Origin of the sequence: Streptomyces sp. NPDC126497 (assembly GCF_040302425.1) — a bacterium.
Taxonomy (GTDB): Bacteria; Actinomycetota; Actinomycetes; order Streptomycetales; family Streptomycetaceae; genus Streptomyces.
This window is the reverse complement of the sequence record NZ_JBEORT010000003.1, coordinates 109,814-214,855: the sequence shown is the minus strand read 5'-3', so window position 1 is coordinate 214,855 and position 105,042 is coordinate 109,814. Positions and strand designations below refer to the sequence as shown.

Here is a 105,042-nt window from a genome sequence, read left to right as displayed (position 1 = left end):
GCCTCGTGGAGGCGGTCTCCGGCGGCCCGGTACAGGTCACGGGCCCGGTTGTGCGCGCCAATCGCCTCTTCCGCCCGGCCCACATCCCGCAGAGCAAGGCCGAGGTGGTCCCACGCCATGGCCTCGTGGAGGCGGTCTCCGGCGGCCCGGTACAGGTCACGGGCCCGGTTGTGCGCGCCAATCGCCTCTTCCGCCCGGCCCACATCCCGCAGAGCGATGCCGAGGTGGCTCCACGTCATGGCCTCGCCGCGCCGGTCCTCGACAAGCTGCGCGGCCTCCCGCGCCGCCTCCGCGACGGCGATCAAGTCATCGAAGTACCGCCGCCAGTACAGATACTCCCCCAGATACAAGGCCAGCCGCATCGCCGTGCCCGCGAACCGCTCCTCCTGCCCCCACCCCACCGCCGCGACCAGACCGGACCGCTCCGCGTCCAGCCACGCCAACGCCTGCCCCCGGTCCCCGAACCGCTCCGGCTCCGCCCTCCCCGGCAGCCACCGCAACCGGTCATCGGCCGCATACGCCCACTGCACGTAGAACCCCAGCACCCGCTTCCGCGCCGCCTCCCCCTCCTTCCGCAGCCCCGCATCCCCCACCACCGCACCCTCCCCGAACACCCGCACCAAGTCGTGCAACCGCCACCATCCGCGCCCACTCCCCCTCTCCACGAGGTGGGCACGGGACAGCGCCTTCAAAGCCCGCACCGGAGGCTCCTCGGCACCGACCAGCGCGGCGACGACCTCGTCGCTCACCTCGGGCCCCGGCGCGAGGGCGAGCAGGCGCAGCAGCCGAGCCTGCTCGGGCGGCAGTCGGCGGTAGGAGAGCTCGAAGGCGGCGCGGACGCTGCGCTCGCCGTCGTCGAGGTGGTCGAGCCGGTCACGGGACTCGGCCAGTTCCGTCACGAACTCGGTCACCGGCTTGTCCGGGTCCTCCGCCAGCAGGGCGGCCGCGATCTGCAGGGCCAGCGGGAGGTGCCCGCAGAGGCCGGCGAGCCGCTCTGCCGTGTCGGGGTCGTCGGCCACCCGGCTGTCGTCCGGGTCGGCGATACGCAGGGCACGGTCGAGGAGTTCGTACGCCTCCCTCGGGCCGAGCTGGTCCAGGGGAACGAGCCGCGCGCCCAACTGGGGCAGCCGGTCGCGCGACGTGACCAGGACGTGGTGCCGGGAGTCGCCCGGCAAGAGGGGTCGTACCTGGTCCGGCGAGGAGGCGTTGTCGGCCAGGACCAGCACCGCGCCGCGTTCGTCAGCCCGGGTGGCCAGCGTGGAGCGGTAGAGCGCCGTCCGCTCGTCCGTCGTGGTGGGGATGTGTTCCGGCGGGGTGCCGAGGGCGCGCAGCAGGGCTTGGAGGGCGCGGTCGGCGGTGACGGGCTTCCGGTCGTAACCGTGCAGGTCGACGAAGAGGACCCCGCCGGGGAACCAGCCCCGTTCACGGGCCAGGTGCGCGGTCTCGACGGCGAGCGCGGTCTTGCCGATGCCGCCGAGGCCGGACACGGCGGCGACGAGGGTCGCCGCCGCCCCGGCCGGCCGCGCCCCGGCCGGGTCCAGCGCGAGCAGCAGGTCCTCCGTCTCGCGCTCCCGGCCCGTGAACCCGCCGGGCCTCGGCGGCAGGCCGGCCATCGCCTCCGGGACGGCGGCCCCGCCCTGCTGGATCACGACCTGCACGCCGACCACCTCGCGCAGGAAGACCCCGCCGCGGAAGTCGGTGTGGTCGCCGTCGTACCAGGACGTCCCGCTTCCCGGCGCGGACCGCTCCATGGCCCGCGCGACGGCACCGGCGACGCCCCGCGGATCGGCGGCGAGCAGGTCGGCCACCGTCTCGCCCCACTCCCGCACGGCCTCCCGCCGGGCCGGACCCTCCGCCGCCTCGGCGATCTCCCGGGCGGACGCACCGGTGTCGAGCCCCACCGCCCGCGCCAGCCTCTCCACCGCCCGGCGGCCACCGTCCCCTCCCGCGCCCTCGGCCAGGGCCGCCAGCAGTGCCGCTTCCATGCGCCGTACTCGCCCCCGTCAAGAAATTACGACAGAGCGTCAAAGGTAGTACGGGGTATATGTGTTCATGCCGTTTTCGCGTACCGGACGATCTGTGAGCCGAGCCCCGCCACGGCGAGCGCCTCCAGCACCGACAGCGTGACCATCAGCCCGCCGCCGTCGCCGTTCACCCAGAACACGACCAGGGCGGCCAGCGGTACCGCGCAGAACGCCGTCAGGTCGATCACCATCTGAATGGCCTTGCGGGACCGGCGCCGGGTGTCGCTCCGGTGGTACGCCTCCCACCCGAACGTCGTGAAACCACCCCCGTGCGCCGCAAGGGCGGCCAGCCGGGGTCCCAGATCGTCCCGGACGTAGCGGCCGATGGCCGAGATCTTCTCGTCGTTGACGAGGTAGGTCCAGCCGAGGACGACGCACACCGGCGGCAGCGCCAGCAGCATCGAGGGCTGCTTCGCCTGGGCCGCTGCGGCGATGACGGCGGCCACGACGGCCAGCGTCACGTAGAGGAGGTTGTCCCGGAACCCGATCCTCGCCTTCTGCTCGTCCTTCACGGTCTGGTACTCGGCGAGCAGCAACTGCCCGACGGTGAGGTCCTGTTCCGCCACTCGATCCCCTTCCCCCGGTTGTAACTTATGACTATGCAGGAGACCCGGCCCGTTGTTCTGGTCCTGACCGCGCTTCCGCTCGAATACACCGCCGTCCGCGCGCACGTCGAGGAGCGGGAGGAACGGGTGCACCGTGACGGGACCCGGGTCGAGAAGGGCCGGCTCCCCGGCACCTCCTGGCACGTCGCCCTCGCCGAACTGGGCATGGGCACCGAGCGGGCCGCCGCCCTCGCCACCCAGCTCATCACCTGGCTACGTCCCGAGGCCGTGTTCTTCGTCGGTGTCGCCGGCAGCCTGAAGGACGACGTCGGGATCGGCGACGTCGTCGTGGGCACGAAGGTGTACGAGATCCACGGCGGCAAGCGGACGCCGGAGGGCTTCCTGGTCCGACCGAACGCCCTGCCGGGCTCGCACGCCCTCGACCAGGCGGCCCGTTCCGCCGTGCGGGACATGCCCGACGTACGGGCGCACTTCCTGCCGATCGCCACGGGCGACGTGGTCCTGGCGGACGCCGGGTCCGAGATCGCCCGCCACCTCCGCACGAACTACAACGACGCGGGCGCGATCGAGATGGAGGGCTCCGGCGCGCTCCATGCGGCCCACCTGAACGGCCAGGTGAACGCCCTGGTGATCCGGGGCATCAGCGACCGCGCCGACGCGGGGAAGCACAAGGCCGACGCCTCGGGTTCTCAGAAGCACGCCGCCGAGCAGGCCGCTGCGGTGACGGTGGCGGTGCTGCACAAGCACCGGCCCCGCGAGGGTTCCTCCGACTCCAAGGAGAGTCCCCATCGGCACGGAGACGGCGGAGCGACGTACGGCGGAGACCACATCGACTTCCGGGACGGCACCTTCCACGGCCCCGTCACCGGCAAACAGAGCGGAGGGCAGCGCTAAGGGGACCGTCCACGGCCCGGTCCCGCGAGCGACCACCACCCTCCCACCCCGCCCGCTGGGCTTCACCGGCCGATCGAAGGACCTGGACCGCCTGCTCCCGCACCTCTCCCCCGCCGAGGACGACACGGCCGCGCTGCCGCTCCTCATCTTCGCCGTCACGGGCATGGGTGGCGTCGGCAAAACCGCATTGGCTGTGGAGGCGGCGCACCAGGCCCATGCGCAGGGTTGGTTCCCAGGCGGAACGCTTTTCGTGGACCTGCGCGGGTACGACGAGGACCCGGTCACGGCTGATCAGGCGGTTCTGGCACTGCTCGACGCGCTGGGGGCGCGGGACGGAGACCTGCCACCGACAGCGGACCGCCAGTACGACGCATATCGCGCGCTCCTCGCCAATCGACAGGACCGGATGCTGCTGATCCTGGACAACGCCTCGGATCCCGCCCAGTACCTGTCACTTCTACCTGGCACGGACCACCACCGGGTGCTCATCACCTCCCGGGATCGCCCCGACGCCCTCCCGGTACGCCTGATCGACCTGGAAACACTTGCCCCGGACGACTCCGTCGCCCTTCTGACCCGTGCCCTGCACGACACCGACGAACGGGACGACCGCCCGGCGCGTGAGCCCGGGGCCCTGCGCGAGCTGGCCAATCTGTGCGGGCACCTGCCCCTGGCCCTCCAGATCGCAGCGGGCATGCTGCGGCGGCGCCGCCATCGGGACATCACCTCTCTGGTGGCCGAGATCCGGGAGGCCGGGGACGCAACCACCGCCCTCGACCATGGCACTCCGGGAACCGACCTGTACGGACGTTCACTCGTCCTGCGGCCTGTTCTGGAGACCTCCTATCGTCGGCTGCCGCCCGGCCAGGCCCGGCTGCTACGCCTGCTCTGCCTCTCGCCAAGCGCGGAGACCGGCACGGAGGCGATCGCCGCTCTTGCCGACCTCAGCACCGAGTCCGTGCTATCGCTGCTGGAGGACCTGGCCGCCAGATACCTCGTCACACCGGTTCGTGGCGGCAACGGGACGACTTCCGCCTTGCGATGGCGGTTGCATGACTTGGTGCGGGTGTTCGGCTCAGGTGTGGTGGCGGGGGACGCGGGGTTGCGGGAGGAAGGACAAGCGGCGCAGGAGCGGGTGCTGGAGTTCTACTGGCGATGGGCGCATGCGGCTGATGACAGGTTGCAGTGGCTGCCGGGAAAGCCTGTGCCGGAGCGGTTCGAGGAGCGGGGGCAAGCATTGACGTGGCTGGACGGTGAGCGGTCCGGTCTGGTGGCGGCGGTGGGGTGGGGGCGGGAGGAGCGGTTCGCGGGCACGGCGGTGCGGCTGGCCGAGTGTCTGGGGGAGTACCTGGACTGGCGGCGGCATTTCGACGACTGGATCGCCGTCGCGGAGGCTGCGCGAGAGGCCGCGCAGCTTGCCGGGGGGCGGCTGGACGAGGCTATGACATGGGGCGACCTCGGTATTGCTCTGCGGAAGACGGGCCGGGCGAGGGAGGCAATCGACGCCCATACCCGGGCCCGCGACCTGTACCAGGCTGCCGGAGACCGCCACAGCGAGGCCAGTGCGTGGAACAACCTCGGCAGCGCCCTGCGGGAAGTGGGCCGGGCGAGGGAGGCAATCGACGCCCATACCCGGGCCCGCGACCTGCTCCAGGCAGCCGGAGACCGCCACCGCGAGGCCATGGCGTGGAACAACCTCGGCATCGCCCTTGAGGAGGCAGGCCGGACGGAGGAGGCGATCGACGCCCACATCCGAGCCCGCGACCTGTACCAGGCTGCCGGAGACCGCCACCGCGAGGGTACGGCGTGGAACAACCTTGGCAGCGCCCTTGAGGAGGCAGGCCGGACAGAGGAGGCGATCGAGGCGTACGGCAAGGATCTGGAGATCTGCCGGGAGTTCGAGGACTGGTACGGCGAAGGGCAGACACTCAACAACTTGGCCCTCGCCTATGAGGCCGCCGATCGCCCCGCCGAGGCCCGCACCGCCTACCACCAGGCCGCCGACGCCTACACCCGGGCCAACGCTCCTACTGAGGCCGCGCAATCCCGTACCTGGGCCGCCGAACTACCGGAATGACTTCCCCCTCACCCCCGCATACCCCCGAGCCCCCCGCCAAGGCACCACCGCCCACATCCGCGTCCCACCCCCGGGCTCCCGCGCCTCCCCGAACCCCCACTCACCGTCGCACTCCCGCACCACGCACCCCAGCACCCGCAACGCCGCCCGCCGCCGCGCATCGCAGGCCGCGGCCAGCCGGGGGTGCTCGTGCCGCCGGTGCCCGTCGTAGAGCACCACCCGCAGCGCTCCCTCCCGGTACCGCAGCGACACGTACACCTCGCTCCCGGGTGTGAACCGGCAGGCGCAAGCGATGAGTTCCCCCACCACCTGTACCGCCGCGTCCGCCATGTCCTCCAGCCCGTGCCCTTGCAGCGCGGCCCGTGTCGCGACCCGCGCGATCCGCGAGCCGGCCGGCTCGGCGGGCAGCGTGAGGCTGTACGAGAGCGTGTCGGGTGAGGGCGGCGCGAAGTCCGCCCTTTCGGCGAACACAGGGCAGGCGAGGACGGCCCCAGTTGCGGACGCGGGCATGAGCAACTCCCTTGTTGACTGCGAATATGTGAAGACCGCCGAGACCCCGGCCAGTGGGGGCCTGTCTCCCTGACGCGGGCCCGTCCCTCCCAGGGAAGGAGGACGCGGGCAGGCTCGCGCGATGCACTTCCAACGGCGTCGGACCGTAAGCGGCTCATCACTGAATGTACGCCCCAATGTGACACACGTGCCACCAACTCATCCACATTGCCCACTTTGTATTGGACTCGTGCGACGCGCGCGGTGCAGACTGGCCCCACCAGTCATGGAGAAAGGGCACTGATGCCGACACGGCCCGCGCCGACGGAACGTCAGAGGCGGCTGGGCGCCGAGCTGCGCAGGATGCGCCTCGCTGCCGGGCGAACCACGGAGTACGCCGCCGGACTGCTGGGGTTGGACCGTACGAAGGTGTCCAACATGGAGTCGGGCGTCCGGGCCGTCTCACCGGAGCGGATCCGCCTGCTCGCCAGCAACTACGAGTGCGCGGACGAGCAATACGTCGAAGCTCTGGTCGCCATGGCCGACATGGGCAAGCGGGGCTGGTGGCAGCAGTACCGGGGAAGCCTCCCCCAAGGGCTACTGGACGTCGCCGAATTGGAGTGGTTCGCCACCCGGCTGCGGAGCTACCAGACCGTACATGTGCCGGGACTGCTGCAACTCGGCGAATACGCCCGTGCCGTCTTCGCCGCGGCGCTTCCGCCCCTGCCCGACTCCGAAGTCGAGCTCCGCGTCGTACAACGCCTGCGGCGTCAGCAGGTTCTGGATCGTGAGGGCCCGGTCGAGTACGTGGCGTACGTGCACGAGTGGGCCTTGCGGATGCAGTTCGGCGGGCGTCGCATCATGCGCGAGCAGCTGCACCACCTCTGTCAGGTCTCCGAGCGCGACAACGTCGAACTGCGCGTGCTCCCCGTCGAAGCCGGCGCCTTCCCCGGCGCCGGGCACGCCGTGCTCTACGCCTACGGCCCGGTTCCCCGGCTCGACACCGTCCAGCTGGATTCCGCCCACGGCGGCGAGTTCACTCACTCCGAGGCCCAACTCGCCAAATACCAGGCCCACATGGATTGGTGGCAGGGTCACACACTCACCCCCGAGGACTCGCGCGACCTCATCCACTCCATCGCCCGACAGCTCTGACCTCCGAGAGGACCCCATGCCCGACATCACCTGGGAAGACCCCTTCTGCGCCGAGGGCAACAACTGCTTCCGCATAGGCACCGACTTCCAGGGCAACGCCTACATCGCCGTCGCCGGCCAGGAGGACCACTACCTCACCGACACCCGCGAAGCCCTCCGCACCCTCATTCGCGACATCAAGTCCGGCAAGGCCGACCACCTCCTCTAGATGATCAGTTCCAAGGGTGTGACTGAGCGCTGCATCCGGCTGGCCGGGGGCTTGAATCGGCGGCTCGTCGTGCCCCAGCGGTTTTGTGTGCCCCCGTCGGCTGATTCTCACTCCTCCTGAGTGATGACATGGATGCGCCCGGTGGTTGACGCCCGTGGGGGCAGTGGTGAATAAGACTTGAACTCCGTCGCTTGAATGGGGAGTTCAAGTGGATCGATGGGATCGGGCTGGGCGGGTCGCGGCGTACGGGGCAGCACTGGCGCTGACGCCCTACCTGCTGATCAAGGTGTCGTGGGTGGTCGGTTCGCTCTTGGGGCTGCTGCCGGTCGGGACCGGATTCGGCAAGGCGGAGTGGGTGGTGCTCAACAGCGCCACGATCGGTATGGCAGGGATCGGGATCGCGGTGGCGCTCGCGCTGGTGCGGCCGTGGGGGATGCGCATACCGGCGGCGCCCCTGGCCTTCTGCGCTTGGGTGGGGACGGGGTTCCTCGTCCCGGTGCTGCCGTACGTCGTTCTCAGTTCGCTGCTGGGCTCGGAGGACGGCAATCCGAAGAGCGGGGGCGACGCCGGCCCGTCGATGCCGGTCTGGGAGGCCGCGCTGGTTCAGATCGGGTTCGTAGGTATGGGGCTGGGTCTGGCCATCGCGCTGCCCACGTACTTGCGGCGGCGCCGGCCGGACGCGTTCGCGGGTCGGCTCGGCGACCGTGGGGAAGGCTCGCCCAGGGCGCTGCCGTGGATGACGGTGGTCGGCGCCGCAGTCGGCCTCATCTGGCTGTACTGGGCGGTGGGCGGCACCGCAGGGGTCGCCCACCGCGGCGAGCGGGACCTCGCTTGGCATGTTTTGTCCGGCGTCTTCGGGCTCTGGGCGTTCGTGGCGTCCGCCGCCACCTGGGCTGCCGTCCGAGGCCGGCCCGCACGAGTCCCCCGATGGGGCCCGATGGTGTTCGGCTGGCTCGGCTCGGGCTCATTGTTCGCCTGGAGCGGCTGGAAGCTTCCGTTCACCCTGTACCTGGCAGTCGCGCAACCGGCCGATGCGGCCCTGCCGGAAAACCTCGCGCTCGCGGCGGTCCTGCACCTTGCAGCGGTGGGGGCGGGCGCCGCGATGCTGCGAGCGCTTCTTCATACGCGGCTGGTGCCAGCGAACTCGTAGCCGACCCGCCCAAGGCCTTTATGGGACGAACAACCTGGACACCCTCGCGACGGCACTGTATGCCCACCAGGACCTGGAACACGACGGGCACGTCGTGGCGAACCGTGACCGGACACCGCCGGCAGGCGGGGGTCAGTTGCCGAGCGGTACGACTTCGCCGTCGGTCACGAGGTGAGGTGTGATGCCCCGCTCATGGGCGGCACGGCCGAACCGTTCGGCTATGTCGGGCTGTTCGACGTACGCGGGAGGGTTGTCGAACAGTTCGTAGTGGATCGCGCAGGCCGCTGTGGCGCCGAGAGCCGCCGCGGCCTCCACCGCCTGTTCGGGCGTCAGGGTGACGGGTACGTTGGCCTCGTAGCCCTCGAACCTGGCGATCACGCCGTTGACGGGCAGGAACGCCACGTCGAACGGGCCGTGGTCACGGGCGATCTGCCACCAGTTGCCGTGCCACATGGTGTCCCCGCAGTGGATGATCCGGACCCCGGCCCCCTCCACGATCCACGCGACCTGATCGCAGTCGCTGCCGCGCCAGTCCAGCGACGCGACGGGGGTGACGGTCAGCCCGCCGATACGACGCGGTTCCCCCAGTTCCTGCGCCACGGCCGTGATGCCGTCCTCGGCCAGCGCCGCGGCGGTGGGAGAGTGGCAGCCGATGGTCCCCGAGACGGCCAGGCGCGCGATCAGCTCGCGGTCGTAGTGGTCGGGGTGCGCATGTGTGATGAGGGCGTGCGTTCCCGCCGGGACGTCGACGGGAGGCAGCGGGCGCCGGGGCTGACCCATGACGGGTGCGAGCGGAGCGGTGTTCTCGAGCGGGTCGATCAGCAGGACTGTGTCGCCCAGTCCGATCTCGACGCCCGCCCACCCGAGGCGGCGCAGGCGCAGGGTGTCAGTGACGGTGTCCGTGGTCATGGTGGACCTCCTCGTGCGGCCGGTCGCCGCTCGTGCGGATGGGGGATCCTGCCGTGCCGGCAGGAGTCACGGTGATGAGTACGGTCGAGGCCGCGAGCCCGAGGACGGCCATGACCGTGGCCATGGGTACGGCGCTGTGCGCGGTGGTGAGCCCTACGAGGGGCGCGGCGAGTCCGCCGAACAGGAACTGGCCGCAGCCGAGCAGTGCCGCCGCGGCGCCGGCGTTCGCTCCCCGGTGGCGCAGGGCCAGCGCGGGCGCGTTCGGCAGTACCAGTCCCACATGGGCGATCGCGACGAAGAGGGCCGCCAGGATCGGCCACAGTCCCAGGCCCGCGACCGCGAAGACCAGCAGGACGACACTCGCGACCGCCGTGCCGGTCACGCCGGCACGCAACAGCAGCCCCGCGCCGAGGCGCCCGACGAGCGATCCGCCGGCCGCCGCCGCGGCGACGAGCCCGAACGCGTTCACCGCGAACACCAGGCTGTACTGCTGGGGGCTGAGTCCGTACAGGTTCTGCAGGATGAACGGGGAGCCCGAGATGTAGGCGAACATCACGGCGAACGTCAGGGCGTTGGCGAGGACGGGGCCGGTCAGGGTACGGTCCCGCAACAGGCTGCCGTACACCGAGCCCGTCCCGCGCCACTCCCACCGCGGGCGCAGGCGCGGCGGACGGCTCTCCGGCAGCGCTCCCGCACAGGCGACGAGGACCAGGGCGCTGAACGCCGCGACGGTCACGAAGACCGCCCGCCAGCTCCACGCGTCGAGGATCCGCGCTCCCATCAGCGGAGCGAGCACCGGTGCCAGGCCGGTGACGAGGGTCAGCAGGGAGAAGTAGCGTGCCGCCGCCTTCCCCTCGTGCAGGTCGCTGACGTACGCGTAGGCGATCACCAGGGCGAAGGCGCCGCCGAGTCCCTGCACCCCGCGCAGCACGATGAGGAGCCAGACGTTCGGAGCGAGCGCGCACAGCCCTCCCGCCGCGGTGCAGAGGGTGAGCCCGAGCAGCAGCGGCCCACGCCGGCCCAGCGCGTCGCTGAGCGGACCGGCCAGGAGCTGCCCGGTCGCCAGACCCGCCAGACATGCCGTGACGGTGAGCTGGACCGCCCACGCCGGGCTGTGCAGGCTGTCGGCGAGCCGGGGCAGACCGGGTATGTAGGCGTCGACGGACAACGGCCCGAGAGCGGTGAGGGCCGCCAGGAGCACCAGCACGCAGATCCTGCGGACGGCCCTTCCTGCGCTGCCGGCCCGGGTGGCCACCGCGTTCTCCACGGTCATCGGGTCAGGGCTTCCGGGCCGCGCGCACCACGTCGGCGAAGGACCTCGGCTCGCGACCGGTCAGGTCGGCCACCGCGCTGCTGACGTGGGCGAGGAACCCGCCGCGCGTCGACGCGCCGAACGAGGTGAACAGTTCCGACACCGGGCCCGGCAGGCCGGCTTCCTCGAGTCCGATGGCGAACGCGTGGTCGTCGACGCCGACGAGTTCGACCTCGCGTCCGCCGAGCTCGCGCGCGAGGTCCGCCAGATCGCGGGCGGTGACCGCCGCCGGACCGGTGATGTCCAGGGCCCGGTTCTCGTACCCGCCCTGGGTGAGGACCGCCGCGGCCGCCGCCGCGCAGTCCTCCCGCGCGACGTACGCCGCCGCGCCGTCACCGCTGTTGGTCACCAGCCGGCCCGTGGCGATGGCCTGTTCGATGACGGGGATCTGCAGGTGCGCGTACAGGTTGTTGCGCAGCGCGGTCCATCGCAGCCCGCTCTCCCGCAGCGCCCGTTCCGTGCCGGCGTGGTCGGCGACCACCACGGCGGGATTGGCGGGCACCGGCTCGGGAACGGAGGTGTACACGATGTGCGCGACCCCCGCTTCGGCCGCCGCCGCGACGGCCGCCCGCTGCTGGTCGAGCCGGGAACCCACCGCGTCCGTGGAGATGATCAGGAGCCGTTCGACACCGGCGAACGCGGCCGCCGCGGTGCGCGGGTCGTCGAAATCGGCCTGCCGCACCCGCGCACCGCGGGTGGCGAGGTCGGCGAGGGCCTCCGGCGTACGCGTGGTCAGGACGACCTCACGCGGATCGACGGCCCGCAGCACCAGTTCGGCGGTGGCACGTCCGAGAGGGCCGGAAGCACCGGTGATGCCGATCATTGTTCCGCACCAATCTGTAGTCATCACAGTTACGATTAGAACTGTAGTCATGACGACTACGGAATGGCAAGATGGCCGTATGGCCCGCTCCACCAACACCCAGTTCGCCGTCGCCGTCCATGTGCTGACCTATCTGGCCGGCGTCACAGAGGGCCGCACCGTGAGCTCGGAGGAGCTCTCCGAGAGCACCAACGTCAACGCCGTCTACGTGCGCCGCGTGCTCGGCCCGCTGCGGGACGCGGGGCTGGTACGGTCACGGCCCGGCGTCCACGGGGGCTGGCAGCTCGCCGCGGACGCCGCGGAGATCCGGCTCGACCGCGTCTGGTCGTTGCTCCAGGGAACCGACCAGGTACTCGGCCGGCACGAGCCCGCCCCGACCTGTGCGGTGGGCCGCACCGTGCAGAAGAGTCTGGACACGCTCGACCGCACGGTCGCCGACGCGATGGCGGCCGAACTCGGGCACTTCACCGTCCGCGACATACTGAGAGGGCTGCCCGCTCCGACGCCTTCGCCGCAGGGCGAGTAGCCGCCTCCGCTCCGGGCGTCGGACGGCAGGACCCCTCGCCCCGCACGGCCGGGATCCTCCCGATCCCGTGCAGGACCGGGGCCGGCCGTTGACCGGTGTGCCGGACGAGCCGCCTTCGGCGCCGATGAGCGTCAGGTCCGACCGGCACCGCGCCGGGAGCCGTCCGGGGGTTCGCGCGGACGCGGCGGGCGGCTACCGCACTCGTATGTCGGTGCGCCACCGTCCCACTCGATCCGGTGTCGGATGCCCCTGCGCCTGATGACCTGTGAGAGCGTCTCGCCCCGCCGCCCCAGCTCACCCGGAGGCCCCGGGGCCCCTCGCGCACGGATCAGCCGACTCCGCTCACAGACGGCTGGAGGGCGGCGGGGACGAAGCACCCGCCGCCCTCCAGCACCCTTCCTAGAAGACCGACTCCGCCTCGTCCATCCGGCTCGTCGGGACCGTCTTCAGCTCGGTCACCGCCTCCGCCAGCGGCACCATCACGATGTCGGTGCCGCGCAGCGAGGTCATCTTGCCGAACTCGCCCCGGTGCGCCGCCTCCACCGCGTGCCAGCCGAAGCGGGTGGCGAGGACGCGGTCGTACGCCGTGGGCACACCGCCGCGCTGGACGTGGCCGAGGATGACCGGCTTGGACTCCTTGCCGAGCCGCCGCTCCAGCTCGTACGCCAGGGCCGTGCCGATGCCCTGGAAGCGCTCGTGGCCGAACTTGTCGATCTCGCCCTTGCCGTAGTCCATGGTGCCGTCGACCGGGTGCGCGCCCTCGGCGACGCAGATCACCGCGAACTTCTTGCCGCGGGAGAAGCGCTCCTCGACCATCTTGACCAGCTGGGCCGGGTCGAAGGGGCGCTCGGGCAGGCAGATGCCGTGGGCGCCGGCGGCCATGCCGGACTCCAGGGCGATCCAGCCCGCGTGCCGGCCCATGACCTCGACGACCATCACGCGCTGGTGGGACTCGGCGGTGGTCTTGAGGCGGTCCATCGCCTCCGTGGCGACGCCGACCGCCGTGTCGAAGCCGAAGGTGCGGTCGGTGGAGGAGATGTCGTTGTCGATGGTCTTCGGGACACCGACCACCGGCAGGCCCGCGTCGGAGAGCATGCGGGCCGCCGTGAGCGTGCCCTCGCCGCCGATCGGGATCAGCGCGTCGATGCCGAAGTCGCGGATCATGTCGGAGGCGTTCTCACAGGCCTCGCGGAGCCGGTCGCGCTCCAGCCGGGAGGAGCCCAGTATGGTGCCGCCGCGGGCCAGGATGCCGCTGACCGCGTTGAGGTCGAGCGGGCGGTAGCGGCCGTCCAGCAGACCCGAGTAGCCGTCCTCGAAGCCGATGACCTCGTCGCCGTAGTTGTCGACCGCCCGGTGCACGACCGACCGGATCACGGCGTTCAATCCAGGGCAGTCGCCGCCTGCGGTGAGCACTCCTATGCGCATCGTGCTGTGTCTCCTGGTCGCTGTCGATACCGGTGAGCCAGTCCCGATTGTTTCACGTCCCCCCGGGCTCCGCCGACGCGCTGCGGGCGGGCGTCCCAGTCGGCACCGGAGGTAGTGTCAAGAGTGATCCGTTCACCCCGGTGGACGGTTTCGTGGCCCGCCGATGCCTCTTGCGGCCCCGACGAAACGGAGAGCGCGCGTGACCCGCAGCGTGTACGTGACCGGTATCGACCGCGGCGACGGCCGTCAGGTCGTCGAGCTCGGGGTCATGGAGCTCCTGACCCGGCAGGTCGACCGGGTGGGCGTCTTCCGTCCCCTGGTGCACGACGGGCCCGACCGGCTCTTCGAACTGCTGCGGGCCCGCTACCGGCTCACCCAGGACCCGTCGACCGTCTACGGCCTGGACTACCACGAGGCGTCCGCCCTCCAGGCCGAGCAGGGCACCGACGAGCTGGTGTCCACCCTCGTCGACCGGTTCCACCGGGTCACCCGCGACTACGACGTGGTCCTGGTCCTGGGCACCGACTACGCCGACACCCAGTTCCCGGACGAACTGTCGCTGAACGCCCGCCTCGCCAACGAGTTCGGCGCCTCGGTGATCCCGGTGGTCGGCGGCCGCAGGCAGACCGCCGAGTCGGTGCGCGCCGAGACCCGCAACGCCTACCGCGCCTACGACACCCTGGGCTGCGACGTGCTCGCCGTGGTGGTCAACCGGGTCGCGGGCGAGGAGCGGGACGAGATCGCCGAGCGGCTCGCCACCCGGCTCCCGGTGCCCTGCTACGTGCTGCCGGACGAGCCGGCGCTGTCCGCCCCGACCGTCTCCCAGATCGTCCACGCCCTCGGCGCGAAGGTGGTGCTCGGCGACGACTCGGGGCTCGCCCGTGACGCCCTGGACTTCGTCTTCGGCGGCGCCATGCTGCCGAACCTCCTCGCCGCCCTGACCCCGGGCTGTCTGGTGGTCACCCCGGGCGACCGGGCCGACCTGGTGGTGGGCTCGCTGGCCGCGCACAGCGCCGGCACCCCGCCGATAGCCGGCGTGCTGCTGACCCTGGACGAGGTGCCCGGCGAGCGCATCCTCACCCTCGCCGACCGTCTCGCGCCCGGCACGCCGGTGCTCTCGGTGCCGAGCAACAGCTTCCCCACCGCCGAGCAGCTGTTCTCCCTGGAGGGGAAGCTGAACGCGGCCACCCCGCGCAAGGCGGAGCGGGCGCTCGGCCTGTTCGAGCGGTACACCGACACGGCCGAGCTCACCCGGCGGGTCTCCGCGCCCCGCAGCGACCGCGTCACCCCGATGATGTTCGAGCACAAGCTGCTGGAGCAGGCCCGCTCGGACCTGCGCCGGGTCGTCCTCCCCGAGGGCACCGAGGAGCGGGTGCTGCACGCGGCCGAGGTGCTGCTGCGCCGGGGCGTGTGCGAGCTGACCCTGCTCGGTGACGTCGAGCAGATCCGCAAGAAGGCCGCCGACCTGGGCATCGACCTCGGCGACACCCGGTTGATCGACCCGGCCACCTCCGAGCTGCGGGACTCCTTCGCCGAGAAGTACGCGGCCCTGCGCGCCCACCGGGGCGTCACCGTGGAGCTGGCCTACGACGTCGTCTCGGACGTCAACTACTTCGGCACGCTGATGGTGGAGGAGGGGCTCGCCGACGGCATGGTGTCCGGCTCGGTGCACTCCACGGCCGCGACCATCCGGCCGGCCTTCGAGATCATCAAGACCAAGCCGGACGCGGACATCGTCTCCTCGGTCTTCTTCATGTGCCTGGCCGACCGGGTGCTGGTCTACGGCGACTGCGCGGTCAACCCCGACCCGGACGCCGAGCAGCTCGCCGACATCGCCGTGCAGTCGGCGGTCACGGCCGCCCGGTTCGGGGTGGAGCCGCGGATCGCGATGCTGTCGTACTCGACCGGCACGTCCGGCTCCGGCGCCGACGTCGACAAGGTGCGCACCGCCACCGAGCTGGTGCGCTCGCGCCGGCCCGAGCTGCGGGTCGAGGGGCCGATCCAGTACGACGCGGCCGTGGAACCGTCGGTCGCGGCGACCAAGCTGCCGGGCTCGGAGGTGGCCGGTCAGGCGACCGTGCTGATCTTCCCCGACCTGAACACGGGCAACAACACCTACAAGGCCGTGCAGCGCTCGGCCGGCGCCATCGCCGTCGGGCCGGTGCTCCAGGGTCTGCGCAAGCCGGTCAACGACCTCTCCCGGGGCGCCCTGGTCCAGGACATCGTCAACACCGTCGCCATCACGGCGATCCAGGCCCAGTCCCCGGCCCCGAGCGAGAAGGCAGCCGCCCAGTGAGTCCGTCCCGTGTCCTCGTCCTCAACTCCGGCTCCTCGTCGGTGAAGTACCAGCTGCTGGACATGCGCGACGGCAGTCGGCTGGCCTCCGGTCTGGTCGAGCGGATCGGCGAGCGGACCTCCCTGGTGCGGCACGTCCCGCTCGCGGCGGGCGGGGAGGCCCGGGAGCGCACCGGGCAGGTCGCCGACCACGCCGCCGCACTGAAGGCGATGGCCGAGGAGCTGACGGCCGACGGTCTCGGCCTGGACTCCCCCGAGCTGGCCGCGATCGGCCACCGGGTGGTGCACGGCGGCAAGCACTTCACCGAGCCGACGGTGATCGACGAGCGGGTGCTGGCCGAGATCGAGCGGCTGATCCCGGTGGCGCCGCTGCACAACCCGGCCAACCTCACCGGCATCCGCACCGCCATGGCGCTGCGCCCCGACCTGCCGCAGGTCGCCGTCTTCGACACCGCCTTCCACACCACGATGCCGGAGTCCGCGGCCCGCTACGCGATCGACGTCGAGACCGCCGACGCGCACCGCATCCGCCGCTACGGCTTCCACGGCACCTCGCACGCGTACGTGTCGCGGGAGACCGCGAGGCTGCTGGGGAAGGCGCCCGAGGAGGTGAACGTCATCGTGCTGCACCTGGGCAACGGGGCGTCCGCCTCGGCCGTGCGGGGCGGACGCTGCGTGGACACCTCGATGGGGCTGACGCCCTTGGAGGGGCTGGTGATGGGTACGCGGTCGGGAGACATGGACCCGGCCGTCATCTTCCATTTGATGCGCGTCGGCGGAATGTCCGCCGACGAGATCGACGCTCTGCTGAACAAGAGGAGCGGTCTGGTCGGGCTGTGCGGTGACAACGACATGAGGGAGATCCGGCGCCGGATCGACGCGGGCGACGAACGGGCGAAGCTCGCGTTCGACCTCTACATTCACCGTCTGAAGAAGTACATCGGCGCCTATTACGCCGTTCTCGGACGGGTGGACGCGGTGGTCTTCACCGCCGGGGTCGGGGAGAACGCCGCTCCGGTGCGGGAGGCGGCCGTGGCGGGCCTGGAGGGGATGGGCCTGGCGGTCGACGCCGGGCGCAACGCCGGGCGCGGCGGCGGACCGCGGCTGATCTCGCCCGAGGGCGCGCGGGTCGCGGTCGCGGTGGTGCCGACGGACGAGGAAAGGGAGATCGCCCAGCAGACATACGCACTGGTCGGAAAGCACAACTGAGCAGGTACTTCCTCATGTGTATTTCCCGCCGGACGGAATATTCCGCTGCGAAACAAACCGATAGGATCGCCCCATGCGCCGTTCGAAAATCGTCTGTACTCTCGGCCCCGCGGTCGACTCCCACGAGCAGCTTGTCGCCCTGATCGAAGCCGGCATGAACGTGGCCCGCTTCAACTTCAGCCACGGCTCGCACGCCGAGCACCAGGGCCGGTACGACCGGGTCCGTGCCGCCGCCAAGGAGACGGGCAGGGCCATCGGCGTCCTCGCCGACCTCCAGGGCCCGAAGATCCGCCTGGAGACCTTCGCCGAGGGTCCCGTCGAGCTGGTGCGCGGTGACGAGTTCACCATCACCACCGAGGACGTCCCGGGCGACAAGACGATCTGCGGAACGACCTACAAGGGCCTGCCGGGCGACGTCTCCCGCGGCGACCAGATCCTGATCAACGACGGCAACGTCGAGCTGAAGGTGCTGGACGTCGAGGGCCCCCGGGTGAAGTCGATCGTCATCGAGGGCGGCGTCATCTCCGACCACAAGGGCATCAACCTGCCCGGCGCGGCGGTGAACGTGCCCGCGCTGTCCGAGAAGGACATCGAGGACCTGCGCTTCGCCCTGCGGATGGGCTGCGACCTGGTCGCGCTCTCCTTCGTCCGGGACGCCAAGGACGTCGCCGACGTCCACCGCGTGATGGACGAGGAGGGGCGCCGCGTCCCGGTCATCGCCAAGGTGGAGAAGCCGCAGGCGGTGGAGAACATGGAGGGCGTCGTGGCGGCCTTCGACGCCGTCATGGTCGCCCGCGGCGACCTGGCCGTCGAGTACCCGCTCGAGAAGGTCCCCATGGTGCAGAAGCGCCTGATCGAGCTGTGCCGGCGCAACGCCAAGCCGGTGATCGTGGCGACCCAGATGATGGAGTCGATGATCACCAACTCGCGTCCGACCCGCGCCGAGGCCTCCGACGTGGCCAACGCGATCCTGGACGGCGCCGACGCGGTCATGCTGTCGGCCGAGTCGAGCGTGGGCGCGTACCCGATCGAGACCGTGCGGACGATGTCGAAGATCGTCCAGGCGGCCGAGCAGGAGCTGCTCTCCAAGGGCCTGCAGCCGCTGGTGCCCGGCAAGAAGCCGCGCACCCAGGGCGGTTCGGTGGCCCGTGCCGCCTGCGAGATCGCCGACTTCCTCGGCGGCAAGGGCCTGGTGGCCTTCACCCAGTCCGGCGACACCGCCCGGCGGCTGAGCCGCTACCGCGCCGTGCAGCCGATCCTGGCGTTCACCACCGACGAGTCGACCCGCAACCAGCTGGCGCTCAGCTGGGGCGTGGAGCCGTACGTCGCGCCGTTCGTGAACAGCACCGACGAGATGGTCGAGCTGGTGGAGCAGGAGCTGCTCAAGCTGCACCGCTTCAGCGAGGGCGACACCGTGATCATCACGGCCGGCTCGCCCCCCGGGGTCCCCGGCACCACCAACATGGTCCGCGTCCACCACCTGGGCGGCGCGGCCGGCTGACCCGCACGGGACCGTACGGCGCCGGGGGCGCCCCCTGTGACGAAGGGGGGCGCCCCCGGCGCGTCGTGCGGCTCCCGGAAGGGTCCTGACGGGTGTTCAGTCCGTGATGTACTGCTTCAGTCCCGGCACGTGCAGGGTGCCGCCGAACTGGCCGGCCTGCTTCACCGTCACCTTGGTGAAGTAGATCAGCGGGATGTCCAGCGGGGGCGGGTTCTCCGGGTCGAACGTGATGGGTATCAGTCCGAGCAGGTTGCCGGAGATGCTCTCGGTGTACATCACGGTGTCGCCGTCGCGGATGGTCGACATCGACCCCTTGGCCGCCTGCACGTGGTGGGTCGCGCCGGTCCGCTTGTCCGTGACCGTCTGGTGCAGGTCGCCGATGTCGGTGCCGTGGGAGATGACGTACTTCAGCACCCTCTTGGTGGTGCCGCCGGCGGTCCGCACCTCGACGATGCCCTTGTACGAGGCGCCCTTCAGCGTCAGCGAGCTGGCGTTGAGGGTCCAGGGGTCGTCGGGGAGCAGGATCTCGTTGTCGACGCCGCCCTCGGCGTCGGTGGCGACCGGGCAGTCCTCGGGGTCGACCGTGGCCGACGCGGAGGGGCTGGGAGAGGCGGTGGCCTCGGGGGGCGCCGCTTCCTCGGTGGCCTCCCCGGCGGTTTCCCCGACCGTCCCCTTGGCGTCCTCGGTGGTCTCCGAGGCCTTGTCGCCGACGTCCTCGGCGGTGTCCTCGGCCGCTTCGGTGACCTTCTCGGTGGTCTCCCCGGCGGTGCCGGCCGTCTCCTCGGCCTTCTCCTGCGTCTCCTCCTCGGTGGCGGAGGCGGACGGGGCGGGGCTCGCCCCGGCCTCCTTCTCCTTCGGGGCGAAGACGTCCTTGAGGGCGTCCCCGAGGCCCTCAAGGAGGTTGCGGTCGGTCTTCGAGGGGGTGGGCTCGGGCTCGGCCGTGTCCTCGGCGGCGGAGGGGGCGGATGCCGGCTCGTCCTTGTCGTCGGAACCTGAATCCGGCGAAGAGGAGGTGCCCTTGCCCGCGTCCGTGGCCTTGCCCGCGTCCGTGTCCTGGTCCGTCTCCGGGACCTGCTGCCCGGGGGTCTCCGCCGAGGGCTCCGCCTCCGGGGAGGCGCTCGCGCTCGCCGACGCGGACGGCGTGGGCGACGCGGAGGCGTCGTCCTTCTCCGCGCCCTCGATGACCTCCAGGCAGGCCTGGTACTCCTCGAGGGTCAGGCTGTTCGCCGGCAGCTTCCCGTCGTTGCCGTCGGCGAGGGCCAGCGTCGGCGTGAACCCCATCCCCATGAGGACCGCCGTGGGCATCGCCGCCAGGGCGATCGCTTTGCCGCCCGGCACGTGGAATCTGGTCAACAGCGGCTTCCTCGGGGCCGCGTGACGCGGCCCGCGCACCTCGTCAGCCGACACGGTGCCCCCCTGCGGCCCGGACGCCGTCCGCCTCTCCGTCCTCCCCCTTCTCCAGGGGAACGGCCGGGAACCGCGGCGCCACGGCGGGGTCGTGGAGCGTGTCGTCCGGCGCCGCCTCCCCCGTGGGCGCGTCGGCGCCGTCGTGCTCGCCCGCCGCCTCGACCGGCGGCTCACCCGGCGCCCAGGAGAGGGCGAGGGCGCCGCCGACCAACGCGAGCAGGAAGCCGATCAGGAAGCCGCCTATGTTGGAGATCACCAGCGACACCAGGGCCAGCAGGATCGTCGCGACACCGGCGAAGACCCGGGTGGCGGACTGGAACCACATGGTCAGGCCCAGCGTGACCAGCAGCACGCCGATGATCAGCGATCCCGCGCCGGCCGTCGTCGCCATGGCGAGCGACATGTGGCCCAGCTTGAGCGTGGCGTAGGGGAAGTAGGCGATGGGGATTCCACCCAGCAGCGTGAACAGACCGGCCCAGAACGGCCGGGTGCCCCGCCAGTCGCGGAATCGCAGACGCAGCCGGGTGAAGGTACCGGCGCTCTGGACCGGAGTCTCGGCACTCATGGAAAAAGCTCCCTGGGTCCGGTGGAAGTACGTACCGGCTCGGCCGTAGGCGTGGAGAAGCCGGAAGTATGGATCTGTGAGGGTGGCCCGGTACGCGGACCGGCGCCGGGCGGCGGGGCGGAGAAGCGATCGCTTCTCCGCCCCCGGGGACAGCTCAGCTACCCCGGAACACCCCGGTGACGGAAGCCGTTTAGTAGCACTCCATCTTGGCGTCCGTGCCGAGACGCATCGACAGGCCGTTCAGCGTGAACGTGCCGGCCGTGGTCGCCCACGCCGTCTGCTCGACGTTGTAGAGGTCGGCCTTCCTCGCCTGCTGGGCGAAGCCGCCCGGCAGCACGCTCTCGCCCTCCTTGACGTCGGGACCGCGGCTCTTGTTCCGGACCGCAACACCGATGTCGATGTCCTCGAACCTCGCGTCGGCGTCGAGCTGGGCGACGTCGATGTAGAGGTTCTCGGCCTTGACCGGCTTCTTCGGGTTGGTGCCCGCGTCGAGACGGAGGTAGAACGTCCCCACGAGAGGGATCTCCGTCTTGACCGACTGACACATCTTGGTGATCGTCGCGGTGTCGAAAGACGAGATCGCGACCGGGACCTTCGTCTTCTTGTCACCCTTGACCGAGGTGTAGACCTCGTCGATACCGCCGTACTGGGCGAACCCCTCACCTTCCAGGTGAGCGGCCTTCACCTTGAACTGCTGGCCGGAGACGCTGAACGAGGCCGCGAGCGCGCCCTGCGCCAGACCGACACCCACCGCCGCCGTCGCGATCACGCTGGGCACCATGACCACAGCGAACCGCTTCCATCTGGTCCCGCCACGCACTTGGGACTCCATGTTTCCTCCTTCTCGGACGTACATCTCCTGTCCTGACTCGCCGCCGTGAGCGGCGGCCCAGCCGGGCAGGGATGGGAGAAGTGCTACGTCCTCGGGAAGGAGAGCGCCCGAGCTCGACGGCGCGTACCACGCGCCCGATCACCGGCGATCACCCCCGAGCGACAACCACTGGTCGCGCCTGACACGCATCACGCACAACCCTGCTGGACAGGCTTCGCCGGGTGGGCGAAGACCCCCCTGTCCAAGACCCGGCGTCACTGCCGCCGGGCCTGCTCGGTGGGGACCCAGGAGTTCCCGCGGCCCGACCGGCTGTCGGGGTACGGGCAAGGGACCGAGCGTCGCCGATCGTGGTGCATTCTCGCCGTCGGCACAAGGGGGTTCGTTACTCGCTAGTAACGACCGGATAACCCTACGGCGACCCGCCGGTCCCGCCCGGCGACGCTGGGTGCACCGCGAGTGCCGTACAAAACCGTTGATCCCCGGGCAGAAGCCGACAGACCGCCGCCTGCGCCTTACTGGCAGTAACAGCGGCCGCGATGACCAAGATTTGGCAAAGCGCGGCCGCATCGGCACCGGTGAACCGAACGACAACTCGGGCCCCACACACCCGAAGCCCCGGCAAACCGACCGGAATCGGTCACCGGGGCCGGGGCTCAGAACAGGGCCCGCGCCAGCGCCCGGCGCGCGGCGACCACGCGCGGATCGTCGGCGCCGACCACCTCGAACAGCTCCAGCAGCCGCACCCGTACGGCGTCGCGGTCGTCGCCCGCGGTACGGCCCACCGTCTCGATGAGCCGGCCGAAGGCGTCCTCGACGTGACCGCCCACCAGGTCCAGGTCGGCGGCGGCGATCTGCGCGGCCGCGTCCCCCGGCTTCTCCGCGGCGTCCTTGCGCACCTGCTGCGGGTCCAGGCCCTGCACCCGCTGGAGCAGTTCGGCCTGGGCGAGGCCCAGCGTGGCCTCGGGGTTGGTCGGGTCGTCGGCGAGCACGTTCTTGTACGCCTGGACGGCGCCGGCGAGGTCACCGCCGTCCAGCGCCCGCACGGCGGCCTCCAGCAGGGCGTCGTACGGCCCGGCGGCCTCGGCCTGGGCGGCGGGGGCGCCCCCGCCCGGCTCGGCGTCGGGGTCGACGGCGAGGCCGGTCAGGCCGAAGCGCTGCTCGCCGACCTGCACCAGCTGGTCCAGGGTCTGGCGGATCTGCGCCTCGCCCGCGGCCCCCTGGAAGAGCGGCAGCGCCTGTCCGGCCACCACCGCGAAGACCGCCGGGATCCCCTGGATCCCGAACTGCTGCATGAGCATCTGGTTGGCGTCGACGTCGATCTTGGCGAGCAGGACGCGCCCGTTGTACTCGACGGTGAGCCGCTCCAGCAGGGGGCTCAACTGCTTGCAGGGCTCGCACCACTCGGCCCAGAAGTCGATGACGACCGGGACCTCGGTGGACCGCTGCAGGACGTCGCGCTCGAAGCCGGCCTCGTCGACGTCGATGACGAGATCGGCCGGGGAGATCGCGCCCCCGCCGCCCTGCCGGGCCGCTTCCGCGCGCGCCTGCTCCGCCTTCGCCTTGGCCTCCTGGGCCGCCTTCACCGCGGCGAGGTCGACGACTCCGCTCATGGACATGTTCCGTGGCTGCATGCGCCTATCCTCCCCCGTACTGCGCGCGTGTGTGAAAACGCCCGGGAAAGCCGGGCGTACGTGTGCTGTTGGCGCCGGGTCCCCACCCGGCGCCGGTGGTCGTCGCTCGGGCGCGCCGGTCGTGCGCGCTTTCGCTACGCCCCGTAGCGTAATGCCGGACGGGGCTCCCCGGACACCGTGTCCCGGTGATCTCCGCCACGACCGCGCGGAACCCGCCCGTTATGGTCGGACCATGCAGAGCCGCACCCCAGCCGGGCGCACCGGGCGCCCGCGCAGCGCCGCCGCGGACGCGGCGATCCTGGCCGCGACCCGTGCGGCCCTGGTCGAACTGGGGTGGTCCAAGCTCACGCTGGGGGACGTGGCGCTGCGCGCCGGGGTCGCGAAGACCACCCTCTACCGGCGCTGGGCGGGCAAGAACGAGCTGGTCGTGGACGCGGTCGCGGAACTCTTCGACGAGCTGAGCCTGCCCGACCGCGGCTCCCTGGCCGCCGACATCGAGGGCGTGGTGCTCCAGTTCGCCGCGATCCTGGCCCGCCCGGAGGCGCGCAGCGGGTTGATGGCGGTCGTCGCCGAGGCGACGAGGGACGACCTGCTCCGCGAACGCATCCGCACCTCCATCGTCGACCGGCAGAAACGTCTCGTTCTCGCCGGTCGGGCGCGGGCGCAGGCGCGGGGCGAGCTGCCGCCGGAGCCCGACGCCGGCGAGGCGGCCCGCACGGTCGACCTGATCTTCGACATGGTGGCCGGCGCGGTGGTGCACCGCACCCTGGTGAGCGCGCAGCCGGCCGACGAGAAGTGGGTGCACGGCTTCACCCGGGTCCTGCTGTCCGGCCTCGCCGCCGCCCCCGGCTGACCGGGAGGGGCCGCACCGAACCGGCCACGGTCGGCCGGTAGTCGTCTGTCACCGCCCCGGGCGCGCTGCGAGGATCGCGATCGTCCCGCACCGGTACGCACGGGACGTCGAGCAGCCGGGGAGGCACGCATGACCGGGACCGGACCGGCCACCGCACGGATCGACACCTCCAGGCCGCACCCGGCCCGGGTCTACGACTGGTTCCTCGGCGGCAAGGACAACTACCCGGTCGACGAGGAACTGGGCCGGCGGATCATGAGCCTCGACGGCACGGCCCGGCACGTCGCCCGCACCAACCGCTGGTTCATGCAGCGGGTCACCCGCTGGCTGGCCGGCCAGGCGGGGGTGCGCCAGTACCTGGACATCGGCACCGGCATCCCCACCGAGCCCAATCTGCACCAGGTGGCCCAGGGCATCGCGCCCGAGTGCCGCGTCGTCTACACCGACAACGACCCCATCGTGCTGAAGCACGCCGAGGCGCTGCTGCGCAGCACCCCCGAGGGCGTCACCGACTACGTGCAGGCCGATGTGCGCGAGCCCGGCCGCATCCTGGAACAGGCGCGCGAGAAGCTGGACTTCGACCGGCCGGTGGCGCTGTCCCTGGTGGCGCTGACGCACTTCCTCGGCGACGAGGACGACCCGTACGGGCTGGTGGCGCGGCTCGTGGAGGCGCTGCCCTCCGGCAGCCACCTGGTCCTGTCGCAGCTCACGGCGGACTTCGACCCCGAGGCGGTCGGCCGCGGCGTCGAGATGTACAAGGCGGGCGGCGTCACCCTCGCGCCGCGCAGCCGTGCGGAGATCGCCCGCTTCTTCGAGGGGCTGGAACCGGTGGAGCCGGGCCTGGTCCGGCTGACCGACTGGCATCCCGAACTCGCGGTCGGGGAGACGGTCGACGAGCACGCGGTGATCTCGCTGTACGGCGCGGTGGCCCGCAAGCCGTGACGTCGTCCGACCGGTGTGCCGCCGTGATTCAGGGGGCGCCGCGCCGCAGAATCCCGGCGGACGGCGCCGTGTGCCGTCCCCTCCGGTCGTCCGGCCGGTGTGCCGCCGTGATGCACGGGACACAGAAGGGCACTACCTTGCGCATACTCGGACGGGCGCTGGGCACCACGCTCACCGCCGCCCTCGGCTCGCTGCTGCTGACCGTTCCGGGAGCCGCCCCGGCGTTCGCGGCGGGCGGCGTGCCGCTGCCGTTGTACTCCCTCGCCGACATGGAGGTCGACGGGAGCAACCGGCAGGTCTTCCTCAGTTCGCCCGCGGGAGTGGACGGCCGGGTCGTGGTGACGGACTACGACGGCGGGAACAGCACCTGGCTGAGCGGCCTGCCGGGCGCCGGCGGGCTGGCCCTCTCGCCCGACTCCCGGACCCTCTACGTGGCGGCGCGGGACATCGACACCATCGTCGCGTACGACACCGCGACGCTGACGGAGACCGCACGGTACTTCGTGGGTGAGGACACCGCTCCGTGGAGCCTGGCTTTCGCGGGCGGGAAGCTGTGGTTCGGATACGGCATCACCGGGGACCTCGGGTCGGTCGACGTGTCCGGTGCCGAGCCGGTGATCGAGTTCGGTCTGGACGCTTCGCTGGACTGGGCGGCGGAACTCGTCGCCTCCCCCGCCGACCCCGATGTGCTGGTGGCCGGCACGGGCAACCCCAACGTCAACACCCTCACGGTGTACGACGTGGGCAGCGGATCACCCGAGGTGACCGCCCGACGGGTCTTCTCCGGGACCGAGATGAACGGTCTGCGCGACCTGGACGTGACACCCGACGGCCGGAGCGTCGTCGTGGCCGCCCTCATGGCGCCCGGCTACCGGGCCTTCCGTCTCGACGACCTCTCGGACCGGGGAACCCCCGCGGCCTCGCCCTCCCCCCTGGCCGTCGCCGTCGCACCCGACGGCACGGTGGCCGGAGGAACCTCCAACAGCAGCGTCGACGTGCCGGACCTGTCCTTCTACGCGCCGGGCGCTCCCGCTCCGCTGACCACGGTCGAGCTGGGCGGTGGCACCGAGAGGCTGGTGGACGACGGGCTGGCCTGGGCGCCGGACGGGAGCCGGGTCTTCGCCGTGACACAGCAGACCGGCGTCATGGGACTCCGGTTCCATGCGCGGCAGGTCGCCACCACCGTGCAGACCACCCTTGCCCTCGATGCGCCCCCGACCAGCAGGAGGTACCGGGAACTGACCGTCACCGGCACCCTGGCTCCGGCGGCCGGCTTCGCGCCCGGCACCACCCTCGCGGTGAAGCGCTACGACGCCGCCGCTCCGGAAGGCACCTCGCTGGGCACCGTCGCGGTCTCGGCCGACGGCACCTTCGCCGTGACCGACACGCCGAGGAGGACCGGTCAGGTGAGGTACGGCGTGACGTACGCCGGTGACCCCTGGCACACCGCGGCCTCCGCCGAGGTGACCGTGGAGATCACCCGCCGCTGACCCGGCCCCCGGCGCGGACGTCACCGTGGCCCGGATCAGGACCGCGGACCACGGCGATCCTCCTTCCGCGCGGTCTCGGGGCGGGCCACCGGTTCCACACCCGGAACACCTCCGGGCGGCGGCGCGACGGCGGGGGCGGACGCCCCCGCCGCCCCGGCCGAGCGGCGTCGGGTCTAGAACCCGGCGGGCTCGGTGTAGACGCCCCACTCGTCGCGCAGGACGCCGCAGATCTCGCCGAGGGTCGCCTCCGCGCGCACGGCGTCGAGCATCGGCCCGATCATGTTGGCGCCGGACCCGGCGGCCTCGACCATGGCGTCGAGCGCGCCGCGCACCTTCGCGTCGTCGCGGGCGGCCCTGCGCTCGCCGAGCAGCCGCACCTGCTCGCGCTCCACCTCGTGGCTGACCCGCAGGATCTCCAGGTCGCCGGTGACCGACCCGGTGTGGACGTTGACGCCGACGACCCGCTTGTCGCCCTTCTCCAGAGCCTGCTGGTAGCGGAACGCCGACTCGGCGATCTCGCCGGTGAACCAGCCGTCCTCGATGCCGCGCAGGATGCCGGAGGTGATCGGCCCGATCGGGTGCCGTCCGTCCGGGTGGGCGCGCAGGCCCCGCTCCTTGATCTGCTCGAAGATCTTCTCCGCGTCCGCCTCGATGCGGTCGGTGAGCTGCTCGACGTACCAGGAACCGCCCAGCGGGTCCGCGACGTTGCCGACGCCGGTCTCCTCCATCAGCACCTGCTGGGTGCGCAGGGCGATCTCGGCGGCCTGCTCGCTGGGCAGCGCGAGGGTCTCGTCGAGGGCGTTGGTGTGCAGCGAGTTGGTCCCGCCGAGCACGGCGGCCAGCGCCTCCACGGCGGTCCGTACGACGTTGTTGTACGGCTGCTGCGCGGTCAGCGAGACGCCTGCGGTCTGGGTGTGGAAGCGCAGCCACTGCGCCTTCTCGCTCCTCGCGCCGTAGACGTCCCGCATCCAGCGGGCCCAGATCCGGCGGGCCGCGCGGAACTTGGCGATCTCCTCGAAGAAGTCGACGTGCGCGTCGAAGAAGAAGGAGAGACCGGGGGCGAAGACGTCGACGTCCAGGCCGCGGCTGAGCCCCAGCTCCACGTACCCGAAGCCGTCCGCGAGCGTGTACGCCAGCTCCTGCGCGGCCGTCGCCCCGGCCTCGCGGATGTGGTAGCCGGAGACGGAGAGCGGCTTGTAGGCGGGGATGCCGGCCGCGCAGTGCTCCATCAGGTCGCCGATCAGGCGCAGATGGGGCTCGGGCTGGAAGAGCCACTCCTTCTGCGCGATGTACTCCTTGAAGATGTCCGTCTGCAGCGTGCCGTTGAGCACGGCGGGGTCGACGCCCTGGCGCTCGGCGGCGACCAGGTACATGCAGAAGACGGGCACGGCGGGCCCGCTGATCGTCATGGAGGTCGTCACCTCCCCGAGCGGGATGTCCCGGAACAGCACCTCCATGTCGGCGGCCGAGTCGATCGCCACCCCGCAGTGGCCGACCTCGCCCAGGGAGCGCGGGTCGTCGGAGTCGCGGCCCATGAGCGTCGGCATGTCGAAGGCGACGGAGAGGCCGCCCCCGCCGTTGCCGAGGATCATCTTGTAGCGCTCGTTGGTCTGCTCGGCGTTCCCGAACCCGGCGAACTGCCGGATGGTCCACGTCCGCCCCCGGTAGCCGGTCGGGTACAGCCCGCGGGTGAAGGGGTACTCCCCCGGCCAGCCGATCCGCTCGAACCCGTCGTAGGTGTCCCCGGGCCGGGGCCCGTACACCGGCTCCACGGGATCGCCGGAGAGCGTGGTGAAATCCGCGTCGCGCTTGCGCGCGGCGTCGTACCGGGCCTGCCAGCGACGGCGGCCCTCCTCGATGGCGTCAGCGTCCATACCCTCGAATTTACTAGGACGTCCTAGTACATGTCGATGGGAGGCCGCCGCACGCTGCTCCGTACGGCGGCGGGACGCGGAACGCTACGCCTTGACGGCCTCGGGGGCTCCCCCGGCGACTCCGGCCTCCAGCTCACGGCTGATCCTGCGCTCCACGAAGAACGCGGCGGTGGGGACGGTCCCGGCGAGCAGCACCCACAGCTGCTTCTTGACCGGCCACTTCGCCTTGGAACCGAGGTCGAAGGCGAAGATCAGGTAGACGACGTACAGCCAGCCGTGGGCGATGCTGACCACCTGGGTGAAGTCGGTCGCGCCGTCCATCTTGAGCGCGTACTTGCCGATCATGCCGATGGTCAGCGCGACGAGGAGGACACCGGTGACGTAGGCCATGATCCGGTAGCGGGTCAGCACGCTCTTCTTCATGGAGTCGAGCGTAACGGGCCGTTCCGGGAGATCTTGCCCGGGGTCACTCGCCCTCGAAGTCCCCCGCCGCCAGGCGCAGGGGGCGGAGCATCGCGAAGAGTTCGCCGCACTCCTCGGCGTCGTAGGCGCCCAGGCCGAAGTCCATGGCCATCAGGTCGCGGGTGGCGGACTCGACCACCTCGCGGCCCCTGTCGGTGATGGTCGCGAGGGTGCCGCGGCCGTCGTTGGGGTTGGGACGCTTGGAGACCAGCCCCGACCGCACCAGGCGGTCCACGGTGTTCGTCACCGACGTGGGGTGCACCATGAGCCGCTCGCCGATCTTGGACATCGGCAGCTCACCGGACTTGGAGAAGGTCAGCAGCACCAGGGCCTCGTACCGCGCGAACGTGAGCCCGTAGGGCTTGACCACCGCGTCCACCTCGGCCAGCAGGATCTGCTGCGCCCGCATGATCGAGGTGATCGCGGCCATCGACGGCACGTTTCCCCAGCGCTGCTTCCAGAGCTCGTCGGCACGGGCGATGGGATCGAACGAGAGACTGAGCGGCTTCGGCACGGACCAGACCCTATCGGCCGGTCATATGCCGGTCAGCCCCGTCTCACGCATCGGTCCCCGCCGGCCGGCCGTCACCCCGCGCCAGGTGCCGCTCCACCGTCTCCACCTTGGAGGTGAGGCCGTCCTCCACGCCCGGGCGGATGTCCGCCTTGAGGACGAGGGAGACGCGCGGCGCGCGCGCCTCCACCGCGGCCACGGCGCGCTTGACCACGTCCATGACCTCGTCCCACTCCCCCTCGACGGAGGTGAACATGGCGTCGGTGCGGTTCGGCAGGCCGGACTCGCGGACCACGCGCACGGCGTCGGCGACGTACTCCCCCACGTCCTCGCCGACGCCCAGCGGTGTCACCGAGAAGGCGACGATCATGCCCCCACCACTCCCTCGCTGCGGGCGCGGGAGGCGATCACCGCGTCCTCGGCCTCGCGCTTGAGCCGGCGGTCGGCGAAGAAGCCGCCGGTGGGCAGGACCGACATCAGGAAGTAGAAGGCGGCGGTCCCCAGCGACCACTTGGCGCGGTTCCAGGCGTCGGCCCAGAAGAGCACGTAGAGGACGAAGAGGAAACCGTGGACCGCGCCCATCACCGGGACGGCGTTGAAGTCCGTGGTCCGCTTCAGGACCGAGCAGACGAGCAGCAGGAGGAACGAGATCGCTTCGGGGGCCGAGACCAGGCGGAGACGGCGGAGGGCGGAGGCGGTCTTGATGTCCACGGGTCACCTTCGGTGGGAGAGACGTCGGCGTCGACGGGTCGGACGGCTTGTGAACACACGCACAAGCGCCACGCCATTGTGGCAAACGCCGCCCGCGATCAGCCGGAGGGGGTCCCGTAGGGGTCCGATCGGGGTCGACTCGGTGCTTCGGGATCTGTCGGCGGGGGCGAAGGTGCCGCTACCGTCACAACTGTGGCGATGTTCCGACTTCAGAGCAGCAAGGTGCTCGCCGTCGACATGACCGGGGATGCCGTGAAGGCGAAGAACGGCTCCATGGTCGCGTACGACGGCGAGATGGCCTTCAAGAAGCTCAGCGGCGGCGGTGAGGGTCTGCGGGGGATGGTGACCCGCAGACTCACGGGCGAGCAGATGACGCTGATGGAGGTGAAAGGGCACGGGACCTGCTTCTTCGCGGACCGTGCCTCCGAGATCAATCTGGTGGGTCTGCAGGGCGACAAGCTGTACGTGGAGTCCAGCAACCTGCTGGCGACCGACGGCGGCCTGCGCACGGGGACGAGTTTCACGGGCCTGCGCGGCGCCTCGCAGGGCAACGGGCTGTTCACGACCACGGTCGAGGGACACGGCCAGGCGGCGCTCCTGTCGGACGGGCCGGCCGTGCTGCTCCGGGTCAGCCCGCAGTACCCGCTGACGGTCGACCCGGGCGCCTACGTGGCCCACCAGGGGAATCTGCGGCAGTCCTTCCAGTCGGGCGTGACCTTCCGCACCCTCATGGGAGAGGGCGGCGGCGAGGCCTTCCAGATCCGGTTCGAGGGCGACGGGCTGGTCTACGTCCAGCCCAGCGAGCGGAACACGATCGCGGGGGACGTCTGACATGGGCTTCCGGGAGATCAACGCGAAGATGATCGAGGCGACCGTGTCGCCCGGCCAGCGGCTGTTCAGCCAGCGCGGCGCGATGCTCGCGTACAAGGGGGAGGTCAGCTTCACCCCCAACCTGCGCGGCGGCCAGGGCGGGGTGATGTCGATGATCGGCCGGCGGGTGGCCGACGAGGACACGCCCCTGATGACCGTCGAGGGCAGCGGCACCGTCCTGTTCGGGCACGGCGGCCACCACATCCAGGTGATCGACCTCGCCGGCGACACGCTGTACGTCGAGGCCGACCGGCTGCTCGCCTTCGAGGGCACGCTGGAGCAGGGCACGGTGTTCCTCGGCTCGCAGGGCGGGGTGATGGGCATGGTCCGGGGCCAGGTCTCCGGACAGGGACTGTTCACCACCTCGCTGAAGGGGCACGGCTCCGTCGCCGTGATGGCCCACGGAGGGGTGATCGAGGTCCCGATCACCCCGCAGCGGCCGGTCCACGTCGACCCGCAGGCCTACGTCGCCCACCACGGCGACGTCCGCAACAAGCTGTCCACGGCCCTCGGCTGGCGGGACATGGTGGGCCGGGGCTCCGGCGAGGCCTTCCAGTTGGAGCTGAGCGGCAGCGGTGCCGTCTACGTCCAGGCGTCGGAGGAGAAGCTGTGAGCACCACCGTGCACGACCCGATGACGCTGCCGTCCGACGACAACGTCGATCCCTACACCTTCTGCGTGGAGCTCAAGGGCACCCAGTGGTTCATGCAGAAGGGGAAGATGATCGCCTACTACGGTTCGATCGAGTTCAACGGCGTCGGGCACGGGCGACTCGACCGACTTGTCCGCACGTCGTTCCATTCGCCTCTGCACGCGAGCGACTGGGTCGTGGCGGAGGGCTCGGGCAAGATGCTCCTCGCCGACCGGGCCTTCGACGTCAATTCGTACGACCTCGAGAACGGCAACCTGACCATTCGCTCAGGCAACCTGCTGGCTTTTCAGCCAAGTCTGTCGCTGAAGCAGTCGATCGTGCCGGGTTTCCTGACACTGATCGGAACCGGAAGGTTCGTGGCCGCATCCAACGGTCCGGTGGTGTTCATGGAACCCCCCATCCGGGTGGACCCGCAGGCACTGGTCGGATGGGCGGACTGCCCCTCCCCCTGCCACCACTACGACCACGGTTACATGACCGGCGTGATGGGCGGTCTACGTGCGATGACGGGCCTCGGCGGGGTCTCCGGCGAGGAGCACCAGTTCGAGTTCGTGGGGGCGGGCACGGTGCTGCTCCAGTCCTCAGAGGCGTTGATGGCGGAGCAGGCCACGGGGGCCGTTCCGCACGAGCCCGGGGTGCCCGGCGGCGGGGTTCCGGGTGGCCACGGACAGGGGGCGGGCGCACCGCGCCTTCCCGGACAGCTGGGAGACCTCCAGCGTCGCTTCGGGCTGTGAACGGTAGTGTGCGGGGTGTGACGTCGAACGCCTGAGCACGGTGTCACACGGAAGCCTCATTAGTTCGTATTTCAACTTACTTAGGTAGACTTCATTCATGGAGACCGAGACGGCCACCCGCTGGCTGACCAATGCGGAGCAGTGCGCCTGGCGCACCCACCTGGAGGTCAACAGGCTGTTGACGTACCAGCTCGAGAAGGATCTGCAGCCGTTCGGCCTGACGATGAACGACTACGAGATCCTGGTGAACCTGTCCGAGTCGGAGGACCGGCGGATGCGGATGAGCGACCTCGCCTCCGCGACCATGCAGTCCAAGAGCCGCCTCTCCCACCAGATCACCCGCATGGAGAACGCGAACCTGGTCCGGCGGGAGAACTGCGAGTCCGACCGCCGCGGGCTCTACGCGGTCCTCACCGACCACGGCCTGGAGACCATGCAGAAGGTCGCGCCCCACCACGTGGCGTCCGTGCGCCGGCACTTCATCGACCTGCTCTCCCCCGAGGCGCTCACCGAGCTCGACAAGGCCCTCAAGCCCATCGCGGAGCACCTGCGGGGGCAGCGGGGACGTCACTGACGGCTTTCAGCGGGCGAGCGGCAGGCGGAGTTCGAACAGGGCTCCGCCGGCCGGCGCCGCACCCGCCGTGAGCGTCCCGCCGTGCCGTACGGCGACGTCCCGCGCGATCGCCAGGCCCAGTCCCGCGCCGCCGTCGTCGCGGCTGCGGGCGGCGTCCAGCCGCACGAACCGCTCGAAGATCCGCTCCCGGTCCGCCTCGGCCACCCCGTCGCCGTCGTCGGCCACGGCGAGCACCGCCCGGCCGCCCTGCCGCCGCACGGTCACGGTGACCCGCTCGCGGGCGTGCCGCCCGGCGTTGTCCAGCAGGTTGGCGAGCACACGGCCGAGCTGCCCCCGCGATCCGGTCACCTCCGCCGGCTCCGCGTCCACCGTCACACCCGTACGTCCCGCTGCCTCCTCGCGGGCCAGTGCGGCCAGGTCGACCCGCGCGTCGGCGGGCCGCTCCCCCGCGTCCAGCCGGGCGAGCAGCAGCAGGTCGGCGGCGAGGCGCTGGAGCCGCACGGTGTCCTCGACGGCGCCCTCCAGGTCCAGCAGCTCGGGGTGGGCGGCGGCCACCTCCAGCTGGGTGCGCAGGGAGGCGATCGGGCTGCGCAGTTCGTGCGAGGCGTCGGCGACGAACCTCCGCTGCCGCTCCACGGACGCCTCCAGGGCGGCGAGCGTGGCGTTGGTGGTGCGGGCGAGGCGGGCGATCTCGTCGTGGGTCGCCGGTTCGGGGACGCGGCGGGCCAGGTCCTCGGAGGCGGTGATCGCGGCCATCTCGCTCCGGATGCCCTCCACCGGGCGCAGGGCCCGGCCGGTGACCAGCCAGGTCACACCGGCGACCACGCCGAGCAGGACGGGGAGGCCGATGAGCATCCCGGTCAGCGTGGTGCTCACGGCGCTGTGCTCGGCGGCGAGCGGAGCGCCCGCGTGGACGGTGAGGCGGCCCCGGTCGGAGGTCTCCACCTCCAGGGCGGCGAAACGGTAGTCCTCGGTGTCGCCGTCGACGGTGGCGGAACCGTTGGTGAAGGTGACCTCGTCGGCGATCTCACCGGGGGCGAGGGACTCGCCGGAGCCGTCGGAGTCGTCCGGGTCGTCGCCGGAGTCGTCGTCCCCGCCCGGCCCCGGCGGCTGCGGCGTCACGTCGGCCGTCGCGGTGCCGGTGATCCGCTCCAGGTCCTCGCTCGCCGCGACCAGCCGTCCGTCCTCGTCGAGGATCTGCACCGGGCGGTCCTCGCCGTCCAGCCCCGACAGTCCGTCGTACGGCGTCCGGGCGGCGAGTTCGGAGGCGACCGCCCGCGCGGACTGCTCCGCCTGGGTGCCGGCCTCGCCGAGCAGGTTGGAGCGCAGGGACAGCAGGACGGCGGTGCCGGCCGCGACGAGGGCGACCGCGACCACGAGGGTGGCGCCGAGCGTCGCCCGCGCGCGGACCGAGCCGAACAGGCGGCTCACGGCGCCGTCTCCAGGCGGTAGCCGGCGCCGCGCACCGTGCGGATGAGACCGGCGCGCAGTTTGCGGCGCAGGGCGCTGATGTAGACCTCGACGATGTTGGGGTCCCCGTCGTAGGCGAAGTCCCAGACGTGTTCGAGGATGTCGGCCTTGGACACCACCTCGCCGGCCCGCAGCACCAGGTGCTCGAGCACCGAGAACTCCTTGGCGGTCAGGGTCACTTCGTCCTCGCCCAGGAAGACCCGGCGGGCGGCGGTGTCCACCTTGAGGTCGCCGTGCACATGGACCGGGGAGCCCCCGGTGGCCGGCCGGCGGCGCAGCAGCGCCTTGATCCTGGCGACGAGGACGACGTACGAGAAGGGCTTGGTGAGGTAGTCGTCGGCGCCGGTGTCCAGGCCCTCGGCCTCGTCGTACTCGCCGTCCTTCGCGGTGAGCATCAGGATCGGCACGTCGTGCCCGGCGGCGCGCAGGGCGGCGCAGACCCGGTAGCCGTTCAGGCCGGGCAGCATGATGTCGAGGATCAGGAGGTCGTACGTCCCCTCCGTGGCCCGCTGCAGCCCCTCCCGGCCGTCGTGGACGACGTCCACGGCGTAGCCCTCGGCGGTGAGGCCCTTGGCGAGGGAGAGAGCGAGGCGTTTTTCGTCCTCCACGATCAGGAGTCGAAAGGGGCGGCGCGAAGCGCCTCCGGCAGGGTGGTGGTGGGAGACGGGCGGGCGCATGTCACAAGGGTCGCAAAGGGAACCTGAAGATCCCTTCAGGCGGTTTCAGGTTCCCCTCAGCGTCGGTCGGCGAGATTGGTGCCGTACAGAGCGAAACACAGCGACTCGGGAGGAAACCTCATGAAGCGCAACATCGTGATCGCCGTCGTCACGGCCGCGGCCCTGGTCGGGGGCGGTACGGCGACGGCCCTCGCGGTCGCGGGGGACGACGACGGGGCGGCGTCGGTGACGCAGACGGAGACCCGGGCCGGGGACGACGAGCGGGACGACGAGCGGGGTGACGGCCGCGACGAGCGTGCCGTCTCCGGTGACGTGACCGCCGCCGACGCCATCGCCGCCGCCCTGGAGCACACGCCGGGCACGGCCGTCTCCGCCGGACTGGACGACGACGATGACGGTGACGGGGCCGGGGCCGACGGCAAGGCGGTCTGGGAGGTCGACGTCCTCGGCCGGGGGGACACCTGGCACAGCGTGCGCGTGGACCCCGGCAGCGGCAAGGTCCTGGGCGCCCAGAAGGACGACGAGGACGACACCGCCGAGGTACGGGCCGCGCTGAAGGGCACGTCGGTGACGGCCGAGGAGGCCGCGAAGGCGGCTGCCGCCGAGGGGACGGTGACGTCGGTGGAGCTGGACGACGACGGTGACAAGGGGTGGGAGGCCGAGACCCGCGCCTCCGGTGGGGACGAGCGGGACTGGCGGGTCGCCCCGGGCAGCGGCAAGGTCACCGCCGACCGGGACGACGACTCCGACGACGACTGAGGGTGAGGACGGGCGCAGCGGGTTCCCGCCCCCGCCCTCACCTCCCTCCCCCTCCCCCGGGGGCTGCGCCCCAGGCCCCCGCTGCGGCCCTGGACGGGCCTCGTCCTCAAGCGCCGGACGGACCGGTCGCCGCCGGACGGGCTGGGAGGTCAGCCCCGTGTCAGGCCCTCCACCAGTTCGTCCGCCGCCCGGTACGGGTCCAGTTCGCCCGCGATGATGCGTTCCGCGAGCGCGTCCAGGCGGCGGTCGCCGTGGAGGTCGCCGATGCGTTCGCGGAGGGCCGTGACCGCGATCGTCTCGACCTCGCGGGAGGCCCGGGCCAGGCGGCGGGTGGTCAGGACGCCGTGCTCCTCCATCCAGGCGCGGTGCTTCTCCAGGGCCTCGACGACCTCGTCGACGCCCTCCTGGCGGGCGGCGACCGTCTTGACGATCGGGGGGCGCCAGTCGCCGGGGGCGCGGGACTCGCCGAGGCCGAGCATGTGGTTCAGCTCGCGGGCGGTGGCGTCGGCGCCGTCGCGGTCGGCCTTGTTGACGACGTAGACGTCGCCGATCTCCAGGATTCCGGCCTTCGCCGCCTGGATGCCGTCGCCCATGCCGGGGGCCAGCAGGACCACGGAGGTGTCGGCCTGGGAGGCGATCTCGACCTCCGACTGGCCGACGCCGACCGTCTCGACCAGGATCACGTCGCAGCCCGCCGCGTCCAGGACCCGGATGGCCTGCGGCGCGGCCCAGGCGAGGCCGCCCAGGTGGCCGCGCGTCGCCATGGAGCGGATGTAGACGCCCGGGTCGGAGGCGTGCTCCGACATGCGGACGCGGTCGCCGAGCAGGGCGCCCCCGGAGAAGGGGGAGGACGGGTCGACGGCCAGGACACCGACCCGCTTGCCCTGTTTGCGGTAGGCGGTCACCAACGCCGAGGTGGACGTCGACTTGCCCACGCCCGGGGAGCCGGTCAGGCCGACCACGTACGCGTTCCCGGTGAGCGGCGCCAGGGCCGCCATGACCTCCCTGAGCTGCGGGGACGCCCCCTCCACCAGGGAGATCAGCCGGGCCACGGCCCGTGGCCGGCCTTCCCTGGCCCGGGCGACCAGCGAGGAGACGTCCTGCATCACAGCTCCGTTCACGAGAGGGAAATCAGCAAACCTGCGCGGAGAACCCGGCTCAGGCCTTGGGCACCCGCACGATCAGCGCGTCGCCCTGGCCGCCGCCGCCGCACAGCGCCGCCGCGCCGACACCGCCGCCGCGCCGCTTCAGCTCCAGCGCCAGGTGCAGCACGAGCCGGGCGCCGGACATCCCGATCGGGTGACCCAGCGCGATGGCGCCGCCGTTGACGTTCACCTTTTCGGTGGAAACGCCCAGGTCCTTCATTGACTGCACGGCGACCGCCGCGAAGGCCTCGTTGATCTCGATGAGGTCGAGGTCGGAGACCTCCAGGCCCTCCTTCTTCAGGGCGTGCCGGATCGCGTTGGACGGCTGCGACTGGAGGGAGTTGTCGGGTCCGGCCACGTTGCCGTGGGCGCCGATCTCGGCGATCCAGTCCAGTCCCAGCTCCTGCGCCTTGGCCTTGCTCATCACGACCACGGCCGCCGCCCCGTCCGAGATCTGCGAGGAGGAGCCGGCGGTGATGGTGCCGTCCTTGGCGAAGGCGGGACGCAGCGCGCCGAGGGACTCTGCGGTGGTGTCGCCGCGGATGCCCTCGTCCTTGCTGAACAGCACCGGGTCGCCCTTGCGCTGCGGGATCTCGACCGGGGTGATCTCGGCGTCGAAGACGCCGTTCTTCTGCGCCGCGGCGGCCCGCTGGTGGGAGAGGGCGGCGATCTCGTCCTGCTCGGGACGGGCGATGCCGAGGCGGGTGTTGTGCTTCTCGGTGGACTCGCCCATGGCGATGTTCTCGAAGGAGTCGGTCAGACCGTCGTGCGCCATGGCGTCGAGCATCTGCACCGCGCCGTACTTGAAGCCCTCGCGGGACTTCGGCAGCAGGTGCGGGGCGTTGGTCATGGACTCCTGGCCGCCGGCGACGATCACGTCGAACTCGCCGGCGCGGATCAGCTGGTCCGCGAGCGCGATGGCGTCGAGGCCGGAGAGGCACACCTTGTTGACGGTCAGCGCCGGGACGTTCATCGGGATGCCGGCCTTGACGGCGGCCTGGCGGGCCGGGATCTGCCCCGCCCCGGCCTGGAGCACCTGTCCCATGATCACGTACTGGACCTGGTCGCCGCCGATCCCCGCGCGGTCGAGGGCGGCCTTGATCGCGAAGCCGCCGAGATCGGCTCCGGAGAAGGACTTCAGCGAGCCGAGCAGCCGCCCCATGGGGGTGCGGGCGCCCGCGACGATGACGGAGGTCGTGCCGTTCGTTGCGGAAGATGCGGATGATGCAGAGGTCATGAGCTGCGGTCCCCTTCCGGCTGCACAGCCGAGGAGTGAACGAGGGTTTACTTCGAATGTACTGACGTGCGGCGGACCCCGTCATCGGCCTTTCGGTGTGATCGCGCGCACGTTGCGTAACCACCGCGGGAGCGCTGCACTGAATCCATGCTGACGCGAATCGACCACATCGGGATCGCCTGTTTCGACCTCGACGAAACCGTCGAGTTCTACCGGGCCACCTACGGCTTCGAGGTGTTCCACTCCGAGGTCAACGAGGAGCAGGGCGTGCGCGAGGCCATGCTCAAGATCAACGACACCTCCGACGGCGGGGCCTCCTACCTGCAGCTCCTCGAGCCGACCCGGGAGGACTCCACCGTCGCCAAGTGGCTGGCGAAGAACGGCGAGGGCGTCCACCACATCGCCTTCGGCACGGCGGACGTGGACGCGGAGGCCGCCGGCATCAAGGACAAGGGCGTACGCGTTCTGTACGAAGAGCCCCGGCGCGGCTCCATGGGGTCACGAATCACCTTCCTGCACCCCAAGGACTGCCACGGAGTACTGACCGAACTGGTCACTTCGGCCCCGGTTGAGTCGTCCGAGCACTGACCCACGTACATAAGGGCCGGTAGGGTTGGGTCCGGTCCGGTCGCCGCTCGATCCGTGGTGACCGAGTCCCGTCGTCTTTGGCGACGGGATCGCCGGGGTCCGGGTTTCGGGGGGCGAGCGCGGGGCAGCAGCCCATGCTCCGCCGTTGATCTGACACCATTCCCCGGGGGCTCCGTCCGGCGGATGGACGGGACCCGGCCAGACTAGCGACCAGGGGACGGATGGGACCGCGCAGTGCGGGGCTACGAGAGCCAGGAGCGAGAGCCGGCGGCTGACGTCGACCACCTCTCTCGGTTCGAAGCCGAGATGAAGCGGCTGAAGACCGAGCGGGAAAAGGCGATCCAGCACGCCGAGGACCTCGGCTACCAGGTCGAGGTGCTGCGCGCCAAGCTGCACGAGGCGCGGCGCACCATCATGTCCCGGCCCGCGTACGACGGCGGCGACATCGGCTACCAGGCCGAGCAGTTGCTGCGCAACGCGCAGCTGCAGGCCGACCAGCTCCGCGCGGACGCCGAGCGGGAGCTGAGCCAGGCGCGGGCGCAGACCCAGCGGATCCTCCAGGAGCACGCGGAGCAGGCCGCCCGGCTCCAGGCGGAGCTGCACCAGGAGGCGGTGACCCGGCGCCAGCAGCTCGACCAGGAGCTGGCGGAGCGCCGGCAGACCGTCGAGTCGCACGTCAACGAGAACGTGGCCTGGGCGGAGCAACTGCGCGCCCGCACCGAGCAGCAGGCCCGCCGGCTGCTCGACGAGTCCCGGGCGGAGGCCGAACAGGCCCTGGCGGCCGCCCGCGCGGAGGCGGAGCGGCTGACCGCCGAGGCCCGCCAGCGGCTGCAGAACGACGCCGAGGCGGCCCGCGCGGAGGCCGAACAGCTGCTGCGCCGGGCCCGCGCGGACGCCGAGCGACTGCTGAACGCCGCCTCCATGCAGGCCCAGGAGGCCACCGACCACGCCGAGCAGCTGCGCACGTCCACGGCGACCGAGTCGGAGGCCGCGCGCCGTCAGGCGCAGGAGCTCGGCAGGGCCGCCGAGGAGCGGATGTCCGAGGCGGAGACCGCGCTGCGCGAGGCCCGTGCCGAGGCGGAGAAGGTGCTCGCCGAGGCGAAGGAGGCCGCCTCGAAGGCGCTCGCCTCCGCCGAGTCCGCCAACGAGACCCGGACGCGGACCGCCAAGGAGCAGGTGGCGCGGCTGGTCAGCGAGGCCACCAAGGAGGCGGAGGCCACCAAGGCGGACGCCGAGCAGCTGGTCGCCGAGGCCCGCGCGGAGGCCGAGAAGATCGTCGCCGAGGCCGCCGAGAAGGCCCGCGCGCTCACCGCGGAGGAGTCCGCCACCCAGCTGTCCAAGGCCGCCAAGACCGCCGAGGACGTCCTCAACAAGGCGTCGGAGGAGGCCAAGCGGACCACCCGCGCGGCGGCCGAGGAGGCCGAGCGGATCCGCCGGGAGGCCGAGGCCGAGGCCGACCGGCTGCGCTCCGAGGCGCACGACATCGCCGAGCAGCTCAAGGGCGCGGCGAAGGACGACACCAAGGAGTACCGCGCCAAGACGGTCGAGCTGCAGGAGGAGGCGCGCCGGCTGCGCGGCGAGGCCGAGCAGCTGCGCGCCGACGCGGTCGCCGAGGGCGAGAAGATCCGCGCGGAGGCCCGCAAGGAGGCCGTGGCGCAGATCGAGGAGGCGGCGAAGTCCGCCGAGGAGCTGCTCGCCAAGGCGAAGGCGGACGCCGACGAGCTGCGCTCCACCGCGCAGACGGACAGCGAGAAGGTCCGCACCGAGGCCATCGAGCGGGCCACCACGCTGCGCCGGCAGGCCGAGGAGACGCTGGAGCGCACCCGCGAGGAGGCCGAACGGCACCGTGCGGAGGTCGTCGAGCAGGCCGACGCGCTCAAGGAGGACGCCGAGCGGGCCGCGCGCGAGCTGCGCGAGGAGACCGAGCGGGCCGTCGAGGCCCGCCGCGCGGAGGCCGCCGAGGAGCTGACCCGGCTGCACGCGGAGGCCGAGGAGCGGCTCGCCGCCGCCGAGCAGGCGCTGGGCGACGCGCGCGAGGAGGCCGAACGGATCCGCCGGGAGGCGTCCGAGGAGAGCGAACGGCTGCGGTCGGAGGCCGCCGAGCGGATCCGCACGCTGCGGCAGCAGGCGGAGACGGAGGCCGAGCGGCTGCGGGACGAGGCCGCCGCGGACGCGTCGGCGTCCCGCGCGGAGGGCGAGGCCGTCGCCGTACGGCTGCGGTCGGAGGCCGCCGCCGAGGCGGAGCGGCTGAAGACGGAGGCGCAGGACAGCGCCGACCGGATGCGCGCGGAGGCACAGGCCGCCGCCGAGCGGATCTCCACGGAGGCCTCGGAGACGCTGGCCGCCGCGCAGGAGGAGGCCGCCCGGCGCCGCCGCGAGGCCGAGGAACTCCTCGGCGCGGCCCGGCAGGAGGCCGACCAGGAGCGTGAGCGGGCCCGCGAGCAGAGCGAGGAGCTGCTGGCGTCGGCGCGCACCCGTGTGGAGGAGGCGCAGGCCGAGGCCGTACGGCTGGTCGAGGAGGCCGACCGGCGCGCCACCGAGATGGTGTCGGCGGCCGAGCAGCACGCGCAGCAGGTGCGGGACTCCGTGGCGGGGCTGCACGAGCAGGCGCAGGAGGAGATCGCCGGGCTGCGCAGCGCCGCCGACCACGCGGCGGAGCGCACCCGCCGCGAGGCCGAGGAGGAGGCGGACCGGGTCCGCGCCGACGCCTACGCGGAGCGGGAGCGGGCGAGCGAGGACGCGGGCCGGCTGCGGCGCGAGGTCCAGGAGGAGACGGAGGCCGCCAAGGCGCTGGCCGAGCGGACGGTGTCCGAGGCCATCACGGAGGCCGAACGGATCCGTGCGGACGTGTCCGAGCACGCCCAGCGGGTGCGCACGGAGGCGTCGGACGCGATCGCCGAGGCGGAGCAGGCCGCGGCGCGCACCCGGGCGGACGCCCGGGAGGACGCCAACCGGATCCGTTCGGACGCGGCGGCCCAGGTGGACACCCTCATCACCGAGGCCCGCGGTGAGGCCGAGCGGCTCACCGAGGAGACGGTCGCGGAGACCGACCGGCTGCGCATGGAGACGGTCGCCGAGGCCGAGCGGGTGCGGTCGGAGTCGGTCGCCAAGGCGGAGAAGCTGATCGCGGACGCCACCGGGGACGCGGAGCGGCTGCGGGCCGAGGCCGCGGAGGCGGTCGGGTCGGCGCAGGCGCACGCGGAGCGGATCCGTCAGGAGGCCGAGCGGGTCAAGTCCGGCGCGGAGTCGGAGGCCGAGCGTGTGGTGTCCGCCGCGCGCGAGGAGGCGGAGCGGACGCTGGACGAGGCCCGCAAGGAGGCCAACAAGCGGCGCTCCGAGGCGGCCGAGCAGGTGGACACGCTCATCACGGAGACCACCGCCGAGGCGGACAAGCTGCTCACCGAGGCGCAGCAGCAGGCGCTGAAGACGACGGCGGAGGCCGAGTCGCAGGCGGACACGATGGTCGGCGCGGCCCGGCAGGAGGCCGAGCGGATCGTCTCCGAGGCGACCGTCGAGGGCAACACGCGGGTGGAGAAGGCCCGTACGGACGCGGACGAGCTGCTGGTCGGCGCGCGCCGGGACGCGACGCAGATCAGGGAGCGCGCCGAGGAGCTGCACGCCCGGATCACCCGTGAGATCGAGGAGCTGCACGAGCGGGCCCGCCGGGAGGCGGCCGAGACGATGAAGTCGACGGGCGACCGCTGCGACGCGCTCATCAAGGCCGCCGAGGAGCAGCTCGCCAAGGCGGAGGCGAAGGCCAAGGAGATCGTCTCCGAGGCCAACTCCGAGGCCGGCAAGGTGCGCATCGCCGCCGTGAAGAAGGCCGAGGGTCTGCTGAAGGAGGCGGAGCAGAAGAAGGCCACGCTGGTGAAGGAGGCCGAGGAGCTGAAGGCCGAGGCGGTCCGGGAGGCGCGGCGCACGGTCGAGGAGGGCAAGCGCGAGCTGGAGGTGCTGGTGCGGCGCCGGGAGGACATCAACGCCGAGATCTCCCGCGTGCAGGACGTGCTGGAGGCGCTGGAGTCCTTCGAGGCCCCCTCGGGCGGCAAGGACGGCGGGGTCAAGGCGGGGGCCTCGGCGGGTGGTACCCGTACGGGTGGCAAATCATCCGATAGCTAGCAAGGCGGGCGAAATCCCTTGTACGGTGAGGGCTTTGAGCACGGTTTTGGCAAGCCTTCCCCCGGCGCGCCACCCAAAAGGGGTGTCATTCTGCATATCAAACGTGCATCCGCTCGATGACACGCCGCATGGACGCCTAGGATTCCCTCTATCACCTCACCCGGTCTCTTCTCGACAGGAACCCCATGAGCGACACTTCCCCCTACGGCTTCGAGCACGTGCGGCGTGGGTACGACCGCGCTCAGGTGGACGAGTACATCTCCAAGGTCCTCTCCGACCGTGACAGCGCGCTCGCCCGCATCACCGCTCTGGAAAAGCGCATCGAAGAGCTCCACCTCGAGACCCAGAACGCCCAGGCCCAGGTCAACGACGCCGAGCCGTCGTACGCGGGTCTCGGCGCGCGCGTGGAGAAGATCCTCCGCCTCGCCGAGGAGGAGGCGAAGGACCTGCGCGAGGAGGCCCGGCGCGCCGCGGAGCAGCACCGCGAGCTCGCCGAGTCGGCCGCCCAGCAGGTGCGCAACGACGCCGAGTCGTACGCCGCCGAGCGCAAGGCGAAGGCGGAGGACGAGGGCGCGCGGATCGTCGAGAAGGCCCAGGGCGAGGCCGCCCAGCTGCGTTCCGAGGCGCAGAAGGACGCGCAGTCCAAGCGGGAGGAGGCGGACGCCCTCTTCGAGGAGACCCGTGCCAAGGCCGCGCAGGCCGCCGCCGACTTCGAGACGAACCTCGCCAAGCGCCGCGAGCAGTCCGAGCGCGACCTGGCCTCGCGCCAGCAGAAGGCCGAGAAGCGTCTCGCGGAGATCGAGCACCGCGCGGAGCAGCTGCGACTGGAGGCCGAGAAGCTGCGCACCGACGCCGAGCGCCGGGCCCGTCAGACGGTGGAGACGGCCCAGCGTCAGGCCGAGGACATCGTGGCCGACGCCAACGCCAAGGCCGACCGGATCCGTTCGGAATCCGAGCGCGAGCTGGCGGCGCTGACCAACCGCCGCGACTCGATCAACGCCCAGCTGACGAACGTCCGCGAGATGCTCGCCACGCTCACCGGCGCCGCGGTGGCCGCGACCGGCACCCCGGCCACCGAGGACGAGCCGATCTCCCGCGGGGTCCCGGCCCAGCAGTCCCGGTAACGACGACCGGCGCATCGGCGCAGCCCCCTGCCACTGCGGTGGCAGGGGGCTTTGTCCCGTTCTAGCGTGGCCGCATGATCGAGCTCGAGGGGCTGACCAAGCGGTACGGCGAGAAGGTGGCCGTCGACGGCCTGACCTTCACCGTCCGGCCGGGCATCGTCACGGGCTTCCTCGGCCCGAACGGCGCCGGCAAGTCGACCACCATGCGGATGATCCTGGGCCTGGACCACCCGACCGCCGGGGACGTGCGGATCGACGGCACGCACTACGAGCGGCTGCGGGATCCGCTGACCCGCATCGGCGCCCTGCTGGAGGCCAAGGGCGCGCACCCGGGCCGCAGCGCCTACCACCACCTGCTGTGCCTCGCGCAGAGCAACGGCATCCCGCGGCGGCGGGTGCACGAGGTGCTGGACGCGGTCGGCCTGACGGCGGTGGCGCGGAAGAAGGCCAAGGGGTTCTCGCTCGGCATGGGCCAGCGGCTCGGCATCGCCGCCGCGCTGCTCGGCGACCCGCGGATCCTGATGTTCGACGAGCCGGTCAACGGCCTCGACCCCGAGGGCATCCACTGGATCCGCACGCTGATGAAATCGCTCGCCGCCCAGGGCCGTACGGTCTTCGTCTCCTCCCACCTGATGAGCGAGATGGCGCTGACCGCCGACCACCTCGTCGTCATCGGCCAGGGCCGGCTGCTCGCCGACACCTCCATGGCCGAGTTCATCGAGCGCAACTCCCGCTCGTACGTCCGTGTCCGCGGCCCGCAGCGCGAGCGGCTGCTCGACGTGCTGCACCGGGCCGGGATCACCGCCGTGGAGAGCGGCGACGGGGCACTGGAGGTGGACGGCTCCAAGGCCGAGCACATCGGGGAGCTGGCGGCCCGGCACCAGCTGGTGCTGCACGAACTGAGCCCGCGGCAGGCCTCCCTGGAGGAGGCGTTCATGCGGCTGACCGCCCAGTCGGTGGAGTACCACGCGCACACCGGCGCCCCCGGTCCCCCGCGGCAGTGGGGCGCCGACTGGAAGAGGGGATGAGCATGGCGGTGACGCAGGTCGTCCGGTCGGAGTGGACCAAGATCCGGTCGGTGGCGTCCACCGTGTGGACGCTGTCCCTGGCGGTGGTCGTCACCATCGCGCTCGGCATGCTGATCTCGGCGCTGGCGAAGAACGAGTTCGCGACCATGGACGCGCGGGAGCGGCTCTCCTTCGACCCGACGTTCATCAGCTTCGCCGGGATGAGCCTCGGTCAGCTGGCGATGATCGTGTTCGGGGTGCTGGTGGTGTCGAACGAGTACAGCACCGGCATGATCCGCGTCTCGCTGGCGGCCGTCCCCCGGCGCGGCACCTTCCTGCTGAGCAAGCTGGTGGTCGCCACCGCGCTCGCCCTCGTCGTCTCCATGGCCACCGGCTTCGCCGCGTTCTTCCTCGGCCAGGCGATGCTCGGCGAGCACCGGGCGTCGATCGGCGACGACGGGGTGTTGCGGGCGGTCATCGGCGGTGGGCTCTACATGACGCTGATCGCGCTGTTCTCCATGGGCGTCGCCGCGATGCTGCGCTCCCCCATGCTGTCGCTGGGCATCCTGATGCCGTTCTTCTTCCTGATCTCCAACGTCCTCGGCAACGTCGACGCCACCAAGAAGGTCGGCCGGTTCCTGCCCGACCAGGCGGGCAGCAAGATCATGGAGGTGGTGCCGCCCCTCGACGACGACACCCCGTACGGGCCCTGGGGCGGCCTGGCGATCATGGCGCTCTGGGTGCTCGCGGCGGTCGCCGGCGGCTACGCCCTGCTGAAGAGGCGGGACGCCCAGTGAGTGACCGCGCGGGACCGGTTTTTACCTCGGCTTGAGCGGAACCGTCAGCGCCTCGATAAGCTCCTAACCCTTACGGGGGCGTGTGCCCCGCTGTCCTGAACCTTTCGATGGGTGCGGAGCATGATCGAGGCAGTCGGCCTGACCAAGCGGTACGGCGACAAGACCGCTGTGTACAACCTTTCCTTCCAGGTGCGTCCCGGCGCCGTCACCGGGTTCCTGGGCCCGAACGGTTCGGGCAAGTCGACGACGATGCGGATGATCCTCGGCCTGGACAACCCCACCGCCGGACAGGTCACGATCGGCGGCTACCCGTACCGCAGGCTGCCCAACGCCCCCCGTCAGGTCGGCGCGCTGCTGGACGCCAAGGCGGTGCACGGCGGCCGGTCCGCCCGCAACCACCTGCTGAGCCTGGCCCAGCTGTCGGGCATCCCGGCCCGGCGGGTGGACGAGGTGCTGGGTGTGGTGGGCCTGCACGACGTGGCGCGCAGGCGGTCCAAGGGCTTCTCGCTGGGCATGGGCCAGCGGCTCGGCATCGCCGCCGCGCTGCTCGGCGACCCCCAGGTGCTGCTGTTCGACGAACCGGTCAACGGCCTCGACCCCGAGGGCATCCTCTGGGTGCGCAACCTGATGAAGGCGCTGGCCGCCGAGGGCCGTACGGTCTTCGTCTCCTCCCACCTGATGAGCGAGATGGCGCTGACCGCCGACCACCTCATCGTCATCGGACGCGGACAGCTGCTCGCCGACATGAGCGTGACGGACTTCATCTCCGCCAACTCCGCCGACTTCGCGCGCGTGCGCACCCCCGACACCGAGCCGCAGCAGCGCGAGAAGCTGTCCGCCGCGATCACCGAGGCCGGCGGCCACGTGCTGCCCGAGCAGGACGGCGCGCTGCGGGTGACGGGACTGCCGCTGCCGCGCATCAGCGACATCGCCCACGACTCCGGCGTACGGCTGTGGGAGCTGTCGCCGCACCAGGCGTCGCTGGAGGAGGCGTACATGCGGATGACGCAGGGCGTCGTCGACTACCGCTCGACCGCCGACCAGAAGGCCGGGCTCCAGCAGCCGCTGCCGCCCGGCGCGCAGCCGCCGGTGCCGGTTCCGGGCCAGGGCCAGCCCGGCTGGTACGCCCCGCCGCCGCCCCAGCAGGGCGGGCAGCCCTTCACCGCGCCGCAGGGCGTGCCCGCGCAGGCCCCCGCCGGCCCGTACGGCGCACCGGGCGCCCCCGCGGCGGCCCCGGGGGCCTCCGCCCCCAACCCGTACGCGCAGCCCGCGCCCCAGGCGCAGCCCGCCCAGGCTCCGGCGGAGCCGCCCGCCGCCCCCGCCGTGCCCCCCACCGCTCCCGCCGCCGACCTGACCAAGCCCGAGGACGCCCGATGAGCACGCCCCCGCCCCCGATGCCGCAGACCGCCGCACCCGACTGGCAGGCGGCGCCCGGCTCCCCGTACCCCCAGTACACCTCGCCGATCCCCGTGGTCCGTACGCACCTCGGGCACGCGCTCGCCTCCGAGTGGACGAAGATCAAGTCCGTGCGCTCGACCATGTGGACGCTGGGCGTGTTCGTGCTGCTGGTGGTCGGCATCGGCCTGCTGACCGGCCTGGTGGTGTCGAACGCCGAGGCCGACATGGGCGGCGAGAGCCCGCTGTCCCTCGGCTTCTTCGGACTGCTCCTCGGCAGCATGTGCGTCATCACGCTGGGCGTGCTGACCACGGCGTCGGAGTACGGCACCGGCATGATCCGCACCACGATGGTCGCCTGCCCCTCGCGCGGACGGGTGCTCGCGGCGAAGGCCCTGGTCTTCTTCCTGCTCGCCTTCGTGGTGACCCTGGTGTGCGCCACGCTGACCGGCTTCCTGCACGTCGCGCTGCTGGAGGGCCACAACGCCAAGGAGCCCACCGGCGAGGAGTGGCTGAAGGGCACCGTCGGCGTCTCGCTCTACCTGGCGCTGCTCGGCACCCTGTCGCTGGCGATCGGGTCGATCATCCGGCACTCGGCGGGCGCCATCACCATCATGATCGGCGCCGTGCTCGCCCCGCTGGTGATCGCGCTGTTCATGTTCTCGTCCTCGCTGGCGGACGTGCAGCAGGCGCTGTTCGAGTACTCCATCCCGAACCAGATGAGCATCTTCTACGCCAACTCGCTGAGCGACTCCGGCCCGTCGGGCTGGGACCCGCTGTGGATCGTGCTGGTCGCCACGGCCGCCGCACTCGGCGGCGCCTTCGCCCTGCTGCAGAAGCGGGACGTGTAACGGCGTTCAGAACCTCGGCGCGTTACGGGACCGCTGCACCCGCGTGGTGCGGCGGTCCTTGGCGTTCCAGCACGCCTTGTGCCAGTGGCGGCGGTCGTCGACGCCGGAGTGCCCGGGCCAGGCCACCACGTGCGGCGTCCCGTCCGGGATCAACTGGTCGCAGCCGGGGCACCGGTAGGCCTTGCCCTGGGCGCTGGCGCCCGCCACGTGCCGCACGCTCCACTCCTCGCCCTGCCAGCTCTCCGTCGACTGCCAGCCGCCGTAACGACCGGAACGGTCGTCCTCGGCGCTCCGGCCGGACGAACCGGCTCCCTTGGGTCGGTTGCGACGCGGGGACACAGGACACCTCACGGGGCTATACAGGATGCTGGGGGCGCGTCCAGCCTACGCGGAGCGCGCAGGGGTACACGTACGGCACCAATGCTCACAAGTCCCCTCCATGGTGGTGCGACGTCCCTCCTGAGCGGCCGATTCTGCAGACAATCCGCAAAATCCCTCGCCCGACCGTGTCCTCGGCACGTGTCGGGCGGTTATGCCCTGCGGGGGAGCTCCGCGTCGGAGCCAAGGAAGCAGGAAAGCGATGCGCGTTGGAAGTTTCGTGTTGGCCGCCCAGTTCCCCGGGCAGGGCGAGGGAGAGGCGCTGCACCGCGCGGTCCGCTCGGCCGAGGTCGCCGAGGAGGCCGGACTCGACACGGCCTGGCTGGCCGAGCACCACTTCGTGCCCTACGGCACCTGCCCGTCGGCCGTCACCCTGGCCGCGTTGCTGCTCGGCCGCACCCGCCGGCTGCGGGTCGGCACGGCGGTCAGCGTGCTGCCCACCACCCACCCCGTCGCCCTCGGCGAGCAGGCCGCGCTGCTGCACCTCACGAGCGGCGGCAGATTCTCGCTGGGCGTGGGGCGCGGCGGGCCGTGGGTCGACCTGGAGGTGTTCGGGGCCGGCCTGGAGGCGTACGAGAAGGGGTTCCCCGAGTCGCTCGATCTGCTGGTGCGCTGGCTGCGCGAGCCGTCCGTCGGGGCCGACGGCGAGCGGTTCCGGTTCCGCGAGGTGCCCGTCGTGCCCCGTCCGTCGGAGGCCCTGACCGAGACCGAGGGCCCCGAGGTCGTGGTCGCCTGCACCTCTCCGGCGAGCGTGCGGCTGGCCGCCGAGCGCGGGCTGCCGATGCTGCTCGGCATGCACATCGGGGACGAGGAGAAGGCCGAGATGGTCGCCCTGTGGCGGCGGCACGCCCGCGCGTGCGGGCGGCCGGCCCGGGAGGTCCACCGCGCGGCCCATGTCTCGGCCGGTGTCTGCCAGATCGCGGACCGGCGCGCGGACGCGGCGGAGACCTTGCTGAAGGCGATGCCCGGCTGGCTGAAGCAGGGGCTCGAGGCCCACGTCACGGTGGACGGACGGCAGCGGCGGATGCGCGACCCGCTGGCGTACACCGAACTGCTCTGCGGACTGCACCCGGTGGGTCCGCCGCGGCTGTGCGCCGACCGGCTCGCCGCGACCAGCGAGCGGACCGGCATCTCCCGCTTCGCCCTGCTCGTCGAGGGGTCCGGCGACCTGGCGGCGACCGAGGAGAACGTACGGCGGCTCGGAGCCGAGGTACTGCCCCGACTCGTCTGAGCGAGCGGGGTCCACACAGGCTTGCCGCCCCGGTACGACTACACCTCCCGCGTACGGAGCGGCAAGCGAACGGTGGGGTGCCTCAGCAGTCGCGCAGTTCCGGGGACTGGTTCAGTATCTGACCGCGCATCGAGGTGAAGCGGGCCAGCTTCTCGTCGACCGAGGAGTCAAGCGGGAACACGGCCACCCGGTGGCAGTTCTGGAAGGCCAGCCGTACACCGAAGTGCCGTTGCAGCGCGCCGCGTATCGCGTCACTCGCGAGTGCACGCAGCAGCTGACCGCGTGCCTGCTCGTCCGGCGGGGGCGTCTGGTTGTCGGCGAAGGCTCCGCCGTCCACCTTCAGCTGGGCCACCAGGGAGCTGATCATCTCCCATGCGAAGGGCAGGGAGGTCCGGACGCAGTCGACGAATTCCGCTTCGTCGACCTCGCCTCGCTCGGCCTGTTCGAGTAGGGCCGGTGAGACGTCGAGCGACATGGGTTCTCCTCTCGCACCCCCGACGAACAGGGGTTGCCTGACAGATAGGGGAGCGCGCGACATCGGGCACGCTGCGTACACAGTTCGCGACCTCCCGTTCAATACCGTAAGCAACGGACGGTGACGGCACCAGGAGAATGCCCGGATGCGGGACTTCCTGTGGGCCGGTAATCGGCCACCGCCGAAACGCGTGTTTTCCCGGAGATTCAGGACGCGTCCCGGGGCTCCCGGGACTCCTGTGCGACGACGAATCGCGTCGGGGCGGGCCGGTCGAGTAGCGTTGCCGACCATGCGTCTCGTCATTGCCCGCTGCTCCGTGGACTACGCCGGGCGGCTCACCGCGCACCTGCCGTCGGCACCCCGTCTCATCCTGGTCAAGGCGGACGGCAGCGTCTCGATCCACGCCGACGACCGGGCCTACAAACCCCTGAACTGGATGTCGCCGCCCTGCACGCTGAAGGAGGGCAGCGGCGACGAGGAAGGCGTCTGGACCGTCGTCAACAAGGCGGGCGAGAAGCTCATCATCACGATGGAGGAGATCCTCCACGACTCCTCGCACGAACTGGGCGTCGATCCCGGCCTGATCAAGGACGGCGTGGAAGCGCACCTCCAGGAACTGCTCGCCGACCGCATCGAGACCCTCGGCGAGGGCTACACCCTCATCCGCCGCGAGTACATGACGGCGATCGGCCCCGTCGACATCCTGTGCCGGGACGCCGAGGGGCGGACCGTCGCGGTGGAGATCAAGCGGCGCGGCGAGATCGACGGCGTGGAGCAGCTCACGCGCTATCTGGAGCTGCTGAACCGCGATCCCCATCTCGCCCCGGTGCGGGGCGTCTTCGCCGCGCAGGAGATCAAGCCGCAGGCCCGGGTCCTCGCGACCGACCGGGGCATCGGCTGCCAGGTCCTCGACTACGACGCGCTGCGGGGCATCGAGGACGACAAGCTGCGGCTGTTCTGAGCGGTACGCCGCGACAGGACGGAGGGCCGGGTTCCGTGGGGAACCCGGCCCTCCGTCGTGCGCGGCCGGTCAGATCACCGTCTCGGGGCCGCCGGGCGTGCCGGCGGTGGCGCTCCGGGAGGCGGTCGCGGAGGTCTCCAGGGGGGCGGAGGAGACGGGTCCGTCGGCGGAGTTGCTGGTGGACGGCTCTCCCGGCGTGGTCCCGGGGTCCGTCGGCTCCTCGGTACCGGGGTCCGTCGGCTCCTCGGTGGGTTCCTCGGTCCCCGGATCGGACGGTCCCGGCGACGTGCTGCCGGACGGCTTGGGCGGCTGTGTCTTCGACGGCGTCCCGGACGGCGACGTCGACGGCTCCTCCGGCTCCTTCGTGGTGCCGCTCGGCTCCTCCGAGGGCTCCTCGGACGCGTCGGCCGAGGGCGTCGGGTCGTCGGAGGTGCCCGGGGTGCCGTCCGGGCCCGGGTCGGCCGGCCGGCCGGTGGCCTCGCCGGTGTCGCCGCCGCCCTCCTCGGCCGCCGGGTCCGCGTCGAGGCCGCCGTCGTCGACGCCCCGGCTGGCGGACGGGTTGACGCCGACGTTCTCCGACGGGGTGCCGGCGTCGTTCTCCGACGTGGCGCCCAGGGTGACCACCGTGCCCAGCACGGCGACGAGCAGCGCGCCCGCGCCGGCCGCCACCAGGTTGCGTCTGGCCAGCCCCTTGAGACCGCCGCCCGGCTTGGCCGGTGGCATGGACGGCGACGGCGAGGGCACCGTGCGGTGGACGACCGGGGCGATGTCGGTGGGCGGCTGGAGGTCGGGGAAGGCCGTCGGCGCCCCGCGCGGCGGTGCGGCCGGCTCCTCGTAGGGGGCCTCGGGCACCTCCTCCCCCGCGGCCGGCGCGATCGCCAGCGGGGTCCCGGAGCGGTCCGCGACCAGCGCCAGCGCCCTGCGCCCCGCGACGGTGCCGCGCTTGTCGGCGAGGGCACCGCGCAGCCCGATGGACGCCTCCAGTTCGGCGCGCGCCCGGTCGAGCTGTCCGGCGCACAGCGCGTGGACGCCGAGCTCGTGGTGGAAGTAGGCCTGTTCCGCCACGTCCCCCGCGAGCCGGGCGGCCTCCGCGCCGGCCCGCAGCGCCTTCTCCCAGGCGCTCCAGTGCAGACCCGCGGCGAACGCGGGCGCGGCGGTGCGGGCCAGCCGCACGGCCGTGCCCTGCTCGCCCTCGGCGGCGGCCGCGGTGAGCGGCGACAGCAGGGTGAGCGCGACGAGCACCGCGTCGGCCTCGGCGCAGACCCGTTCCGGGGTGACCGAGGGGTGCCCGGTCCACCAGGCGTAGTGCTGGGCGGCGGCGCGGGCCCGGTCCTCGGCCTCGTCGGCGTATCCGGCGGCCTCCAGCTGGGCCGGCACCCCGGCGGCGAGCCGGTAGCGGGAGCCGACCGGGGAGACCAGCCCGCAGGCGACCAGCTCGCCGAGCGCGGCGTCGGCGTGGGTGTCGCCCACCAGGGCGGGCAGGTGCGCCTGGTGGGGCACCTCGCCGTCGAGCGCGACGGCGAACCGCAGGGTGGCGCGGGCGGAGGCACTGAGCCGTGAGGCGAGCAGCGGGGCGGGGGCGGCGGCCTCGCCGAGCGAGGGCAGCGGCACCTCGTCGCCGTCGGCGGGCTCGCAGGACGCCTCCTCGGGCCGTACGTCCTCGAAGACGCCGAACTCGTCGACGGCCCCGGCGCCGGCCCGCAGCCGGTCGCGCTGCCGCAGCAGGGCGCCGGCCTGGACGAAGCGCAGCGGCAGTCCCTCGGACTCGAACCAGAGGTCGCCGGCCCAGTTCGACTCCTCCTCGGTGAGGCTCCGGCCGACGGCGTGCTCGAGCAGTTCGAGGCCGGCCGCGCGGTCGAGACCGGGCAGGGCGACCTCCTCGACGCCGGCGGCGGCGGACGGCTCGGGCACGTCCGGGGTGGCGCCGAACAGGAAGGCGCACTCGGGGGTGGCGTCCAGCAGCTCGTCGAGGGCGGCGCCGCCGAACTCCAGGTCGTCGAGGACCACGACGGCGCCGATCTCGCGGACGCGGTCCGCGACCTCGTCCCGGTCCGGGCGGTGCAGCGGGGCGTCGTGGACGGCGTGGAAGAGGTCGTGCAGCAGGTCGTCGGCGGAACGGCGGTGGCCGTTCAGGCGGACGACCCCGTCGGGGGCGAGGTCCGCGCAGTCCTCGGCGACGACGTCGAGGAGCCGGGTGCGGCCTGAGCCCGCGGGGCCGGTGAGCCGTACGGAGCGGCCGCGGGCCAGCAGCCGGACCAGCCTCTCGCGCTCGTCCTGACGGGCCAGCAGCGGCAGCGGGAGCTGCGCGGGTCCCGGCGGGACGGGCGGCCTGGCGGCCCGCTCGACCTCGGCGCGCCCGTCCTCGGTGCGCTTCGCGGGGCGGGCCGGCCGTTCGGCGGGCGGGCAGGGTTCGATCTCGCTGCCGTCGACGGGGTTGACGGTCAGCAGGAAGTCGCCGGAGACGAGCCGCACCGTGCGGACGAGCGCGGGCTGCCCGAAGTCGGCGGTGAGGGATTCCCGGGGCGTGCGCTGGCGCGGCGCGGGGCCCGCCCCGCCTTCCCGGCCGTAGTCCTCGGGTTCCGGGTTGTTCGGGTCCATAGGTCCTAGCCCCCCAAAAGCGTCGTGGCTGAAGCCCTCCCCGGCCTCGCTGCACACCGCGCTGTCGCTTCTGGTCCGGGCCCGCTCGAGGGTTGCAAGGCAGCGGGCAGCCGAACCCTAAACCTTCGCTCAGTATCTACGACAGTCCGGGGTACCGCGCGGTCCGAGACATCACGGTCTCGTGAGGATTGTGCGCGTCGCACGGTTCGACGAGGTCGGTCCGGGTCCTCGAGGGTCGTCCGTCCCGCCCCCTACGGCCTCATACGCGGGGCAGTGTGTCCACCCCGATGCCCCCCTCGATCGCCAGGATGCGGTGCAGCCGGGTGGCCACCAACAGGCGCTGCATCTGCGGCGGTACGTCCCGCAGCACCAGGCGCCGGCCGCAGCGGCCGGCCCGTCGGTGGGCTCCCATGATCACGCCGAGTCCGGTGGCGTCCCAGGAGTCCAGGTCGGACAGGTCCAGCACCAGGTCGCCGACTCCGTCGTCGACGGCCGAGTGCAGGACCGTACGGGCGTCCGCCGCGCTGCGGACGTCGAGGCGGCCCCCGACGACCAGCTCGGCGTGGTCGCCCCTGATGTACATATGCGCTCCCCGTGGTGCGTCTCGTGCTCCGCGTTTCCTGATGGCCGACGGCGCAACCTCTGACTGCGCGGCGGCGGCCGAGGTTGCTGCCTGTGAGCGAACCGATACCGAATTCACCCCGGCGTGTGATGCGCGCCGGGGCGGGTGCACGGCGTCAGTGCTCGTAGAAGCCCTGCCCGCTCTTGCGGCCGATGTCACCGGCGTCAACCATCCGGCGCATCAGCTCGGGAGCGGCGAACTTCTCGTCCTGGGACTCGGTGTAGATGTTGCTCGTGGCGTGCAGCAGGATGTCCACACCGGTGAGGTCGGCGGTGGCCAGCGGTCCCATGGCGTGGCCGAATCCCAGCTTGCAGGCCAGGTCGATGTCCTCGGCGCTCGCCACGCCCGACTCGTACAGCTTGGCGGCCTCGACGACCAGGGCGCAGATGAGGCGGGTGGTGACGAAGCCGGCGACGTCGCGGTTGACGACGACGCAGGTCTTGCCGACCGACTCGGCGAACTCCCGCGCCCTGGCGAGGGTTTCGTCGCTCGTCTTGTAGCCGCGGACCAGTTCGCACAGCTGCATCATCGGCACCGGCGAGAAGAAGTGGGTGCCGACGACCCGCTCCGGGCGCTCCGTCACGGCCGCGATCTTGGTGATCGGGATGGCGGAGGTGTTGGAGGCGAGCACGGCGTCCTCGCGCACGATCTTGTCGAGGGCGCGGAAGATCTCGTGCTTGACCTCGAGCTTCTCGAACACGGCCTCGACCACGAGGTCCGCGTCCGCACAGGCGTCCAGATCGGTGGTCGCGGTGATCCGGGCGAGGGCGGCGTCGGCGTCGTGCGCCTCCATCCTGCCCTTGCCCACGAACTTGTCGTACGACGCCTTGATCCCGTCGGTGCCGCGGGTGAGCGCCTCGTCGGTGACGTCCCGCAGGACGACGTCCCAGCCCGCCTGGGCGGAGACCTGGGCGATGCCCGATCCCATGAGGCCGGCTCCGATGACGGCGAGCTTGCGTGCCACTGTGCGACTCCCCTGATACGCGCTGTCGTTGTTCTCTCCGGGCGGACACTAGCGGGCGTCAGGGTCCCTGTGACTGACTTAGTAACGCGTTTCACGTCTCACGGAGTGAGACTCCCGTCACGTCCCCCGTGGCGGGCCCGGCCGCCCTCCCCGCGGTGCGGCGCCGGGCGCCCCGCACCCTCCACCCGCCCTGCGCGACCCCCGGGTTGCGGACCGCGGCGGACACCGGGGTAGGAGTGCCGGTGACCGTTCGACCGGAGGAGAACCCCCGCATGGCCGTGATCCACCGCACCACCCTCAAGCCGACGAAGCTGGAACTGCTGACCTCCTGGCTGCCTTCGCGCCCCTGGTACCACTCGGGCGGGCAGGAACCGCGGTTGACCCGGGCCGGCGGTTTCCGGCTCGACGACCCGGAGGGGGAGGTGGGCATCGAATTCATGATCGTCACCGACGCCTCCGGCCCCGCCCCCACCACCTACCTGGTGCCGCTCACCTACCGGGGCGCCCCGCTCGACGGGGCGGAGCACGCCCTGGTCGGCACCACCGAGCACGGCGTCCTCGGGAAGCGCTGGGTCTACGACGGCTGCCACGACCCGGTGGCCGTCGCCGAGTTGGCGGCGCTGGTCGAGGGCCGCGTGCGGGCCCAGGCCCAGAGCGTCAGCGACACCCCGGACGAGGAGGTCACCCGCGCCTGCGCGGGCGAGACCCCGGTGCCGGCGGAGTTCACCTCCGTCGAGGACACCCCGGAGCACACCGAGCTGTCCGCGCCGGACGGCACCACCCTGCGGGTCCTGCGCACCCTGCGGCCCGCTCCGGACGACTCACCGCTTCCCGGTCCGGGAGCGGCGGGTCATGTCGCGGGCGCGTGGGAGGCGCCCGACGGCACCCGCGTGCGGGGCCTCCTGTGCGTCCTGCACGCGACCCCTCCGGCGTAGCCCGGCTCAGCCGCGCACCGCGTAACCGAGCACCTTGTCGCTCAGCAGCTCCTCGACGTCGTCGACGAGTCCGAGCACCTCGCGCGACACCTCGGCCGGTGCGCGGCCCTTCATCATCTCCCGGCCGATCGTGACGAACACGGTGCTGTGGATCCAGCAGATCTGACCGGCCACCAGGCCCGGCAGCGGGTCGTCGGGGGCGGCGCCCGTCTCCTCGCGGAGCGCCGCCTCGAGGTTGTCCTGGATCTCCTGCTGCAGGCTCCACAGCCGGGAGCGCAGCGGCGGGGAGTCGTGGATGACGCGCATGAAGCGGTCGTAGCCCTCCATCAGGCCCATCCGGGGTGACACCGCCTCGATGTCGGCGCGCAGTTCGCGCAGTACGGCGTGGGCGGCCGACTCCCCGGCGTCCCGGCCCCGGACCCAGCGGGCGAGCTGGTCGACGACGCCCTCGGAGCGGTCGAAGAAGAGGTCCTCCTTGGCGGGGAAGTAGTTGTAGACCGTGTTCACGGAGACGTCGGCGGCCTCCGCCACCTCCGCCATCGTCACGGTCACGAAGCCGTGCTCCAGGAACAGTCCGGTGGCGATGTCCGAGATCCGCTGCCTGGTCTCGCGCTTCTTCCGCTCCCTGAGCCCCTCTGCCATGCCCCTCATCGTAGGTCGGCCCGATGATCATTGGGCTTCCTGAAATTTTGGAGTCGTTGCAAAATTTGAGTCACTCTGTTTTTCTGGGGTCATGGCAATCATCCGTACGGCCGGACTGGCCCGTACCTTCCAGACCAAGCGCGGCCCGGTGGAGGCCGTGCGCGGTGTCGACCTCACCGTCCGCGAGGGGGAGATCCTCGGTTTCCTGGGTCCCAACGGGGCCGGGAAGACCACCACCCTGCGGATGCTCACGACCCTGCTCGCCCCCACCGGCGGCGCGGCCACCGTGGCCGGCCACGACCTGGCGACCGACCCCGCCGGGGTCCGGCGGGCCTGCGGCTACGTGGCGCAGTCCGGCGGGGTCGATCCGCAGATCACGGTGCGGGAGGAGCTGGTCACCCAGGGCCGTCTGTACCGGCTCGGCACGGCGCGGGCCACCGAGCGCGCCGAGGAGCTGGCCCGCGACCTGGACCTCACCGGGCTGCTGGACCGCAAGTGCGCCGCGCTCTCCGGCGGCCAGCGGCGCCGCCTGGACATCGCGATGGCGCTCACCCACCGCCCCGCGGTGCTGTTCCTGGACGAGCCGACGACCGGTCTCGACCCCGGCAGTCGCGCCGGCCTGTGGGACCTGGTGCGGCGGCTGCGCGACGAACACGGCACCACCGTGTTCCTGACCACCCACTACCTCGACGAGGCGGACGCGCTCGCGGACCGGCTGGTGGTCGTCGACCGGGGCGCGGTCGTCGCCGAGGGCACGCCGGGCGCCCTGAAGCTGGAGTACGGCGGCTCGATCGACGCCTCGCTCCAGGACACCTTCCTCGCCATCACCGGCCGCGGCGCCGCCCCGGCCGACGCCGCCCCCGTAGCCGTATAGGACACCGACACCCGTGCTGCTCCACGACACCGCGCTCATCTACGGGCGCTATCTGCGCCAGTCCCTGCGCTCCCGCTTCGCGCTGCTCTTCGGCGTGCTGATGCCGCTGCTGTACCTGCTGTTCTTCGGCCCGCTGCTGACCGGTCTGCCGCTCGGCGGGCAGGGCAGCTCCTGGCAACTGCTGGTGCCGGGCCTGCTGTTGCAACTCGGCCTGTTCGGCGCCTCGTTCGCCGGTTTCACCATCATCATCGAGAAGGGGCAGGGGGTGGTCGAGCGGATGCGGGTCACGCCGGTCAGCCGCCTCGCCCTGCTGCTGGGCCGGGTCCTGCGGGACGCCACGCTGTTCGTCTTCCAGGCGGTGCTGCTGGTGCTGGCGGCGCTGCTGATGGGGCTGCGGGCACCGCTGGCCGGCGTGCTGATCGGCTTCGCCTTCGTCGCCCTGCTGACCGTGTCCCTGGCCGCGCTGTCCTACGCGCTCGCCATGAGGATGGACACCCCGCAGACGTTCGGGCCGACGATCAACGCCCTGACGATGCCGTCGATGCTGCTGTCGGGCCTCATGCTGCCGATGACCCTGGGGCCCGCCTGGCTGGACGTGCTGTCCCACCTGATGCCGTTCCGCTATCTGGTGGACGCGATGCGGGACGCCTACGTCGGCGCCTACGCGACGGCCCACATGCTCTACGGCGCCGTCGTCGCCGTCGGCCTCGCGGTCCTCGCCGTGACGGTGGGCACACGCGTGTTCCGGACGGCCGGAGCGTGACCAGAGGGTGTCGTCCGGATCCTGCCGGGATCGCGGGCCCCGGCACCGCTCACCGGAGCCTGCCTGGTCCGGAACGGCACCCCCTAGGCTGGCCCCATGGTCAACCTGACGCGTATCTACACCCGAACCGGCGACAAGGGCACCACGAACCTCGGTGACATGAGCCGGGTCGCCAAGACCGATCTGCGGATCTCCGCCTACGCCGACAGCAACGAGGCGAACGCGGTGATCGGCACCGCGATCGCGCTGGGCGGTCTGGAGGAGGAGGTCGTCGAGGTCCTCACCCGCGTCCAGAACGACCTGTTCGACGTCGGCGCCGACCTGTCGACGCCGGTGGTGGAGAACCCCGCGTACCCGCCGCTGCGGGTCGAACAGTTCTACGTCGACCGGCTGGAGGCGGACTGCGACCGCTTCAACGGGGAGCTGGAGAAGCTCCGCTCCTTCATCCTGCCCGGCGGCAGCGCGGGGGCGGCCCTGCTCCACCAGGCCTGCACGGTCGTGCGCCGGGCCGAGCGCTCCACCTGGGCGGCGCTGGAGGTCCACGGGGAGACCATGAACCCCCTCACCGCCACCTACCTCAACCGCCTCTCCGACCTGCTGTTCATCCTGGCCCGCATCGCCAACAAGGAGACCGGGGACGTCCTGTGGGTGCCCGGCGGGGAGCGCTGAGCCCTACCGGCGCGCGGCCCGGTACAGGCCCAGCAGGACCTCGGCGCCGCCGACGCACATCAGCACCACGCCGGTCTTGACGGGGTCGACCACCGGCAGGTCCACGCCCCCGGCGAACAGCCACAGCCCCAGGCCCGCCACCAGCGTGGCGGACCCCGCGAGAAGATTCCTGAACGCCCGCGTCATCGGCCGACACGCTCCTTGCTCGGGTCCGGCCCGGCCGGGGACCCGCCCGCCGGGGCCTTCTTCGGCCAGATCCAGTAGGCCAGGGCCACCAGGCCGTGGATGCCGGCCGCCCGCCAGGCCGTGGAGCGCCATGCCTCCAGGGAGGTGGTGCGGCTCGGGTCGTCGACGTACCAGATGGCGAGCTGGAGCAGCACCGTCGCCACGACGGCGGCCGTCAGGGTGCCCAGCCACACCTTGGCCTCGTGCCGGGCGCGGGCCATGCCGTAGCGCGGCGGGCCCGGTGGCCTGGGCGCGCCGCCCAGCCGGTGGGCGGCGTGCCCGTCGAGCCACTTCACGGTGCGGTGGCCGTGGCCCACGGTGTAGCCGATGTAGAGCGCGGCCAGGCCGTGGGTCCAGTTCGGCTCGGCGCCGTTCCTCAGGTCCAGCGCGGTGGCGACCAGCAGGACGACCTCCAGCAGCGGCTCGCACAGCAGCAGCGCGAGGCCGGCCCGGGGCTTCCTCAGCAGATAGCGGCAGGCCAGTCCGGCGGCCAGCAGCACCCAGAAGCCGATCTCACAGGCGGCGATCAAGGCGACGATCACGGTTCGCTCCCTTCGGTCACCCTTTCAGGCTCCCGTGCGGACCGGCCCGTTTCGTCGTCGCCGCCGACGAACCCGGAGTACATCGAAGGATGCAGTCCAGGACCGTCCGCGGGGATCAGGCGCCGGGTGCGCGCACCGTGTTGGATGGTGCCATGGCCGTACGACCGCCCCGCCCCCGCCGCTTCGACGTCCACGTCGCACTGGGCGGTCTGCTCGGCGGGCTGCTCCTGTGGGGCGTCGGCCTGGCCACCCGTCCGCACACGGAGCCGTACGTGCTCCTGCCCGGGCGCTGGCCCCTTCTGCTGCCGCTCGTCGTCATGGCGGCCTGTGAGCTGCTGCGCCGCAGCGCCCCCCGCACCGCCCTGCTGATCGGCACACCCGCGCTCGTGCTGGACCTCGTCACCCAGGGCAACCTGGTCACGATCCTGATGTACACCGACCTGATGTACGCGGCCGTCCTGTACGGGCCGCCCGCCTCGGCCCACCGCATCCCGCGGATCACCGGGCTGCTCTCGGTGGCCGGGACCGTGGTGCCGTTCGCCGTCTGGCGCGAGCCCGAAGCGCTGCTCATCGGCGTGCTCATCGGCTTGGTCGCCTTCGGGCCCGCCGCCACCGGCCTGATCGTGCGCAACCACCGCGACGCCGCCGAGGCCGCCCGGCTGCGCGCCGAACAGACCGCGCTGCTGTCGGAGGTGGACCGCGTCCAGGCGGTGACCGCGGAACGCTCCCGGATGGCACGGGAGCTGCACGACATGGTCGCCAACCACCTCTCCGCCATCGCCATCCACTCCACGGCCGCGCTCTCCCTGGAGGACGAGAGGACCTCCCGCGAGGCGCTCGCCGTGATCCGGGAGAACAGCGTCCAGGGGCTGTCCGAGATGCGACGGCTCATCGGCATCCTGCGCGACGGGGCCGGCGACCGGGAACCCGCCGCGACCCCCACCCTCGACGGCCTCGGCGCACTGGTCGAGGGCGCCCGCGCCAACGGACTGGACGTCGTCCTCGACGCCACCCACGACTCCCTGCCCGCACCGGTCGAGCTCGCCGCCTACAGGATCGTGCAGGAGTCGCTGACGAACGCCCTGAAGCACGCCGCGCCGGGAACGGTGGCCGTGCGGCTGCGCCGCCTCGACGACGGCCTCGACATCCGGGTGACCAGCCCCTACGGCGGCCGGGACACCCCGCGCGCACCGGGGTCCGGGGCCGGGCTGATCGGCATGCGGGAGCGGGCGGCCCTGCTGGACGGCACCTTCGAGGCCGGCCCGGAGAGCGGTCCGGACGGCACGCTGTGGGCCGTACGCGCCTGTCTTCCCGTCACCGACACCACCCGAGGAGAGCTGGAATGATCCGGGTCCTGGTCGCCGAGGACCAGTCCGCCGTCCGCGCCGGACTGGTGCTGATCCTGCGCAGCGCGCCCGACATCGAGGTGGTCGGCGAGGCGGAGGACGGCGAGCGGGCGGTGGCCCTCGCCCGTGAACTCCGCCCCGACCTGGTGCTGATGGACGTGCAGATGCCGCGCCTGGACGGGGTGTCGGCGACCCGGCGGGTGGTCGCGGAGGGGCTCGCCGACGTGCTGGTGCTGACCACCTTCGACCTCGACGAGTACGTGTTCGGGGCGCTGCGGGCCGGGGCGGCCGGGTTCCTGCTGAAGAACACGGACGCTAAGGACCTCATCGCCTCGGTGCGCACGGTGGCGCGCGGGGAGGGCGTCGTCGCCCCGGCCGTCACCCGGCGGCTGATCGCGGAGTTCGCCGCGAAGCCCGCCCGCCGGGCGACGGCCGATCCGGCGGTCCTCGACGCCCTCACCCGGCGCGAGCGCGAGGTGCTGTCCTGTCTGGGCGAGGGGTTGTCCAACGCCGACATCGCGGCCCGCCTCGACATGGCGGAGGCGACGGTGAAGACGCACGTCAGCCGTCTGCTGGGCAAGCTGGAGCTGCGCAGCCGGGTGCAAGCGGCGGTGCTCGCTCAGGAGTTGGGGCTCTGACGGGGACCGGCACAAGTTCCGGGACAGTGGTCCAGACCTATTGACCCGTGGTCCAGACCTTTCTATTCTCGCGGCACTGCGGGCGTGATGGCTCAGTCACGCCCCCAACGGCTTCTCCCCCATAAGGAGGCGCAGCATGCGCTTCAGACACAGAGCCGCCGCGGGGTTCGCGACCCTGCTGCTCCCCGTCGCCGGCCTCGTCGGCCTCGCCACTCCCGCCCAGGCCGCCACCTCGGCGACCGCCACCTACGCCAAGACCCAGGACTGGGGCTCCGGCTTCGAGGGCAGGTGGACGGTGAAGAACACCGGCACCACCGCCCTCAGCTCCTGGACCGTCGAGTGGGACTTCCCCTCCGGCACCAAGGTCACCTCCGCCTGGGACGCCACGGTCACCAACTCCGGTGACCACTGGACCGCCAAGAACCTCGGCTGGAACGGCACCCTCGCCCCCGGGGCGTCGGTCTCCTTCGGCTTCAACGGCAGCGGCACCGGCGCCCCTGCCGGCTGCAAGCTCAACGGCGGCAGCTGCGACGGCGGCCCGGAGGTCCCCGGCGACGCGGCCCCCTCCGCCCCCGGCACCCCGACCGCCTCGGACATCACCGACACCTCGGTGAAGCTGTCCTGGTCGGCGGCGACCGACGACAAGGGAATCAAGAACTACGACGTGCTGCGCGACGGCGCCAAGGTCGCCACCGTGACGGGCACCTCGTACACGAACACCGGTCTCACCAAGGGCACGGACTACTCGTACACCGTGCAGGCCCGTGACACCGCCGACCAGACCGGTCCGGTGAGCGGCGCGGTGAAGGTCCGCACCACCGGCGACGACGGCGGCGGCCAGCCGGGCGGCGAGAAGGTCAACCTCGGCTACTTCACCGAGTGGGGCGTCTACGGCCGCAACTACCACGTCAAGAACCTGGTGACCTCGGGCTCCGCGTCCAAGATCACCCACATCAACTACGCGTTCGGCAACGTCAAGAACGGTCAGTGCACCGTCGACGACACCTACGCCGCCTACGACAAGGCCTACACCGCCGACCAGTCGGTCAGCGGCCAGGCCGACACCTGGGACCAGCCGCTGCGCGGCAACTTCAACCAGCTGCGCCAGCTGAAGGCGAAGTACCCGCACATCAAGGTGCTGTACTCCTTCGGCGGCTGGACCTACTCCGGCGGCTTCGGCCAGGCGGCGGCCAACGCGGCCGCGTTCGCCAAGTCCTGCAAGCAGGTCGTGGAGGACCCGCGCTGGGCCGACGTCTTCGACGGCATCGACATCGACTGGGAGTACCCGAACGCCTGCGGTCTCACCTGTGACACCAGCGGCCCGGCGGCGTTCAAGAACCTCTCGCAGGCCCTGCGCGCCGAGTTCGGCAAGGACTACCTGATCACTGCCGCCATCACCGCGGACGGCTCGGAGGGCGGCAAGATCGACGCTGCCGACTACGGCGGCGCCGCCCAGTACCTCGACTGGTACAACGTGATGACCTACGACTACTTCGGTGCCTGGGACAAGGCCGGCCCGACCAACCCCCACTCGCCGCTGACCTCGTTCGCCGGCATCCCGAAGGAGGGCTTCAACTCGGCCGCCGCGATCGCCAAGCTCAAGGCGAAGGGCGTCCCGGCGAGCAAGCTGCTGCTCGGCATCGGCTTCTACGGCCGCGGCTGGACCGGCGTCACCCAGTCCGCCCCCGGCGGCACCGCCACCGGCCCGGCGGCCGGCACCTACGAGGCGGGCATCGAGGACTACAAGATCCTCAAGAACTCGTGTCCGGCCACCGGCACCTTCGCGGGCACGGCCTACGCCCACTGCGGCACCAACTGGTGGTCGTACGACACCCCGGCCACCATCAACACGAAGATGGCCTGGGCCAAGAACCAGGGTCTGGGCGGAGCCTTCTTCTGGGAGTTCAGCGGTGACACCGCCAACGGTGAGCTGGTCAGCGCGATCAGCAACGGCCTGAAGTAACCCTCGGGCACCACCACGCCGCGTCCGCCCTCCCCCGGGCCTCGTCCGGGGGAGGGCGGACGTCGTCACGTCACCTTCCCCCGCTGTCCGGGCTCCGCCCGGGGAAGGCGGACGGCGTTGCGCCACCTCCGCCCTCCCCCGCGGCTCCGCGACCGGGGGGCACCCCCGCCCGGCGGGGACCCGGACGCCGCTCTACGCGACGTTCACCCGCTGTCCGGGCGGGGCCGCCTCGAGCCACGCGAGGAAACCGGTCAGCGCGTCCTCGCTCATCGCGAGCTCCAGCCGCGTGCCCCGGTGCAGACAGGCGAGGATCACCGAGTCCGACAGCAGCGCCAGCTCCTCCTCGCCCTCGGGGAAGCGGCGGCCGGCCACCTCGATCGAGGAACGCTCCAGGACGCGGCGCGGGCGGAGGGCGTAGGAGAACACCCGGAACCATTCGACCCGGTCACCGTTGTACCGTGCCACCCCGTACGCCCAGCCCTTGCCTCCGGAGTCGCCGCCCGACTCGGGCGCGTCCCAGCGCAGGCTGCAGTCGAACGTCCCGCCGGACCGCTGGATGAGGCGGCGGCGCAAGCCGAAGACGAAGAGCCCCACCACCAGGAGGGCCACCACGATTCCGCACACAGTCAGAGCGAGGACCATCGACACCGACCTCCTCGTCTCCTAGGTAACGGAACGGAAAAATCATCCAGATCTGCCTCAGCCGCGACCGGCTCCGGATCGCTCCGGTGCCGGCCGCGGCTGAGTGACGTCATCCCACCGCGTCGGTGTCAGCGCCCTGCCGTCGCCGTCCGCAGACGGACGTCCGCGCGGCGCTCGGCCTCCGCGTCGTCCTCCGCCTTCGCACGGGCGAGCTCCTGCTCCGCGCGCTGGACGTCGATCTCGTCCGACAGCTCGGCGATCTCGGCCAGCAGCGACAGCTTGTCGTCCGCGAACGAGATGAAACCGCCGTGCACCGCGGCGACGACCGTCCCGCCCTCACGCGTGCGAATGGTCACCGGGCCCGACTCCAGCACACCGAGCAGCGGCTGGTGACCGGGCATGACGCCGATGTCGCCGGACGTGGTGCGCGCGACGACCAGGGTGGCCTCGCCGGACCAGACCTCTCGGTCGGCCGCGACCAGCGCGACGTGCAGCTCAGCAGCCAAGGTGGCTCCTCGGGTCACCACCCGGCGGTTGTGCCGGGTGTTGGTTACAAGTCTAAGGGGCGTGACCGAGGGGGCGGGACGTACCCGCCCCCTCGGGTGTGAACCTCAGGGGTTCACGGTGAGCCTGATGCTCAGGAGACGCCCAGCTCCTTCGCGTTCTTCTTCAGGTCCTCGATGCCACCGCACATGAAGAACGCCTGCTCCGGGAAGTGGTCGTACTCACCGTCGCAGATCGCGTTGAACGCGGCGATCGACTCGTCCAGCGGCACGTCCGAACCGTCCACGCCGGTGAACTGCTTGGCGACGTGGGTGTTCTGGGACAGGAAGCGCTCCACGCGACGGGCACGGTGGACGACGAGCTTGTCCTCCTCGCCGAGCTCGTCGATACCGAGGATCGCGATGATGTCCTGCAGGTCCTTGTACTTCTGCAGGATGTTCTTCACGCGCATGGCCGCGTTGTAGTGGTCCTGCGCGATGTAGCGCGGGTCCAGGATCCGGGACGTGGAGTCCAGCGGGTCCACGGCCGGGTAGATGCCCTTCTCCGAGATCGGACGGGAGAGCACCGTCGTCGCGTCGAGGTGGGCGAAGGTGGTGGCCGGGGCCGGGTCGGTCAGGTCGTCCGCGGGGACGTAGATCGCCTGCATCGAGGTGATCGAGTGACCGCGGGTCGAGGTGATGCGCTCCTGGAGGAGACCCATCTCGTCGGCCAGGTTCGGCTGGTAGCCCACCGCGGAGGGCATGCGGCCGAGCAGGGTCGACACCTCGGAACCGGCCTGGGTGAAGCGGAAGATGTTGTCGATGAAGAACAGCACGTCCTGCTTCTGCACATCGCGGAAGTACTCCGCCATGGTCAGACCGGCGAGGGCCACGCGCAGACGGGTGCCCGGGGGCTCGTCCATCTGGCCGAAGACCAGGGCGGTCTTGTCGATGACGCCCGACTCGCTCATCTCGTCGATGAGGTCGTTGCCCTCACGGGTGCGCTCACCGACGCCGGCGAACACCGACACACCGTCGTGGTTGTTGGCGACGCGGTAGATCATCTCCTGGATGAGCACCGTCTTGCCGACGCCGGCACCGCCGAACAGACCGATCTTTCCACCCTTGACGTACGGGGTGAGGAGGTCGATGACCTTGACGCCGGTCTCGAACATCTCGGTCTTCGACTCGAGCTCGTCGAAGTTCGGGGCCTTGCGGTGGATCGGCCAGCGCTCGCCCGTGTACTGCTCGTCGACGTTCAGCACCTCACCGAGGGTGTTGAACACCTTGCCGGTGGTGAAGTCGCCGACCGGCACCGAGATGGAGGAGCCGGTGTCGGTCACCGGGGCCTGGCGGACCAGACCGTCGGTGGGCTGCATGGAGATGGTGCGGACCAGGCCGTCACCCAGGTGCTGGGCGACCTCGAGGGTCAGCGTCTTGAGCTCGCCCTCCTTGGCCGGGTCGGCGACCTGGACGTGCAGGGCGTTGTAGATGTCCGGCATCGCGTCGACGGGGAACTCCACGTCGACGACCGGGCCGATGACCCGGGCGACGCGGCCCGTGGCCGTCGCGGTCTCAACAGTGGTGGTCATTAGTTGTCACTCCCCGCGTTCGCGTCGGCCAGGGCACTGGCGCCACCGACGATCTCGCTGATTTCCTGGGTGATTTCGGCCTGGCGAGCCGCGTTGGCAAGACGGGAGAGCGTGTTGATCAGCTCGCCCGCGTTGTCGGTGGCCGACTTCATCGCGCGCCGCGTGGCGGCGTGCTTCGAAGCGGCCGACTGGAGCAGCGCGTTGTAGATCCGGCTCTCGACGTACCGCGGCAGCAGCGCGTCGAGGACGTCCTCCGCCGAGGGCTCGAAGTCGTACAGCGGCAGGATCTCGCCCTTGGTGGTGCCCGCGGCGTCAGCCGCAGATGTCCCTGCCTGCGCGACCTCTTCGAGGCGCAGCGGAAGCAGTCGGGAGTCGACCGCCGTCTGCGTCATCATCGACACGAACTCGGTGTAGACGATGTGGAGCTCGTCCACGCCGCCGTCCGCCGTCTCCGCCTGGAGCGCCTCGATCAGCGGGGCCGCGACCTTCTTGGCGTCCGCGTACGAGGGCTCGTCGGTGAAGCCCGTGAACGTCTCCGCGATCTTGCGCTCACGGAAGTTGTAGTGGGCGACACCGCGCCGGCCGACGATGTACGTCTCGACCTGCTTGCCCTCGCGCTCCAGGCGCTCGGTCAGCTGCTCCGCCGCCTTGATGGCGTTGGAGTTGAAGGCGCCGGCCAGGCCGCGGTCGCTCGTGAGGAGCAGGACCGCGGCACGGGTCGGGTTCTCCGCCTCCGTGGTGAGCGGGTGCTTGGTGTTCGACCCGGTTCCGACCGCCGTGACCGCGCGGGTGAGTTCCCGCGCGTACGGCGTGGAGGCCGCCACCTTGCGCTGCGCCTTGACGACGCGCGAGGCGGCGATCATCTCCATCGCCTTGGTGATCTTCTTGGTCGCGGTGACGGATCGGATGCGACGCTTGTAGACCCGGAGCTGGGCTCCCATGAGTCAGGTCCCTTCCTTACGTCACTTGGCGACGGACGGGGCGTCCTCGCCGAGCAGCTTGCCGTCGCTCGTCTCGAACTGCTTCTTGAAGGCCGCGATCGCCTCGGCCACGGCCTGCAGGGTGTCGTCGGACATCTTGCCGCCCTCGCGGATGGAGGTCATGAGGCCCTGCTCGCTGCGGTGCAGGTACTCGAGCAGCTCCTTCTCGAAGCGGCGGATGTCGGCGACCGGCACGTCGTCCATCTTGCCGGTGGTGCCGGCCCACACGGAGACGACCTGGTCCTCGGTGGACATCGGCTGGTACTGGTCCTGCTTCAGCAGCTCGACCATGCGCTGACCGCGCTCCAGCTGCGCCTTGGACGCGGCGTCCAGGTCGGAACCGAAGGCGGCGAACGCCTCCAGCTCGCGGAACTGGGCGAGGTCCACGCGCAGACGGCCGGAGACCTGCTTCATCGCCTTGTGCTGCGCGGAACCGCCGACTCGGGAGACGGAGATACCGACGTTCAGCGCGGGGCGCTGACCGGCGTTGAACAGGTCCGACTCCAGGAAGCACTGGCCGTCGGTGATGGAGATGACGTTGGTCGGGATGAACGCCGAGACGTCGTTGGCCTTGGTCTCGACGATCGGCAGACCGGTCATCGAGCCGGCACCCATGTCGTCGGAGAGCTTGGCGCAGCGCTCCAGCAGGCGGGAGTGCAGGTAGAAGACGTCACCCGGGTAGGCCTCACGGCCCGGCGGGCGGCGCAGCAGCAGGGAGACGGCGCGGTAGGCGTCGGCCTGCTTCGACAGGTCGTCGAAGATGATCAGGACGTGCTTGCCCTCGTACATCCACTGCTGGCCGATGGCCGAGCCGGTGTACGGCGCCAGGTACTTGAAGCCGGCCGGGTCGGACGCCGGGGCGGCGACGATGGTCGTGTACTCCAGCGCGCCGTTCTCCTCCAGCGCGCGGCGGACCGACGCGATGGTGGAGCCCTTCTGGCCGATGGCGACGTAGATGCAGCGGACCTGCTTCTTCGGGTCGCCGGAGCGCCAGTTGTCACGCTGGTTGATGATCGTGTCGACGGCCAGGGCGGTCTTGCCGGTCTGGCGGTCGCCGATGATCAGCTGGCGCTGACCACGGCCGATCGGGGTCATGGCGTCGACGGCCTTGTAGCCCGTCTCCATCGGCTCGTGCACCGACTTGCGCTGCATGACCGTGGGGGCCTGCAGTTCGAGGGCGCGGCGGCCCTCGGTCTCGATCTCGCCGAGGCCGTCGATCGGGTTGCCGAGCGGGTCGACCACGCGGCCGAGGTAGCCCTCGCCGACGGCGACGGACAGCACCTCGCCGGTGCGGGTGACCGGCTGGCCCTCCTCGATGCCACTGAACTCACCGAGGACGATGGCACCGATCTCGCGCTCCTCGAGGTTGAGGGCGAGGCCGAGGGTGCCGTCCTCGAACTTCAGCAGCTCGTTGGCCATGGCCGAGGGAAGACCCTCGACCTTGGCGATGCCGTCGCCGGCAAGGGTGACCGTACCGACCTCCTCGCGCGAGGCCGCGTCCGGCTTGTACGACTGGACGAAGTTCTCCAGCGCGTCCCGGATCTCCTCCGGCCGGATCGTGAGCTCCGCCATCTGAGTTCCCTGCTCTCCTTGTTGGGCCCGAAGTTTCACTTGGGGGGTATGGGGACTCCCCCCAATATGAGGTGAATCCTCTGCACGGCCCAACCAGGGCCGTAAGTACGTACTGCTTATGAAGAAATGTGGTGCTCAGCCCGCCAGCCGACGGCTGGCGTCCTCGAGCCGGTCCGCGAGGGAGCCGTTGATGACCTCGTCACCGACCTGCACCCGGATCCCGCCGACGACCGCGGGGTCGACGTCGAGGTTGAGGTGCATCCGGCGGCCGTAGAGCTTCGCGAGGCTGTCGCCCAGGCGCTGCTTCTGCCGGTCGCTCAGCGGCACCGCGGAGGTGACGACGGCCACCATGCGGTCGCGGCGGTCGGCGGCGAGCTTGGACAGGGACTCCAGTCCCGACTCCAGGCTACGTCCCCGCGGCGCGGTCACGAGACGCGTGACCAGACGCTCGGTGGCCGCGTTCGCCCTGCCCCCGAGCAGGCTGCGCAGCAGCTGGCTCTTGGAGGAGGCGGGGGCGCTCCGGTTGGTCAGCGCGGCCCGCAGCTCGGTGTCGGAGGAGACGATCCGGCCGAACCGGAACAGCTCGTCCTCGACGTCGTCGAGCGCGCCGGCCTTCTGGGCGGCGGTGAGGTCGGCGGTGTTCGCCAGCTCCTCCAGTGCGTCCACCAGGTCGCGGGACTGCGACCAGCGGGAGCGCACCATGCCGGACACCAGGTCCGCGGCCGGGCCGCTGACCTGCGAGCCGAGCAGGCGCCGGGCCAGGTCGGCCTTGGCCTCACCGGCCTGCGCCGGGTCGGTGAGGACCCGACGCAGCGACACCTCGCGGTCGAGCAGCGCGGTGACGGCGGCCAGCTCACCGGCGAGCGAGCCGGCGTCCACGGACGTGGAGTCCGTCAGCGCGTCGAGACGCTCACGTGCGGCTGCCAGGGCCTCGCGGCTCGCTCCGTTCATCGCGCGGCCTCGGCCTTCTGGTCGAGCTCGTCGAGGAAGCGGTCGATCACGCGGCTCTGCCGGGCGTGGTCCTCGAGGGACTCGCCGACGAGCTTGCCGGCCAGGTCGGTGGCGAGCTTGCCGACGTCCTGGCGCAGCGAGGACGCGGCGGCCTTGCGGTCGGCCTCGATCTGGGCGTGGCCGGCGGCGACGATCTCCTCGCGCTGGCGCTGGCCCTCGGCCCGCATCTCGGCGATGAGCGCGGCACCCTGCTCCTGCGCCTCCTGGCGCAGACGCGCGGCCTCGTGCCGGGCCTCGGCGAGCTGAGCCTTGTACTGCTCAAGGACGCTCTGGGCCTCGACCTTCATGGCCTCGGCCTCTTCGATACCGCCTTCGATCGCCGTGCGGCGCTCCTCCAGAACCTTGTTGATGTTCGGGAGCAGCTTCTTCCAGAAGAAGAAGAACACGATGGCGAAGGCGATGGTGCCGACGAGCAGCTCGGGGCCCGGAGGAATGAGCGGGCTCTGCTCCTCCTCGGCCGCCAGCTGTACCAGGTTGGCGATCACATCAGTGCCTTTCGTCGAAACGTGCCGGGTAAGGAGTGATTACTTACCGAACACGAACGGCATAACGATGCCGATGAGGGCGAGCGCCTCACAGAAGGCGAAGCCGAGGATCTGGTTGGCGCGGATCAGGCCGGCCGCCTCGGGCTGACGGGCGAGGGCCTGGGTGCCCTGGCCGAAGATGATGCCGACGCCGATGCCGGGGCCGATGGCGGCGAGGCCGTAGCCGATGGAGCCGAGCGAACCGGAGACAGCGGCGAGGGTCTCAGTGGCAGCCATGCTGATTCTTCCTTCTCTTTCTTGGACCGGCGGGGGTTGGCCACCGGACGTTCTGGGGCTGAGGGGCGGGAGGTGCTCAGTGGTGCTCGGCGAGCGCGCCCTGGATGTACGAGCAGGCCAGCAGTACGAAGACGTACGCCTGGACGGCCTGCACGAAAAGCTCGAAGACGATCATGGCCATCGTCATGGCGAAGGAGATACCGGCGGCCGGGATCATCCAGCTGTTCAGCAGGTACCAGGAGGCGACGGTGAACATCACCAGCATCAGGTGACCGGCGAACATGTTGGCGAACAGTCGTACCGCGTGCGTGAACGGCCGGACCAGCAGGTTCGAGAAGAACTCGATGACCATGACGAGCGGCAGCACGGAGCCCAGCGACTTGTCGTAGCCGGTGAAGTTCTTGAAGGCGCCCACGAAGCCGTGCCGCTTGAAGGTCAGTCCGACCCACGTGACGTAGACGATCGCGGCCAGCACCATCGGGTACGCGATGATCGACGACACCGGGAACTGGGCCAGCGGGATCACGGACCAGATGTTCATGATCCAGATGAAGAAGAACAGCGAGACCATGAAGGGGACGTACTTCTCGCCCTCCTTCTTGCCGAGGGTCTCGTAGACGATGCCGCGGCGGACGAAGTCGTAGCCGGCCTCACCGACCATCTGCAGCTTGCCCGGCACCACCTTGGCCTTGCCGAAGGCCGCCCAGAAGAAGCCGACGACGAGGACGGTGGTGATGAGCGCGAGCAGCATCACCTTGTTGAACTCGAACCCTCCGACCGTGGCGATCGGCTTGAAGAGGAACGAGTGCAGGCCCGGAGCCGGAAAACCACACCCGTTGTCGGACATGATCCGACAGCTCCAGTCAAAGGCGAGCTGGGTCTGGTCAGCACTCACCACGGGCTCCTTCGGCGTGACGCATAGGTACGGCAACCTCGTTGTGTCGGCGCGGCACAGGTCCGCGGGTCGGCACCGGACAGGTGTTACGGATGTGGGGGCGGCTGGGGGGCATCGAGCCTCGCGATCGCTCAGGCGTCAGCTCGGATGCCCGCGCCCGCGATGCCGCAGTTGGCACCGGACGATAGCAGGAGTTCTCACCGGTCTTTATCGCGCCCCTACCCGTCACGACGACGGCCCCGTCTTCTCGGACTTGTCGCTCTTCTCCGGGTCCGGATCGACGTAGAAGAGTTTGGCCTTCATGTGCGCACGGGCCTGCGCGGCCATCCACACGAGCGTCGCCACGACGAGCGAGATCGCGAACGTCTTCGGATCGAAGAGCGAGGTGTCCTTGAAGATCGCGACGAAGATCATGAGCAGCAGGAGCTGTGCCACGTAGAGCATCAGCCCCATGGCCTGGAACAACTGCGGGAGCGATTTCGCCGTCCACTGCAGGACGTACAGGCCGATCCCCATGAACAGGACGGCGAGCACGACCCCCACGGCCGCACCGAGGGCACCCTTGCCGCCGGCCACCGCAGCACTGACGGCGACGGCGACCGCGCCGGCAGCCGCTGTGGGCACAGCGCACTGCAGAAGGTTCCGGGCGTCATGGGACGGCATGGCGGCAGCTCCGCTTTTCGCAGGGGGCAGGGTGTCGTCATGGACGAGCGTAGACCCCCGGGCCGAGTGAGAATTCCTCGTGCCGGTGAACCGTCGCACTACGGCTCTTCGGCTCTCTCCGGGGTTCTCGTGAACGGTATCACAAACTATTTGATGCAGTCTTTACCTGTTTGGTGTGCCCGCTGTCACACATGAGAATGAATCCGCGCGCCTGAGCAAGAACCGGACTCGTTTGTCTGATATTGGGGCGATACATACACCCAACACCGTCCCATCGGGACCCCACGACTTGGCAATGCTCTAGTCGGATTCTTACCTTGGCCGTGACCGGTCGGCCAGGCGTGCGCGGGGTCCGACGGCGGTCGCGCCGTTGACGCCGGAGACGCCCGCGGCGACCGGGGTGCGGTGGTCGTCGGCGGCCTCCTCCGGGTCCGCCGGGGCCGACGCGTCCGGGGCGTCCGGGGCGGCGGCCGGGGCCGCCCGGCGGCGCCGGTAGCGCGGTGGCACGAAGGCCTCCGCCCAGCGCGGGGTGCGCGGGGTGAAGCGGGGCAGCAGGAGCAGGACCAGGCCGAGCGTGGAGAGGACGACGACGCTCAGCACGATCCACATCGACGCCGAGTTCACGGAGTAGGTCAGCGCGCCGAAGGCGATCAGCGCCGACCAGAAGTACATGATCAGCACCGCCCGGCTGTGCGAATGGCCGATCTCCAGCAGCCGGTGGTGCAGGTGGCCCCGGTCCGCCGCGAACGGCGACTGGCCGCGCCAGGTGCGCCGCACGATCGCCAGGATCAGGTCGGCGGCCGGCACCGCGATGATGGTCAGCGGCAGGATCAGCGGGATGTAGACCGGCACCGTCTGGTGCACGGCCTCCTTCTCCGAACCGGCGAACAGCTTCAGCGCGTCCGGGTCGACCTGCCCGGTGACGGAGATCGCGCCGGCGGCCAGGACGAGCCCGATGAGCATCGATCCGGAGTCGCCCATGAAGATCCGCGCCGGGTGCATGTTGTGCGGCAGGAAGCCCAGGCACATGCCCATCAGGATGGCCGCGAACAGCGTCGCCGGGGCGGCGGCCTCGATGCCGTACGAGTACCAGATGCGGTAGGCGTACAGGAAGAACGCCGCCGCCGCGATGCACACCATGCCGGCCGCGAGCCCGTCCAGGCCGTCCACGAAGTTGACCGCGTTGATGGTGATGACGACCAGCGCCACCGTGAGCAGGGTGCCCTGCCACTGGGTCAGCGCGACCGAGCCGACGCCCGGGATCGGCAGCCACAGGATCGTCAGACCCTGCATGACCATCACACCGGCGGCGATCATCTGACCGCCGAGCTTGATCAGGGCGTCGATCTCGAACTTGTCGTCCAGCACGCCGATCAGCCAGATCAGCGCCGCCCCGGAGAGCAGCGCCCGCGGCTCGTTGGACTTCTCGAAGAGCTGGCTGAGGTTGGTGAGGTGGTCGGCGGTCAGCAGGCCCGCGCACAGGCCGAAGAACATGGCGATACCGCCGAGCCGCGGAGTGGGTTCCCGGTGCACGTCACGTGCCCGGATCTCCGGCATCGCCCCGGCCACGATCGCGAACTTGCGTACCGGACCGGTCAGCAGGTACGTCACCGCAGCCGTGATGCAGAGCGTCAGCAGGTATTCACGCACGGGCTTCCCCACAGATCTCGCTGGCCATCACAGCCCCACACCCTAGCGAGGCACGCATACGGGTGGAGACTTCCGGGTACCGACGATGGTTGCACGCGTGACGGCGGGGCCGTGCCGTCCACCCCGCGGCCGGCCCGGTCAACGGTCCCGCGGCCGGCCCGGTCAACGGGGATACGGCGGGAACGCCGCGGCCAGTTCCCGTACGTCCTCCCGGGCCCGCGCGGGCTCGGTGCCGCCCCGCAGGACGCTCGCCAGCAGTCCCGCGACGAGCGTCATCTCCGGCGCCCCCATGCCCTGCGTGGTGACCGCCGCCGTGCCCAGGCGCAGCCCCCGGCCGTCGTCGTGCGGCAGCGCGCAGCAGTCCAGGACGAGCCCGGCCGCCGCGAGCCGGCCACGCGCGGTGCGTCCGTCGACGCCGAGCGGCGCCGGGTCGGCGGTGATCAGGTGGGTGTCGGTGCCGCCGGTGGTGACGACGAGGCCTTCGGCGGCCAGCGCGGCGGCCAGCGTCCGCGCGTTGGCGACCACCTGGTGCGCGTACGCGGCGAACTCCGGCGTCGCCGCCTCCCCGAACGCGACCGCCTTGGCCGCCACGGCGTTCATCTGGGCGCCGCCCTGGGTGAAGGGGAAGACGGCGCGGTCGACGCGCTCGGCCAGTCCGCCGCCGCACAGGATCATCCCGCCGCGCGGGCCGCGCAGCACCTTGTGCGTCGTCGCGCACACGATGTCCGCGTACGGCACCGGACTGGGCGCCGCTCCCCCGGCGACCAGGCCGATGGGGTGGGCGGCGTCCGCGATGAGGTAGGCGCCGACCTCGTCGGCGACCTCGCGGAAGAAGGCGTAGTCGAGGTGGCGCGGATAGGCGATGGAGCCGCAGACGATCGCCTTGGGACGGTGGGCGCGGGCGAGGGCGCGGACCTGGTCGTGGTCGATGAGCCCGCTCTCCGCGTCCACGCCGTAGCCGACGAAGTCGAACCAGCGGCCGGAGAAGTTGGTGGGCGAGCCGTGGGTGAGGTGACCGCCGTACGGCAGGCCGAGGGCGAGCACGGTGTCACCGGGGCGCAGCAGGACGGCGTACGCGGCGAGCACGGCGGACGAGCCGGAGTGCGCCTGCACGTTGGCGTGCTCGGCGCCGAACAGCGCCTTGGCCCGCTCCACGGCGAGGCGCTCGGCGGCGTCGACGACCTCGCAGCCGCCGTGGTGCCGGCTGCCGGGGTAGCCCTCGGCGTACTTGTTGGCCAGCGGTGAGCCGAGGACGGCCAGCACGGCCGGCGACATGAAGTTCTCGGCGGCGATCAGCTGGAGCGTGCCCGACTGCCGCTCCCGCTCCCCGAGCAGCACATCGGCCAGCTCGGGATCCTGCCGCCGCACCACATCGGCCTCAAGGGCGTGCCCGACCGTCATAACGCCCAATGTAGGCCGCACACCCCGAAAACGCCCCCGCTGCCGCGTCCTGCGCGCCGCCGCGGGCAGCCGGACGGCCTACGCCCGGGCGGGCACCCCGGTCAGCGCGGTGACGACCGGGTCCAGCGCCTGGTGTATCTCGTCCCCGATCGACCGGAAGAACGTCAGCGGCGCCCCGTACGGGTCGTGCACCTCGTCCGCCTCGGCGGTCGGCGCCAGCAGCCACCCGCGGAGGGCCGCGGCGGCCCGCACCAGCGCACGCGCCCGCATGACCAGCCCCTCGTCCAGGGGCGGCAGGGTCGCCGGGTCGATGGCGTTGACCAGCCGCGTGAACTCCTTGAGCGTGAACGTCCGCAGCCCCGCCGAGTGCCCCATCGAGATGACCTGCGCCCGGTGGTCCCGCGTGGCCGTCAGCACCAGGTCCGCCCGGATCACGTGCTCGTCCAGCAGTTCCCGTCCCACGAACCCCGAGGCGTCCGCCCCGAACTCCGCCAGCACGGTCTCCGCGTGGGCCTCCATGGGCGCGCCCTCGTGCCCCCAGGTCCCCGCGCTCTCCACGATCAGCCCGCCGCCCAGGATCCCCAGCCGCTGGCTCACGAAATGCCGGGTCAGCCGCTCGGTGATGGGCGAGCGGCACACGTTTCCGGTACTGACGTGGAGGATGCGGAAGGTGTCGCGCGGAAACCCGAAGGTCGTCGTGATCTCCGCACTGGATTCCCCGTTGCCTATGCCACGCCCCGACTCGGGGGCCGTCAATTCGCCACCTCGAGGTCGGGTACCACCTTGCGCAGTTCCTCCGGCGAGATCGCTCCCTCGCGCAGCAGCACGGGCACGGGCCGGGTCACGTCGACGATCGAGGAGGGCACGTTGCCGGGCGTGGGCCCGCCGTCCAGGTACACGGAGACGGAGTCGCCGAGCATCTCCTGCGCGGCGTCGCAGTTCTCCGGGGCCGGGTGACCGGTGAGGTTCGCGGACGAGACGGCCATGGGGCCGACCTCGGTGAGCAGCTCGATGGCGACCGGGTGCAGCGGCATCCGCACGGCGACCGTGCCCCGGGTGTCCCCGAGGTCCCACTGCAGCGACGGCTGGTGCCGGGCGACCAGCGTCAGCGCGCCCGGCCAGAACGCGTCGACCAGCTCCCAGGCCAGCTCCGAGAAGTCGGTGACCAGGCCGTGCAGGGTGTTCGGGGAGCCGATGAGGACGGGCGTGGGCATGTTGCGGCCCCGGCCCTTGGCCTCCAGCAGGTCGGCGACGGCCTCCGAGGTGAACGCGTCGGCGCCGATGCCGTACACCGTGTCCGTCGGCAGCACCACGAGCTCGCCCCGGCGGACGGCGGACGCGGCTTCGCGCAGACCGGTCGTGCGGTCGGTCGCGTCGTTGGTGTCGTATCGCCGAGCCATCTAGCGGGCCTCCTCGTACGGGTGCTGCTGGGGGATTGAAGGGTGCGGGGCGTTCACGGCATCGCCTTGCGGGCGGTGGCGAAGCGGGGGCGGTTGTTCAGGTCGGGGTGGTCGGCCGCGTCGGCCCACCCCCGTTCCTCGGCGAAGATCCACGGCACCTGCCCGCCCTGGGTGTCGGCGTGCTCGACCACGACCACCCCGCCGGGCCGCAGCAGCCGGTGCGCGGTGCGCTCCAGGCCGCGGATCAGGTCGAGGCCGTCCTCGCCCGAGAACAGCGCGAGATCGGGGTCGTAGTCGCGGGCCTCCGGCGCGACGTACTCCCACTCGGTGAGCGGGATGTACGGCGGGTTGGAGACGACCAGGTCGACCTGGCCGTCGAGGTCCGGGAAGGCCGTCAGGGCGTCTCCCTGACGCAGCTCGACCCTGGACCCCTCCATGTTCTTGCGGGTCCACCTCAGGGCGTCCTCGGACAGCTCCACGGCGTACACGCGCGAGCGCGGGACCTCCTGGGCCAGCGCCAGCGCGATGGCGCCCGAGCCGGTGCACAGGTCGACGATGCACGGCTCGACGACGTCCATCGCGCGGACGGCGTCTATCGCCCACCCGACCACCGACTCCGTCTCCGGCCGCGGCACGAACACCCCGGGGCCGACCTGGAGCTCCAGGTAGCGGAAGTAGGCGCGCCCGGTGATGTGCTGGAGCGGCTCGCGGGCCTCGCGGCGGGCGATGACCTCCCAGTACCGGGCGTCGAAGTCGGAGTCCTTCACCGTGTGCAGCTCACCGCGCTTGACGCCGTGCACGAACGCGGCGAGCTCCTCCGCGTCGGTGCGCGGCGAGGGCACGCCGGCGTCGGCGAGCCGCTGGGTGGCCTGGGCCACCTCGGCGAGCAGCAGGTTCACGACGGTCCTCCGTGCTGGGTGCGGGATTTACGCGGCGGCGAGCTTGGCGGCCGAGTCGGCGTCGACGCAGGCCTGGATCACCGCGGCGAGGTCGCCGTCCAGGACCTGGTCCAGGTTGTACGCCTTGAAGCCGACACGGTGGTCCGAGATGCGGTTCTCCGGGAAGTTGTACGTGCGGATCTTCTCGGAGCGGTCCACGGTGCGGACCTGGCTGCGACGGGCGTCGGCGGCCTCCCGCTCCGCCTCCTCCTGCGCCGCCGCGAGGAGCCTGGAGCGCAGGATACGCAGGGCCTGCTCCTTGTTCTGCAGCTGGCTCTTCTCGTTCTGGCAGGAGGCGACGACTCCGGTCGGGATGTGCGTGATGCGCACGGCGGAGTCGGTGGTGTTGACGGACTGCCCGCCGGGACCGGAGGACCGGTAGACGTCGATGCGCAGGTCGTTCGGGTTGATCTCGACGTCGACCTCCTCCGCCTCGGGGGTGACCAGGACACCCGCCGCGGAGGTGTGGATGCGGCCCTGGGACTCGGTGGCCGGCACGCGCTGCACGCGGTGCACGCCGCCCTCGTACTTCAGCCGCGCCCACACGCCCTGGCCGGGCTCGATCTGCCCGCGGGCCTTCACCGCGACCTGGACGTCCTTGTAGCCGCCCAGCTCGGACTCGGTGGCGTCGATGATCTCGGTCTTCCAGCCGACGCGCTCGGCGTAGCGCAGGTACATGCGCAGCAGGTCGCCGGCGAAGAGGGCGGACTCGTCGCCGCCCGCGCCCGCCTTGATCTCGAGGATGACGTCCTTGTCGTCGCTGGGGTCGCGCGGGACCAGCAGCAGGCGGAGCTTCTCGGTGAGCTCCTCGCGCTGCTTCTCCAGGTCCTTGACCTCGGCGGCGAAGTCGGGGTCGTCTGCGGCCAGTTCGCGCGCGGTCTCGATGTCGTCGCCCGTCTGCTTCCAGGAGCGGTACGTGGCGACGATCGGGGTGAGCTCGGCGTAGCGCTTGTTCAGCTTGCGCGCATTGGCCTGGTCGGCGTGGACCGACGGGTCGGCGAGCTTCTTCTCCAGGTCGGCGTGCTCGGCGACGAGTTCCTCGACGGCCTCGAACATCTTGGGCTCCTGCTGGTACGTGGGTGAAGGGGCGGACGACCAAAAACGCCGGTCCCGGCCGCGCCCCGGGCGGGGCGCTGCCGTGGACCGGCGGTTGGAGGCTCGCTACTTCTTGGAGCCGGCGGCCTTGCCGAAGCGGGCCTCGAAGCGGGCCACACGGCCACCGGTGTCGAGGATCTTCTGCTTGCCCGTGTAGAACGGGTGGCACTCGGAGCAGACCTCGGCACGGATGGTGCCGCTGTCGATGGTGCTGCGAGTGGTGAACGACGCGCCGCAGGTGCAGCTGACCTGCGTCTCGACGTACTCGGGGTGAATGTCGCGCTTCAAGGTGTCTCCTAGGTTCGGGAGGGCGCCGGGTCGCATCCGCGGGGTGCGGGAGCGTGAACCGGAGCCGATACACCAGTCTGCCAGGACTGGCGTCCTCACCCAAAACCGGGGCTTCGCGTGATGTATTCCCCGTGGTCCGGCCGGGGCCCGCCGTCCCCCTCAGGGGGCGTCCACGACGTCCTCCGCCCCTCCCGCGGCCGGGTTCCCGGTGGCGCTCCCCGGGATCGGCCGGTCGTTCCTCAGGGCGTCCCACACCTGCCGGGCCCCGGTCTCCTCCACCAGGACCCGGTTGCCGTCCGCCGGGTCGTACCGGACCGGCAGGGTGACCATCCGCAGGCCGGCGGGGTCGATGTTCCGCAGGCCGGCCGCGAAGGACATCAGGGAGTCGACCGAGCCCAGGCCGGAGTCGGTGGTGACGGCCTCGGTGGCGGTGTCGGCGAGGCCGTACAGCTTCTCGGGGCCGGTGAGGACGCCGATCTCCCCGACCTGCCGCGCCAGGGCCCTGACGAAGGCCTGCTGGAGCCGGATGCGGCCGAGGTCGGAGCCGTCGCCGACGCCGTGCCGGGTGCGCACCAGGCCGAGGGCCTGCGCGCCGTCGAGCCGGTGGGTGCCGGCCTCGAGGTCCAGGTGGCTGTCGGGGTCGTCGATGTCCTCACCGGTGGTGACCTCGACGCCGCCGAGTTCGTCGACGAGCTCGCGGAATCCGGTGAAGTCGACCTCCAGGTAGTGGTCCATGCGCAGGTCGGTGAGCGACTCGACGGTCTTCACCGCGCAGGCCGCTCCGCCCGTGGCGTAGGCGGAGTTGAACATCACGCCGCGCGCCGCGGGGTGGGTGCCGCCGTCGGCGTCGGTGCACGCGGGGCGGTCGACGAGGGTGTCGCGCGGGACGGAGACCACGCTCGCCCTCGTGCGGCCCTCGTGGACGTGCACGATCATCGCGGTGTCGGAGCGGGCGCCGCCGGCGTCGGTGCCGCCGCCGAGCTCCCCGTTGTCGCCGGAGCGGGTGTCGGAGCCGAGGACCAGGATGTTCTCGGAGCCGTCGTCGGCCTTCCCGGGCCGGTCGGCGCCGAGGATCCGGTCGATGTCGACGCTCGCGAGGTTGCCGTCGAGCCCGGCGTACAGGTATCCGGCGCCCGCGCCGCCCAGGGCGACGACGCCGGCGGCGGTCCAGGCCGCGGCCTTCAGGACCCGGTGCCGTCGGGTGCGCGCTCCGGGCCGGTGGTGCGCGCCCCGGTGGTCCGGTGTGCTCTGGGCGGACATGTGCTCCTCGGCTCGTCCTTCGGCCGGTCGCCCCGTGCAGCCGGTGCCGGACCCGACCCGCACGGCCGTACGCCCTCCATCGTCCCGCCGTCGGGGCGGAAGGGGAAACGCGGGGACAGCTTCGCACGGCGGGCCGCGCCGGGCCCGGACGCGGCGGACGGCGCCGTGGCGGGGCTCTCCCCGTATGCGAGGGCGGCGGCACGCGAAAGGGCCGCTCCCCGGGGGGAGCGGCCCTTTCGGTGGCGGGTCCGACGTCAGTCGCCGTTGCCCGGCGCCGGCGTCGTCTTCTGGATCTGCATCAGGAACTCGGCGTTCGACTTGGTCTGCTTCATCTTGTCGAGGAGCAGTTCGATCGCCTGCTGCGAGTCGAGCGCGTGCAGCACGCGGCGCAGCTTCCAGACGATGGCCAGCTCGTCGCTGCCGAGCAGGATCTCCTCCTTGCGGGTGCCGGACGCGTCCACGTCCACCGCCGGGAAGATGCGCTTGTCGGCGAGCTTCCGGTCGAGCTTGAGCTCCATGTTGCCGGTGCCCTTGAACTCCTCGAAGATCACCTCGTCCATGCGGGACCCGGTGTCCACCAGGGCGGTGGCGAGGATGGTCAGCGAACCGCCGTCCTCGATGTTGCGGGCCGCACCGAAGAACCGCTTCGGCGGGTACAGGGCGGTCGAGTCGACACCACCGGACAGGATGCGTCCGGAGGCCGGGGCGGCGAGGTTGTACGCACGGCCCAGACGGGTGATCGAGTCGAGCAGCACGACGACGTCGTGACCCAGCTCCACCAGGCGCTTGGCGCGCTCGATGGCGAGCTCGGCGACCGTGGTGTGGTCCTCGGCCGGGCGGTCGAAGGTCGAGGAGATGACCTCGCCCTTGACCGACCGCTGCATGTCGGTGACCTCTTCCGGACGCTCGTCGACCAGGACGACCATCAGGTGGCACTCGGGGTTGTTGTGGGTGATCGCGTTGGCGACCGCCTGCATGATCATGGTCTTGCCGGTCTTCGGCGGGGCCACGATCAGACCGCGCTGGCCCTTGCCGATCGGCGACACGAGGTCGATGATCCGGGTGGTCAGCACGCCCGGGTCCGTCTCCAGACGGAGGCGGTCCTGCGGGTACAGCGGGGTGAGCTTGTTGAACTCCGGGCGGCCGCGGCCGTGTTCGGGCGCCATGCCGTTGACGGAGTCGAGGCGGACCAGCGCGTTGAACTTCTCGCGGCGCTCGCCCTCCTTGGGCTGGCGCACGGCACCGGTGACGTGGTCGCCCTTGCGCAGGCCGTTCTTGCGGACCTGGGCGAGGGAGACGTACACGTCGTTGGGGCCCGGCAGGTAGCCGGAGGTCCGGATGAACGCGTAGTTGTCGAGGATGTCGAGGATGCCGGCGACCGGGATCAGGACGTCGTCGTCGGTGAGCTGCGGCTCGGGGGCCATGTCGTCGCGGCCCCGACGGCCACGGCGGTCGCGGTAGCGCCCGCGGCGGCCGCGGCGGCCGCCCTCGAAGTCGTCGTCGTCGTGCTGGCGGTCCTGCCGGCCGCCGCCCTGCTGGTTCTGCTGACGGCCCTGGCCGCCCTGGCCCTGCTGGTCGTCGCCCTTGCCCCGGCGGTCCCCGCGCTCACCGCGGTCACCACGCTCGCCGCGGTCACGGTCGCGGCCACGCTCACGGCGGTCGCGGCGGCGGCCCTCGCCGCCGTCGTGGTCGGACTTGGCCTCGCCCTGCTGCTGCGTCTGCTGCGGGGCCGGGGTCTCGGCCTTGGGCTCGGCCTTCGCCTCGGCGGTGATCGTCTCGGTCGCGGTGGCGGCCGGGGCGCCCGCCTCGGCGGTGGCGCGACGGCGGCGGCGCTCGACGGGGGCGGTCTCCTCGGCCGAGGCCTTCGGGGAGGGCTGGCCCGGGATCTCGATCTGCTGCTGGGCCGCGGCCTTCTCGGCGGGGGCCTGCTCGGCCTTGGCGTCGGCCTTCTTCTCGGCGGCCTCACCCGTACGGGTCCGGGAGGTGGCGCGGCGCTTGGGCTTGGTCTCGGTGGCGGACTCGGCCTTGGCCGGGGCGGCGCCTCCGGCGGCCTGCGCCTCCTTGATGACCTCGATCAGCTGGCTCTTGCGCATGCGCGCGGTGCCCCTGATTCCGAGGCCGGACGCGACCTGCTGCAGCTCGGCCAGCACCATGCCCTCGAGGCCGGTACCGCGGCGCCGCCGGGAGCCGGCACCGGTGGCAGGCGCGGAAGCGTCCGTGGCGGGCGCGGCAGCGGTCTCCTCGACACGTGCGCCCATCAGATCGGTGGTGTCGCTCACGAAGGGTCCTTCCCTGGAGCGGACGTCGGCCTGTCTGGCTCGGCGACCGGTTGTGCTGTCCGGCATCGGTCCTTGCTGTGTGAACCGTGCCGGGGCGGTTGTCCGCCTGAGCGGCGGAAGAGATATCTGGTGATGGCGCTTCCCCTAGCCGTGGCATCCAGTGTCACGTGGCGTGGTCGCACCGGTTCCGAAGCCGGCCCCGCGGGCCGTTCAGTGTCCGCGTACGACGTACTGCCCGCGTACGTAGCAGAGAACACAGTGCGGCTTGGGGGGCTCCCGGAAGAATGTCTGTCCCGGACGGGGACACGAGGCACCTCGCCATGGTGAGGTCGGGTGCAGACTTGAGGTTAACACTACCGGATCCAACAAACATTCCCCCTCTCCAAATCCGGCAACCGTGTGTCAGGTGGCGAGCGGAAGCACGCTCGCGCCCTGCGCGTCGAGGCCGAGCCGGTTGGCGGCCCAGTCGGTGCCGGCCAGCGCTTCGACCTTGTCGGCCGTGTCCGCGTCCGCCAGCGCCATCACCGTGGGTCCGGCGCCGGAGATCACCGCGGGGATGCCGTCCCCGCGCAGCCGCTCCACCAGGGCGGCGCTCTCCGGCATGGCCGGGGCGCGGTACTCCTGGTGCAGCCGGTCCTCGGTGGCGGGCAGCAGCAGCTCGGGGCGCCTGGTCAGGGCCTCGACGAGCAGGGCGGCACGGCCCGCGTTGGCGGCGGCGTCGACGTGCGGCACGGTGCGCGGGAGCAGCCCGCGCGCGGTCTCGGTGAGGACCGGCTTGCCGGGCACGAAAACCACCGGAACGATGGAATCGGCGGGCTCCATCCTGATCGCCCGGGCCGCGCCGCCCTCCATCCAGGACAGGGTGAACCCGCCCAGCAGGCAGGCCGCGACGTTGTCGGGGTGGCCCTCGATCTCGGTGGCGAGTTCGAGGAGCGCGGTGTCGTCGAGCCTGGCCTCGGCGCCTATGGTCACGGCGCGGGCGGCGACGATCCCGGCGCAGATGGCGGCGGAGGAGGAGCCCAGACCGCGGCCGTGCGGGATGCGGTTGGCGCAGACGATCTCCAGGCCGCGCGGCTGTCCGCCGAGCAGGTCGAAGGCGGTGCGCAGGGAGCGTACGAGCAGGTGGCTCTCGTCGCGCGGGAGGGTCTCGCCGCCCTCACCGGCGATGTCGATGTGCAGCCCGGAGTCGGCCACCCGGACGACCACGTCGTCGTAGAGACCCAGCGCGAGGCCGAGGGCGTCGAAGCCCGGGCCGAGGTTGGCGCTGGTGGCGGGGACGCGCACCCGGACGGCGGCGGCGCGGAACGCGGGACCGGCCATCGCTCGAAGACTCTCCTTGAGCTGCGTGACTGTCGAATGACGTTCGACGGACATTCGGTGGACATACGAGGGCGTACGAAACCCCCTGGGATCGCCGCCGACCGGGGTGGCCGGCCGCTTTCCGGTCGCTCCGGGCCGCTTTCCGGACCACGGAGACACCGCTGTGCCGCGGCATATGCGGCGGGCGGGTTCGGTACAGCCTATCGAAGGAAGGTTCAGTGACGACATAGGGCGCACAGGAGGCGCACGATGCGTGTCGCAAGCCCCCTGTGCACCCCCCGGAGAGAACCTTCCCAGGTGGGCGCGCTCTTACGCCCCTTGTACGGGCCGTGCCGATGCCGTCCCCAGGGACTTCCCCCGGGGGGCTTCCTCCGGGGCTTCCCCCGGGCTAGACGAGGCCGAGGCGCTCGGCGGCGGTCGCCGCGTCCACGGGGACGGTGACCGGCTGCGGGGCGCCGGCGACGGCCCAGTCCGGGTCCTTCAGACCGTTGCCGGTGACGGTGCACACGATCTTCTGCCCCGGGTCGACCTTGCCCTGCTCGGCGGCCTTCAGCAGACCGGCCACCGACGCGGCGGACGCGGGCTCGACGAAGACGCCCTCCTGGGAGGCCAACAGCCGGTAGGCGCGCAGGATCTCACGGTCCGTCACCTCGTCGATGGCGCCGCCCGACTCGTCCCGCGCGGCGAGCGCGAAGTTCCACGAGGCGGGGTTGCCGATGCGGATGGCGGTGGCGATGGTCGACGGGTCCTTGACGACCTCGCCGCGCACGATCGGCGCGCTGCCGGAGGCCTGGAAGCCCCACATGCGCGGCGTCCGCGTGCTGATCTTGTCGGCGGCGTACTCCTTGTACCCCTTCCAGTACGCGGTGATGTTGCCCGCGTTGCCCACCGGCAGGACGTGGATGTCGGGCGCGTCGCCCAGCATGTCCACGATCTCGAAGGCGGCGGTCTTCTGCCCCTCGATACGCACCGGGTTGACCGAATTGACCAGCGCCACCGGGTAGTTGTCGCTCAGCGCGCGGGCCAGCGTGAGGCAGTCGTCGAAGTTGCCGTCGACCTGGAGGATCTTCGCGCCGTGGACCAGCGCCTGCCCCATCTTGCCGAGCGCGATCTTGCCCTGCGGCACGAGGACGGCGGAGACCATGCCCGCGCGCACGCCGTACGCGGCGGCGCTCGCGGAGGTGTTGCCGGTGGAGGCGCAGATGACGGCCTTGGCCCCCTCCTCCTTGGCCTTGGAGATGGCCATGGTCATGCCGCGGTCCTTGAAGGACCCGGTCGGGTTCGCGCCCTCGACCTTGAGGTGCACCTCGCAGCCCGTGCGCTCGGAGAGCACCCGCGCGGGCACGAGCGGCGTGCCGCCCTCACGGAGCGTCACGACCGGCGTGGTGTCGGATACCGGCAGACGGTCCCGGTACTCCTCGATGATGCCGCGCCACTGGTGGGTCATTGCTGGTTACTCTCCTTCAACCCGCATGATGCTGGCGACACCGCGCACGGTGTCGAGCTTGCGCAACGCCTCGACGGTCCCGTCGAGGGCCGCGTCGGACGCACGGTGCGTGACGACGACGAGCGACGCCTCGCCGTCCTTCCCCTGCTGGCGGACCGTGTCGATCGAGACACCGTGTTCCGCGAACACGGTGGCGACCTGGGCGAGGACACCCGGTTTGTCGGCCACGTCGAGGCTGATGTGGTAGCGCGTGACGACCTCGCCCATCGACGAGACGGGCAGCGCCGCGTACGCGGACTCGCCGGGCCCGGTGGTCCCGCCGAGCCGGTTGCGCCCCACGGCGACGAGGTCGCCGAGCACGGCGGAGGCGGTCGGCGCGCCGCCCGCACCCGGCCCGTAGAACATCAGCTGCCCGGAGGCGTCCGACTCGACGAACACGGCGTTGTAGGCGCCGCGCACGGAGGCGAGCGGGTGGCTGAGCGGGATCATCGCCGGATGCACCCGCGCGGTGACCGACGCGCCGTCGCCGGCCCGCTCGCAGATGGCGAGCAGCTTGATGGTGCAGCCCATCTCCTTCGCGGAGGCGAAGTCGGCGGCGGTGACCTCGGTCATGCCCTCACGGTGGACGTCGTCGAGGCGCACCCGCGTGTGGAAGGCGATCCCGGCGAGGATGGCGGCCTTGGCGGCGGCGTCGAAGCCCTCGACGTCGGCGGTGGGGTCGGCCTCGGCGTACCCGAGCGCGGTGGCCTCGTCGAGGGCCTCCTGGTAGCCGGCGCCCGTGGAGTCCATCTTGTCGAGGATGAAGTTGGTCGTCCCGTTGACGATGCCGAGCACCCGGTTGACCTTGTCCCCGGCGAGCGACTCGCGCAGCGGCCGGATCAGCGGGATGGCGCCGGCGACGGCGGCCTCGTAGTAGAGGTCCCTGCCGTGCTGCTCCGCGGCGGCGTGCAGCGCGGCACCGTCCTGGGCGAGCAGCGCCTTGTTCGCGGAGACGACGGAGGCGCCGTGCTCGAAGGCGGTGGTGATGAGCGTACGGGCGGGCTCGATCCCGCCGATGACCTCCACGACGATGTCGAGGTCGCCCCGTTTGACGAGCGCGGTGGCGTCCGTGGTGACCAGGGCCGGGTCGATGCCCTCGCGCACCTTGTCCGGCCGCCGCACGGCGACCCCGGCGAGCTCCACCGGGGCCCCGATGCGGGCGGCGAGGTCGTCGGCGTGCGTCGTCATGATGCGCGCCACCTCTGAGCCGACCACTCCACAGCCCAGCAGCGCCACCTTCAGCGGACGCGTACGCATCATCCGACCTCGATTCCTGATTACCGTCTCGGTTGCACCAGTCTCACTCACCGGACGGGGGTTTCTTTCCCCGGTCCGGATCGTGAGACATCTATTTCATTTTCACGACCGGAAAGACAGAAGATCTTCCGCCGTCCGATCACGTTCCTCGTCGCCGCTCATCCGCGCCCATCCGCGTTCGTCCGCGTTCGTCCGCACTCATCCGACATCGAGACGGAGGAGGTCCTCCTCCGTCTCCCGCCGCACGATCACCCGCGCCTCGCCGTCCCTGACGGCGACGACGGGCGGACGCAGGACGTGGTTGTAGTTGCTGGCCATGGACCGGCAGTACGCCCCGGTCGCCGGCACGGCGATCAGGTCGCCCGGCGCCAGGTCCCCCGGCAGGAAGGCGTCCTTCACCACGATGTCCCCGCTCTCGCAGTGCTTGCCGACGACCCGGCACAGCATCGGCTCGGCGTCGGAGACCCGGGAGGCCAGGACGACGCTGTACTCGGCGTCGTACAGCGCGGTCCGGATGTTGTCCGACATCCCGCCGTCCACGGAGACGTACGTCCGCAGCCCCTCCAGCTGCTTGACGGTGCCGACCTCGTAGAGCGTGAAGGCGGTGGGCCCGACGACGGCGCGCCCCGGCTCCACGGAGATCCGGGGGGTCGCCAGCCGTGCGGCCTCGCACTCCCGGGTGACGATCTCGGTCAGCGCCTTGGCGATCTCGTGCGGCTCGCGCGGGTCGTCGTCGCTGGTGTACGCGATCCCGAGGCCGCCCCCGAGGTCGATCTCGGGCAGTTCGATCCCGTGCTCGTCGCGGATGTCCTTGAGCAGGCCCACCACCCGGTGCGCGGCCACCTCGAACCCGGACATGTCGAAGATCTGCGACCCGATGTGCGAGTGGATCCCGATGAGCTCCAGCCCGTCGAGCTGCAGGGCCCGCCGCACGGCCTCCGCGGCCTGTCCCCCGGCCAGCGGGATGCCGAACTTCTGGTCCTCGTGGGCGGTGGCGATGAACTCGTGCGTGTGCGCCTCGACGCCCACGGTGACGCGGATCTGCACCCGCTGCCGCCTGCCGAGCTCCTGGGCGATGTGCGCGACGCGGACGATCTCCTGGAACGAGTCGAGCACGATCCGCCCGACCCCGGCCTCGACGGCCCGCCGGATCTCGCCGGTGGACTTGTTGTTGCCGTGGAAGGCGATCCGCTCGGCGGGCATCCCGGCGGACAGCGCGGTGGCCAGCTCGCCACCGGAACACACGTCGAGGTTCAGCCCCTCCTCGTCCAGCCACCGCACGACGGCGCGGGAGAGGAACGCCTTGCCGGCGTAGAAGACGTCGGCGTCGCCGCCGAAGGCGGTGCGCCAGGCCCGCGCCCGGGCCCGGAAGTCCTGCTCGTCGAGGAAGTAGGCGGGGGTGCCGAACTCCTCGGCGAGCCGCTTGACGCCGATCCCGCCGACGGTGAGCGCACCGTCCTCGTCACGGGTGACGGTCTCGGCCCACACCTTGGGGTCGAGGGCGTTGAGGTCGGCGGGCGGCGCGGAGTAGTGCCCCTCGGGGAGGACGTCGGCGTGACGGGGCCCGGCGGGGTGTGCGGAACGGCTCATGGTGGTCTCTCTGGACTCTCTCAGAGGTGGTCGGGTGCGTCGATGCCGAGCAGGGACAGGCCGCCGGCCAGCACCGTCCCGGCGGCGTCGGCGAGCGCGAGCCGGGCACGGTGGGCGGCCGAGGGTTTCTCCTCGCCGAGCGGCAGCACGGCGGGGAACAGGGGCAGCGCGGCATCGGCGACGGTGACGAGGTGCCGGGCGAGCCGGTCGGGCGCGCGGTGGGTGGCGGCGGCCGCGAGGATCCGGGGGTGGTCGGCGAGGGCCTGGAACAACGACGGGGCCTCCGCCACGGGACCGGGCTCGGGCCCGAACCCGAGGTCACCGGCGTTGCGCAGGAGCGCCCGGGCACGGGCGTGGGCGTACCGCACGCGGAACAGCGGGTTGCTCTCCCGCTGCACCAGGTGCTCACCGTCGATCCGCGGCCGGTCGTGCGGGGCCGGGTGCAGCAGGGCCCAGCGGGCGGCGTCGGGGCCGAGGACGAAAGGATCGGCGGGCGCGGGAACGGGCCGGACGACGGTGCCGTGCTCGTCGTCGAGCTGCTCGTCGTCGAGGTGCACGACGGCGCCCTGGGAACGGAGGATCCGGGCGAGGGCCTCGGCCTGGACGACGGCCCGCACCTCACGGGCGGCGCGGAGCCGGACGGTACGGCCGCTCAGCGCGTCACCGTGCCCGTACCGGGAACCGCACCGCAGGATCTCGCGGACGAGCCCGACGGCCCCTTCCGCGTCGGCGAGACTGATGTTGAGGAACCCGGGCCCGGTGACGACGACGTCGCTGACGCCGGGGGCCCGCAGCAGACGGGGCCGGAGGATCTCGGCGACGCGCCGGGCGGGCTGCCCCGTCGGCCGCGCGAGCTGGAGGGCGACATTGGTCGCGTAGTCCCCGCACCCCCCGGGCCCCGGAGGCGTCACACGGACCCGCTCGGGCAGGACCGCCACCCTCAGCTCCCCCTCGTCGACGGCACGGCGCACCGCGTGCAGCACGGTGCGGGAGAGCTCGACGGGGGTCACGGGACAAGCGTAGGGGAGGAGGGGGGTGGGTAGACGAATGAGTTGGGCCACGGTCCCGAGATGTGGACGGCCGCCGGTCTCCTCCGGTCTCATCCTCCCGCGTGCCCGGCCGCCGGCTCGGCGTCCCCCGGCCCGCGCACCCGCTCCAGGGGCCCCACGATCAACCGCTGGACGGTCCGGACGAGCTCCCCCGGATCGAAGGGCTTGGCGAGGAAGGCGTCCACCCCCACGTCGAGCCCGCTCTCGATCTCGTACCGGGTGCAGGCGCTCACCATGACGAGCGGAAGGTGACCGGTCCGGGCATCGGCACGCAGCCGGGCAGCCGTCCGGAACCCGTCGAGCCGCGGCATGACGACGTCGAGGGTGACGAGGTCGGGCCGCACCTCGTGGACGACTTCCAGACACTCGGCACCATCGGCCGCGGTCACGACCTCGATGCCCTCCAGCTCGAGATTGACCCTGATCAACTGCCGGATGACCTTGTTGTCGTCCACGACAAGGACCCGGCCCGACGCGCCTGGCACCACTCGAGAGTAGGTCGCCCCCGGCCACCGCGTCCGGCGTTTCCCCCATTCCGCCCCGCACGGACGGGCCTCCCTGCGGAAACGGGTTCATGACCACCCCCGGGGAGCTGGTAGTGTTCTACCCGTCGCCGCGATCACCGCGACCGACACGCCCCCGTAGCTCAGGGGATAGAGCAACGGCCTCCGGAGCCGTGTGCGCAGGTTCGAATCCTGCCGGGGGCACATTGTGAAAGTGTGCCCAAGACCCCGTCACCAGCGGAAACGCTGAGGCCGGGGTCTTCGCGTATGTGCAGGCATATGCGGGCCGAAGCGGCCGTATGTCGGGGTCCGTGGACGAGGCGTGGACGGGATCTTGGAGCATCACCGCAGGTGGGGTCCGGGAAAAGGCGAGACCGCACCAACGTCGGTCGCTCCACCCCGTAGGGATCGTCACGCCGCGGGGCCGCCGGCTCAGGCCCGGGCCCAAGCCTGACGATGACGAGCGACGCTGTACACCTGCTCCACCTGGTCAGCCGTGAGCACGCCTGAGAGTGGAGCGAGTGCCGCTACCTGGCGCTCCTCGTAGACCCGGACACTGAGCTGTGTGGCAACCACCTTCAGCTCGGAGACACCGACGAAGACGAGCACCGGCTCCACCGGTACCGGGAAGTCGCAGTAACGCTCAAGCACCCGGACGACCCGGTTGGCCTCCGCCCGGCTCTTGCGCGCGTAGGGCGCCGGTTTCCCGTGATCGACTTTCACGGAATCGTCCCCGACCCACACGGCCCTCTTGTGGTGGTGCTTCGTATTGATGCTGAACACCCCACCAGGCCCGATCAGTAAGTGATCGATATCCACTTTGTTGGCCAAGGGGATGGAGTGCAGCACACGCCAACCGTGGCGCCCCAAGCGGTTCAGCTCGGCTCCCACTCGCCGCTCCCCCTCCAACCCCTTCCGCCAGGAATCCCACTCAGTGGGTCGTCGAAGAACCCACGCGATCATTCGCTCCAACAGTCCCGGTCCGGATTCATGGAGCAGATCACGCAAGGAGGCCCCGGGAGGGTTCACGGCCAGATCGTCCGCCGGCGTCAGAGGCGGCAGCGTCGGACGCTCTGCAACCCCGGGCGCCCTGTCTGGCGAAGTCGGCTCCGTGAGCTTCTGTAAGTGCTGTGTGAGCACGGCGATCACGTTGTCGTGATACTCCGCCCGCAAAACCGTGATGTCCCCCGTCATGACATCTGCCCAACCGGCCGCAGTGCCGTCCTGCAGGTTGGCATACAGGCGATCACGCCCGTACCGCTTCCAGCGCGTGACGCGCAGCTCCACAAGGCCCCCTGTGCTCTCGCATTGATGTTGCCGACATGCCAGCAGCAAGCGAGAGGGTGCCACAAGACCACGGGGCAAGCAGCGCGGCCGAGCTCGCTCTTTCCGGATGAAGCACCGTCCCCGGTAAGGCATGAAACGACTGAGGCCCCAGGCGGCATGCCTGGAGCCTCAGTGTGGGTGCGGGTTGTCTCACTCGTACTCGCGAAGCAGATCCTCGATGCGGCGGTTGGCGACGTCCTGCCGTCCGTCGAGGCACTTCGCGTAGCGGGTCAGCAGGACCTCGACGCTGTTGCCGGCGCGCTCGGCCACCTCGGTTGGGTCAACACCTGCGTTGAGCCACGTCGACAGCGCCGAGTGCCGAAGGTCGTACGGTCGACTCGCGAGCGGTGAGGCTGCGACGGCGGGCGGAAGCGCGAGGAGCCGGGCCTCCTGCCATACGCGGTAGTAGGTCGAGGACGGGACGACCGAACCCTTCTCGCTGAAGAAGAGCCGCCCGTCGTCGGCCGTGCCGAAGGTGGCCAGGTGCTCGCGGAGCACGGCGACGAGATGGGGCGGGATGGGCACCCGCCTGATGTCCTCGGTCGGCCGGTTCTTCAGCCCGCGGTCGTCATGGGTCTCCCCCGAGTCAGTCCACTGCTTGCCGACGGACGGACGGGTCCGATGGAGCAGCGCCGAGCCCCAGCCTTGCGCGGGAAGGTTCAGGTCCGTCTCGACGAGGCCGACCGCTTCCGCCGGCCGGAGACCGCCGAAGTACATGGCGGCGAACAGACCCACGAGGCGACGACCACGGGCACGCCGGTACCCGCCTACGTAGGAAACCGCCGCCAGGAGATTCCGCGCTTGCTCCGGGTTGGCGACGACCCGCGGATCGACCTGGTTGGACACCTTCGGCTTCTGCCAGCGGACAGCCGTGATGGGGTTCTCACGCAGCTCCCCCAGGTCGACGGCGTAATTCGCGGCATTGACGAGCGTCCGACGCTTACGCCGCACGGTCTCCGCCGCTGCCGCCGTGCCGTCGAGCCTGAGCTTCAGCGAGTCGAGGACCGCGCGAGCCGTGGCCGGTTCTGCGAGATCGGCGAGCGGCCGAGACGCTTTGGACACCCAGTGGAGAACGTTCCGCACGTCGTCCGGGACTTCCCGGTCATCGGGCCCCGGCAGCACGAAGGCCCAGTTGCGCAGTGCTCTGCGGATCACCTCGTCGGACGGCCGTCCGGCGCGCTCATCGAGGAGTTCCAGCGTCACGCTGGTGAGGGCTTCGTTGATGCCGTCCCGTGTGTTGGGGGCGGCATGGGGCCACTTCATGGCGAGGTACCTGAGAGCGAAGGCGTACCACGACACGGCCGACTTCTTCTCTTCCATCGAGGCCGGAAGGCCCGATTCCGTGTCGAACTCCTCGCCGTCGCGCATCGCGCGCATGAGCTTCGTGCGGTAGTGGTCGGCAAGCGCCTTGGTCCGGAAGGACTCCGAGAAGACGTTGCCCGCAACAGACCAGCGGACCCCGTACGAGGGCGTCTTGGTGTCCCGCTTACGGACGCTCCAGACTTTCACGTCGAGAGACTTCATGCCGCCGCCTCCAACTGCCGCAGCCACGTGGTGAAGTCACTCCGCCATACCCGAAGCTCTCCGTTGGGCAGCTTGAAGGCAGCGGGCCCCTGGCCTAGCTCGCGCCAGCGGTAGAAGGTGCGCCGGGACACCCCACCCAGCTCGGCAAGGATCTGCGGAACGGTCATGAGTTCGTCTCGTCGGCGGTCCATGTCGGTTCTCCTTCCGTTCCGGGAGCGGGTTCGAGGGTGGCGGCGAGCCAGCTTTCAGCGCCGGAGAGGCCGGTTCCGGCGAAGACCCAGTGCGCGAGGACGAGAGTCGTGTCGTGGCCGGTGTCGACGGCCAGAGCGGCATGGGCGCGGCGCCATTCGGCGCGGGCGTCGCGGAGAGCGCCGAGGGTGGTGGAGTAGCGGCGGGACTTGGTGGAGAAGTGGCCGCGAAAGCCGAGCATGTGGGCCCAGGCCCGCAGACGGAGGTCTGCCAGCTCGGGGCGTGCGCCCAGGTTCCAGGCGGTGCGGATCATGCGCCGGGCGTGGTCGGTAATCCGGGCCTGGGCCAGCTCGGCGAGGAAGCGGATCGGCCGGTCGAGGGTGCCGGTCGCCGTCTCGGCGCCTTTGGTGGCGTACTTGGCGACGTACGCCGCTACGGCCCGCTCGGTCAGGTCCTGGTCGTCATTGCAGTCGGTAGACCGGATCGTACGGACGTCGAGCTGTCGGCCGAAGACGAAGGTGTGCGGCCGGCCGTCAACCTCCGGGCCGTCGACGCGAGCGGCAGTGGCGGCAGCGCGGATGGCGTCGATCAGTAGCTCGGCCGTCGCCCAGGCCGGGGGCGCGGTCTCACCGCCCTCCGGGCCGTCGATGCGGATGACCGCGTGGAAGTGGACGGCGCCCCGCTTCTGGTACTCGGCCACCTTGGCGAAGGAAACCCGGGCATGGTCGCGGAAGGCCCGCTGGGTGAGTCCGGCTCGCTTGGCGACCTCCCGGCGGAGGTAGATCGAGAAGCGTTGCCAGAGGGCCCCGGCGTGCGCGTTCCACAGCACGGCCGCTTCGTAGTCGTACGTGTCCGGGTCGAGGGGCGTGCCCAGGACCGGGTCCTGGTCGTCGTGGCGGATGCCACAGCGGCAGGGGCGATCACCGGAGGGGCGGTTGTGGACCGGGCCGAAGCCGGGGGCGGTGAAGGTGGCGAAGACGCGCGGGTGGGTGGCGACCCGTTCAGGGGTGCCCTTGCCGCCGCGGAGTCCCGCGGTGATCAGGTGGTAGGTGTCGCGGCGGTAGGTCTCGGCGCAGGCCGCGCACCGGGTGGCGCGGCGGTTGTTGCAGCGGACGAGGAGCTGGCCGGCCGGGAGGGCGGAGGAGTCCAAATGGTGCAGGATGCGGCCGATCTCGCCGGTCGTCCGGTCCACCGCGTATTCGGTGCGGTGGCCGTCGAGGCGTACCGGGCGGGTGCAGCCGCCCAGGCCGGACAGTTGGCGGCCCAGCTCGGGCAGGGTGCCGAGGGAGGCCAGCATGGAGAGTTCCGCCAGCGGAGGCGGAGTCTGCCGGGTGATGATGGGAGTTCCTTTCGGCTGTCGTGACGGTTCGGAAGGGGTGGCCCCGGGGCGGCGGGATGCTTGGCGGCTTGTTGCCGCCCCGGTGGCCGGTCAGCGCTTGTGTGCGCCGTTGGCGAGCGAGCGCAGGACCACGGCGGCGATGGCCACGGAAACGGCCGAGACGGCGACCGCCGCCAGGAGCGCGGTGAGCACGATCCCGACGACGACCACGGCGGCGACCGCGCCGGCACCGATGCCCACGTACGGGGCGACCGGACGACCGGCCGAGGCAACCGGAGCCTGCGTCTGCTGAGGCGTGACGGTGGTCGTCGGCGGAGTCGGGACGTCGGGCAGCTTGGGACGGAACACGACGGATCTCCTTGTCACTTGTGGGTGCCGTTGACGACGTCGACCCCGGAGCGGGTGCCGGATTCGATGGCGGGGGCGAGGAAGGTGTGGGAGAGCCAGAAGCCGAAGAGCGCGATCACGACGGCGACCCAGAGCCGGACGCCGAGGAACTTGATCGCGGCCCAGGCGATGACGCCCAGGACGAAGACGAGCGGCAGCGAGACGGTCACGGGAGCTCCCTCAGCGGATGGCGCAGCGGTGGGTACGGGCGGCCAGCTCGGCGGCGGCGCGGCTGTCGTAGTCCGTGGCGAAGCCGCAGCGCGGAGCCGTGCAGGCTGCGGTGTGCTTCTCGCGGCCGCGGCCGTCGTAGTAGGTGGCGACCTGCACGGGGCCGATGCGGACGACGCGGCGGAAGCGGCGGTTGGCGGTCATCAGGGGGTCTCCTTGAGGTCTTGGCCGGTGAAGTCGGTGACGTGCTCGGCCAGCCAGCGCAGGATCTCGTCGCCCTCGTAGTTGTCGGCGGCGAGGATCACGGGCTCGGCGATGAGCACGGCTTCGGTGAGGCGGTTCTGTCGGGTCAGCTCGGCGGCGCGCTTCAGCGCGCGGAGCGTGGACGGGCGCACGGGGGAAAGTCCTCCGGGTCAGGTCAGGTGGGTGGAGATGGCTTCGGCCAGCGGCAGCGGGACGCCGAGCCGGGCGCGAAGGGTCGAGGTGTCGATGGGCGTTCCGGTCCGGGCGCGGTGTTCGTCGGCGACCTTGCGCGCGAGCGTGACGAGCGCCGGCGGGACCGGGGGCGTGGAGGACGGAGCCGGTTCCGGCTCCGCAGCGGGCAACTCAGGTGCAGACGCAGGCGCTTCGGGCGCGATGGGTTCCGGGGCCGCCTCGCGTCCCCCCGTCGAGGCGTCTGCGGTTGCTCCGTGGGCGAGCAGCGTCCCGCCTAGGAAGGCGATCGCAGGCCATCCGGCGACGAGGATGCGCAGCCAGTCCGGCACGTCGTCGAGATCGAGGAGTCCGGCCGTGGCGACGTTGGCGCCGAGCGATGCGGTCAGGGCGACGAGGAACCAGCACCACCCGGCCGTTTTCGCCTCGCCGGAGCGCAGCCGCCGCCAGGCCGCGACCAACAGCAGATCGACGGAGACCGGGTAGGCCCACGCCTTCCAACCGTCCTGCCCGGCGGCCAGCGCCAGGTCGTGCAGGTGGGCGAAGGACAGCGCGGCAGCAATCAGCGCTTGGACGAGTACGGCGTCGATGCGGACGGGCAGGGCACGCACGGCGCAGCTCCTTCCGGTTCCAGGCATGGAGGGGGTAGGGACGTGGCACGGGACGGCCGTGCCGGCCGTGGGTGGGTGCGCTTACTCGGTGACCGGGCGGGCCGTGGCTATGGGCCCGGACGCCTCCACCGGCATCGGCGGGACGTACGGCCGGAAGGGGTGGAGCGCCGGTACGTCGGGGGCGAGGTCAGCCGTCGCGCGGCAGGTGGCCGCGGCGTCGGTGAGGGAGAGGTAGGGGGTGCGGATGCGGGACCAGCCGCCGGAGGTGTCGCCGACGACGGCCAGGCCGGGCAGCTCGGCGGCGATGGCGCAGGCCGCGCCGACGGCCTCAGGGGCGATGTCGCCGAGCGCCATCTTTGCCGAGGCTTCGTCGTTCACGCGGTGGCAGACGCGGCCGGTGAGCTGGGCGCGGAGCATGGTCGCACCCTTGCCCAGCTCGGAGCCGAAGCGCTGTCCGCAGACTTCGAGGTAGATGCCGGCGGCCCGACCGAGCTGGGCGAGCCGGATGAGCTGGGTGACCATCTCGTCCCGCCGCTCTTCCTCCTTCCGCGTGGCGACGAGGAAGAGTTCGGCCACCTCGTCGATGAACAGCACAATCGGGGCCGGCCGTTCGTCCTCCGGAAGTCCCCAGACGTCCGAGGTGATCAGTTCTTCCGGAGTGCCGGGCGCGATGCCCTGCCGGGCCTTGATCAGGTCGTATCGGTCCTCCATTTCCTTCACGAGTGCGGGAAGCAGCTCGGCCGCCTGGTCCGGGTCGGTCGCCAGGGCGGAGAGCCGAGGTGCGAAGGGCGCCAGCTCGACCCCGCGCTTGCAGTCGATCCCGACCAGGGCCACCGGCTGAACGGCGAGCCCGGTCAGCAGGTTCCGCAGGTACATGGACTTACCCGAGAGCGTCGCGCCGAGCACCAGCTCATGCGGTACGGCCCGGTAGTCCCGTACGAACGCGATCGCGTCCTCCCGTAACGCCACCGGGACCCGAAGCGGTCCGCCGTCCAGCCGCCGGGGCATCCGCACCTTCCGAAGCACGTCGAAGCCGACGAGCCGCAGCTCGACGACGCCCGGCTTGACGTCCCGCACGTGGACGGCGTGGACGCCCCAGGCGTGCCGGAGGCGTTCGGCGGAGGCCGCCACGTCAGCCGGCTCCTGCCCCGGAGCCAGCCGCAGCCGCATGCGCAGGCCGGTCGTAGTGGGACGGATGGCACCCCGACGAGGAGGCACCGGCCGGACCTCACGGCGGGTGGTCGCCCGGACGGCCAGCACCCGCCACCGGGACGGCTCGACGGTCAGGCCGCAGGCGTCCATGGTCGAGGAGTACGAGGCCAATAGCCGGACCACCGAGAGCGGCAGCCCGACCGTGGACCAGTACGCCGCCGGGTGGGCGTGCCGGGCGTAGGCGGCGCCGCCTATCGCAGCGAGCGAACCGCTCAGCTCGGCCCACGTCACCAGATCCGTCACGGCGGTCAGCCCGCCTGAGCCATCGAGAAGGCACCCGGAGCGACGGCGGTCGCCCGGTAGGCGATGCCGTGCCGCTCCCGGCCGTTGAAGACGCTCTGCCAAGGCCGTGCCACCAGTCCCGGGAGCGAGACCGGAGCACCGACCGTCAGGCCCTCGGTCACGCCGCTCTCCGGGACGGTGACCTGAATCAGCGACGACTCGCCCTCGTCGATGTAGACGACGCCGACGGTCATCAGCGCCTCACCGGTCATCGCATCCTTGGCGATCTCACCGGTCTGCCGGTCGCGCACCTTCGGCGCCGGGGCTTCGGTGAGCAGAATCGTGGCGGCCGAGGCGTCAACGCGGATCACACGCACAGGGATTGCTCCTTCTGAGAGTTGATCAACTTATCGACCTGACAAGTTGACTTAGCAAGTTCGAAGCTAAGGATGCCAGGTTGACTTGTCAAGCTGCTATCGCGGGGTTTCACTCCCGGACGGGGCTCAGCTCAGGCGGTAGGTGTCTTCGAGTTCCTGCCGGTCAGCGGGCAGGAGCACGTCAGCGACTTGCAAGGACCGGCCGGAGGCGTCACAGGCGACGACCAGGACACTCAGCACGGGCGTACCGTCCGGCAGATCCAGCAGTTCGGCTTCACCCGCTTCGGGCAGCCGGGCCGACACGCGCTCGACCACGTGGTCGAAGCGGACCTTCTTCCGCGTTTCGAGGTGTTCGCGGACACTCCCGCTCAGAGGCTCGTCGGCCCCCAGCTCTGTGCCCTCGACCATGCCGGCGGGGAAGTACGACGAGACCAGCTCGACAGCTTCACCGTCCTCCTCGACCAGGAAGCGACGCATGAGGACTTCGGCCTTCTTCGGCAGGCCGAGCGCCGAGGCGACCCGAGCCGGGACAGGCACACGTCCGACTTCGATCAGCCGCCCCGCACCCTGCGTCTCATCGCGCTCCAGCGCCTCACGCCCACGCCGGTCCTTCTGTTCGACGACTTCCGGTCGACCGCGGACGATCGTGCCGTACCCCTGCCGGGACTCGAGCCAGCCGTCCCGCTTCAGCAGCTCCAGCGCCCGGACGACGGTCGGGCGGGACATCCCGAAGGCCTGCACCAGCTGGTTCTCACTCGGTACGCGGGTGCCGGGCGCGTACGTGCCGTCCTCGATGCGCTGCTGAAGCGTCTGCGCCAGGCGCACGTACTTCGGTGGCTCCACTTCATACGCCATGAACGCCGCCTGTCGAGATTAGCCAAGTCAACTGGTCAACCACTCTAGGGCAACAGTAGATGCCCTAGAGTGGGGGACTTTTCAATCCCGCCAAGCATCGGCGACCACGAAGGAGACGACCGTTCCGCCGAGGTAGCTGGGCCCGGAGCGCCAGGAATCCGCGATGGAGTCGACCAGGAGCAGCCCGCGCCCGTGGGCGTCGTTCGCTTCCGGGTGCCGCAGCCGCACATTCGCCGGGAAGCCCGGGTTGTGCACGTCGACGCGGAGCGAGGTTCCCTCGCGGTACCACTCGACCCGTACCAACCACGGGTCATCCGACTTCCCATAGCAGATGGCGTTGGTCACCAGTTCCGAGATCATCAGCGTGCAGTCGTCGATCGAACAGGCCGGGTTGTACGGGGCGATGAACTTCCGGAACCAGCGCCGCGCACGAGACACGGACTCAGGCTCCGGATGCAAGGTCATCGCTCCGAGCCGCGGCGAGTCCTCACAGGGGTGGCGGTCGATCGTGTAGGCCATGCGTGCTCACTCCTTGCCGCTGCCGTCGCAGTCGAGGCAGCGCCGCTTCGACGTGGCACGGTCGCGGTCGTTGGCCGTGGAGAGCGCCAGCGCCGTTCGGGAGCCGACGCGCTTCCATCCACGCCCCCGACACCCCCGGCAAGCTAACCGCGCGCCCTGTACCGGCCGCCGACTCGTCACGTCGTGCCCCCTTCTCCTCAAGTGGCCTTAGCCACTTCCTGGATAGTGGCATTGGCCACTTGAGAGGTGCAAGCGGTTCGCCGGAACTGGCGAGTCGTCGTTAGGTGAGCGGGTAGCCCTGCTCGAACGCCCAGCGGTGCGGCGGGTAGGTGGCTTCGGCGAACTCCAGGGGACGGTCCTGGAGGTCAAAGACGACGTGATGGACGATGAGGACCGCGGAACCCGGCTCCAACCGCAGGTCGTCCGCCTCCTCGTCCGTGGCAGCACGAGCGCACATCCGGTCTTCCGCATAACTGCCTTGACGCCCCGTCATCCGCTCGACGTACATGAGCGTGCCTTCCTGGATCCGCTCGGGGTCCAAGAGCTTAGGTGCCCGCTGGCCGACATCCGCAGCGAACCACGAAGTGGACAGGTTGATCGGGCCGTCCTGGTTGTTCGTCACCCGCCGGCGGTGCACGGCTCGGCGATCCTTCACCAACCCCAGCGCCTCGACGACGTAGTCCGGAGCCTCCAGCCACCCGGTCGAGGTAATCACCGCGTACTCTCCGGGCGTGTAGATCTTCCCGGTCTGCCGTGCGCGTCCGTACAACTCGCGTGCGCGCCGGTTCACTTCGAGGCTGCGCACGTACGTCCCCGAGCCCTGACGCTTCTCGACCAGGCCCTGATGACTCAGCGCCTCCAACGACCGCGCGGCCGTGGGCCGGGACACCTTCCAGTCCGCAGCGAGCTGCCGTTCCGAGGGAACCTCGTCCCCCGGTCGCAGGTCACCCCGAAGGATCTGGTCACGGATGTAGTGGGCGATCTGGAGATACTTCGGCTGGGCCTCTTCGATCTGCGGCATCTCCCCTCCCTTCCTCGTCCAAGTGGCTATGGCCTTTGGCCACTATAGGGTGAGTGGCCAACCCGTGAACCCGTACTCTGAGCGCATGACGCGGTTGATCGTCGCAGCAGGAGGAGGGGGCGACGCAGTCGCCGCCGCCATGCTTCACGCCGCCCTCTACGGCGACAAGGGCCGGGCGGTGATCCTCACGTACGCGTGGGACCGCCTCCTGATCGACCCCCTCCCGGGGCCACGGGGAGCCGACAGCTTCACGGGACTCAAACCCGTCACTCAGTCCGTCTGGTCGGTGCCGGCCGAGGCCCAGCCGATCGCCCCGGCAGGCTCCACACTCCCCCGACTCGCGGCAGAGCTCCCGCACACACTGGCTCTGCTCGACCCGCACCACGGCGCCGAGGGCATCACTCGCCAGCTCGAAGAGCTGGTGTCCCACCTGGCGCCGGCCTCGATCGATCTGCTCGATGTCGGCGGCGACATCCTCGCCCAGGGCGACGAACCCACCCTCAAGAGCCCACTCGCCGACGCCCTCACTCTCGCCGCCTGCTGCCAGGTCAACGCGCCCATCCGGCTTCTGGTCGCAGGCCCCGGTCTGGACGGCGAGATCTCCCCCGACGACCTGCGCCCTCTGTTCGGCACTCCCGTCCACACCTTCACGGCCGAGGACGTGGAGACGATCGGCAGCATCCTGGAGTGGCACCCCTCGGAGGCCACCGCCATGCTCACCGCAACAGCCCGAGGAGCCCGCGGCATTTGCGAGGTGCGCGACGCCGGCCTTCCCGTCCCCCTCACCGACGAAGGACCCACGGTCCACGAAGTCGACCTGGACGACGCGGTCAGCCGCAACAGCCTGGCCCGCGCCATCATGACGACCGCCACCCTGGACGAAGCCGAGGCATACAGCCGCGAGATCTGCGGCTTCTCGGAGATCGACTACGAACGCAACAAGGCGGCATGGCTCACTGAGCGGCCACCGACGAAGCTGGACCCCGATGGCGTACTGTCCCGACTCGACCAGTTCCAGAGTGAGGCCCGAGCCCGCGGAGTCACCCACACGACGTTCCGCCACATCACCGAGGCCTTGAACCTCAGCGGCTCCCAGCGTGACGAGCTGCGCCGGCTTCTCATCCACAGCCGACCGGGCCAGTACGACGCCCCGCTGTGGAGCATCGGGGCATGAGCGCGTTCGCCAGTAACCTAGGCCTGGACGGCATCCGGGACGCAGCCGGCCACGACACAGAAGTCGACGTAGCCGTACACCTGCACGACGGCACCGTCAGGCTCTCGATCCTCTGGACACAAGAGATCCTGCTGAACGCCGACGATGCCTACCAGGTGGCCCAGGCACTTCAGCGCGCAGCAGAACAAGCACGCAGGATCACAGCAACCAGGGGACCGACCGGTCAACCAGCACCTGAGTCCTACTGAGTTACAACCTTCTCCACGGGTTCAAGACTCGCTGCGCTCGCTCTCGCGCCCGGCCTTCTGGAACTGCAAGCAGTCCGATCGAAGATCGAAGCTGCCGCGCACAGCGCGGCGGCGCCGGTCGGTCGCCGCCGCGCCGCCCCTCCTTGCCTTCGTCACCGGGGCCGCGCGCCGGCGCCCGCCCGCGCCCACAAGGGGGCGAAGACCGGGCCGGGGCTGAGGCGAGAAGGCGATGCCGAGGTCAGAACCCACGTCGTGGCTGGGGCGGTCGGCTCCACGGCTTTAGGCAGCCACTTTGGGGCGAGCCTCTAAGATCATGGCCCCTCCGTCGTGCTTTAACGGGCAGGTCAACAGACTGCCCGACTCGCCGGAAGCTTACGGGGCCATGATCACTCGCCCCAAAGCAGCTCCAGCCCAAAGCCGTTCCGCCGACCTCCGTCTGTGGGAATCGCTAAACGTCGCTGAAGGCATCGAGCATGCACATGTCTACAGACTGCCGACACACTCGGCCTACCGCTGCGGCATGGCACGAGCACGCGGATGACAACACCCACGGAGACGCAAAACGGGCATAACCACCCTTACCGGTCACCTGCCTTCATTGTCAGATGCAGCAGTTACAGTTGCGCCGTGACTGACGAAGCTGCCCTCTCCCGTACCCTCAGCGGCCCCGAGCATCAGCAAGTACGCCTTCCGACGATCAAAGCACTCATCGAGTCGGGTTGGGATCAAGGACAGCTTCGCTGGAAACCCGAGTGGCGAGTGCCCCAGTCTCCTCACGATGCTGCAAAACGGGAAGGCGGCAAGTCCTTCGCCGGCTGGCCAGTCGACCTCGCCATCTTTGATGACTCGCAGCATGCGGATGACTGGGAGCACATCCTCGCAATCTGCGAGTTCAAACAACCAACCCTCACTGAGGGCGTAAGCCAGCTGGAGATCTATCTAGCTCGCGAGCCCCGCGCCCGTATGGGCTACTGGTCCAATGGGACGGATGACGTCCGCGTATACAAGCTCGCTGACGGCACTTTCAAGAAAGTACTGAATAAGGGAATTCCACACCCTGGGGAGAACTTCTCCCAGCCGTCTGAGAAACCGTTGACCTATAGCGACTTGGTGACTCCTAAGCCTGGCCAGCTACGGGCATCTTTCAAGCGTCTACTTGATGCCATTGTCGCAGGTGACAGCAAGTCAACCCGGTCGGACTCTCAGCTCAATGAACTGTGCAACCTTCTACTGCTTAAACTGGAATCTGACTCCATCGCCTCTTACGACGATTCCAAGCCGGTAGCTTTTCAGCTTTCCCCCCTAGGGGAGACGGCCACTGCTCGATCCATGCAGGAGCAGTTCAACAAGCTAAAGAAACTACGGCCTGAGGTATTCGCCGAACACCGGGAAGGAAGCCTCGATCTAGACGACCACACCATTCAGGACGTGGTGTACGAGCTCTCCAACTTGAACCTTCTGGACGTTGGCCCAGAGGCGATTTCATCGGCATTCCAAGTTTTCCGCAGGGCTAACCTCAAGGCTGGTGAAGGTCAGTACTTCACTCCGCAGCGAGTTATCTCAGCAGCCATCAAAATGATGGACATCAGACTCGAAGACAAGATCATCGATCCCGCCTGCGGGACTGGCGGTTTCCTGACGGAAGCCTTCCTGTCTCTGGTAAGGGATATCCCTGAAGCCAAGGCAGCACAGGCTCGAACGTGGGCCCATCGTCAGGTATACGGCGTCGATAAGGACTCCATCAACGTCAAGCTGACCCGTGCGATTATGGTCGGCCTTGGCGATGGTTCCGTCAATGTTCATATTGGCGACTCTATAAGAGAAGATCGCTGGGCTAAAGACTACCAGCACCTACAGCAGCCTCTTAGTAATGAGTCCTTTACCGTGGTGATCACAAACCCTCCTTTCGGCAAGAACCTAAAGGTCAGCAAAACTGACTCGCGGCGCAATAATTACACCATCGCGGAAGCTGCGAGCCGAAAGCCGGGCGAGTACGTCGATCTGGAGATCGGCCTGATCTTCCTCGAGCGCGCCTACCGGCTCTTGATGAAAGGCGGCCGGCTAGGCATCGTTCTCCCGGAGACCTATTTCTTCTCTCCGACCTACAAATGGCTGCCGAACTGGCTTGAGGACCGCTTCGCTCTGCGGGGAGTCCTGAACATCCCAATGGAAGCCTTCCAGGGGTTCTGCCGCGCCAAAACTAACTTCTACGTCTTCGAGAAGAAGTGATCTACGATGCCGCACAAGCCAGCATGGTTCCGCGAAGATAAGGTGTTCGTTTCCTACGCGCCGACTGTAGGAATCAACAAGGACGGCGAGGAGCTGTTCGTTGTAGACCCTGAAACTGGCCTCCGGACAACCGAAATCGATGATCAAATCAAAGCTGATGTCATCGCTCTAGTTGATAACCTAGAAACCACCGACACCAGCCGGTGGATCGATGCGGGATCTCCAGAAAGCCAGCTCCTAGCCGTTCCTAATTACTTCGACGAACGATCAATCCGCGACTTCGAAGTCCTAATGGAGTCTCCAGAGTTCGAGGGCTACACAAGCAAAACGATCGGTGAGTTGATCAACTCCGGGACGCTGGAATCTTCGCATGGGCATGGAAGCCCTTCAGCGGACTTCCGTACGGGTCACGTGCCTTACATCAAGGTGTCCGACATTCGGGCTGGCCAGGTAAACATCAACCCAACCAATCGAGTACCAGATGTAGTCGCTGAAAGATTCTGGAAAGGAAAGGAATCAGGCCTCAAGGCATTCGACCTCATCACCCCTATCAGGACCAGCAAAAACATTGGCGAGTTCGCTCTGATCATGCCGGGACAGGAGCGAGTTGTCCTGACCAAAGAAGTTCTTGTTCTTCGCGCATCCGAAAATGCGCCGTTCGACAACTTCTATCTCCTTTGGGCAATGACACTCAAAGCGGTTCGGCGCCAGTGGGACCGCATCGTCTTCATGCAAACGAACCGTGAAGATGTAGGCAAGCGTTATGAGGAAATCCGCATCCCGGTTCCCCCTTCTCGCGAAGAAGCAGATAACTGTTCGAAAGCCTTCCGAAACTACTACCTCGGAACTCAGAAGCTGCGCGATAATTTCCTGAGCTACTTGGCCGGAGAAGACAAGCACTATATCTTCATGGCCTCTGCCGTAGCCTCGGTGGACGAAATCGTGGATGACAGTGACCCTGCCACTGACTGAAAGACCTTAGCGCCGGCCCCGTCTGTGAAGGCCGGGCTAGGTACGACGTGGCCTGCTTGGCTCCCTGGGCTTGCGCACACATGGACTACTCGTGACCAGTGGACAGTTACCAGGGACCTGAGCGCTGGGCCGTGCGAGGCCGCCCGACATTGACCGACAACGGCAGAAGCCCACGGCATCTGAGCTGTTCAGAGCCGTGGGCATCCTCAGCCTTGCTGGTCAGTGAGACCAGCGATCAGTAGAACCGGCTACTGGCTTGCTATGACCCCTCGACCTGGCCAGGGTATTAGTAATGCGACATAGTCCAAGTCTTGCGGGACCTAAGCGTCCCATCATCCTGGTTCAACAGGCTAAAGAAGTCACTGAAGTATGGAACATCTTGATCACCAACGCCGTCATAACCGAGTTCAATGAGCAGACGCGCCAGCCATCGCGCAATCTGCAATGTATACATCCGACA

Annotated in this window: 105 protein-coding genes and 1 tRNA gene (1 of these 106 running past the window's edge); 38 read left to right on the top strand and 68 right to left on the bottom strand. The window is 70.8% G+C overall.

Going from position 1 to position 105,042, the window contains the following annotated elements:
- Positions 1-1,985: tetratricopeptide repeat protein (locus tag ABTY20_RS03440; RefSeq protein ID WP_351995332.1), on the bottom strand; the 1,985-nt coding region annotated here is incomplete at its 3' end.
- A gap of 65 nt (positions 1,986-2,050) precedes the next feature.
- Positions 2,051-2,590 carry a hypothetical protein gene (locus tag ABTY20_RS03435; protein WP_351995331.1) on the bottom strand — a complete coding sequence of 180 codons (540 nt, stop codon included), beginning with the start codon at positions 2,588-2,590 and terminating at the stop codon, positions 2,051-2,053.
- A 33-nt stretch (positions 2,591-2,623) separates the two neighbouring features.
- Between ABTY20_RS03435 and ABTY20_RS03430 the strand changes: the two genes are divergently transcribed.
- Together ABTY20_RS03430 and ABTY20_RS03425 are read left to right on the top strand one after the other, a co-directional pair.
- Entirely contained in the window at positions 2,624-3,484 is an 861-nt protein-coding gene (locus ABTY20_RS03430) for a 5'-methylthioadenosine/S-adenosylhomocysteine nucleosidase (RefSeq protein ID WP_351995330.1), read from the top strand.
- A gap of 133 nt (positions 3,485-3,617) precedes the next feature.
- Positions 3,618-5,561, top strand: a complete 1,944-nt coding sequence (locus tag ABTY20_RS03425; RefSeq protein ID WP_351995351.1) for a tetratricopeptide repeat protein — start codon at positions 3,618-3,620, stop codon at positions 5,559-5,561.
- Here ABTY20_RS03425 and ABTY20_RS03420 read toward each other — a convergent pair.
- Positions 5,550-6,071 carry an ATP-binding protein gene (locus tag ABTY20_RS03420; RefSeq protein WP_351995329.1) on the bottom strand — a complete coding sequence of 174 codons (522 nt, stop codon included), beginning with the start codon at positions 6,069-6,071 and terminating at the stop codon, positions 5,550-5,552. The genes ABTY20_RS03425 and ABTY20_RS03420 overlap by 12 nt on opposite strands.
- A 282-nt stretch (positions 6,072-6,353) precedes the next feature.
- Between ABTY20_RS03420 and ABTY20_RS03415 the strand changes: the two genes are divergently transcribed.
- The 3 genes from ABTY20_RS03415 (at position 6,354) to ABTY20_RS03405 (ending at position 8,563) form a co-directional block, all read left to right on the top strand.
- Positions 6,354-7,205 carry a helix-turn-helix domain-containing protein gene (locus ABTY20_RS03415; protein WP_351995328.1) on the top strand — a complete coding sequence of 284 codons (852 nt, stop codon included), beginning with the start codon at positions 6,354-6,356 and terminating at the stop codon, positions 7,203-7,205.
- A gap of 16 nt (positions 7,206-7,221) precedes the next feature.
- Complete coding sequence (locus ABTY20_RS03410) at positions 7,222-7,413, top strand: hypothetical protein (protein ID WP_351995327.1); 192 nt, start codon at positions 7,222-7,224, stop codon at positions 7,411-7,413.
- 208 nt (positions 7,414-7,621) lie between these two features.
- A complete protein-coding gene (locus tag ABTY20_RS03405) occupies positions 7,622-8,563 on the top strand; it encodes a hypothetical protein (RefSeq protein WP_351995326.1) in 942 nt (313 codons plus the stop codon).
- Between the two features lie 132 nt (positions 8,564-8,695).
- Here the strand turns inward: ABTY20_RS03405 and ABTY20_RS03400 are convergent, their stop codons facing one another.
- The 3 genes from ABTY20_RS03400 to ABTY20_RS03390 are packed head-to-tail and all read right to left on the bottom strand — an operon-like array spanning position 8,696 to position 11,631.
- Positions 8,696-9,472, bottom strand: coding sequence for an MBL fold metallo-hydrolase (locus tag ABTY20_RS03400; RefSeq protein WP_351995325.1), 777 nt, complete (start codon positions 9,470-9,472; stop codon positions 8,696-8,698).
- On the bottom strand, positions 9,450-10,745 hold the full coding sequence (locus ABTY20_RS03395) for a multidrug effflux MFS transporter (RefSeq protein ID WP_351995324.1): 1,296 nt from the start codon (positions 10,743-10,745) through the stop codon (positions 9,450-9,452). The genes ABTY20_RS03400 and ABTY20_RS03395 overlap by 23 nt, the downstream gene beginning before the upstream one ends.
- Positions 10,746-10,749: 4 nt before the next feature.
- Complete coding sequence (locus ABTY20_RS03390) at positions 10,750-11,631, bottom strand: NAD(P)H-binding protein (protein ID WP_351995323.1); 882 nt, start codon at positions 11,629-11,631, stop codon at positions 10,750-10,752.
- Between the two features lie 55 nt (positions 11,632-11,686).
- Between ABTY20_RS03390 and ABTY20_RS03385 the strand changes: the two genes are divergently transcribed.
- Positions 11,687-12,133: an Rrf2 family transcriptional regulator gene (locus tag ABTY20_RS03385; protein WP_351995322.1), complete on the top strand. Its 447-nt coding sequence runs from the start codon at positions 11,687-11,689 to the stop codon at positions 12,131-12,133.
- A gap of 399 nt (positions 12,134-12,532) precedes the next feature.
- Here ABTY20_RS03385 and ABTY20_RS03380 read toward each other — a convergent pair whose 3' ends face one another.
- Entirely contained in the window at positions 12,533-13,558 is a 1,026-nt protein-coding gene (locus ABTY20_RS03380) for an ATP-dependent 6-phosphofructokinase (protein ID WP_351995321.1), read from the bottom strand.
- A 199-nt stretch (positions 13,559-13,757) separates the two neighbouring features.
- Between ABTY20_RS03380 and pta the strand changes: the two genes are divergently transcribed.
- The 3 genes from pta to pyk all read left to right on the top strand — a co-directional run bounded on the left by pta (position 13,758) and on the right by pyk (position 18,563).
- Complete coding sequence (pta, locus tag ABTY20_RS03375) at positions 13,758-15,854, top strand: phosphate acetyltransferase (protein WP_351995320.1); 2,097 nt, start codon at positions 13,758-13,760, stop codon at positions 15,852-15,854.
- Positions 15,851-17,062, top strand: coding sequence for an acetate kinase (locus ABTY20_RS03370; RefSeq protein WP_351995319.1), 1,212 nt, complete (start codon positions 15,851-15,853; stop codon positions 17,060-17,062). Before pta ends, ABTY20_RS03370 begins: the two co-directional genes overlap by 4 nt.
- Before the next feature lie 73 nt (positions 17,063-17,135).
- Complete coding sequence (pyk, locus tag ABTY20_RS03365) at positions 17,136-18,563, top strand: pyruvate kinase (RefSeq protein WP_351995318.1); 1,428 nt, start codon at positions 17,136-17,138, stop codon at positions 18,561-18,563.
- Positions 18,564-18,659: 96 nt separating this feature from the next.
- Here the strand turns inward: pyk and ABTY20_RS03360 are convergent, their stop codons facing one another.
- The 4 genes from ABTY20_RS03360 to ABTY20_RS03345 all read right to left on the bottom strand — a co-directional run bounded on the left by ABTY20_RS03360 (position 18,660) and on the right by ABTY20_RS03345 (position 22,998).
- Complete coding sequence (locus ABTY20_RS03360; RefSeq protein WP_351995317.1) at positions 18,660-19,916, bottom strand: hypothetical protein; 1,257 nt, start codon at positions 19,914-19,916, stop codon at positions 18,660-18,662.
- Positions 19,917-19,959: 43 nt separating this feature from the next.
- On the bottom strand, positions 19,960-20,535 hold the full coding sequence (locus ABTY20_RS03355; RefSeq protein WP_351995316.1) for a DUF6114 domain-containing protein: 576 nt from the start codon (positions 20,533-20,535) through the stop codon (positions 19,960-19,962).
- Between the two features lie 190 nt (positions 20,536-20,725).
- The gene (locus tag ABTY20_RS03350; protein ID WP_351995315.1) at positions 20,726-21,367 is read right to left on the bottom strand and encodes a DUF6230 family protein; all 642 of its coding nucleotides are present in this window, start codon (positions 21,365-21,367) and stop codon (positions 20,726-20,728) included.
- Between the two features lie 653 nt (positions 21,368-22,020).
- On the bottom strand, positions 22,021-22,998 hold the full coding sequence (locus tag ABTY20_RS03345; RefSeq protein WP_351995314.1) for a tetratricopeptide repeat protein: 978 nt from the start codon (positions 22,996-22,998) through the stop codon (positions 22,021-22,023).
- Between the two features lie 232 nt (positions 22,999-23,230).
- Between ABTY20_RS03345 and ABTY20_RS03340 the strand changes: the two genes are divergently transcribed.
- The 3 genes from ABTY20_RS03340 (at position 23,231) to ABTY20_RS03330 (ending at position 26,283) form a co-directional block, all read left to right on the top strand.
- Positions 23,231-23,851: a TetR/AcrR family transcriptional regulator gene (locus ABTY20_RS03340; protein WP_351995313.1), complete on the top strand. Its 621-nt coding sequence runs from the start codon at positions 23,231-23,233 to the stop codon at positions 23,849-23,851.
- 129 nt (positions 23,852-23,980) lie between these two features.
- Positions 23,981-24,793: an SAM-dependent methyltransferase gene (locus ABTY20_RS03335; protein WP_351995312.1), complete on the top strand. Its 813-nt coding sequence runs from the start codon at positions 23,981-23,983 to the stop codon at positions 24,791-24,793.
- 137 nt (positions 24,794-24,930) lie between these two features.
- Positions 24,931-26,283, top strand: a complete 1,353-nt coding sequence (locus ABTY20_RS03330) for a WD40 repeat domain-containing protein (protein ID WP_351995311.1) — start codon at positions 24,931-24,933, stop codon at positions 26,281-26,283.
- A 173-nt stretch (positions 26,284-26,456) separates the two neighbouring features.
- Here the strand turns inward: ABTY20_RS03330 and icmA are convergent, their stop codons facing one another.
- The 5 genes from icmA to ABTY20_RS03305 all read right to left on the bottom strand — a co-directional run bounded on the left by icmA (position 26,457) and on the right by ABTY20_RS03305 (position 29,841).
- Positions 26,457-28,157 carry a coenzyme B12-dependent isobutyryl-CoA mutase large subunit gene (gene icmA, locus ABTY20_RS03325; protein ID WP_351995310.1) on the bottom strand — a complete coding sequence of 567 codons (1,701 nt, stop codon included), beginning with the start codon at positions 28,155-28,157 and terminating at the stop codon, positions 26,457-26,459.
- A gap of 84 nt (positions 28,158-28,241) precedes the next feature.
- A complete protein-coding gene (locus tag ABTY20_RS03320) occupies positions 28,242-28,580 on the bottom strand; it encodes a DUF3817 domain-containing protein (RefSeq protein ID WP_351995309.1) in 339 nt (112 codons plus the stop codon).
- Positions 28,581-28,623: 43 nt separating this feature from the next.
- The gene (locus ABTY20_RS03315) at positions 28,624-29,133 is read right to left on the bottom strand and encodes a MarR family winged helix-turn-helix transcriptional regulator (RefSeq protein WP_351995308.1); all 510 of its coding nucleotides are present in this window, start codon (positions 29,131-29,133) and stop codon (positions 28,624-28,626) included.
- 43 nt (positions 29,134-29,176) lie between these two features.
- A complete protein-coding gene (locus tag ABTY20_RS03310; protein ID WP_351995307.1) occupies positions 29,177-29,500 on the bottom strand; it encodes an MTH1187 family thiamine-binding protein in 324 nt (107 codons plus the stop codon).
- Positions 29,497-29,841 (bottom strand): DUF3817 domain-containing protein, encoded by a 345-nt coding sequence (locus tag ABTY20_RS03305; RefSeq protein WP_351995306.1) that lies wholly within the window; start codon positions 29,839-29,841, stop codon positions 29,497-29,499. Before ABTY20_RS03305 ends, ABTY20_RS03310 begins: the two co-directional genes overlap by 4 nt.
- Before the next feature lie 198 nt (positions 29,842-30,039).
- Between ABTY20_RS03305 and ABTY20_RS03300 the strand changes: the two genes are divergently transcribed.
- From ABTY20_RS03300 to ABTY20_RS03285, 4 genes are all read left to right on the top strand, one after another.
- Positions 30,040-30,672 (top strand): AIM24 family protein, encoded by a 633-nt coding sequence (locus ABTY20_RS03300; RefSeq protein WP_351995305.1) that lies wholly within the window; start codon positions 30,040-30,042, stop codon positions 30,670-30,672.
- Position 30,673: 1 nt separating this feature from the next.
- Entirely contained in the window at positions 30,674-31,324 is a 651-nt protein-coding gene (locus ABTY20_RS03295; RefSeq protein WP_351995304.1) for an AIM24 family protein, read from the top strand.
- 20 nt (positions 31,325-31,344) lie between these two features.
- Positions 31,345-32,097 carry an AIM24 family protein gene (locus tag ABTY20_RS03290; RefSeq protein ID WP_351995350.1) on the top strand — a complete coding sequence of 251 codons (753 nt, stop codon included), beginning with the start codon at positions 31,345-31,347 and terminating at the stop codon, positions 32,095-32,097.
- 97 nt (positions 32,098-32,194) lie between these two features.
- The gene (locus ABTY20_RS03285) at positions 32,195-32,671 is read left to right on the top strand and encodes a MarR family winged helix-turn-helix transcriptional regulator (protein ID WP_351995303.1); all 477 of its coding nucleotides are present in this window, start codon (positions 32,195-32,197) and stop codon (positions 32,669-32,671) included.
- A 6-nt stretch (positions 32,672-32,677) separates the two neighbouring features.
- Here the strand turns inward: ABTY20_RS03285 and ABTY20_RS03280 are convergent, their stop codons facing one another.
- Complete coding sequence (locus tag ABTY20_RS03280; RefSeq protein WP_351995302.1) at positions 32,678-34,102, bottom strand: sensor histidine kinase; 1,425 nt, start codon at positions 34,100-34,102, stop codon at positions 32,678-32,680.
- Positions 34,099-34,818, bottom strand: a complete 720-nt coding sequence (locus tag ABTY20_RS03275) for a response regulator transcription factor (protein ID WP_351995301.1) — start codon at positions 34,816-34,818, stop codon at positions 34,099-34,101. Before ABTY20_RS03275 ends, ABTY20_RS03280 begins: the two co-directional genes overlap by 4 nt.
- Positions 34,819-34,938: 120 nt before the next feature.
- On the opposite strand from ABTY20_RS03275, the gene ABTY20_RS03270 reads away from it, so the two are divergent.
- Positions 34,939-35,577, top strand: coding sequence for a PepSY domain-containing protein (locus tag ABTY20_RS03270; protein WP_351995300.1), 639 nt, complete (start codon positions 34,939-34,941; stop codon positions 35,575-35,577).
- A gap of 149 nt (positions 35,578-35,726) precedes the next feature.
- Here ABTY20_RS03270 and meaB read toward each other — a convergent pair whose 3' ends face one another.
- Complete coding sequence (gene meaB / locus ABTY20_RS03265) at positions 35,727-36,683, bottom strand: methylmalonyl Co-A mutase-associated GTPase MeaB (protein WP_351995299.1); 957 nt, start codon at positions 36,681-36,683, stop codon at positions 35,727-35,729.
- A 52-nt stretch (positions 36,684-36,735) separates the two neighbouring features.
- Positions 36,736-37,959, bottom strand: coding sequence for an acetyl-CoA C-acetyltransferase (locus ABTY20_RS03260; protein WP_351995298.1), 1,224 nt, complete (start codon positions 37,957-37,959; stop codon positions 36,736-36,738).
- Between the two features lie 147 nt (positions 37,960-38,106).
- Between ABTY20_RS03260 and mce the strand changes: the two genes are divergently transcribed.
- From mce to ABTY20_RS03225, 7 genes are all read left to right on the top strand, one after another.
- Entirely contained in the window at positions 38,107-38,547 is a 441-nt protein-coding gene (mce, locus tag ABTY20_RS03255) for a methylmalonyl-CoA epimerase (RefSeq protein WP_351995297.1), read from the top strand.
- A gap of 234 nt (positions 38,548-38,781) precedes the next feature.
- Positions 38,782-42,663, top strand: a complete 3,882-nt coding sequence (gene scy / locus ABTY20_RS03250; RefSeq protein WP_351995296.1) for a polarized growth protein Scy — start codon at positions 38,782-38,784, stop codon at positions 42,661-42,663.
- A 185-nt stretch (positions 42,664-42,848) separates the two neighbouring features.
- Positions 42,849-43,787: a coiled-coil domain-containing protein gene (locus tag ABTY20_RS03245; RefSeq protein WP_351995295.1), complete on the top strand. Its 939-nt coding sequence runs from the start codon at positions 42,849-42,851 to the stop codon at positions 43,785-43,787.
- A 74-nt stretch (positions 43,788-43,861) separates the two neighbouring features.
- Positions 43,862-44,815 carry an ABC transporter ATP-binding protein gene (locus ABTY20_RS03240; RefSeq protein ID WP_351995294.1) on the top strand — a complete coding sequence of 318 codons (954 nt, stop codon included), beginning with the start codon at positions 43,862-43,864 and terminating at the stop codon, positions 44,813-44,815.
- A 2-nt stretch (positions 44,816-44,817) separates the two neighbouring features.
- Positions 44,818-45,591, top strand: a complete 774-nt coding sequence (locus tag ABTY20_RS03235; RefSeq protein ID WP_351995293.1) for an ABC transporter permease — start codon at positions 44,818-44,820, stop codon at positions 45,589-45,591.
- A gap of 120 nt (positions 45,592-45,711) precedes the next feature.
- Positions 45,712-46,968 carry an ABC transporter ATP-binding protein gene (locus ABTY20_RS03230; protein ID WP_351995292.1) on the top strand — a complete coding sequence of 419 codons (1,257 nt, stop codon included), beginning with the start codon at positions 45,712-45,714 and terminating at the stop codon, positions 46,966-46,968.
- Positions 46,965-47,837 (top strand): ABC-2 transporter permease family protein, encoded by an 873-nt coding sequence (locus tag ABTY20_RS03225; RefSeq protein ID WP_351995291.1) that lies wholly within the window; start codon positions 46,965-46,967, stop codon positions 47,835-47,837. The genes ABTY20_RS03230 and ABTY20_RS03225 overlap by 4 nt, the downstream gene beginning before the upstream one ends.
- A gap of 6 nt (positions 47,838-47,843) precedes the next feature.
- Here the strand turns inward: ABTY20_RS03225 and ABTY20_RS03220 are convergent, their stop codons facing one another.
- Positions 47,844-48,176 (bottom strand): Rv1322 family protein, encoded by a 333-nt coding sequence (locus ABTY20_RS03220; protein ID WP_351995290.1) that lies wholly within the window; start codon positions 48,174-48,176, stop codon positions 47,844-47,846.
- A gap of 241 nt (positions 48,177-48,417) precedes the next feature.
- Here ABTY20_RS03220 and ABTY20_RS03215 point away from each other — a divergent pair, with 241 nt between their 5' ends.
- Positions 48,418-49,446, top strand: a complete 1,029-nt coding sequence (locus ABTY20_RS03215) for an LLM class flavin-dependent oxidoreductase (RefSeq protein ID WP_351995289.1) — start codon at positions 48,418-48,420, stop codon at positions 49,444-49,446.
- An 82-nt stretch (positions 49,447-49,528) separates the two neighbouring features.
- Here the strand turns inward: ABTY20_RS03215 and ABTY20_RS03210 are convergent, their stop codons facing one another.
- Complete coding sequence (locus tag ABTY20_RS03210; protein ID WP_351995288.1) at positions 49,529-49,921, bottom strand: SCO5389 family protein; 393 nt, start codon at positions 49,919-49,921, stop codon at positions 49,529-49,531.
- 289 nt (positions 49,922-50,210) lie between these two features.
- Between ABTY20_RS03210 and nucS the strand changes: the two genes are divergently transcribed.
- Complete coding sequence (gene nucS, locus ABTY20_RS03205) at positions 50,211-50,882, top strand: endonuclease NucS (RefSeq protein WP_351995287.1); 672 nt, start codon at positions 50,211-50,213, stop codon at positions 50,880-50,882.
- Positions 50,883-50,951: 69 nt separating this feature from the next.
- On the opposite strand, the gene ABTY20_RS03200 is transcribed toward nucS, so the two are convergent.
- The 3 genes from ABTY20_RS03200 to ABTY20_RS03190 form a co-directional block, all read right to left on the bottom strand.
- Entirely contained in the window at positions 50,952-53,480 is a 2,529-nt protein-coding gene (locus ABTY20_RS03200; RefSeq protein WP_351995286.1) for an ATP-binding protein, read from the bottom strand.
- 259 nt (positions 53,481-53,739) lie between these two features.
- On the bottom strand, positions 53,740-54,063 hold the full coding sequence (locus tag ABTY20_RS03195) for an STAS domain-containing protein (RefSeq protein ID WP_351995285.1): 324 nt from the start codon (positions 54,061-54,063) through the stop codon (positions 53,740-53,742).
- 154 nt (positions 54,064-54,217) lie between these two features.
- Positions 54,218-55,066, bottom strand: coding sequence for a 3-hydroxyacyl-CoA dehydrogenase family protein (locus ABTY20_RS03190; protein ID WP_351995284.1), 849 nt, complete (start codon positions 55,064-55,066; stop codon positions 54,218-54,220).
- Between the two features lie 272 nt (positions 55,067-55,338).
- Between ABTY20_RS03190 and ABTY20_RS03185 the strand changes: the two genes are divergently transcribed.
- Positions 55,339-56,001 carry a maltokinase N-terminal cap-like domain-containing protein gene (locus ABTY20_RS03185; protein ID WP_351995349.1) on the top strand — a complete coding sequence of 221 codons (663 nt, stop codon included), beginning with the start codon at positions 55,339-55,341 and terminating at the stop codon, positions 55,999-56,001.
- A 6-nt stretch (positions 56,002-56,007) separates the two neighbouring features.
- Here the strand turns inward: ABTY20_RS03185 and ABTY20_RS03180 are convergent, their stop codons facing one another.
- Positions 56,008-56,643 carry a TetR/AcrR family transcriptional regulator gene (locus ABTY20_RS03180; protein WP_351995283.1) on the bottom strand — a complete coding sequence of 212 codons (636 nt, stop codon included), beginning with the start codon at positions 56,641-56,643 and terminating at the stop codon, positions 56,008-56,010.
- A gap of 91 nt (positions 56,644-56,734) precedes the next feature.
- Between ABTY20_RS03180 and ABTY20_RS03175 the strand changes: the two genes are divergently transcribed.
- The 3 genes from ABTY20_RS03175 to ABTY20_RS03165 all read left to right on the top strand — a co-directional run bounded on the left by ABTY20_RS03175 (position 56,735) and on the right by ABTY20_RS03165 (position 58,949).
- The gene (locus ABTY20_RS03175; RefSeq protein WP_351995282.1) at positions 56,735-57,517 is read left to right on the top strand and encodes an ABC transporter ATP-binding protein; all 783 of its coding nucleotides are present in this window, start codon (positions 56,735-56,737) and stop codon (positions 57,515-57,517) included.
- 13 nt (positions 57,518-57,530) lie between these two features.
- Entirely contained in the window at positions 57,531-58,280 is a 750-nt protein-coding gene (locus ABTY20_RS03170; protein ID WP_351995281.1) for an ABC transporter permease, read from the top strand.
- A gap of 96 nt (positions 58,281-58,376) precedes the next feature.
- Positions 58,377-58,949, top strand: coding sequence for a cob(I)yrinic acid a,c-diamide adenosyltransferase (locus ABTY20_RS03165; RefSeq protein ID WP_351995280.1), 573 nt, complete (start codon positions 58,377-58,379; stop codon positions 58,947-58,949).
- 3 nt (positions 58,950-58,952) lie between these two features.
- Here ABTY20_RS03165 and ABTY20_RS03160 read toward each other — a convergent pair whose 3' ends face one another.
- Both ABTY20_RS03160 and ABTY20_RS03155 read right to left on the bottom strand, forming a co-directional pair.
- Positions 58,953-59,135 carry a DUF5708 family protein gene (locus tag ABTY20_RS03160; RefSeq protein WP_351995279.1) on the bottom strand — a complete coding sequence of 61 codons (183 nt, stop codon included), beginning with the start codon at positions 59,133-59,135 and terminating at the stop codon, positions 58,953-58,955.
- Positions 59,132-59,716, bottom strand: a complete 585-nt coding sequence (locus ABTY20_RS03155) for a hypothetical protein (protein ID WP_351995278.1) — start codon at positions 59,714-59,716, stop codon at positions 59,132-59,134. The genes ABTY20_RS03160 and ABTY20_RS03155 overlap by 4 nt, the downstream gene beginning before the upstream one ends.
- A gap of 152 nt (positions 59,717-59,868) precedes the next feature.
- On the opposite strand from ABTY20_RS03155, the gene ABTY20_RS03150 reads away from it, so the two are divergent.
- The 3 genes from ABTY20_RS03150 to ABTY20_RS03140 all read left to right on the top strand — a co-directional run bounded on the left by ABTY20_RS03150 (position 59,869) and on the right by ABTY20_RS03140 (position 63,663).
- On the top strand, positions 59,869-61,062 hold the full coding sequence (locus ABTY20_RS03150) for a sensor histidine kinase (RefSeq protein ID WP_351995277.1): 1,194 nt from the start codon (positions 59,869-59,871) through the stop codon (positions 61,060-61,062).
- Entirely contained in the window at positions 61,059-61,700 is a 642-nt protein-coding gene (locus tag ABTY20_RS03145) for a response regulator (RefSeq protein WP_351995276.1), read from the top strand. The genes ABTY20_RS03150 and ABTY20_RS03145 overlap by 4 nt, the downstream gene beginning before the upstream one ends.
- Positions 61,701-61,836: 136 nt before the next feature.
- The gene (locus tag ABTY20_RS03140; protein WP_351995275.1) at positions 61,837-63,663 is read left to right on the top strand and encodes a glycosyl hydrolase family 18 protein; all 1,827 of its coding nucleotides are present in this window, start codon (positions 61,837-61,839) and stop codon (positions 63,661-63,663) included.
- Between the two features lie 192 nt (positions 63,664-63,855).
- Here ABTY20_RS03140 and ABTY20_RS03135 read toward each other — a convergent pair whose 3' ends face one another.
- The 25 genes from ABTY20_RS03135 to ABTY20_RS03015 all read right to left on the bottom strand — a co-directional run bounded on the left by ABTY20_RS03135 (position 63,856) and on the right by ABTY20_RS03015 (position 89,762).
- Positions 63,856-64,305 (bottom strand): DUF2550 domain-containing protein, encoded by a 450-nt coding sequence (locus tag ABTY20_RS03135; RefSeq protein ID WP_351995274.1) that lies wholly within the window; start codon positions 64,303-64,305, stop codon positions 63,856-63,858.
- Positions 64,306-64,433: 128 nt separating this feature from the next.
- Positions 64,434-64,811, bottom strand: coding sequence for a F0F1 ATP synthase subunit epsilon (locus ABTY20_RS03130; RefSeq protein ID WP_351995273.1), 378 nt, complete (start codon positions 64,809-64,811; stop codon positions 64,434-64,436).
- Between the two features lie 131 nt (positions 64,812-64,942).
- Positions 64,943-66,379 (bottom strand): F0F1 ATP synthase subunit beta, encoded by a 1,437-nt coding sequence (gene atpD / locus ABTY20_RS03125; RefSeq protein WP_351995272.1) that lies wholly within the window; start codon positions 66,377-66,379, stop codon positions 64,943-64,945.
- Positions 66,379-67,320: a F0F1 ATP synthase subunit gamma gene (locus ABTY20_RS03120; RefSeq protein WP_351995271.1), complete on the bottom strand. Its 942-nt coding sequence runs from the start codon at positions 67,318-67,320 to the stop codon at positions 66,379-66,381. The genes atpD and ABTY20_RS03120 overlap by 1 nt, the downstream gene beginning before the upstream one ends.
- A 21-nt stretch (positions 67,321-67,341) precedes the next feature.
- Positions 67,342-68,931, bottom strand: a complete 1,590-nt coding sequence (atpA, locus tag ABTY20_RS03115; RefSeq protein ID WP_351995270.1) for a F0F1 ATP synthase subunit alpha — start codon at positions 68,929-68,931, stop codon at positions 67,342-67,344.
- A 135-nt stretch (positions 68,932-69,066) separates the two neighbouring features.
- Positions 69,067-69,882: a F0F1 ATP synthase subunit delta gene (locus ABTY20_RS03110; RefSeq protein WP_351995269.1), complete on the bottom strand. Its 816-nt coding sequence runs from the start codon at positions 69,880-69,882 to the stop codon at positions 69,067-69,069.
- Complete coding sequence (locus ABTY20_RS03105) at positions 69,879-70,427, bottom strand: F0F1 ATP synthase subunit B (RefSeq protein ID WP_351995268.1); 549 nt, start codon at positions 70,425-70,427, stop codon at positions 69,879-69,881. The genes ABTY20_RS03110 and ABTY20_RS03105 overlap by 4 nt, the downstream gene beginning before the upstream one ends.
- Positions 70,428-70,466: 39 nt before the next feature.
- Positions 70,467-70,703, bottom strand: a complete 237-nt coding sequence (atpE, locus tag ABTY20_RS03100; protein WP_351995267.1) for an ATP synthase F0 subunit C — start codon at positions 70,701-70,703, stop codon at positions 70,467-70,469.
- Positions 70,704-70,779: 76 nt separating this feature from the next.
- Entirely contained in the window at positions 70,780-71,598 is an 819-nt protein-coding gene (atpB, locus tag ABTY20_RS03095) for a F0F1 ATP synthase subunit A (protein ID WP_502991730.1), read from the bottom strand.
- 225 nt (positions 71,599-71,823) lie between these two features.
- Positions 71,824-72,261 carry a Cg1360 family ATP-synthase-associated protein gene (locus ABTY20_RS03090; RefSeq protein WP_351995266.1) on the bottom strand — a complete coding sequence of 146 codons (438 nt, stop codon included), beginning with the start codon at positions 72,259-72,261 and terminating at the stop codon, positions 71,824-71,826.
- 312 nt (positions 72,262-72,573) lie between these two features.
- The gene (locus ABTY20_RS03085) at positions 72,574-73,911 is read right to left on the bottom strand and encodes an MraY family glycosyltransferase (RefSeq protein WP_351995265.1); all 1,338 of its coding nucleotides are present in this window, start codon (positions 73,909-73,911) and stop codon (positions 72,574-72,576) included.
- Positions 73,912-74,073: 162 nt separating this feature from the next.
- On the bottom strand, positions 74,074-75,312 hold the full coding sequence (gene glyA, locus ABTY20_RS03080) for a serine hydroxymethyltransferase (protein ID WP_351995264.1): 1,239 nt from the start codon (positions 75,310-75,312) through the stop codon (positions 74,074-74,076).
- 78 nt (positions 75,313-75,390) lie between these two features.
- Complete coding sequence (locus ABTY20_RS03075; RefSeq protein ID WP_351995263.1) at positions 75,391-76,068, bottom strand: arsenate reductase/protein-tyrosine-phosphatase family protein; 678 nt, start codon at positions 76,066-76,068, stop codon at positions 75,391-75,393.
- Positions 76,065-76,712 (bottom strand): L-threonylcarbamoyladenylate synthase, encoded by a 648-nt coding sequence (locus ABTY20_RS03070; RefSeq protein WP_030860399.1) that lies wholly within the window; start codon positions 76,710-76,712, stop codon positions 76,065-76,067. Before ABTY20_RS03070 ends, ABTY20_RS03075 begins: the two co-directional genes overlap by 4 nt.
- Positions 76,713-76,765: 53 nt before the next feature.
- The gene (prmC, locus tag ABTY20_RS03065) at positions 76,766-77,611 is read right to left on the bottom strand and encodes a peptide chain release factor N(5)-glutamine methyltransferase (RefSeq protein WP_351995262.1); all 846 of its coding nucleotides are present in this window, start codon (positions 77,609-77,611) and stop codon (positions 76,766-76,768) included.
- Positions 77,612-77,638: 27 nt separating this feature from the next.
- Positions 77,639-78,706, bottom strand: coding sequence for a peptide chain release factor 1 (gene prfA, locus ABTY20_RS03060; RefSeq protein ID WP_351995261.1), 1,068 nt, complete (start codon positions 78,704-78,706; stop codon positions 77,639-77,641).
- Positions 78,707-78,811: 105 nt separating this feature from the next.
- On the bottom strand, positions 78,812-79,033 hold the full coding sequence (gene rpmE / locus ABTY20_RS03055; RefSeq protein ID WP_030042685.1) for a 50S ribosomal protein L31: 222 nt from the start codon (positions 79,031-79,033) through the stop codon (positions 78,812-78,814).
- Positions 79,034-79,192: 159 nt separating this feature from the next.
- Positions 79,193-80,293 (bottom strand): LCP family protein, encoded by a 1,101-nt coding sequence (locus ABTY20_RS03050; protein WP_351995260.1) that lies wholly within the window; start codon positions 80,291-80,293, stop codon positions 79,193-79,195.
- A 254-nt stretch (positions 80,294-80,547) separates the two neighbouring features.
- Positions 80,548-82,572, bottom strand: coding sequence for a transcription termination factor Rho (gene rho / locus ABTY20_RS03045; RefSeq protein ID WP_351995259.1), 2,025 nt, complete (start codon positions 82,570-82,572; stop codon positions 80,548-80,550).
- 402 nt (positions 82,573-82,974) lie between these two features.
- Positions 82,975-83,892 carry a homoserine kinase gene (thrB, locus tag ABTY20_RS03040; RefSeq protein ID WP_351995258.1) on the bottom strand — a complete coding sequence of 306 codons (918 nt, stop codon included), beginning with the start codon at positions 83,890-83,892 and terminating at the stop codon, positions 82,975-82,977.
- A gap of 388 nt (positions 83,893-84,280) precedes the next feature.
- The gene (gene thrC / locus ABTY20_RS03035) at positions 84,281-85,339 is read right to left on the bottom strand and encodes a threonine synthase (protein ID WP_351995257.1); all 1,059 of its coding nucleotides are present in this window, start codon (positions 85,337-85,339) and stop codon (positions 84,281-84,283) included.
- A gap of 6 nt (positions 85,340-85,345) precedes the next feature.
- The gene (locus ABTY20_RS03030; RefSeq protein ID WP_351995256.1) at positions 85,346-86,638 is read right to left on the bottom strand and encodes a homoserine dehydrogenase; all 1,293 of its coding nucleotides are present in this window, start codon (positions 86,636-86,638) and stop codon (positions 85,346-85,348) included.
- Positions 86,639-86,833: 195 nt separating this feature from the next.
- Positions 86,834-88,225, bottom strand: coding sequence for a diaminopimelate decarboxylase (gene lysA / locus ABTY20_RS03025; protein WP_351995255.1), 1,392 nt, complete (start codon positions 88,223-88,225; stop codon positions 86,834-86,836).
- A gap of 20 nt (positions 88,226-88,245) precedes the next feature.
- Positions 88,246-89,235 carry an ArgS-related anticodon-binding protein NrtL gene (gene nrtL, locus ABTY20_RS03020; protein ID WP_351995254.1) on the bottom strand — a complete coding sequence of 330 codons (990 nt, stop codon included), beginning with the start codon at positions 89,233-89,235 and terminating at the stop codon, positions 88,246-88,248.
- Positions 89,236-89,324: 89 nt separating this feature from the next.
- Positions 89,325-89,762 (bottom strand): response regulator, encoded by a 438-nt coding sequence (locus ABTY20_RS03015; RefSeq protein WP_351995253.1) that lies wholly within the window; start codon positions 89,760-89,762, stop codon positions 89,325-89,327.
- Between the two features lie 147 nt (positions 89,763-89,909).
- On the opposite strand from ABTY20_RS03015, the gene ABTY20_RS03010 reads away from it, so the two are divergent.
- A tRNA-Arg gene (locus ABTY20_RS03010) sits at positions 89,910-89,981 on the top strand.
- Positions 89,982-90,209: 228 nt separating this feature from the next.
- On the opposite strand, the gene ABTY20_RS03005 is transcribed toward ABTY20_RS03010, so the two are convergent.
- From ABTY20_RS03005 to ABTY20_RS02940, 14 genes are all read right to left on the bottom strand, one after another.
- On the bottom strand, positions 90,210-91,064 hold the full coding sequence (locus ABTY20_RS03005) for a nuclease-related domain-containing protein (RefSeq protein WP_351995252.1): 855 nt from the start codon (positions 91,062-91,064) through the stop codon (positions 90,210-90,212).
- A 189-nt stretch (positions 91,065-91,253) separates the two neighbouring features.
- Complete coding sequence (locus ABTY20_RS03000; RefSeq protein ID WP_351995251.1) at positions 91,254-92,627, bottom strand: tyrosine-type recombinase/integrase; 1,374 nt, start codon at positions 92,625-92,627, stop codon at positions 91,254-91,256.
- Entirely contained in the window at positions 92,624-92,818 is a 195-nt protein-coding gene (locus ABTY20_RS02995; protein WP_031039432.1) for a helix-turn-helix transcriptional regulator, read from the bottom strand. Before ABTY20_RS02995 ends, ABTY20_RS03000 begins: the two co-directional genes overlap by 4 nt.
- Entirely contained in the window at positions 92,791-94,113 is a 1,323-nt protein-coding gene (locus ABTY20_RS02990) for a replication initiator (RefSeq protein ID WP_351995250.1), read from the bottom strand. The genes ABTY20_RS02995 and ABTY20_RS02990 overlap by 28 nt, the downstream gene beginning before the upstream one ends.
- Positions 94,114-94,245: 132 nt before the next feature.
- A complete protein-coding gene (locus ABTY20_RS02985; RefSeq protein WP_351995249.1) occupies positions 94,246-94,503 on the bottom strand; it encodes a SpdD protein in 258 nt (85 codons plus the stop codon).
- Between the two features lie 14 nt (positions 94,504-94,517).
- On the bottom strand, positions 94,518-94,712 hold the full coding sequence (locus ABTY20_RS02980) for a hypothetical protein (protein WP_053708303.1): 195 nt from the start codon (positions 94,710-94,712) through the stop codon (positions 94,518-94,520).
- Positions 94,713-94,722: 10 nt separating this feature from the next.
- Entirely contained in the window at positions 94,723-94,914 is a 192-nt protein-coding gene (locus tag ABTY20_RS02975) for a mobile element transfer protein (RefSeq protein ID WP_019527054.1), read from the bottom strand.
- Positions 94,914-95,105 (bottom strand): RING finger protein, encoded by a 192-nt coding sequence (locus ABTY20_RS02970; RefSeq protein ID WP_351995248.1) that lies wholly within the window; start codon positions 95,103-95,105, stop codon positions 94,914-94,916. Before ABTY20_RS02970 ends, ABTY20_RS02975 begins: the two co-directional genes overlap by 1 nt.
- An 18-nt stretch (positions 95,106-95,123) precedes the next feature.
- Positions 95,124-95,753: a DUF2637 domain-containing protein gene (locus ABTY20_RS02965; RefSeq protein ID WP_351995247.1), complete on the bottom strand. Its 630-nt coding sequence runs from the start codon at positions 95,751-95,753 to the stop codon at positions 95,124-95,126.
- Positions 95,754-95,834: 81 nt separating this feature from the next.
- On the bottom strand, positions 95,835-97,208 hold the full coding sequence (locus tag ABTY20_RS02960) for an FtsK/SpoIIIE domain-containing protein (protein ID WP_351995246.1): 1,374 nt from the start codon (positions 97,206-97,208) through the stop codon (positions 95,835-95,837).
- A 5-nt stretch (positions 97,209-97,213) separates the two neighbouring features.
- Positions 97,214-97,564 (bottom strand): SCO3933 family regulatory protein, encoded by a 351-nt coding sequence (locus ABTY20_RS02955; protein WP_024884492.1) that lies wholly within the window; start codon positions 97,562-97,564, stop codon positions 97,214-97,216.
- Positions 97,565-97,690: 126 nt separating this feature from the next.
- Positions 97,691-98,419, bottom strand: coding sequence for a GntR family transcriptional regulator (locus ABTY20_RS02950; RefSeq protein ID WP_351995245.1), 729 nt, complete (start codon positions 98,417-98,419; stop codon positions 97,691-97,693).
- 81 nt (positions 98,420-98,500) lie between these two features.
- Positions 98,501-98,938 carry an ATP-binding protein gene (locus tag ABTY20_RS02945; protein ID WP_351995244.1) on the bottom strand — a complete coding sequence of 146 codons (438 nt, stop codon included), beginning with the start codon at positions 98,936-98,938 and terminating at the stop codon, positions 98,501-98,503.
- A gap of 280 nt (positions 98,939-99,218) precedes the next feature.
- A complete protein-coding gene (locus ABTY20_RS02940) occupies positions 99,219-99,959 on the bottom strand; it encodes a GntR family transcriptional regulator (protein WP_019527047.1) in 741 nt (246 codons plus the stop codon).
- A gap of 85 nt (positions 99,960-100,044) precedes the next feature.
- Between ABTY20_RS02940 and ABTY20_RS02935 the strand changes: the two genes are divergently transcribed.
- From ABTY20_RS02935 to ABTY20_RS02920, 4 genes are all read left to right on the top strand, one after another.
- Positions 100,045-101,133 carry a DUF1152 domain-containing protein gene (locus ABTY20_RS02935; protein WP_351995243.1) on the top strand — a complete coding sequence of 363 codons (1,089 nt, stop codon included), beginning with the start codon at positions 100,045-100,047 and terminating at the stop codon, positions 101,131-101,133.
- Entirely contained in the window at positions 101,130-101,381 is a 252-nt protein-coding gene (locus ABTY20_RS02930; RefSeq protein ID WP_351995242.1) for a hypothetical protein, read from the top strand. The genes ABTY20_RS02935 and ABTY20_RS02930 overlap by 4 nt, the downstream gene beginning before the upstream one ends.
- A gap of 627 nt (positions 101,382-102,008) precedes the next feature.
- Positions 102,009-103,610: an HsdM family class I SAM-dependent methyltransferase gene (locus ABTY20_RS02925; RefSeq protein WP_351995241.1), complete on the top strand. Its 1,602-nt coding sequence runs from the start codon at positions 102,009-102,011 to the stop codon at positions 103,608-103,610.
- Between the two features lie 6 nt (positions 103,611-103,616).
- Entirely contained in the window at positions 103,617-104,582 is a 966-nt protein-coding gene (locus ABTY20_RS02920) for a restriction endonuclease subunit S domain-containing protein (protein ID WP_351995240.1), read from the top strand.
- 286 nt (positions 104,583-104,868) lie between these two features.
- Here ABTY20_RS02920 and ABTY20_RS02915 read toward each other — a convergent pair whose 3' ends face one another.
- Positions 104,869-105,042: the 3' end of a hypothetical protein gene (locus ABTY20_RS02915; protein WP_351995239.1), read on the bottom strand. The gene runs 684 nt beyond the window's last position; only the last 174 of its 858 coding nucleotides appear in the window; its start codon lies beyond the right edge, outside the window; its stop codon occupies positions 104,869-104,871.

Bases quoted from the DNA above. Each gene is read 5' to 3' on its own strand.
- atpE (WP_351995267.1), bottom strand. From the start codon at position 70,703: ATGGCTGCCACTGAGACCCTCGCCGCTGTCTCCGGTTCGCTCGGCTCC.
- ABTY20_RS03260 (WP_351995298.1), bottom strand. From the start codon at position 37,959: ATGACCTCTGCATCATCCGCATCTTCCGCAACGAACGGCACGACCTCC.
- ABTY20_RS03385 (WP_351995322.1), top strand. From the start codon at position 11,687: ATGGCCCGCTCCACCAACACCCAGTTCGCCGTCGCCGTCCATGTGCTG.
- ABTY20_RS03160 (WP_351995279.1), bottom strand. From the start codon at position 59,135: ATGACGCGGGCGTTCAGGAATCTTCTCGCGGGGTCCGCCACGCTGGTG.
- ABTY20_RS03135 (WP_351995274.1), bottom strand. From the start codon at position 64,305: ATGGTCCTCGCTCTGACTGTGTGCGGAATCGTGGTGGCCCTCCTGGTG.
- ABTY20_RS03245 (WP_351995295.1), top strand. From the start codon at position 42,849: ATGAGCGACACTTCCCCCTACGGCTTCGAGCACGTGCGGCGTGGGTAC.
- ABTY20_RS02975 (WP_019527054.1), bottom strand. From the start codon at position 94,914: ATGACCGCCAACCGCCGCTTCCGCCGCGTCGTCCGCATCGGCCCCGTG.
- ABTY20_RS03175 (WP_351995282.1), top strand. From the start codon at position 56,735: ATGGCAATCATCCGTACGGCCGGACTGGCCCGTACCTTCCAGACCAAG.
- ABTY20_RS02945 (WP_351995244.1), bottom strand. From the start codon at position 98,938: ATGGCCTACACGATCGACCGCCACCCCTGTGAGGACTCGCCGCGGCTC.
- ABTY20_RS03120 (WP_351995271.1), bottom strand. From the start codon at position 67,320: ATGGGAGCCCAGCTCCGGGTCTACAAGCGTCGCATCCGATCCGTCACC.
- ABTY20_RS03290 (WP_351995350.1), top strand. From the start codon at position 31,345: ATGACGCTGCCGTCCGACGACAACGTCGATCCCTACACCTTCTGCGTG.
- ABTY20_RS03180 (WP_351995283.1), bottom strand. From the start codon at position 56,643: ATGGCAGAGGGGCTCAGGGAGCGGAAGAAGCGCGAGACCAGGCAGCGG.
- ABTY20_RS02990 (WP_351995250.1), bottom strand. From the start codon at position 94,113: ATGCTGGCCTCCCTCGGCACCCTGCCCGAGCTGGGCCGCCAACTGTCC.
- ABTY20_RS03145 (WP_351995276.1), top strand. From the start codon at position 61,059: ATGATCCGGGTCCTGGTCGCCGAGGACCAGTCCGCCGTCCGCGCCGGA.
- ABTY20_RS03355 (WP_351995316.1), bottom strand. From the start codon at position 20,535: ATGAGTGCCGAGACTCCGGTCCAGAGCGCCGGTACCTTCACCCGGCTG.
- ABTY20_RS03195 (WP_351995285.1), bottom strand. From the start codon at position 54,063: ATGTACATCAGGGGCGACCACGCCGAGCTGGTCGTCGGGGGCCGCCTC.
- atpA (WP_351995270.1), bottom strand. From the start codon at position 68,931: ATGGCGGAGCTCACGATCCGGCCGGAGGAGATCCGGGACGCGCTGGAG.
- ABTY20_RS02935 (WP_351995243.1), top strand. From the start codon at position 100,045: ATGACGCGGTTGATCGTCGCAGCAGGAGGAGGGGGCGACGCAGTCGCC.
- ABTY20_RS03380 (WP_351995321.1), bottom strand. From the start codon at position 13,558: ATGCGCATAGGAGTGCTCACCGCAGGCGGCGACTGCCCTGGATTGAAC.
- ABTY20_RS02930 (WP_351995242.1), top strand. From the start codon at position 101,130: ATGAGCGCGTTCGCCAGTAACCTAGGCCTGGACGGCATCCGGGACGCA.
- pyk (WP_351995318.1), top strand. From the start codon at position 17,136: ATGCGCCGTTCGAAAATCGTCTGTACTCTCGGCCCCGCGGTCGACTCC.
- ABTY20_RS03395 (WP_351995324.1), bottom strand. From the start codon at position 10,745: ATGACCGTGGAGAACGCGGTGGCCACCCGGGCCGGCAGCGCAGGAAGG.
- ABTY20_RS03320 (WP_351995309.1), bottom strand. From the start codon at position 28,580: ATGAAGAAGAGCGTGCTGACCCGCTACCGGATCATGGCCTACGTCACC.
- ABTY20_RS03090 (WP_351995266.1), bottom strand. From the start codon at position 72,261: ATGCCGTCCCATGACGCCCGGAACCTTCTGCAGTGCGCTGTGCCCACA.
- ABTY20_RS03300 (WP_351995305.1), top strand. From the start codon at position 30,040: ATGTTCCGACTTCAGAGCAGCAAGGTGCTCGCCGTCGACATGACCGGG.
- prfA (WP_351995261.1), bottom strand. From the start codon at position 78,706: ATGTTCGAGGCCGTCGAGGAACTCGTCGCCGAGCACGCCGACCTGGAG.
- ABTY20_RS03345 (WP_351995314.1), bottom strand. From the start codon at position 22,998: ATGCAGCCACGGAACATGTCCATGAGCGGAGTCGTCGACCTCGCCGCG.
- ABTY20_RS03150 (WP_351995277.1), top strand. From the start codon at position 59,869: ATGGCCGTACGACCGCCCCGCCCCCGCCGCTTCGACGTCCACGTCGCA.
- ABTY20_RS03335 (WP_351995312.1), top strand. From the start codon at position 23,981: ATGACCGGGACCGGACCGGCCACCGCACGGATCGACACCTCCAGGCCG.
- lysA (WP_351995255.1), bottom strand. From the start codon at position 88,225: ATGAGCCGTTCCGCACACCCCGCCGGGCCCCGTCACGCCGACGTCCTC.
- ABTY20_RS03235 (WP_351995293.1), top strand. From the start codon at position 44,818: ATGGCGGTGACGCAGGTCGTCCGGTCGGAGTGGACCAAGATCCGGTCG.
- ABTY20_RS03215 (WP_351995289.1), top strand. From the start codon at position 48,418: ATGCGCGTTGGAAGTTTCGTGTTGGCCGCCCAGTTCCCCGGGCAGGGC.
- ABTY20_RS02920 (WP_351995240.1), top strand. From the start codon at position 103,617: ATGCCGCACAAGCCAGCATGGTTCCGCGAAGATAAGGTGTTCGTTTCC.
- ABTY20_RS03110 (WP_351995269.1), bottom strand. From the start codon at position 69,882: ATGAACGGAGCGAGCCGCGAGGCCCTGGCAGCCGCACGTGAGCGTCTC.
- atpD (WP_351995272.1), bottom strand. From the start codon at position 66,379: ATGACCACCACTGTTGAGACCGCGACGGCCACGGGCCGCGTCGCCCGG.
- ABTY20_RS03165 (WP_351995280.1), top strand. From the start codon at position 58,377: ATGGTCAACCTGACGCGTATCTACACCCGAACCGGCGACAAGGGCACC.
- ABTY20_RS03340 (WP_351995313.1), top strand. From the start codon at position 23,231: ATGCAGAGCCGCACCCCAGCCGGGCGCACCGGGCGCCCGCGCAGCGCC.
- thrC (WP_351995257.1), bottom strand. From the start codon at position 85,339: ATGACCCACCAGTGGCGCGGCATCATCGAGGAGTACCGGGACCGTCTG.
- ABTY20_RS03295 (WP_351995304.1), top strand. From the start codon at position 30,674: ATGGGCTTCCGGGAGATCAACGCGAAGATGATCGAGGCGACCGTGTCG.
- ABTY20_RS03285 (WP_351995303.1), top strand. From the start codon at position 32,195: ATGGAGACCGAGACGGCCACCCGCTGGCTGACCAATGCGGAGCAGTGC.
- ABTY20_RS03185 (WP_351995349.1), top strand. From the start codon at position 55,339: ATGGCCGTGATCCACCGCACCACCCTCAAGCCGACGAAGCTGGAACTG.
- ABTY20_RS03410 (WP_351995327.1), top strand. From the start codon at position 7,222: ATGCCCGACATCACCTGGGAAGACCCCTTCTGCGCCGAGGGCAACAAC.
- ABTY20_RS03420 (WP_351995329.1), bottom strand. From the start codon at position 6,071: ATGCCCGCGTCCGCAACTGGGGCCGTCCTCGCCTGCCCTGTGTTCGCC.
- ABTY20_RS03240 (WP_351995294.1), top strand. From the start codon at position 43,862: ATGATCGAGCTCGAGGGGCTGACCAAGCGGTACGGCGAGAAGGTGGCC.
- ABTY20_RS03430 (WP_351995330.1), top strand. From the start codon at position 2,624: ATGCAGGAGACCCGGCCCGTTGTTCTGGTCCTGACCGCGCTTCCGCTC.
- meaB (WP_351995299.1), bottom strand. From the start codon at position 36,683: ATGCAGGACGTCTCCTCGCTGGTCGCCCGGGCCAGGGAAGGCCGGCCA.
- ABTY20_RS03030 (WP_351995256.1), bottom strand. From the start codon at position 86,638: ATGATGCGTACGCGTCCGCTGAAGGTGGCGCTGCTGGGCTGTGGAGTG.
- ABTY20_RS02950 (WP_351995245.1), bottom strand. From the start codon at position 98,419: ATGGCGTATGAAGTGGAGCCACCGAAGTACGTGCGCCTGGCGCAGACG.
- ABTY20_RS03050 (WP_351995260.1), bottom strand. From the start codon at position 80,293: ATGTCCGCCCAGAGCACACCGGACCACCGGGGCGCGCACCACCGGCCC.
- thrB (WP_351995258.1), bottom strand. From the start codon at position 83,892: ATGGCCGGTCCCGCGTTCCGCGCCGCCGCCGTCCGGGTGCGCGTCCCC.
- ABTY20_RS03070 (WP_030860399.1), bottom strand. From the start codon at position 76,712: ATGGCTCGGCGATACGACACCAACGACGCGACCGACCGCACGACCGGT.
- ABTY20_RS03390 (WP_351995323.1), bottom strand. From the start codon at position 11,631: ATGACTACAGATTGGTGCGGAACAATGATCGGCATCACCGGTGCTTCC.
- ABTY20_RS03275 (WP_351995301.1), bottom strand. From the start codon at position 34,818: ATGCGCCCGCCCGTCTCCCACCACCACCCTGCCGGAGGCGCTTCGCGC.
- ABTY20_RS03000 (WP_351995251.1), bottom strand. From the start codon at position 92,627: ATGAAGTCTCTCGACGTGAAAGTCTGGAGCGTCCGTAAGCGGGACACC.
- ABTY20_RS03200 (WP_351995286.1), bottom strand. From the start codon at position 53,480: ATGGACCCGAACAACCCGGAACCCGAGGACTACGGCCGGGAAGGCGGG.
- ABTY20_RS03230 (WP_351995292.1), top strand. From the start codon at position 45,712: ATGATCGAGGCAGTCGGCCTGACCAAGCGGTACGGCGACAAGACCGCT.
- ABTY20_RS03225 (WP_351995291.1), top strand. From the start codon at position 46,965: ATGAGCACGCCCCCGCCCCCGATGCCGCAGACCGCCGCACCCGACTGG.
- ABTY20_RS03140 (WP_351995275.1), top strand. From the start codon at position 61,837: ATGCGCTTCAGACACAGAGCCGCCGCGGGGTTCGCGACCCTGCTGCTC.
- ABTY20_RS03210 (WP_351995288.1), bottom strand. From the start codon at position 49,921: ATGTCGCTCGACGTCTCACCGGCCCTACTCGAACAGGCCGAGCGAGGC.
- glyA (WP_351995264.1), bottom strand. From the start codon at position 75,312: ATGACGGTCGGGCACGCCCTTGAGGCCGATGTGGTGCGGCGGCAGGAT.
- ABTY20_RS03350 (WP_351995315.1), bottom strand. From the start codon at position 21,367: ATGGAGTCCCAAGTGCGTGGCGGGACCAGATGGAAGCGGTTCGCTGTG.
- nucS (WP_351995287.1), top strand. From the start codon at position 50,211: ATGCGTCTCGTCATTGCCCGCTGCTCCGTGGACTACGCCGGGCGGCTC.
- ABTY20_RS03415 (WP_351995328.1), top strand. From the start codon at position 6,354: ATGCCGACACGGCCCGCGCCGACGGAACGTCAGAGGCGGCTGGGCGCC.
- ABTY20_RS03400 (WP_351995325.1), bottom strand. From the start codon at position 9,472: ATGACCACGGACACCGTCACTGACACCCTGCGCCTGCGCCGCCTCGGG.
- ABTY20_RS02995 (WP_031039432.1), bottom strand. From the start codon at position 92,818: ATGGACCGCCGACGAGACGAACTCATGACCGTTCCGCAGATCCTTGCC.
- ABTY20_RS03310 (WP_351995307.1), bottom strand. From the start codon at position 29,500: ATGATCGTCGCCTTCTCGGTGACACCGCTGGGCGTCGGCGAGGACGTG.
- mce (WP_351995297.1), top strand. From the start codon at position 38,107: ATGCTGACGCGAATCGACCACATCGGGATCGCCTGTTTCGACCTCGAC.
- ABTY20_RS03270 (WP_351995300.1), top strand. From the start codon at position 34,939: ATGAAGCGCAACATCGTGATCGCCGTCGTCACGGCCGCGGCCCTGGTC.
- icmA (WP_351995310.1), bottom strand. From the start codon at position 28,157: ATGGACGCTGACGCCATCGAGGAGGGCCGCCGTCGCTGGCAGGCCCGG.
- ABTY20_RS02940 (WP_019527047.1), bottom strand. From the start codon at position 99,959: ATGCCGCAGATCGAAGAGGCCCAGCCGAAGTATCTCCAGATCGCCCAC.